Annotated in this window: 94 protein-coding genes, 1 tRNA gene and 1 pseudogene (1 of these 96 running past the window's edge); 56 read left to right on the plus strand and 40 right to left on the minus strand. The window is 70.7% G+C overall.

Annotated elements, in window-relative coordinates; all coding sequences use genetic code 11:
• Both ACZ6QO_RS05960 and ACZ6QO_RS05965 read left to right on the plus strand, forming a co-directional pair.
• Positions 1-536 (plus strand): RICIN domain-containing protein (locus tag ACZ6QO_RS05960; RefSeq protein WP_465848101.1); only part of this gene is annotated, 536 nt, incomplete at its 5' end.
• 263 nt (positions 537-799) lie between these two features.
• A complete protein-coding gene (locus tag ACZ6QO_RS05965) occupies positions 800-1,471 on the plus strand; it encodes a hypothetical protein (protein ID WP_465848102.1) in 672 nt (223 codons plus the stop codon).
• A gap of 60 nt (positions 1,472-1,531) precedes the next feature.
• On the opposite strand, the gene ACZ6QO_RS05970 is transcribed toward ACZ6QO_RS05965, so the two are convergent.
• The gene (locus tag ACZ6QO_RS05970; RefSeq protein WP_465848103.1) at positions 1,532-2,617 is read right to left on the minus strand and encodes a hypothetical protein; all 1,086 of its coding nucleotides are present in this window, start codon (positions 2,615-2,617) and stop codon (positions 1,532-1,534) included.
• A 307-nt stretch (positions 2,618-2,924) separates the two neighbouring features.
• On the opposite strand from ACZ6QO_RS05970, the gene ACZ6QO_RS05975 reads away from it, so the two are divergent.
• On the plus strand, positions 2,925-3,386 hold the full coding sequence (locus ACZ6QO_RS05975) for a hypothetical protein (RefSeq protein WP_465848105.1): 462 nt from the start codon (positions 2,925-2,927) through the stop codon (positions 3,384-3,386).
• A 137-nt stretch (positions 3,387-3,523) separates the two neighbouring features.
• Here the strand turns inward: ACZ6QO_RS05975 and ACZ6QO_RS05980 are convergent, their stop codons facing one another.
• Complete coding sequence (locus ACZ6QO_RS05980) at positions 3,524-6,220, minus strand: RICIN domain-containing protein (protein ID WP_465848107.1); 2,697 nt, start codon at positions 6,218-6,220, stop codon at positions 3,524-3,526.
• A 769-nt stretch (positions 6,221-6,989) separates the two neighbouring features.
• Positions 6,990-7,826, minus strand: a complete 837-nt coding sequence (locus ACZ6QO_RS05985; protein ID WP_465848108.1) for a GNAT family N-acetyltransferase — start codon at positions 7,824-7,826, stop codon at positions 6,990-6,992.
• A gap of 675 nt (positions 7,827-8,501) precedes the next feature.
• On the opposite strand from ACZ6QO_RS05985, the pseudogene ACZ6QO_RS05990 reads away from it, so the two are divergent.
• Together ACZ6QO_RS05990 and ACZ6QO_RS05995 are read left to right on the plus strand one after the other, a co-directional pair.
• Positions 8,502-8,917 (plus strand): annotated as a pseudogene (locus ACZ6QO_RS05990) (YciI family protein).
• Positions 8,917-10,143, plus strand: coding sequence for an RNA polymerase sigma factor (locus tag ACZ6QO_RS05995; protein WP_465848109.1), 1,227 nt, complete (start codon positions 8,917-8,919; stop codon positions 10,141-10,143). Before ACZ6QO_RS05990 ends, ACZ6QO_RS05995 begins: the two are co-directional and overlap by 1 nt.
• Positions 10,144-10,237: 94 nt before the next feature.
• On the opposite strand, the gene adhE is transcribed toward ACZ6QO_RS05995, so the two are convergent.
• Positions 10,238-12,853, minus strand: coding sequence for a bifunctional acetaldehyde-CoA/alcohol dehydrogenase (gene adhE, locus ACZ6QO_RS06000; RefSeq protein WP_465848111.1), 2,616 nt, complete (start codon positions 12,851-12,853; stop codon positions 10,238-10,240).
• A gap of 191 nt (positions 12,854-13,044) precedes the next feature.
• On the opposite strand from adhE, the gene gap reads away from it, so the two are divergent.
• From gap to ppdK, 7 genes are all read left to right on the plus strand, one after another.
• On the plus strand, positions 13,045-14,037 hold the full coding sequence (gene gap, locus ACZ6QO_RS06005; protein ID WP_465848649.1) for a type I glyceraldehyde-3-phosphate dehydrogenase: 993 nt from the start codon (positions 13,045-13,047) through the stop codon (positions 14,035-14,037).
• A gap of 16 nt (positions 14,038-14,053) precedes the next feature.
• Positions 14,054-14,716 (plus strand): CBS domain-containing protein, encoded by a 663-nt coding sequence (locus ACZ6QO_RS06010; RefSeq protein ID WP_465848113.1) that lies wholly within the window; start codon positions 14,054-14,056, stop codon positions 14,714-14,716.
• A gap of 146 nt (positions 14,717-14,862) precedes the next feature.
• Positions 14,863-15,348 carry a flavodoxin domain-containing protein gene (locus ACZ6QO_RS06015; protein WP_465848115.1) on the plus strand — a complete coding sequence of 162 codons (486 nt, stop codon included), beginning with the start codon at positions 14,863-14,865 and terminating at the stop codon, positions 15,346-15,348.
• A 45-nt stretch (positions 15,349-15,393) separates the two neighbouring features.
• Positions 15,394-15,834, plus strand: a complete 441-nt coding sequence (locus ACZ6QO_RS06020; protein ID WP_465848117.1) for a universal stress protein — start codon at positions 15,394-15,396, stop codon at positions 15,832-15,834.
• A gap of 221 nt (positions 15,835-16,055) precedes the next feature.
• The gene (gene pflB / locus ACZ6QO_RS06025; RefSeq protein WP_465848118.1) at positions 16,056-18,314 is read left to right on the plus strand and encodes a formate C-acetyltransferase; all 2,259 of its coding nucleotides are present in this window, start codon (positions 16,056-16,058) and stop codon (positions 18,312-18,314) included.
• On the plus strand, positions 18,311-19,132 hold the full coding sequence (gene pflA, locus ACZ6QO_RS06030) for a pyruvate formate-lyase-activating protein (RefSeq protein WP_465848120.1): 822 nt from the start codon (positions 18,311-18,313) through the stop codon (positions 19,130-19,132). Before pflB ends, pflA begins: the two co-directional genes overlap by 4 nt.
• Positions 19,133-19,160: 28 nt before the next feature.
• Entirely contained in the window at positions 19,161-21,809 is a 2,649-nt protein-coding gene (ppdK, locus tag ACZ6QO_RS06035; RefSeq protein ID WP_465848121.1) for a pyruvate, phosphate dikinase, read from the plus strand.
• A gap of 189 nt (positions 21,810-21,998) precedes the next feature.
• Here the strand turns inward: ppdK and ACZ6QO_RS06040 are convergent, their stop codons facing one another.
• From ACZ6QO_RS06040 to ACZ6QO_RS06055, 4 genes are all read right to left on the minus strand, one after another.
• Entirely contained in the window at positions 21,999-23,693 is a 1,695-nt protein-coding gene (locus tag ACZ6QO_RS06040; RefSeq protein ID WP_465848123.1) for a sensor histidine kinase, read from the minus strand.
• Between the two features lie 107 nt (positions 23,694-23,800).
• Positions 23,801-24,655, minus strand: a complete 855-nt coding sequence (locus tag ACZ6QO_RS06045) for a universal stress protein (RefSeq protein ID WP_465848125.1) — start codon at positions 24,653-24,655, stop codon at positions 23,801-23,803.
• Between the two features lie 57 nt (positions 24,656-24,712).
• Complete coding sequence (locus ACZ6QO_RS06050; RefSeq protein WP_465848126.1) at positions 24,713-25,414, minus strand: CBS domain-containing protein; 702 nt, start codon at positions 25,412-25,414, stop codon at positions 24,713-24,715.
• 119 nt (positions 25,415-25,533) lie between these two features.
• Positions 25,534-26,556, minus strand: coding sequence for an Acg family FMN-binding oxidoreductase (locus tag ACZ6QO_RS06055; RefSeq protein WP_465848128.1), 1,023 nt, complete (start codon positions 26,554-26,556; stop codon positions 25,534-25,536).
• Between the two features lie 184 nt (positions 26,557-26,740).
• Here ACZ6QO_RS06055 and ACZ6QO_RS06060 point away from each other — a divergent pair, with 184 nt between their 5' ends.
• Positions 26,741-27,307 (plus strand): hypothetical protein, encoded by a 567-nt coding sequence (locus ACZ6QO_RS06060; protein ID WP_465848129.1) that lies wholly within the window; start codon positions 26,741-26,743, stop codon positions 27,305-27,307.
• Between the two features lie 162 nt (positions 27,308-27,469).
• Here the strand turns inward: ACZ6QO_RS06060 and ACZ6QO_RS06065 are convergent, their stop codons facing one another.
• From ACZ6QO_RS06065 to ACZ6QO_RS06085, 5 genes are all read right to left on the minus strand, one after another.
• Entirely contained in the window at positions 27,470-28,681 is a 1,212-nt protein-coding gene (locus ACZ6QO_RS06065; RefSeq protein WP_465848130.1) for a fumarylacetoacetate hydrolase family protein, read from the minus strand.
• A complete protein-coding gene (locus tag ACZ6QO_RS06070) occupies positions 28,678-29,859 on the minus strand; it encodes a mandelate racemase/muconate lactonizing enzyme family protein (RefSeq protein WP_465848132.1) in 1,182 nt (393 codons plus the stop codon). Before ACZ6QO_RS06070 ends, ACZ6QO_RS06065 begins: the two co-directional genes overlap by 4 nt.
• 8 nt (positions 29,860-29,867) lie before the next feature.
• Positions 29,868-30,698, minus strand: a complete 831-nt coding sequence (locus ACZ6QO_RS06075; RefSeq protein ID WP_465848134.1) for a carbohydrate ABC transporter permease — start codon at positions 30,696-30,698, stop codon at positions 29,868-29,870.
• Positions 30,698-31,642: a carbohydrate ABC transporter permease gene (locus ACZ6QO_RS06080; protein WP_465848136.1), complete on the minus strand. Its 945-nt coding sequence runs from the start codon at positions 31,640-31,642 to the stop codon at positions 30,698-30,700. Before ACZ6QO_RS06080 ends, ACZ6QO_RS06075 begins: the two co-directional genes overlap by 1 nt.
• Positions 31,643-31,705: 63 nt before the next feature.
• Positions 31,706-32,965 (minus strand): ABC transporter substrate-binding protein, encoded by a 1,260-nt coding sequence (locus ACZ6QO_RS06085; RefSeq protein ID WP_465848138.1) that lies wholly within the window; start codon positions 32,963-32,965, stop codon positions 31,706-31,708.
• A gap of 146 nt (positions 32,966-33,111) precedes the next feature.
• Between ACZ6QO_RS06085 and ACZ6QO_RS06090 the strand changes: the two genes are divergently transcribed.
• Positions 33,112-33,888 carry an IclR family transcriptional regulator gene (locus tag ACZ6QO_RS06090; RefSeq protein ID WP_465848140.1) on the plus strand — a complete coding sequence of 259 codons (777 nt, stop codon included), beginning with the start codon at positions 33,112-33,114 and terminating at the stop codon, positions 33,886-33,888.
• Positions 33,889-33,996: 108 nt separating this feature from the next.
• Here ACZ6QO_RS06090 and ACZ6QO_RS06095 read toward each other — a convergent pair whose 3' ends face one another.
• Positions 33,997-34,917, minus strand: coding sequence for a serine protein kinase RIO (locus ACZ6QO_RS06095; protein WP_465848142.1), 921 nt, complete (start codon positions 34,915-34,917; stop codon positions 33,997-33,999).
• 780 nt (positions 34,918-35,697) lie between these two features.
• Between ACZ6QO_RS06095 and ACZ6QO_RS06100 the strand changes: the two genes are divergently transcribed.
• Positions 35,698-37,005, plus strand: coding sequence for a sensor histidine kinase (locus ACZ6QO_RS06100; RefSeq protein WP_465848144.1), 1,308 nt, complete (start codon positions 35,698-35,700; stop codon positions 37,003-37,005).
• A gap of 80 nt (positions 37,006-37,085) precedes the next feature.
• Here the strand turns inward: ACZ6QO_RS06100 and ACZ6QO_RS06105 are convergent, their stop codons facing one another.
• Positions 37,086-37,781, minus strand: a complete 696-nt coding sequence (locus ACZ6QO_RS06105; RefSeq protein ID WP_465848146.1) for an HAD family hydrolase — start codon at positions 37,779-37,781, stop codon at positions 37,086-37,088.
• A gap of 442 nt (positions 37,782-38,223) precedes the next feature.
• Between ACZ6QO_RS06105 and ACZ6QO_RS06110 the strand changes: the two genes are divergently transcribed.
• From ACZ6QO_RS06110 to gnd, 7 genes are all read left to right on the plus strand, one after another.
• Positions 38,224-38,688 (plus strand): YkgB family protein, encoded by a 465-nt coding sequence (locus ACZ6QO_RS06110; protein ID WP_465848147.1) that lies wholly within the window; start codon positions 38,224-38,226, stop codon positions 38,686-38,688.
• A 164-nt stretch (positions 38,689-38,852) separates the two neighbouring features.
• Positions 38,853-39,359 carry a peptide-methionine (S)-S-oxide reductase MsrA gene (gene msrA / locus ACZ6QO_RS06115; protein WP_465848149.1) on the plus strand — a complete coding sequence of 169 codons (507 nt, stop codon included), beginning with the start codon at positions 38,853-38,855 and terminating at the stop codon, positions 39,357-39,359.
• Positions 39,360-39,429: 70 nt separating this feature from the next.
• Complete coding sequence (locus ACZ6QO_RS06120; protein ID WP_465848151.1) at positions 39,430-40,194, plus strand: DUF427 domain-containing protein; 765 nt, start codon at positions 39,430-39,432, stop codon at positions 40,192-40,194.
• A 120-nt stretch (positions 40,195-40,314) separates the two neighbouring features.
• On the plus strand, positions 40,315-42,171 hold the full coding sequence (locus ACZ6QO_RS06125) for a glycoside hydrolase family 15 protein (RefSeq protein WP_465848153.1): 1,857 nt from the start codon (positions 40,315-40,317) through the stop codon (positions 42,169-42,171).
• A gap of 478 nt (positions 42,172-42,649) precedes the next feature.
• Positions 42,650-43,279, plus strand: a complete 630-nt coding sequence (locus ACZ6QO_RS06130) for a TetR/AcrR family transcriptional regulator (protein ID WP_465848155.1) — start codon at positions 42,650-42,652, stop codon at positions 43,277-43,279.
• A 237-nt stretch (positions 43,280-43,516) separates the two neighbouring features.
• Entirely contained in the window at positions 43,517-45,583 is a 2,067-nt protein-coding gene (gene tkt, locus ACZ6QO_RS06135) for a transketolase (RefSeq protein ID WP_465848157.1), read from the plus strand.
• A gap of 112 nt (positions 45,584-45,695) precedes the next feature.
• Positions 45,696-46,730, plus strand: coding sequence for a phosphogluconate dehydrogenase (NAD(+)-dependent, decarboxylating) (gnd, locus tag ACZ6QO_RS06140; protein ID WP_465848159.1), 1,035 nt, complete (start codon positions 45,696-45,698; stop codon positions 46,728-46,730).
• A gap of 161 nt (positions 46,731-46,891) precedes the next feature.
• On the opposite strand, the gene zwf is transcribed toward gnd, so the two are convergent.
• The gene (gene zwf / locus ACZ6QO_RS06145; RefSeq protein ID WP_465848161.1) at positions 46,892-48,289 is read right to left on the minus strand and encodes a glucose-6-phosphate dehydrogenase; all 1,398 of its coding nucleotides are present in this window, start codon (positions 48,287-48,289) and stop codon (positions 46,892-46,894) included.
• 257 nt (positions 48,290-48,546) lie between these two features.
• Between zwf and ACZ6QO_RS06150 the strand changes: the two genes are divergently transcribed.
• From ACZ6QO_RS06150 to ACZ6QO_RS06160, 3 genes are all read left to right on the plus strand, one after another.
• On the plus strand, positions 48,547-49,881 hold the full coding sequence (locus ACZ6QO_RS06150) for an NAD(P)/FAD-dependent oxidoreductase (protein WP_465848163.1): 1,335 nt from the start codon (positions 48,547-48,549) through the stop codon (positions 49,879-49,881).
• Between the two features lie 83 nt (positions 49,882-49,964).
• The gene (locus ACZ6QO_RS06155) at positions 49,965-52,802 is read left to right on the plus strand and encodes a cation-translocating P-type ATPase (RefSeq protein ID WP_465848165.1); all 2,838 of its coding nucleotides are present in this window, start codon (positions 49,965-49,967) and stop codon (positions 52,800-52,802) included.
• 21 nt (positions 52,803-52,823) lie between these two features.
• Positions 52,824-52,991, plus strand: coding sequence for a CBS domain-containing protein (locus ACZ6QO_RS06160; protein WP_465848167.1), 168 nt, complete (start codon positions 52,824-52,826; stop codon positions 52,989-52,991).
• A gap of 100 nt (positions 52,992-53,091) precedes the next feature.
• On the opposite strand, the gene fdhF is transcribed toward ACZ6QO_RS06160, so the two are convergent.
• The 3 genes from fdhF to ACZ6QO_RS06175 all read right to left on the minus strand — a co-directional run bounded on the left by fdhF (position 53,092) and on the right by ACZ6QO_RS06175 (position 57,848).
• Positions 53,092-55,782: a formate dehydrogenase subunit alpha gene (gene fdhF, locus ACZ6QO_RS06165; RefSeq protein ID WP_465848169.1), complete on the minus strand. Its 2,691-nt coding sequence runs from the start codon at positions 55,780-55,782 to the stop codon at positions 53,092-53,094.
• A gap of 97 nt (positions 55,783-55,879) precedes the next feature.
• Positions 55,880-57,553: an NADH-ubiquinone oxidoreductase-F iron-sulfur binding region domain-containing protein gene (locus tag ACZ6QO_RS06170; RefSeq protein ID WP_465848171.1), complete on the minus strand. Its 1,674-nt coding sequence runs from the start codon at positions 57,551-57,553 to the stop codon at positions 55,880-55,882.
• A gap of 163 nt (positions 57,554-57,716) precedes the next feature.
• The gene (locus ACZ6QO_RS06175) at positions 57,717-57,848 is read right to left on the minus strand and encodes a multicopper oxidase domain-containing protein (protein WP_465848173.1); all 132 of its coding nucleotides are present in this window, start codon (positions 57,846-57,848) and stop codon (positions 57,717-57,719) included.
• Positions 57,849-57,995: 147 nt separating this feature from the next.
• On the opposite strand from ACZ6QO_RS06175, the gene ACZ6QO_RS06180 reads away from it, so the two are divergent.
• On the plus strand, positions 57,996-60,653 hold the full coding sequence (locus tag ACZ6QO_RS06180; protein WP_465848175.1) for a bifunctional acetate--CoA ligase family protein/GNAT family N-acetyltransferase: 2,658 nt from the start codon (positions 57,996-57,998) through the stop codon (positions 60,651-60,653).
• A gap of 276 nt (positions 60,654-60,929) precedes the next feature.
• Here the strand turns inward: ACZ6QO_RS06180 and ACZ6QO_RS06185 are convergent.
• A tRNA-Pro gene (locus ACZ6QO_RS06185) sits at positions 60,930-61,003 on the minus strand.
• A gap of 193 nt (positions 61,004-61,196) precedes the next feature.
• On the opposite strand from ACZ6QO_RS06185, the gene ACZ6QO_RS06190 reads away from it, so the two are divergent.
• The 5 genes from ACZ6QO_RS06190 (at position 61,197) to ACZ6QO_RS06210 (ending at position 64,294) form a co-directional block, all read left to right on the plus strand.
• Complete coding sequence (locus ACZ6QO_RS06190; protein ID WP_465848177.1) at positions 61,197-61,661, plus strand: hypothetical protein; 465 nt, start codon at positions 61,197-61,199, stop codon at positions 61,659-61,661.
• Between the two features lie 98 nt (positions 61,662-61,759).
• Complete coding sequence (locus tag ACZ6QO_RS06195; RefSeq protein ID WP_465848179.1) at positions 61,760-62,617, plus strand: hypothetical protein; 858 nt, start codon at positions 61,760-61,762, stop codon at positions 62,615-62,617.
• A 3-nt stretch (positions 62,618-62,620) separates the two neighbouring features.
• On the plus strand, positions 62,621-63,628 hold the full coding sequence (locus ACZ6QO_RS06200) for a hypothetical protein (protein WP_465848181.1): 1,008 nt from the start codon (positions 62,621-62,623) through the stop codon (positions 63,626-63,628).
• A gap of 8 nt (positions 63,629-63,636) precedes the next feature.
• On the plus strand, positions 63,637-63,828 hold the full coding sequence (locus ACZ6QO_RS06205) for a hypothetical protein (protein WP_465848183.1): 192 nt from the start codon (positions 63,637-63,639) through the stop codon (positions 63,826-63,828).
• A gap of 46 nt (positions 63,829-63,874) precedes the next feature.
• Entirely contained in the window at positions 63,875-64,294 is a 420-nt protein-coding gene (locus tag ACZ6QO_RS06210) for a CBS domain-containing protein (RefSeq protein ID WP_465848185.1), read from the plus strand.
• 164 nt (positions 64,295-64,458) lie between these two features.
• On the opposite strand, the gene ACZ6QO_RS06215 is transcribed toward ACZ6QO_RS06210, so the two are convergent.
• The 3 genes from ACZ6QO_RS06215 to ACZ6QO_RS06225 form a co-directional block, all read right to left on the minus strand.
• The gene (locus tag ACZ6QO_RS06215; RefSeq protein WP_465848187.1) at positions 64,459-65,820 is read right to left on the minus strand and encodes an NAD(P)/FAD-dependent oxidoreductase; all 1,362 of its coding nucleotides are present in this window, start codon (positions 65,818-65,820) and stop codon (positions 64,459-64,461) included.
• A 40-nt stretch (positions 65,821-65,860) separates the two neighbouring features.
• On the minus strand, positions 65,861-66,313 hold the full coding sequence (locus tag ACZ6QO_RS06220; RefSeq protein WP_465848189.1) for an ATP-binding protein: 453 nt from the start codon (positions 66,311-66,313) through the stop codon (positions 65,861-65,863).
• A 157-nt stretch (positions 66,314-66,470) separates the two neighbouring features.
• Positions 66,471-67,253: a SigB/SigF/SigG family RNA polymerase sigma factor gene (locus tag ACZ6QO_RS06225; RefSeq protein WP_465848190.1), complete on the minus strand. Its 783-nt coding sequence runs from the start codon at positions 67,251-67,253 to the stop codon at positions 66,471-66,473.
• Positions 67,254-67,477: 224 nt separating this feature from the next.
• On the opposite strand from ACZ6QO_RS06225, the gene ACZ6QO_RS06230 reads away from it, so the two are divergent.
• Positions 67,478-67,846 (plus strand): STAS domain-containing protein, encoded by a 369-nt coding sequence (locus ACZ6QO_RS06230; protein WP_465848192.1) that lies wholly within the window; start codon positions 67,478-67,480, stop codon positions 67,844-67,846.
• Between the two features lie 70 nt (positions 67,847-67,916).
• Here ACZ6QO_RS06230 and ACZ6QO_RS06235 read toward each other — a convergent pair whose 3' ends face one another.
• On the minus strand, positions 67,917-68,630 hold the full coding sequence (locus tag ACZ6QO_RS06235) for an ANTAR domain-containing protein (protein WP_465848194.1): 714 nt from the start codon (positions 68,628-68,630) through the stop codon (positions 67,917-67,919).
• Between the two features lie 145 nt (positions 68,631-68,775).
• On the opposite strand from ACZ6QO_RS06235, the gene ACZ6QO_RS06240 reads away from it, so the two are divergent.
• Together ACZ6QO_RS06240 and ACZ6QO_RS06245 are read left to right on the plus strand one after the other, a co-directional pair.
• Positions 68,776-70,674, plus strand: coding sequence for a SpoIIE family protein phosphatase (locus ACZ6QO_RS06240; RefSeq protein ID WP_465848196.1), 1,899 nt, complete (start codon positions 68,776-68,778; stop codon positions 70,672-70,674).
• 257 nt (positions 70,675-70,931) lie between these two features.
• A complete protein-coding gene (locus ACZ6QO_RS06245) occupies positions 70,932-72,110 on the plus strand; it encodes a glycosyltransferase (protein ID WP_465848198.1) in 1,179 nt (392 codons plus the stop codon).
• 109 nt (positions 72,111-72,219) lie between these two features.
• On the opposite strand, the gene ACZ6QO_RS06250 is transcribed toward ACZ6QO_RS06245, so the two are convergent.
• Positions 72,220-72,672, minus strand: coding sequence for a hypothetical protein (locus ACZ6QO_RS06250; protein ID WP_465848200.1), 453 nt, complete (start codon positions 72,670-72,672; stop codon positions 72,220-72,222).
• Positions 72,673-73,052: 380 nt separating this feature from the next.
• Between ACZ6QO_RS06250 and ACZ6QO_RS06255 the strand changes: the two genes are divergently transcribed.
• Entirely contained in the window at positions 73,053-74,120 is a 1,068-nt protein-coding gene (locus ACZ6QO_RS06255) for a glycoside hydrolase family 16 protein (RefSeq protein ID WP_465848202.1), read from the plus strand.
• 115 nt (positions 74,121-74,235) lie between these two features.
• Here the strand turns inward: ACZ6QO_RS06255 and ACZ6QO_RS06260 are convergent, their stop codons facing one another.
• Together ACZ6QO_RS06260 and ACZ6QO_RS06265 are read right to left on the minus strand one after the other, a co-directional pair.
• Entirely contained in the window at positions 74,236-75,291 is a 1,056-nt protein-coding gene (locus ACZ6QO_RS06260) for a PucR family transcriptional regulator (RefSeq protein ID WP_465848204.1), read from the minus strand.
• A 173-nt stretch (positions 75,292-75,464) separates the two neighbouring features.
• A complete protein-coding gene (locus ACZ6QO_RS06265; RefSeq protein WP_465848206.1) occupies positions 75,465-75,929 on the minus strand; it encodes a hypothetical protein in 465 nt (154 codons plus the stop codon).
• Between the two features lie 389 nt (positions 75,930-76,318).
• Here ACZ6QO_RS06265 and ACZ6QO_RS06270 point away from each other — a divergent pair, with 389 nt between their 5' ends.
• The 4 genes from ACZ6QO_RS06270 (at position 76,319) to ACZ6QO_RS06285 (ending at position 80,483) form a co-directional block, all read left to right on the plus strand.
• Positions 76,319-77,236 carry a proline dehydrogenase family protein gene (locus tag ACZ6QO_RS06270; protein WP_465848208.1) on the plus strand — a complete coding sequence of 306 codons (918 nt, stop codon included), beginning with the start codon at positions 76,319-76,321 and terminating at the stop codon, positions 77,234-77,236.
• Positions 77,237-77,244: 8 nt separating this feature from the next.
• Entirely contained in the window at positions 77,245-78,870 is a 1,626-nt protein-coding gene (gene pruA, locus ACZ6QO_RS06275) for an L-glutamate gamma-semialdehyde dehydrogenase (protein ID WP_465848209.1), read from the plus strand.
• Between the two features lie 342 nt (positions 78,871-79,212).
• A complete protein-coding gene (locus ACZ6QO_RS06280; protein ID WP_465848211.1) occupies positions 79,213-79,518 on the plus strand; it encodes a hypothetical protein in 306 nt (101 codons plus the stop codon).
• A gap of 236 nt (positions 79,519-79,754) precedes the next feature.
• Positions 79,755-80,483 (plus strand): hypothetical protein, encoded by a 729-nt coding sequence (locus ACZ6QO_RS06285; RefSeq protein ID WP_465848213.1) that lies wholly within the window; start codon positions 79,755-79,757, stop codon positions 80,481-80,483.
• On the opposite strand, the gene ACZ6QO_RS06290 is transcribed toward ACZ6QO_RS06285, so the two are convergent.
• On the minus strand, positions 80,378-80,989 hold the full coding sequence (locus tag ACZ6QO_RS06290) for an SgcJ/EcaC family oxidoreductase (RefSeq protein WP_465848215.1): 612 nt from the start codon (positions 80,987-80,989) through the stop codon (positions 80,378-80,380). The genes ACZ6QO_RS06285 and ACZ6QO_RS06290 overlap by 106 nt on opposite strands.
• Positions 80,990-81,326: 337 nt before the next feature.
• Between ACZ6QO_RS06290 and ACZ6QO_RS06295 the strand changes: the two genes are divergently transcribed.
• Entirely contained in the window at positions 81,327-82,217 is an 891-nt protein-coding gene (locus ACZ6QO_RS06295) for an NAD(P)-dependent oxidoreductase (RefSeq protein WP_465848217.1), read from the plus strand.
• Positions 82,218-82,265: 48 nt separating this feature from the next.
• Complete coding sequence (locus tag ACZ6QO_RS06300; RefSeq protein WP_465848219.1) at positions 82,266-83,057, plus strand: SDR family NAD(P)-dependent oxidoreductase; 792 nt, start codon at positions 82,266-82,268, stop codon at positions 83,055-83,057.
• A 265-nt stretch (positions 83,058-83,322) separates the two neighbouring features.
• Here the strand turns inward: ACZ6QO_RS06300 and ACZ6QO_RS06305 are convergent, their stop codons facing one another.
• A complete protein-coding gene (locus ACZ6QO_RS06305; RefSeq protein ID WP_465848221.1) occupies positions 83,323-83,775 on the minus strand; it encodes a DUF4342 domain-containing protein in 453 nt (150 codons plus the stop codon).
• A gap of 216 nt (positions 83,776-83,991) precedes the next feature.
• On the opposite strand from ACZ6QO_RS06305, the gene ACZ6QO_RS06310 reads away from it, so the two are divergent.
• The 6 genes from ACZ6QO_RS06310 (at position 83,992) to ACZ6QO_RS06335 (ending at position 90,733) form a co-directional block, all read left to right on the plus strand.
• Positions 83,992-84,933 (plus strand): ABC transporter ATP-binding protein, encoded by a 942-nt coding sequence (locus tag ACZ6QO_RS06310; RefSeq protein ID WP_465848223.1) that lies wholly within the window; start codon positions 83,992-83,994, stop codon positions 84,931-84,933.
• A gap of 2 nt (positions 84,934-84,935) precedes the next feature.
• The gene (locus ACZ6QO_RS06315) at positions 84,936-86,108 is read left to right on the plus strand and encodes an ABC transporter permease (RefSeq protein WP_465848225.1); all 1,173 of its coding nucleotides are present in this window, start codon (positions 84,936-84,938) and stop codon (positions 86,106-86,108) included.
• Between the two features lie 5 nt (positions 86,109-86,113).
• Positions 86,114-87,265 (plus strand): ABC transporter permease, encoded by a 1,152-nt coding sequence (locus ACZ6QO_RS06320; protein WP_465848650.1) that lies wholly within the window; start codon positions 86,114-86,116, stop codon positions 87,263-87,265.
• A gap of 320 nt (positions 87,266-87,585) precedes the next feature.
• On the plus strand, positions 87,586-88,254 hold the full coding sequence (locus tag ACZ6QO_RS06325) for a lytic polysaccharide monooxygenase auxiliary activity family 9 protein (protein WP_465848226.1): 669 nt from the start codon (positions 87,586-87,588) through the stop codon (positions 88,252-88,254).
• Positions 88,255-88,757: 503 nt separating this feature from the next.
• Positions 88,758-90,356 carry a PP2C family protein-serine/threonine phosphatase gene (locus tag ACZ6QO_RS06330; RefSeq protein ID WP_465848227.1) on the plus strand — a complete coding sequence of 533 codons (1,599 nt, stop codon included), beginning with the start codon at positions 88,758-88,760 and terminating at the stop codon, positions 90,354-90,356.
• Entirely contained in the window at positions 90,356-90,733 is a 378-nt protein-coding gene (locus ACZ6QO_RS06335) for an anti-sigma factor antagonist (RefSeq protein WP_465848228.1), read from the plus strand. The genes ACZ6QO_RS06330 and ACZ6QO_RS06335 overlap by 1 nt, the downstream gene beginning before the upstream one ends.
• 9 nt (positions 90,734-90,742) lie before the next feature.
• On the opposite strand, the gene ACZ6QO_RS06340 is transcribed toward ACZ6QO_RS06335, so the two are convergent.
• The 3 genes from ACZ6QO_RS06340 to ACZ6QO_RS06350 all read right to left on the minus strand — a co-directional run bounded on the left by ACZ6QO_RS06340 (position 90,743) and on the right by ACZ6QO_RS06350 (position 94,030).
• Positions 90,743-91,477, minus strand: a complete 735-nt coding sequence (locus tag ACZ6QO_RS06340) for a lysophospholipid acyltransferase family protein (RefSeq protein WP_465848230.1) — start codon at positions 91,475-91,477, stop codon at positions 90,743-90,745.
• Between the two features lie 106 nt (positions 91,478-91,583).
• On the minus strand, positions 91,584-93,260 hold the full coding sequence (locus tag ACZ6QO_RS06345) for a thiamine pyrophosphate-binding protein (protein ID WP_465848232.1): 1,677 nt from the start codon (positions 93,258-93,260) through the stop codon (positions 91,584-91,586).
• Positions 93,257-94,030: a cyclase family protein gene (locus ACZ6QO_RS06350; RefSeq protein ID WP_465848234.1), complete on the minus strand. Its 774-nt coding sequence runs from the start codon at positions 94,028-94,030 to the stop codon at positions 93,257-93,259. The genes ACZ6QO_RS06345 and ACZ6QO_RS06350 overlap by 4 nt, the downstream gene beginning before the upstream one ends.
• 208 nt (positions 94,031-94,238) lie before the next feature.
• Between ACZ6QO_RS06350 and dhaK the strand changes: the two genes are divergently transcribed.
• From dhaK to ACZ6QO_RS06365, 3 genes are read left to right on the plus strand one after another with little or no spacing between them, the layout of a single operon-like run.
• Positions 94,239-95,231: a dihydroxyacetone kinase subunit DhaK gene (gene dhaK, locus ACZ6QO_RS06355; protein ID WP_465848236.1), complete on the plus strand. Its 993-nt coding sequence runs from the start codon at positions 94,239-94,241 to the stop codon at positions 95,229-95,231.
• Positions 95,232-95,289: 58 nt separating this feature from the next.
• Positions 95,290-95,952, plus strand: coding sequence for a dihydroxyacetone kinase subunit DhaL (dhaL, locus tag ACZ6QO_RS06360; RefSeq protein WP_465848238.1), 663 nt, complete (start codon positions 95,290-95,292; stop codon positions 95,950-95,952).
• Positions 95,949-96,347 carry a PTS-dependent dihydroxyacetone kinase phosphotransferase subunit DhaM gene (locus ACZ6QO_RS06365; RefSeq protein WP_465848240.1) on the plus strand — a complete coding sequence of 133 codons (399 nt, stop codon included), beginning with the start codon at positions 95,949-95,951 and terminating at the stop codon, positions 96,345-96,347. Before dhaL ends, ACZ6QO_RS06365 begins: the two co-directional genes overlap by 4 nt.
• Before the next feature lie 81 nt (positions 96,348-96,428).
• On the opposite strand, the gene ACZ6QO_RS06370 is transcribed toward ACZ6QO_RS06365, so the two are convergent.
• Positions 96,429-96,917, minus strand: a complete 489-nt coding sequence (locus ACZ6QO_RS06370; protein WP_465848242.1) for a DUF6326 family protein — start codon at positions 96,915-96,917, stop codon at positions 96,429-96,431.
• A gap of 384 nt (positions 96,918-97,301) precedes the next feature.
• Here ACZ6QO_RS06370 and ACZ6QO_RS06375 point away from each other — a divergent pair, with 384 nt between their 5' ends.
• From ACZ6QO_RS06375 to ACZ6QO_RS06385, 3 genes are all read left to right on the plus strand, one after another.
• Positions 97,302-97,976 (plus strand): TetR/AcrR family transcriptional regulator C-terminal domain-containing protein, encoded by a 675-nt coding sequence (locus tag ACZ6QO_RS06375; protein WP_465848244.1) that lies wholly within the window; start codon positions 97,302-97,304, stop codon positions 97,974-97,976.
• A gap of 119 nt (positions 97,977-98,095) precedes the next feature.
• On the plus strand, positions 98,096-98,221 hold the full coding sequence (locus tag ACZ6QO_RS06380; RefSeq protein ID WP_465848651.1) for a hypothetical protein: 126 nt from the start codon (positions 98,096-98,098) through the stop codon (positions 98,219-98,221).
• Between the two features lie 636 nt (positions 98,222-98,857).
• Entirely contained in the window at positions 98,858-100,438 is a 1,581-nt protein-coding gene (locus tag ACZ6QO_RS06385) for a beta-ketoacyl synthase N-terminal-like domain-containing protein (RefSeq protein ID WP_465848246.1), read from the plus strand.
• Here the strand turns inward: ACZ6QO_RS06385 and ACZ6QO_RS06390 are convergent.
• On the minus strand, positions 100,420-102,207 hold the full coding sequence (locus tag ACZ6QO_RS06390; RefSeq protein WP_465848248.1) for an acyclic terpene utilization AtuA family protein: 1,788 nt from the start codon (positions 102,205-102,207) through the stop codon (positions 100,420-100,422). The two genes, ACZ6QO_RS06385 and ACZ6QO_RS06390, sit on opposite strands and share 19 nt — an antisense overlap.
• Before the next feature lie 239 nt (positions 102,208-102,446).
• On the opposite strand from ACZ6QO_RS06390, the gene ACZ6QO_RS06395 reads away from it, so the two are divergent.
• Entirely contained in the window at positions 102,447-103,202 is a 756-nt protein-coding gene (locus tag ACZ6QO_RS06395; RefSeq protein WP_465848250.1) for a GntR family transcriptional regulator, read from the plus strand.
• Between the two features lie 110 nt (positions 103,203-103,312).
• Here the strand turns inward: ACZ6QO_RS06395 and ACZ6QO_RS06400 are convergent, their stop codons facing one another.
• The 3 genes from ACZ6QO_RS06400 to ACZ6QO_RS06410 all read right to left on the minus strand — a co-directional run bounded on the left by ACZ6QO_RS06400 (position 103,313) and on the right by ACZ6QO_RS06410 (position 106,621).
• Positions 103,313-105,025 carry an AMP-binding protein gene (locus tag ACZ6QO_RS06400; protein ID WP_465848252.1) on the minus strand — a complete coding sequence of 571 codons (1,713 nt, stop codon included), beginning with the start codon at positions 105,023-105,025 and terminating at the stop codon, positions 103,313-103,315.
• Positions 105,026-105,433: 408 nt separating this feature from the next.
• Complete coding sequence (locus ACZ6QO_RS06405) at positions 105,434-106,000, minus strand: pyridoxamine 5'-phosphate oxidase family protein (RefSeq protein ID WP_465848653.1); 567 nt, start codon at positions 105,998-106,000, stop codon at positions 105,434-105,436.
• A 366-nt stretch (positions 106,001-106,366) separates the two neighbouring features.
• Positions 106,367-106,621: a Smr/MutS family protein gene (locus ACZ6QO_RS06410; protein WP_465848254.1), complete on the minus strand. Its 255-nt coding sequence runs from the start codon at positions 106,619-106,621 to the stop codon at positions 106,367-106,369.
• Between the two features lie 346 nt (positions 106,622-106,967).
• Between ACZ6QO_RS06410 and ACZ6QO_RS06415 the strand changes: the two genes are divergently transcribed.
• Positions 106,968-110,315: a S8 family serine peptidase gene (locus tag ACZ6QO_RS06415; protein WP_465848256.1), complete on the plus strand. Its 3,348-nt coding sequence runs from the start codon at positions 106,968-106,970 to the stop codon at positions 110,313-110,315.
• A gap of 126 nt (positions 110,316-110,441) precedes the next feature.
• On the opposite strand, the gene argG is transcribed toward ACZ6QO_RS06415, so the two are convergent.
• Entirely contained in the window at positions 110,442-111,887 is a 1,446-nt protein-coding gene (gene argG, locus ACZ6QO_RS06420) for an argininosuccinate synthase (RefSeq protein ID WP_465848258.1), read from the minus strand.
• Positions 111,888-111,966: 79 nt separating this feature from the next.
• Positions 111,967-112,452, minus strand: a complete 486-nt coding sequence (locus tag ACZ6QO_RS06425; protein WP_465848260.1) for a GNAT family N-acetyltransferase — start codon at positions 112,450-112,452, stop codon at positions 111,967-111,969.
• A gap of 344 nt (positions 112,453-112,796) precedes the next feature.
• On the opposite strand from ACZ6QO_RS06425, the gene ACZ6QO_RS06430 reads away from it, so the two are divergent.
• The gene (locus ACZ6QO_RS06430; RefSeq protein ID WP_465848262.1) at positions 112,797-115,076 is read left to right on the plus strand and encodes an extracellular catalytic domain type 1 short-chain-length polyhydroxyalkanoate depolymerase; all 2,280 of its coding nucleotides are present in this window, start codon (positions 112,797-112,799) and stop codon (positions 115,074-115,076) included.
• A gap of 57 nt (positions 115,077-115,133) precedes the next feature.
• On the opposite strand, the gene ACZ6QO_RS06435 is transcribed toward ACZ6QO_RS06430, so the two are convergent.
• Positions 115,134-115,343: the 3' portion of a tetratricopeptide repeat protein gene (locus tag ACZ6QO_RS06435; RefSeq protein ID WP_465848264.1), read on the minus strand. Its footprint extends 468 nt past the window's final position; only the last 210 of its 678 coding nucleotides appear in the window; the start codon falls outside the window, past its right edge — the gene reads right to left on this strand; its stop codon occupies positions 115,134-115,136.

The raw sequence follows: 115,343 nt of genomic DNA on the forward strand, positions 1-115,343 counted from the left end.
GCGACCTCATCGACGGCATCCACCCCACCGCCAACGGCTACGACAAGATGGCCGCCGCCTGGTACGCCGCACTCCAGGCCGTACCCGGCAGCATCGGCGACCCGGGCGGTTCCAACCCCACCCCCACCCCGAGTCCCTCGCCTTCGGGCAGCACGAGCGCGATTCGCGGCGTGGGCTCCGGGCGATGCGTCGATGTGACCGGTGCGTCGCAGAACAGCGGCACACAGGTGCAGATCTACGACTGCAACGGGCAGGCCAACCAGCAGTGGACGCTGACCGCCGCGAGCGAGCTGCGGGTGTACGGCAACAAGTGCCTGGACGTGGCCAACGCCAGCACCGCCGACGGCGCCAAGGTGCAGATCTGGGACTGCAACGGCCAGAGCAACCAGAGGTGGACCTTCAACAGCGACGGAAGCATCACCGCCGTCGGCGCGAACAAGTGCCTGGACGCGCCGAACTACTCGACGGCCAACGGCGTCAAGCTCCAGATCTGGTCCTGCAACGGCCAGAGCAACCAGCGCTGGACCCGCGTCTGACCCCATGAACTCTCCGCCGGGCCGACCGGGCCGCTCGTCTCGGCGGAGACCCAACCCCTGAGCGCCCGCACCGTCGGCATACCGGAGGATGAGCGGCTTTCCCGCCGCCCATCCTCCGCGTCATCCGGGCCCGGCACCGGGCCGGCCGTCCCGGCGAGTGCTCCTCGGCGGTACTTCCTCCAGCCGGTCCCCCGCCGGGCCTCCCTGGCGCGCGCGATGGTCCTTGCGAATCCGAGTGCGCCATGGGTGCGGCCGGGTGTTGTATGGCCCAGGTGATCGACGAACCGCTGGAAGTGCTCCGCGCCGCCGCCCGGCGCACCCGTGAACTCGCCGGCGGCCGGGCGGGCACCGGTCTGGGCCACCAGGACGCCGACGACGACGCCGGCACGATCGGCACGGACGGCGCCGTCGGGTTCGACCCGTTCCCTCTGCTCGAAGCCCTCCACCACCACGGCGTACGAGTCGTCGTGATCGGGCAGGTCGCCGGCATCATGCATGGTTCCACCGAGCTGACCGGCGATCTGGACCTGCTGTGGGACGGCGCGCCGGCTCACGCCCCGGCCCTGGCTGCCGCCTTCACCTCCGTCGGCGCGCGGCTCAGCGACGAAACGGGCCGCCCCCTGGCGCTTCGCCCGGACTCCTTCCTCCGCCCCAAAGTGCAGTTCACCTCACCAGGTGCCGGCGGCGACTGCTGTACTCCGGCGCTCCCCTGGGGCGACCTCCGCCCCGAGGGATTCCTCGACCGCGCGGTCACCGCGGCCGGCCCCGGCGATCTGGAAGTCCACTACGTCTCCCGAGAAGACCTGATCCGCATGCGCCGCGCCATAGGCCGCCCCAAGGACCTCCGTCGAGCCGACGAACTGAACTCCTTCACCATGGACCGCCGAAGCCGACGGCCCACGCCCGGCTCCGCCGAAGCCCTTCGAAGCGATTGAGGACGGCTCCTTCAGAGCCTGGGCGACTCCGCCGGCATGCCGGGCCGCATCGGGCCGTGGTCAGCGGACGGACGACACCGCGATGCCGAGTCCGTCGCGCAGTCCGGTGCCGCCGTCGGTGAAGGTACGCCGCGGCGGCGTGTTGCCGGCGGCCAGCCGGTCGAAGGCCAGGATGCTGCCGGGGCTGCTGAACAGGGCCGCTTTGGTGAGCACGTAGATGGTGCCGTCGACCTGGCTGCCGGCGATGCCGGTGACCACCTTTCCGGCCAGGCCGGTCGCCGGGCCGGAAATCACGCGCACCGGGGCGGCGTCCCCGTTCGCGGTGCCGGCGTACACGTTGATGCGGGTCTGCTCGCCCTGGCTGACGGCGACGTAGAGCCGGCCGGTGAAGGGTGAGTAGGCGACCGCGAGCTGGTCGCAGGTGCTGGAGCAGCTACCGAGGCCGGTGTGCGGCCCGGCGATGACGCGTACCGGTGTGGCACCGCCGGATGGGCCGCCGTTGAAGAACTCCACCGCGTTGCCGGTCGAACGCACCACCGCGGCGATCACATGTCCGGACGTGTCCGTGGTCAGCACGCCCGGCCACGGGTGGAACGCCGTCTCGTCCGTCAGGAACTGGCGTACCACGGGCACGGTGTAGAGGTTCGCGGACGCGCCGCTCGCACTCGGCGCGGCCACCGCGATCATCGCCTCGGCCTGGCCGGTCGCCACGTACGCGTAGCCCGTGGTGTCCACCGCCACCGCCCGGGAATCCGGCCCGGCAACGCGGAAGATCCGGCCCGGCGTCGTGGCGCCCGGCGGGTAGACGAAGGTGGTCGCGTTCGACAAGAAGCTCTGCGCGTACGCGTTCCCGCGGGTGTCGAAGGCGATCCCCCACGGCCCCCAGTAGGTGTTCGGGTCGCCCGGGTCGGCCAGTTGCCGCACCGGCGGCACGGCGCCCGTGCCATCGGCCGGATAGGCCGTCACCGGGCCGCGGGCGTTGGCGACATAGACCAGTTCTGGGCCGGTGGGCACCGGCGTCGGACTCGGGCCGCCGGTGGGGAACGGCGTCGGACTGGCGAAAAGCCCGGCGGCCGTGGCGGTGGGAAGGCCGCCCGGCCACCCTGTGACCGCTACGATCACCAGCGCGGTCAGGACACCGGCCACGCCCAATCGCCCCGCTGCAGCACGCCGCATGCGCACAACGTCCCACCGCGCAGGCCGGAAGGCAACGGCGCGAGAGATGAGGCGCACCTCCGGCCGCGGAGTGATCATCTACCGCCCCCACACTCCGTAATCGGCTGCGGTAGTGGCCTGATCACCCCGCCCGAGTCTCGTCGCCGGCGCCTCGCGGCAGATGAACCTTTCATCCTCGGCGGGCCTCCGGGCTCCCTGCCGCCGCGGAGAGACATCCGTCCTCCACCGGTTAAGAACGATTCAGCATCCGCTTTCGATGTGACTCGGCGTGGGAGTCGTGACCGGCCGCCGGGCACATACCGACATCGAGGGCATTCCGCCGGATGATGGCCGGCGCCGCCGTATGAGCGCGGAAAGACAGGTGCGTACGACGATGTCTCGTTCACCACGAGGACTCACTTATGGCGTCGCCGTGCGGCGGGTGACGCTCGCCGCGTTCGCGATGACGGCGACCGTGCTGGCGGCGACGGCGCCGCCATCAGGCGCGGTGGCCGTCACGACCCCGCTCACCGCGCCGAACGCCATCGTCGGCGACGACCACCGGCACATCGTGATACACAGTGGGACCGGCAGGCGCAACACGAGCGACTTCGAGCTCTTCACCAGCACGAACCTGCACGGCGTGCAGCATATCTCGACGACGAACGTCGGCAGGGGAACCATCAACCAGGCCGCGCTGTGCAAGAAGAGACACCGCGTCTGCAACATCTCCCAGAAGCTCCGCATGGGCCACAGATGACCGCCCGGCCGGGGCGCCGGCTTTCACCGTCCGCACGTCGCGGAACCGTGGTCGTTCACCGTCGGCTCCCGGCCGCCGGCAGCGGTGGGCCGCGGACGGTGCGCGTGCGACCGTCCGCGGCCCGGTGGGACCTCACATCAGTTGCGCAGGGTCCACTGCTGGTTCGTGCCGCCGTTGCACGACCACAGAATGATCTTCGTGCCGTTGGCCGTGCCGGCGCCGTTGGCGTCCAGGCACAACCCGGACTGCACTCCGGTGATGGTGCCGTTGGAGTTGACGTTCCACTGCTGGTTGTTCTGGCCGTTGCAGTCCCAGATGATCACCTGGGTGCCGTTCGAGGTGCCCCGCCCGTAGGCGTCCAGGCACTTGTTGCCGAACACCTGCAGCTGCTTGCCCGAGGTGTACGTCCACCGCTGGTTGGTGGCCCCGTTGCAATCCCACAGCTGCGCCTGGGCGCCGTTGGTCGCCTGGCCACCGGTGACGTCCAAGCATCGGCCCGACTGTCCACCGACGATCGAGCCGTTCTGCTGGCCGCTGCCGCCGCCGTTCCCCTGCCTGACGAGTGACTTCGACTCGGCCGATCGGTTGCCCTGGGCGTCCACGACATAGAGCCGGTAGTCACCGTTCGACGTCGGGACGGCGATGGAGGTCGCGGTTCCGCTCGCCCTGGTCATCGTGCCGCCCTCGGCGAAGGAGGTCGTGCCCGAGGGGGCGAGCCAGACCGTCTTGCTCGCGTCGCCGATGCTGCGGATGGGAATCGACGTCACACCGCTGCCGACGAACGTGCTGGCCGGCAGGGCGTAGTCCGGCTGAGAGAGGTTGCCCGCCGGGATGATGCTCCTGTAGGCGTCCTCCAGTCCGGAGTTCACGGCGATGCTGTAAGCCTGCGACGGCCAGACATAGTCGGAGGACACGAGGATGTCCTGGACCGTGCTGTTCGGCAGGTTCTTGTTGGAGACCTTGTTGATGGGACCGTACGTCTGCGTGATGCTCAGGTCGTGCTTACGCCCGAAGTCGTCGGAGTTGATGAGCCACGTGACGTTCTTGTCCACGCTCAGGACGTTGTCGCGGAACGTCATGTACGCCGAGCCCTCGTCCGGGTGGAGTCCGTACTTGTGACCGGACGGGACGCCCTGCAGATAGTTGTTGGTGATCGTGGTCCCCGGCTGGCTGCCCAGCGTGTAGATGGGAGCCGTGTCGCTCAGGCGCTGCACCGTGTCGATGATGTGGTTGTAGCTGATGGTGTTGTTCTTCGCCGTGTTGGTCGGCCGGTTCGGCTGGATCGAGCCTGACGACCCGTCGAAGTTCCACCATCCCCAGCCGAGCGTTATCCCGGACCAGGGGGTCTTCTCGATGCGGTTGCGCTGGATGGTCAGGGTGTCGGCGAAGTACGCCGAGATGGCGCTGTGCCCGTTGAACAACACGGCACTGTCGTAGAGGTAGTTGTTCTTTATCGTGATGTTCTTGGGCGCTCCCTCGACCGCGACGGGATACTTCTCGCGGTTGGTCGAGGTGTAGTCCCCGATGTAGACGTGCTGGGGATGGCCGACGACGATCGCGGATCCGGCGATGTCGTTGGTGTAGTTGCCGATCAGCTGCGTGTTCACCACGTCGTTGGGCATGCTGATCCCGTCGACGCCGGTGTGCTGGATCCGGTTGTTCTGCAGCACGAGCCCGTCGGCGTTGTCGATCTGGATGATGCCGGGCGCCATGTCGACATTGCGGTAGTAGTAGACGTGGAAGTTCTGCCTGGCATAAGCCTGTGCGCCGAGATTCCCCTGCTGGGCCTGCTTGAACGCCGAACCGGCCACATTGAACAGGTTCCAGTCGGAGTGCTCCACCGTGAGGCCGGAGAAGGTGATGTTCCGGACGCGAGCGCTGGTGGAGGTGCCGGCCACCTTGAGCAGCGTCGACACGTTGTTCGGCGCGAAGACCGTCGCGGTCGCCATGTTCTCGGAGCTCGACTTGTAGTAGTACAGCGTCTTGCCGGTCTTGTCGAAGTAGAACTCGCCCGGCGAGTCCAGGAACTCGTAGGCGTTCATGACCTTGTGGGAGCCGCCGATCTGGGCGTTGCCGTTGAAGGCGCCCTGGGCGATCGCCGCTCCCGGCTGCTGGAACAGGGCTATGCGGTTCGAGCTGTCAGAGGTGACCTGCCGGACTCCCACGATCGCCGTGGTCCAGGTCGTCCCCGTTTCGATTTCGATGTCGTCCTGGTTGCCGGCGACAGCCGGGAAGTCGCCCAGGCTGTACTTCGCTCCCGCGCACTGCGAACCCGACTCCCACGCCCAGGACGCCTGCCCCGCCGTGATGTTGTAGCTCCCGTAGCACCCTTGCGAGCTGATCGTCTTCGAAGCCATGTACGCCCGCTTGTCGTTGACATAGAGCGCACGCAGCTTGTTGCTGCGATTCAGCGGGGCCTTCCAGATGTTGCCGCTGTGCTGCGTCCATCCGGTCACCTGGACGCCTCCGCTGAGGACGGGCGTCTCGTTCTCGTAGGCGGCGTATATGACCCGGTAACCGTTCGTGCCCGAGTCGGCCGGCGTGAAGTCGATCGTGCTGCCGACCGAGTAGTTCCCGCCGCGGAGGTACACGTAGATGTCGCCTGTCATGTTGGCGTTCACCGTGCGGACGACGTCCCTCGCGCGCTGCAGGGTTCTGAACGGTGACGTGATCGTTCCCGCATTCGCGTCATTGCCGTCAGGGGCGACGTAGTACGTTGCCTGGGTCGCCGCCGAGGCCGGGCTGTTACCTGCGAAGGTCGGCAGCAACACCGCGGCGACGAACACCGCGAGCGCTGCTAACGCCTTCCCAGTGGTGGACAGGGCTGACTTCACGCTCTGTTCCTTTCGCTGGTTCCGAGCAGATGTGTTCGCCGCGCGACGACCCCGCCGTAGCGGAGTTCATCGGGTGTGCCATCGCGCGAGCGTGGCGCCCGTTCTGCCTGGCCGTCATCCCCGGCGCCGCGCTGACGAGGGTCATCGCCGCCGGGGCGCGAGTGTTCTCCTCATGACACGCCCCGAGAATCCGTGGCATACGCGGCGTTACCATTCGCGACCTCGTAACGTATGACGTATGCCGACTGATGTCTTCGGGTAATGTCGCATTAACAGAGGTGTCTCGCAACAGTCGACGAAGCGGCGGACGGCGCGCCTTCGTCCGCTCCAGCGCCGCGACGCCGGGCGATCCGCCGCGCCCCGGCGGCCCGCGCGGATCGCGGCGGGCCCCCGCCGGTCACGCGCCCGGCGCGGCCCGGCGGCCTGACCGCTCGATCTACCAGGTCAGGGGCCGGTCTCTCCGTCGCAGGGCCGGTCGCCGACGGCCCTGCGCGATCCACCACGCGCTGCCCGCGGCGTCCCGGTCCCCCGGCGGATCAGCCCGCTTCCCCGGCGGGCCGAGCGAGAAGACCGCTTACCCCAGCGGTGTGGAACACAGGCGCTGATGTAACTTTCATCAGCGCCGAACCCGGCCTGCGCGGCCGGCGCCCCGCCCCCTCCCACCCCAGCCGAGCCTCCGGACGTCTTCATGCTCGGGAGGCTCGCGGGGCCGCGCCATCCGCGCGGGTGCGGAGCAGGCGTGGACGGCGCCCTTTCCCTGGGCCCGCGATCAGGCAGAACGGTCGGCGGCGCCGGGCCGCCAGACCCAGCTCTCCCGCGTGTACAGCGGCCGCATGCCGGCCCTGAGCATGTTGTTCAGCGACGGGTTGGCGGCGCCCTCCGCCGGTTCGCCCGCTTCGGCGACGAGCCAGCGGCAGCCGGCGTTCGCCGCCTCCTCGGCGCGCACAGCCAGCAGGGCCGTCTGTGCCCCGCGGTTGCGGTACTCGGGAAGCACCGAGCCCGAGTTCAGGGAACCGACCTGGCCATGGACGAACAGGTTCGCACCGCCCACGATGCGGTCACCGTCCCACACCGCGAAGGGCCGGAAATCCGGGTGCTCCACGGCGGCGGCCAGCATGCCCGCGAGCCCCTTCTCCGGCATGCCGAAGCCGCGGAGCACGACAGAGGCCCACTCTCCGGCGTCGCCCGGGCCGACGGGTCCGACGCGCAGGCCGGTCGCGCCGATCAGGAAGTAGTCGATCGGGCACCACAACTTCACGACGCGCCCGCTCGCCCGCAGGCCGTGTCCGGCGCGGATGTCCTCCCAGTCCTGCGGCAGGACGGACGGGGCGAACTGCAGCACCGCGGACTCGCCGCCTTGCTCCCGGTAGAAGCCGAGTACGCGATCGACGAGTGCCGAGGTGACCGGCTCCGTGAAGCCGAACCCGAGCGCCTTGCTCCAGTAGCCCACCGGGTCGTTGCGCATCGACAGGGCGACGCCTCCGCCGATACGAGTGGTCGTGATGCCGAGCTCGGCGCGCACGGACAACGGCGCACCTGACTCGTACTGGTACATGAACTCCGCCTCGGAGCCTTCGGCGAGAGCGGTCTGTTCCTCTGGCCGCATGATCTTTCCTGCCGGGATCCGGCGGGTACCGGCCCGTGGCTCAGGATGCGATCCGGCGGGCAGCGCCCGGCCCCCGGAGTATTTCCAGTCGTTCATCTGCTCGTACCTGTTCCCTCTTGACGCTCACCGGCGACGATTTCTGGCAAGGCAGACGGTAACGAAGACGACGGTGGACGTTTGTGGACGAGTTCACATTCGCCATGTGATCAATGTCACGCCGTCGAAGTCCGGCGAATGCGGCCGGAATCCACTCACCGTCAACAGCGGCCTGCCAAAGGGTATCTCCTGGTCAGAGAAGTCACGGCGGTCCCGAGGGGTCCATGGTGCGACACTCCTGCCTACCGGCACGCCGGACGATCAACCGGCGCGAGCCGTTCGCGGAAGAACACTCGAAATGGCCGACGGATATTCATCGCGCGAATATCGTGCGGCCCCTTCGCGGGATCCACTCAACGCTCAATACATGTACGACCGGCGGCGCGATAAGCTGCCTGATCAGCGGGGCGTCCGCGTCGGCCATCGCTCATCTCAGGGGCCGCTCTGACGGGCGAACCACGGAGGGGCCGGCGCGCGTCGCGGCGAAAGATCCTTCCGGGCCGTGTCGATCCGCGGGCCGCCCGTTCGACATGTGGGTGCGAGGGCCGAGAGGCGGCCCCGCCGGACGAGGAGAACGCGATGGCGAAGTACCTGCTGATCATGCGTGGCACCGACGAGTCGAACGCGGCCCTGATGGCGGACATCGACGAGGCGATGGCCGCGACCCACCAGGTCATCGAGGAGATGGTCAAGGCCGGCGTGCTCCTCGCGGCCGAAGGGCTGGACGATCCGAGCCTGGGCGTCGTGGTCGACTTCAGCGGCGAGGCGCCGGTGGTCACGGACGGGCCGTACGGCGAGACCAAGGAACTCTTCGGGGGCTTCTTCATGCTCGATGTCGCCTCGAAGCAGGAGGCCGTCGAGTGGGCCAAGCGGATCCCTGCGTCCCGCGGGTCCAAGATCGAGGTCCGGCGGGTGCCCGGGAGCGACGAGGTCCCGCAGGTCCACGAGTGATCGTCGAGAACCGGGCCGGGCGCGAGAGCGACGGCCGGATCTGATGGGCACGGCCGATGTCGAGGCCGTCTGGCGGATCGAGTCGGCGCGGATCGTCGCCGCGCTGACCCGGTTCACCGGCGACTTCGGGCTGGCCGAGGACGCGGCCCAGGAGGCGGTGGCCGAGGCGCTGGTGTCATGGCCGCTCGCCTCTCCGGAGAACCCGGCCGGCTGGCTGATGGCCACGGCCCGGCGGCGGGCGATCGACGCGATCCGCCGCCGAACCGCCCTCCAGGACCGGTACGCCCTGCTGGCGGCCGACTCGACGGCCGTCCCGGCGGTCGACCACGAGGCCGATCCCGACAGGATCGACGACGACGTGCTGGCGCTGATGTTCATCAGTTGCCACCCGGTGCTCTCCCCCGAGGCCCAGGTGGCGCTGACGCTGCGCGTGGTCGGCGGCCTGTCCAGCGAGGAGATCGCCCGCGCGTTCCTCGTACCCGTGCCGACCGTGCAGGCCCGCATCACCCGGGGCAAGAAGACGATCGCGGCGGCCGGGGTGCCGTTCGAGCTGCCGCCGGCCGCCGAGCGCCGGGAACGGCTGGGCGGCGTGCTCAGCGTCCTTTACGTGATCTTCACCGAGGGGTCGACTGCCACGTCGGGCGACCGGCTGCTGCGCCCCGACCTCGCGTACGAGGCGATCCGGCTGGCGCGCACGCTGGCCGCGCTACAGCCCGACGAGCCTGAGGTGCACGGCCTGCTGGCGCTGTGCGAGCTGACGGCCGCGCGCTTCCCGGCCAGGACCGGCCCGGACGGCTCGCCGGTCCTGCTCGACGAGCAGGACCGGCGGCTGTGGGACTTCTCGGCGATCCGCCGGGGGGTGGCCGCGCTGGCCAGGGCGTCGACCAGGGGCCTTGGCCCCTACGGCCTGCAGGCCGCGATCGCCGCCACCCACGCGTCGGCGGCCTCGGTGGAGGCGACCGACTGGGACCGCATCGTGGTGCTCTACGAGGCACTCGGCCGCATCGCACCCTCGCCGGTGGTCGAGCTCAACCGGGCCGTCGCCGTCGCCATGGCGTCGGGCCCGGCGGAAGCGCTGGCCATCGTGGACGAGCTGACCGCCTCGAACCGGCTCCCCGGTTCGCATCTGATCCCGACCGTGCGCGGGGAGCTGCTGGCCCGGCTCGGACGGCGGCCGGAAGCGCGCGCCGAGCTGGAACTGGCGGCCCGGCTGTGCGCCAACCAGCGCGAACGCTCAGTACTGCTGCGCAAGGCGGCCGCACTGGACTGACCTCCCCAGTGCGCCCGCCCGGAAACCGGCCCGCCGGCGGGTGCGCCATGGCGCGAAGACCCGGCTCGTAGCCGGGCCTCGCGTCCTTCTCTCTTCAGCGGTCCGCGCCGTAGTAGGCGGTGCGCATCAGGGCCTGCATGTCGTCGAGCATCGGCATCCGCGGGTTGGCGGGGGCGCACTGGTCCTCGTAGGCGTTGCGCGCCTGCTGCGGGAGGGCGGCCATGAACGCCTCCTCCTCGACGCCCAGGGCCTGGAACGACGGCTCGATGCCGGCGGCGTCGCGAAGGCGCTCGATCGCCGCCGCCAGGGATTCGACGCCCTGTGCGGGGGTCGCGGCGGGCAGGCCGAGCGCCTGCGCGATCTCCTGGAACCGTTCCGGCGCGCGGTAGTGCTCGTACTTGGGCCAGCCGGTCGGCTTGGCCGGGATGGTGCCGTTGTAGCGGATGACGTGCGGCAGCAGCACCGCGTTGGTCCGGCCGTGGGCGATGTGGAAGGTGGCGCCCAGCGTGTGGGACATGGCGTGGACGATGCCGAGGAAGGCGTTGCCGAAGGCCATACCGGCGATGGTCCCGGCGTTGTGCATTCGTTCACGCGCGACCGGGTCGCCGGAACCGTCCCGCACGGCGCTTTCCAGGTTGGCCATGATGAGCTTGACGGCGTGCAGGGCCAGGCCGTCGGTGAAGTCGCTGGCGTAGACCGACACGTAGGCCTCGATGGCGTGGGTGAGGGCGTCGAAGCCGCTGTCGGCGGTGACGACCGGCGGCAGGTCGGCGGCCAGCACCGGGTCGACGATGGCGACGCTGGGGGTGAGGGCGTAGTCGGCCAGCGGGTACTTCTTGCCCGTGGCCGTGTCGGTGATCACCGCGAACGGCGTGACCTCCGCTCCGGTGCCGGAGGTGGTCGGCACGCACACCAGCCGCGCGAGGTCGCCCGGCGCCGGGAAGGTGAAGGCGCGCTTGCGGATGTCGAAGAACTTCTGCCGCATGTCGGCGAACACGACCTCGGGGTGCTCGTAGCGCAGCCACATCACCTTGGCGGCGTCCATCGCCGATCCGCCGCCCAGGGCGATGATCGTGTCGGGGCGGAAGGCGCGCATCAGCTCGGCGCCGCGGTCGACGGTGGCGACGCTGGGCTCCGGCTCGACGTCGTCGATGATCTGCAGCGCCACCCGCTCGGGGCGCCGGCCGAGGACGGTCAGGAGGCGGTCGACGTAGCCGAGCCGGGTCATGGTCGGGTCGGTGACGATCGTCACCCGGTGCACGTCCGGCATGTCGGCGAGATAGCGGATCGCGTGCGGCTCGAAGTAGATCTTCGCGGGCACCTTGAACCACTGCAGGTTGTTGGTGCGGCGGCCGATCCGCTTGATGTTCAGCAGATCGACGGCCGAGACGTTGTGGGAGAGCGAGTTGCGGCCGTAGCTGCCGCACCCCAGGGTCAGCGAGGGGACGAACGCGTTGTAGATGTCGCCGATGCCGCCCTGCGACGAGGGGGCGTTCCAGATGATCCGGACGGCCTTCACCCGCCGCCCGAACCGCTCGGCCAGCGCCTCGTCACGCGTGTGGATCGCGGCACTGTGGCCGAGGCCGCCGAACTCGACCATGCGCTCGGACAGCACGACGCCCTCCTCGGTGCTGCCTGCGCGCAGCACCGCCAGCACCGGGCACAGTTTCTCCCTGGTCAGCGGCTCCGCCGGTCCGACCTGGCCGACCTCGGCGAGGATCACCGAAGTCCCCTCGGGAACGGTGAAGCCGGCCCGCTCGGCGATCCAGGCGGCCGGCCTGCCCACCACGTCGGGGTTGACCCGGGTCTCGGCGCACGACTCGCCCGTGGCGGCGCCGAACAGCAGGTCCTCCAGCTTCCGCTTCTCCTCCGCGGTGGCCAGATGGGCGTGCAGCGCGGCGAACTCGGTCAGCACGGCGTCGTAGATCTCGGCGTCGATGATCACGGCCTGCTCGGAGGCGCAGACCATGCCGTTGTCGAACGCCTTGGACAGCACGATGTCGTTGACCGCCCGGCGCGGATCGGCGGTGCGCTCGACGTAGGCGGGCACGTTGCCGGCGCCGACGCCGATCGCCGGCTTGCCCGCCGAGTACGCGGCGCGGACCATGCCGTTGCCGCCGGTGGCGAGGATCGTCGCCACCCCGTCGTGGCGCATCAGCGCACCGGTCGCGGTCGGCGACGGCTCCTCGATCCACTGCACGCAGTGCTCCGGCGCCCCCGCGGCCACCGCCGCGTCCCGGACGGCCTTCGCGGCGGCGGCGCTGCAATCCTGCGCGGCCGGGTGGAAGGCGAACACGATCGGGTTGCGGGTCTTCAGCGCGATCAGCGCCTTGAAGATCGTGGTCGAGGTCGGGTTGGTGACCGGGGTGATGCCACAGACGACCCCGACCGGCTCGGCGATCTCCACCAGGCCGCTGATGTCGTCGCGGGCCACCACGCCGACGGTCTTGAGCGCTGCCATGCTGTGGGTGACGTGCTCGCAGGCGAAGATGTTCTTCACCGCCTTGTCCTCGAACACGCCGCGCCCGGTCTCCCGCACGGCCAGTTCGGCCAGCTCGGCGTGCTCGTCCAGCGCGGCGACGGACGCCTTCTTGACGATGTGGTCGATCTGGTCCTGGTCGAAGGACGCGTACTCCTCCAGCGCCTTGAGCCCATTGGCGACGAGGTGGTCGATCATCTCGGTGACGGCGTTCGGTGCCTGCGCGGCCATGCGGATCATCCTCGGCATCTCGTTGTCCGGCGGTCGCTTCCAGCATCTCGACCCGCCGCCCCGCGCACCGGAGCGCTTGGACCTTGATCACCTGCCCGAAGGACCCCTCGACAGTGGTCCTTCGCCCCTGTGGCCGCACACCCGCCACGCCGGACGATCGGCTCGAAGCCGCACACCCGGGAGGAACGATGATGAAGGTAGGGATCAACGGTTTCGGGCGGATCGGCAGGGCCGTGCTGCGGCGCGGCCTCGCCCAGGGACTCGACATCGTCGCCGTCAACGACGTGGCCGGCGCGGAGACGCTGGCGCACCTGCTCAAGCACGACTCCACCTACGGCCGGTACGACAGCACCGTCGCGGTGTCGTCGTCGGCCCTCCTGGTGGAGGGCCGTCCGATCCAGGTGACGGACCACCGCGACCCCGGCGCCATCGACTGGGCCGGGTACGGCGTCGGCCTCGTCATCGAGTCCACCGGCCGGTTCCGCACCGGGACCGATGTCGCCCCGCATCTCAAGCGCGGTGCGCGCAAGGTGCTCATCTCGGCCCCCGGCAAGGACGTCGACGTGACGCTCGTGCCAGGCGTCAATGACTCCGCCTACGACCCCGCGCTGCACCAGATCGTGTCGTTGGCCTCGTGCACGACCAACTGCGTCGCGCCGATGGTCAAAGTGCTCCATGACAACTTCGGCCTGGTCAAGGGCTTCATGACCACCGTGCACGCCTACACCGGCGACCAGCGTCTGCTGGACGCCCCGCACAAGGATCCGCGCCGCGCGCGGTCGGCGGCGGTGAACATCGTGCCGACGACCACGGGCGCGGCCCGCATGGTCGGCGAGGTGCTGCCGGAGCTCCGGGGCCGGCTGGACGGCATCGCGCTGCGCGTTCCGGTCGTGGACGGCTCGCTGACCGACCTGTCGGTGGTCCTGGCCGCCCGGGCGACCGCCGAGGAGGTCAACCACGTCTTCGCCGAGGCGGCTCAGGGCCCGCTCAAGGGCATCCTGCGCTACAGCACCGCGCCGCTGGTGTCCAGCGACGTCATCGGCGACCCGTCGTCGTGCGTGTTCGACGCCCCGTTGACGCAGGCGGACGGAGCACTGGTGAAGGTGTTCGGCTGGTACGACAACGAATGGGGCTACGCGAGCCGGCTGGTGGAGACGGCGATCAGGATCGCCGGCGAGTCGTGAGGCGGAGGAGAAGGACATGACGCTCGAGGTCGGGAAAGTGATGGGTCGCGTAGGGATCGCGGTGCGGCAGGACGCGCCGTTCGCCGAGATCGTGACCACGATGAGGAAGTACGCCGTCGGCGCCGTCGCGGTGATCGATCAGGACCGGCGTCCGGTGGGCGTGGTGTCCGAGGACGATCTGCTGCTGAAGGAGACCGGCCCGGTGAACACGCCGCCGCTGAGCCGCAGGCGGCGGTCGGAGCAGCGTAAGGCCGACGGCCTGCGCGCCTGGGAGCTGATGACCACACCCGCGATCACGGTCACTCCCGGTACGTCCCTGCGGGACGCCGCCCGGCTGATGCACGAAAGGCGGATCAAGCAGCTTCCGGTGATCGACCCGGTCACCGGCCGGATCGCGGGGACCGTCCACCAGTCCGATCTGCTGCGCGTCTTCGAGCGCCCGGCGGCGGAGCTGCGCGCGGACGTCATCACCGCGATCCGCGACGAGGCCGGGCTCGCCCCGGAACGGCTGTCGATCGGCATCGCCGACGGCGTCGTGACCGTCGCCGGCGAGATCGAGCACGCCTCCCAGATCTCCTCCCTGGTGGAGGCGGTCCGGCGGGTGCAGGGCGTCATCGCCGTCATCCCCGACCTGACCTCCCCGGTGAGAGACGACGCCATCGTGCTCCCACTGCTCTGACACGGCGCGCCAACGCCCCGTCCAGCCGGCGCACGACCTCCGGGCACGAGTTCCGGGCCGGCGGGACCTTGGTCACCCGTCACCGTGGTCATGAGGCTCTACGCGCCCGCCCGCACTGGGCGGACGTTCGGCATGGAGGTGATCCCATGGCACGAATACTGGTGGCACACGGATCGAAGCGGGGCTCGACGGCCGAGGTGGCCGAGTGGATCGGCGAGACGTTGCGGCATGACGGCCACCACGTCGACGTCACCGCCGCGAAAGAGGCGGGGCAGGTGGACGGCTACGACGTCGTGATCCTCGGCGGCGCCCTCTACTCGGGCGTGTGGCACAAAGAGGCCCGCCGCTTCGCGCGGCGTCACGCCAAGGCGCTACGGGACCGTTCGGTGTGGCTGTTCAGCAGCGGCCCGCTCGACCGCACCGCCGCCGAGAGGGACATCCCGCCGGTGCGCGGAGTCGCCAAGTGGATGTCCCGGCTCGGCGCGGCCGGGCACGCGACGTTCGGCGGGCGCCTCGCGCCCGAGCAGCCGGGCTTCATCGCCGCCTCCCTGGCCAAGAGGATGGCCGGCGACTACCGCGACCGCGAACAGGTCACGGCGTGGGCCAAGAACGTGTCCGCCCAGTCGGGCTGACGCGGAAGAAAGCGGAAGCAAGCGAGCGGAAGAGGGGCGGCCGAGATGAGAAAGAAGCGGATCGTCGTCGGCGTCGACCACCGACGGGAGTCACGAAGGGCACTGTCCTGGGCCGCGGCGGAGGCGTCTCGCGACCACGCGGAGCTGGTGGTGGTGCACGCCCAGGAGAGCCCCCTCACGCCGATCGCGACGTACGCGCCGATCGAGAGCCGGGAGGAGGCGGAGCGGCGGGGCGTCGCGCAATGGGCGGCCACCGACACGGCGATCTCACTCGTCGAGACCGAGTATCCGGACGTCACCGTCCACCGCTCGATGAGCGTCGGCGGCGCGACCAAGGAGCTGCTGCGCCACAGTGAGGGCGCTGACCTCCTGGTGCTCGGATCCTCCGCGCCGGGTGAGGTCGAGGGACGTCTCGGTCCCGTGCTCCTGGCGTGCCTGCGTCACGCCCGGTGCCCGATCGCCGTGGTGAACCACGACCAGAACTGAACGAGCGCGGCCCGGCGTGCGGCGGACAAAGCCGAGGCGTCTCCCTGAACGGCTGGACGACCGGGCCGAGGTCCGCAACCCGTTCCAGGTCCTGCGGGCGGTTCGGGTCCTGCGGGCCGTCGAAGGGACCTTCGCCTCCACGATCAGGGACCTCCGTTCGATGAGCGCGGGACGCGCGCGGGCGAGAGTTGGGGCGAGAGGCCGACACAAGGAGGTTTGCGATGACGGTCACAACGGACCGGCGGCAGGCGGGGCTTGAGGCCTGGCGCGGTTTCCAGGGGACGGCGTGGCGTACGGCCATCGACGTCCGCGGCTTCGTCCAGGACAACTACGAGCCCTACACCGGCGACGAGTCGTTCCTGGCTCCGGCCACGGATCGCACACTGGCCGTCTGGCGCAAGATCGCCGCCATGCTTCCCGAGGAGCGGCGGCGCGGCGTCTACGACGTCGACGCCTCGACGCCCTCCTCCATCACCTCGCACCGGCCGGGCTACATCGACCGGACGCGGGAGCTGATCGTCGGCCTGCAGACCGACGCGCCGCTCAAGCGGGCCATCATGCCCGCCGGCGGGCTGCGGATGGTGGAGAACGGTCTGGCCGCCTACGGCTACACGCTCGACCCGCGCGTGCGGGAGGTCTTCACCGCCTACCGCAAGACCCACAACGACGGGGTCTTCGACGCCTACACCCCGGAGATCCGGGCCGCGCGCCGTTCGGGCGTCATCACCGGCCTGCCCGACTCCTACGGCCGGGGCCGGATCATCGGCGACTACCGCCGGGTCGCGTTGTACGGCGTCGACCGGCTGGCCGAGGCCAAGCGGGCCGAGCTGCGCGGCCTGGACGGCGCCTTCTCCACCGATGCGGTCATCCGCGACCGGGAGGAGCTGTCGGAGCAGCTGCGCGCCCTGGCGGAGCTGCGGGAGATGGCCGCCTCCTACGGGTGCGACGTCTCCCGCCCCGCCGCGACCGCCCAGGAGGCGGTCCAGTGGCTCTACCTGGCCTACCTGGCGGCGGTCAAGGAGCAGAACGGCGCGGCCATGTCGCTGGGCCGCACGGCGACCTTCCTGGACGTGTATCTGCGACGCGACCTGGCCGAGGGCGTCATCACCGAGGAACGCGCCCAGGAACTGATCGACGACTTCGTGATCAAGCTGCGCGTCGTCCGGTTCCTGCGCACCCCGGAGTACGACCAGCTGTTCTCCGGCGACCCGACCTGGGTCACCGAGTCGATCGGCGGCATGGGCGAGGACGGCCGGACGCTGGTGACCCGTACGAGCTTCCGCTACCTGCAGACCCTGCGCAACCTCGGCCCCGCGCCGGAGCCCAACCTGACCGTGCTGTGGTCGCCGCGGCTGCCCGAGCCGTTCAAACGGTTCTGCGCCCGGCTGTCCATCGAGACCAGTTCACTGCAGTACGAGAGCGACGAGCTGCTGCGGCCGGCCTACGGCGACGACGCCGCCATCGCCTGCTGCGTGTCGGCCGCGCCGGTCGGCAGGCAGATGCAGTTCTTCGGCGCCCGGGTCAACCTCGCCAAGACCCTGCTGTACGCGATCAACGGCGGCCGCGACGAGATCACCGGCGAGCAGGTCGGCCCGGCCCTTCCGCCCGTGGCGGGCGAGTACCTGGACTACGACGAGGTCGCCGCCGCCTTCGACCGGATGATGGAGTGGCTGGCCGCCACCTACGTCAACGCCCTCAACGTCATCCACTACATGCACGACAAGTACGCCTACGAGCGCATCGAGATGGCGCTGCACGACTATCCGGTCAAGCGCACGCTGGCCTGCGGCATCGCCGGGCTGTCGGTGGCCGCCGACAGCCTGTCGGCGATCAGGCACGCGCGGGTCAGGGTGATCCGCGACCGGACCGGGCTGGCGGTCGGCTACGAGGTCGAGGGCGACTACCCGGCGTTCGGCAACAACGACGACCGCGTGGACCGCATCGCGACCGGCCTGGTCGCCTCGTTCATGGCCAAGATCCGCCGCCATCCCGCCTATCGCGACGCGGAGCACACCCAGTCGGTGCTGACCATCACCTCCAACGTCGTGTACGGCAAGCACACCGGCGACACCCCCGACGGGCGCCGCGGCGGCGCGCCGTTCGCGCCGGGCGCCAACCCGATGAACGGCCGTGACCGGCACGGCATGGTGGCCGCCGCCCTGTCGGTGGCCAAGCTGCCCTACGACCAGGCCAGGGACGGCATCTCGCTCACGAACACGGTCACCCCCGAAGGGCTCGGCCGCACCGCGGAGGAGCGGGTGGGGAACCTGGTCGGCGTCCTGGACGGCTACGCCGACGCCGGCGGGTTCCACATGAACGTCAACGTGCTGACCAGGGCGGTGCTGCTGGACGCGATGGAGCACCCCGACCGCTACCCGCAGCTCACCATCCGCGTGTCGGGGTACGCGGTGAACTTCGTCCGCCTCACCCGCGAGCAGCAGCAGGACGTCGTCGACCGCACCTTCCACGGGTCGCTGTGAACGCCCCCGAGGCGACGCTCCGAGAGGCGGCGCTACGAGAGGCGGCGCTACGAGAGGCGGCGGGCGAACTGCGCCCGCCGCCGGGGGCGCCGGGCACCGGTGTCATCAGTTCCTGGGACATCTCGGTCGGCGTCGACGGCCCCGGAACGCGGTTCGTGGTTTTCACCTGCGGCTGCCCGCTGCGCTGCCTGTACTGCCAGAACCCCGAGACCTGGCGGACGCGCGACGGGCGCCGGGTGACCGTCGAGGAGGTCATGGCGCAGATCGGCGGATACCGCCGGTTCATCACCGTGGCGGGCGGCGGCGTCACCGTCAGCGGCGGTGAACCGCTGCTCCAGCCCCGCTTCACCGCGGAGGTGCTGCGCCGCTGCCGCGCACTCGGCCTGCACACCGCCCTGGACACCTCCGGCTTCCTCGGCGACCGCGCGACCGACGCGATGCTCGCCGACACCGACCTGGTCCTGCTCGACATCAAGTCCGCGGACCCGGCGGGATACCGGCGCCTGACCGGCGGCGCCCTTGAGCCGACCCTGCGCTTCGCCCGCCGCCTGGCCGACCTGGGCCGGCCCACCTGGATCCGCTTCGTGCTGGTCCCCGGCCTCACCGACCAGGCGCAGAACGTCGACCGCCTGGCGCGTTTCGTCGCGGAGCTGGGGAACGTCGAGCACGTCGACGTGCTTCCCTTCCACCGCATGGCGGCCGGGAAGTACCAGCGGCTGGGCCTGAACTTCCCCCTGGCCGACACCCCCACCCCCGGACAGGCGCTGCTCGACCGCGTCCACGCGCAGTTCCGCGCGCACGGCGTCACCAGCGTCTGACCGGCGACAAGAACGGAGGCGAGACGCGATGCGGACCTACGTGTACGACTTCGCGGACGGTGACAAGGACATGAAGGACCTGCTCGGCGGAAAGGGCGCCAATCTGGCGGAGATGACCCGGCTCGGGCTGCCCGTCCCTCCGGGCTTCACCCTCACCACCGAAGCCTGCCGGGCCTACCTGGCCCACGGCGAGCTTCCCGCAGGGCTCATGGACGACGTCGCCGGGCACCTGAAGCGGATCGAGGAGGTGATGGGCCGCCGGCTGGGCGATCCTCAGGACCCGCTGCTGGTGTCGGTCCGCTCGGGAGGCAGGTTCTCCATGCCCGGAATGATGGAGACGATCCTCGACATCGGCCTGACGGACGCGGCCGTCGCCGGGCTGGCCGCCGCGTCGGGGAACGAGCGCTTCGCCTGGGACTGCTACCGGCGGCTCATCTCCATGTACGGCTCCACGGTCGCCGGCGTGCCCGGCGAGGAGTTCGAGCGGGCTCTGGAGGCGCATCGCCGGACCGCCGGGGTGGCCTGCGATCCCGACCTCACCGCGGGCGATCTGCGCGACCTGGTGGAGGAGTACAAGAAGATCTTCCACGCGCACACCGGCGGCCCGTTCCCCCAGGACCCGCACGAGCAGCTGCGGGGCGCCGTCCTTGCGGTGTTCCGGTCGTGGAACACCGAACGCGCCCGCCTCTACCGCCGCGCCGAGCACATCCCCGACGACCTCGGCACCGCCGTGAACGTCATGGCCATGGTGTACGGCAACCGCGGCCGGAACTCCGGCACCGGCGTGGCCTTCACCCGCGACCCGGCGACCGGCGCCCGCGGCGTCTACGGCGACTACCTGCCGGACGCCCAGGGCGAGGACGTCGTGGCCGGCATCCGGGACACCCTCCCGCTGCAGGAACTGGCCACGCTGGACCGGCGCGCATTCGACGAGCTGATGGCCGCGATGCGCGTCCTGGAGCGCCGCTACCGCGACCTGTGCGACATCGAGTTCACCGTCGAGGACGGCAGGCTCTGGCTCCTGCAGACCCGCGTCGGCAAGCGTACGGCGGCGGCCGCCTTCACCATCGCCGCGCAACTGGTCGACGAGGGGGTCATCGACCTCAACGAGGCGCTGCGCCGGGTGGACGGCGCCCACCTCGCGCGGCTCATGTTCCCCCGCTTCGACCTGTCGGACGCGCCCGAGCCGATCGCCACCGGCATCCCCGCCTCGCCGGGCGCCGCCTGCGGCCAGGTCGTCTTCGACTCCGGTCGCGCCGCCGGGACGCGCGTCCCGGTCATCCTGGTCCGCCGGGAGACCAACCCCGACGACCTGCCCGGCATGCTGGCCGCCGCCGGAATCCTGACGAGCAGGGGCGGCAAGACCTCGCACGCGGCCGTCGTCGCCCGCGGCATGGGACGCACCTGTGTGTGCGGCGCGGAGGGCATCGAGGTCGACGCCGAGCGCCGGATGCTGCGCGCCGGAGACGTGGTCGTGCGCGAAGGCGACGTCATCTCCGTGGACGGCACGACCGGCCGGGTGTACCTCGGCGAGCTGCCCGTGGCGCCTTCGCCCGTGGTGCGCTACTTCGAGGGGGAGCTGGACGCCGGGTCGGGACCGCTGGTCTCGGCGGTCCACCGGCTCGTGACCCACGCCGACGCGATCCGCAGGCTCGGGGTGCACGCCAACGCCGACACCCCCGAAGACGCGGCCCGCGCGCGGCGCTTCGGCGCCACCGGGATCGGGCTGTGCCGGACCGAGCACATGTTCCTCGGTCCGCGGCGCGCGCTGGTCGAACGCCTGATCCTCGCCCAGGAGGAGCACGAGGTGCGCGCCGCGCTGGATGCGCTGCTCCCCCTCCAGCGAGCGGACTTCGTCCGCATCCTCGCGGCGATGGACGGCCGTCCCGTGACCATCCGGCTGCTCGACCCGCCGCTGCACGAGTTCCTGCCCTCGCTGGAGGAACTGGTCGCGCTCACCGCCGCCGCGCCGGGCGATCCACGGCTCGAATCCGACCGGGCCGTGCTGGCCGCGGTACGGCGCATGCACGAGAGCAACCCGATGCTCGGACTGCGCGGCGTCCGCCTGGGACTGCTGGTGCCGGGGCTGTTCGCCATGCAGGTGCGCGCGATCGGCGAGGCGGCCGCGGAGCGGGCCGCGGCGGGCGGCGATCCGCTGCCTGAGATCATGGTGCCGCTGGTCGGGGACGTCCGGGAACTGGCGATGGTGCGCGCCGACTGCGAGCGCGTCCTGGCCGGGATCGACGGCGTGCCGGCCATCCCGATCGGAACCATGATCGAGGTGCCCAGGGCCGCGCTGACCGCCGGCGAGATCGCCGGCCAGGCCGAGTTCTTCTCCTTCGGCACCAACGACCTCACCCAGATGACCTGGGGCTTCTCCCGTGACGACGTGGAGGCGTCGATCTTCCCCACCTACGTGCGGCTCGGCGTGTTCGAGGAGTCCCCCTTCGAGACCATCGACCGCTCCGGCATCGGACGGCTGGTCGCGATGGCCGTCCAGGAAGGCCGGGACGCCCGGCCCGACCTGCGGATCGGCGTCTGCGGCGAGCACGGCGGCGACCCGGCGTCCGTGCGGTTCTTCCACCAGGCCGGACTCGACTACGTCTCCTGCTCGCCGTTCCGGGTTCCGGTGGCCCGGCTGGAAGCCGGCCGGGCGGCGCTCCCGCCCCCCACGTGAGCGAGCGACGCGACGGCACGGCGCCTCCTCCAGGCGATCCGCTGGAGGAGGCGCCGTGCCGTCCGTGAACCGCCGCCGCCCGCCTTGGTGTGCGCCGGCGGTTCACAACTCGCGGCTCCCGACACTCGTGGGGTCCGAGTCTCACGGTGTCCGAGTCTCGTGAAGGCCGTCCGGCCGGCGCGTCCATCGCTATGCCAGCGGCACTCGCCAGCTAAGACGCGTCCCTCCCTGTTCGGGGGAGGTGACCGTGAAGGATCCGCCGAGCCGCTCCGCGCGTTCTCGCAGATTGCGCAGGCCGCTGCGCCGTCCTCCTTCTGAGACGCCGATCCCGTTGTCCTCCACGACCACGGTCAGCCATCCGTCATCGATGCGGGTGGTCACCGCCGCCTGTGAGGCCTTGGCGTGGCGGACCACGTTGGACAACGCCTCGCCCAGCACGGCGAGCGACTGCTCGGCCAGCTCCGGGGACACGTCATTGTCCAAGTGGCCTTCCATGCTGAGCCCGGGCATGTAACCGAGGTGCCCACGCGCGGCCTCCACCGCCTGCACGATCTGGGCGCGCAGGCTCGGCGCGCCGGACCCGCGAGGCGTCTGGAGGGCGAAGATGGTGGATCGGATCTGCCGGATGGTGCCGTCCAGCTCGTCGATCGCGCTCCGCAGCCGTGTGGAGGCCTCGGGGCGTTCCACCAGACGGACCGCACTCATCAGCGTCATGGCGACCGCGAACAGCCGCTGGATGACCACGTCGTGCAGATCCTTGGCGATGCGGTCACGATCCTCAAGAAGCCCGAGCCGCTCGGCGTCCTTGCGCCGTTCGGCCAGCTCCAGGGCGACGGCCGCCTGCCCAGCGAAGGTGTGCAGCGTGCGCAGTTCCGAGTGCGTGTACGGCATGCGTCCCGGCCGCTTGCCCAGCAGGAGCACACCACGGGTGGCGCCCGGCGCGCCGAACGGCACGGCCGCCACCGGGCCGACCGGGACGGACTGGGCGAGGGCGATCAGGACCTCGGCCTCAGCGTGGGTCTCCGCCACCTGCGGCTCACCGCTCACGAAGGCCTGCCCCGCGAGCGACCCGAAGACCTCCGCGGTGGTGTACCGCCTCTCCTCCTGGCCGTTCCCGATCACCAGGCGGAAGGTGTCCTCGTCCTCGCCGGGCAGCAGGAGGGCGACCACGTCCGCGTCGGCCATCTCCCAGGCCCGCCGCGCCATCAAGTCCAGTACCTCGTGCGGGTCGGCTCCCGACAGCAGCAAGGTGGTGATCTCCGAGGACGCCTCAAGCCAGCTCTCCCGGCGTCGGGTCTCCCCGTACAGCCGGGCGTTCTCGATCGCCACGCCGGCGGCCGTGGCCAGGGCGACCACGATCGCCTCGTCCTCCTGGTCGAACTCCCCTCCCCCTCGCTTCTCGGTCAGGTAGAGGTTGCCGAACACCTCGTCCCGGACCCGGACCGGCACGCCGAGGAAGCTCCCCATCGGCGGATGGCCGGGTGGGAAGCCGTAGGACTCGGGGTGCTGGGAGATGTGGGACAGCCGCAGCGTCTGCGGCTCCTTGATCAGCAGCCCGAGCAGTCCCAGGCCGTGCGGCCAGTGCTCGATGCGGGCGATCTCCTCCTCGCCCAGGCCGACGGGGACGAACTGCACCAGGGTGTTCTCCTCGCCGATCACGCCCATGGCACCGTAGGTGGCGTCGACCAGGGTCGTGGCCGTCTCCACGATCCGGTGCAGGACGGTCTCCAGATCGAGATTGCTTCCCACCGAGACGACCGCGTCCAGCAATCCGTGCACGCGGTCGCGGGTGGCCAGCACGGCTTCCAGCCGTACCTGAAGTTCGGACAGCAACTCGTCGAGCTGCATGCGGGGAACCAGCGAACGCGCCTCATCCTCGGTCATGCCAGCAGTGTGGCATCAGCACCGGCATGAGTGCGCAGCCCCGAAATGGCGGCTTTCGCAGGGCAGGCGCTCCCGGGGAAGCCCGCGGGTCGGAGAAGAACGGCGGGTCAGGGCCGGACCACGGCCACAGGACAGAACGCGTGGTGCAGGAGCGCGCGGCTGACCGAGCCGAGCAGGAGTGCGCCCACACCGCTTCGGCCATGGGAGCCCACGACGACCAGGTCCGCCGTCTTGGACGCCCGGGTGAGCGCGTCGACCGGGTGCGCGCAGAGCACGTCCTCGATCACCGTGACGTCGGGGTACTTGCCGCTGAGCGTGGCCAGTTTCTCGGACACGACCTGCTGTTGCGCCAGGCGGATCTCATCCATGTCGTAGGCGATGGCCGGAGCGTAGGCGTGGACGGGCACCTGCCAGGCGTGGACGGCACGAAGGGCGGTGCCGCGCGACGACGCCTGCTCGAAGGCGTAGACCAGGGCGGGGTCGCATTCAGGAGAGTCGTCGATGCCGACCACGACCTCGCCGTCACCCGCGGTGGCGTCGGGGCGGACGACCACCACGGGACCGCGGGCATGGCCCGCGACGTGGGTGCTCACCGAACCCATCAGCGCTCCCGCGAACCCGCCGAGACCTCTGCTGCCGACGACCACCTGCGTGGCGTCCTTCGCCTGCTCACACAGGACCGCGGCAGGGTCGCCCTCGACGATCTCGGTCGTCACCACGACCTCCGGCCGGCGTCGCCGAGCGCTCGCCTCGGCCTCGGTGAGCACGCGCTCGGCGCCGCGGATCAGCGCGTCACCGATCTCAGGAGGAGCCGGATACCTGGCGACGTTGTACGGCCAGCGCTCCACCACTGAGACGATGTGCACGGGAAGCTTCTTGCGGGCGGCGTCGTCCACCGCCCAGCCCAGGGCCGCGGCCGCCGCGGGCGAACCGTCGGTCCCTACCACGATCTTGCTCGACATGATTCCTCCTGTTCCCGCTCGTCCGCCCAGCGGACGAGGCGTCATCTCCGTGACGCGCTATGAACCGGTCCGCTTGGGGGTGTCGTCCTCCGCGTAGCCGATCTCGTCCACCACGTCGACGACCCCGCTCACCCGCTGGGTCATCCGCACGGCGATCCGTGCTTCGCTGCGCAGGCGCATGCGGCCGGTGAGGGTCACCACCCCGCGGCAGGTCGTGACGTCGACGCTGGAGGTGTCCACCCACAGGGAGCGGGTGAGAACGTCCTCGCGCACCTCGCGTGAGATGTCCTCGTCGCTCCGGACGAACACCTTCAGCAGGTCGTGGCGGCTGACGACGCCCAGCATTCTGCCGGTGTCATCGGTGACGGGGAGTCGTTTCACTCCGTGCTCGTCCAACAGCCGGGCCGCGGTCACGACCGTGGCGGACGGCGCGACGGTGTGCACCGGGGTGCTCATCAGATCCGCGGCGATCTCGCCGTGCGCCTTCTCCTCCGCCTTCCTGCCGTGTGCTCCGAACTGGTCACGCAGACGGGCGCGCAGCGGCGGCCGATAGCCTTCGCGGTAGAACTGGTCGCGGAACTCCTCCTTGCGGAGCAGGTCGGCTTCGGAGACGATCCCGACGACGCGGCCTTCCGCGTCGACCACGGGGACCGCGCTCACCTCACTGGCGATGAGCAACTCGGCGATGTCCTTGAACGGCGTGTCCTCGTCGACCGACGCGACATCCGTGGTCATGACGTTCCGCACCTTCATCTTCATGACGATCTCCTCCCACCCCGATCTCCCCGTTCGACTTCACCTCCATCCCATCTCCAGGGCGGCCCACGGCAAAGAAGGCGGAAGTCCTCTGGGGCAAGGCCTTAGGGCTCGGGCCGGATTCACCCGCCCTCGAAGGGCGCGCCTCGCCTCGTTCTCGTGCCGCCGGCGGAACCGGGTGTTCGAACCGGGCCGGTCCGCAGCTCGGCGGGAGGGCGGCGCGGAGCGCGAGGCACGAGCGGTCCGTAGCCGAGCCTGATGATCATCTGCGGGTGGCCGCGGCGGTGACGCGGATCAAGGCGGTGGTGCATGTCGCGCAGATCCAGCGGCTGATTGAGGAATGAGGCGGACACACCGTGCGCGCTCGCCAGCAACAGCACCCGCTGCAGGGCCTGCCCTGCGCGCAGCCAGTCGGCGGGGCGGTCTCCCGGGGTGGTGAGCACCACGATCTGCGGGCGGCGCTCGAAACGCTCGGCGGGCCGGTTCAGATGCGTCCCGAAGTCACGGACCACGGCCGCGTCGCCGATGGCGCGCGGGCCCATGACATAGAAGGGCAGGCCGTCGGAGTGAGCCCCACTCATCGTCCACGCTCGCAGCTCGGCCTGGTAGTCGTGATCCCCGGCCAGCTCCTCCTCGGCCATCGCGACATAGTCCAGCAGGTCCGCCGAGCCCAGCTCTCCCAGCAGGACCAGGTTGGCGCCCTCTCTGGACGCCGCGATCCGCAGGTCCGCCAGCACCCATGGAGGTACCCGCCTGTCGTCGAACGGCTCGCGGTTGGTGCGCCGCTTGTCGATGTTGGCGTACAGCACCTGCTCCGCCGGAGTGGGCGGGCCGCAGTTCGACATGTGGACGACCGCCAGCAGCCGCTGCTCCTCCGATGGGTCGGGCAGCAGCCACGTGACGGGCTGGAACCCGGCGACCCGGACGGCGAGGCGCAGGTTGAACAGCGCTGCGCCGCAGCTCACGCGCATGGAGCGGCCACGCGGGTCGGCTCTTCTGAGCCGCCGGTCCGGGTCCGCGAGCAACTCGATCGTCTCTCCCGCGATCCGGAAGCGCCACGGCTGGGTGTTGTGAATCGAGGGTGCCCGACCGGCCGCGGCGAGCAGCCAGCGGACACCGAGTTCGGTGTCGGCGGGGAAAGCCATGACGCGCCTCCTTCATCGGCCCTCCGAGGTTCCCGTCACCGTCCGGCGGGTGGCAGAGCCGAAAGTCCCGCCGCGACCGGGACGTCCAGCCGGCGGGCGCGAGCCGTACGGCACTGCTCGCGAGGGCGGCGAGACGGTGTGCTTGGGGCGGAACGAACAGTGACCCGCGATGAAAGGGCCAGCCATGGCACTCACCCAAGGACGCCACCAAGGTGACGCCGCCCCCCGCACCCCCGCCCTGGACGCCGACCGCCCGCGGACGCGACGACCCGTGGTCGACTACGTCTTCGCCGTCGCCCGCATCGCGATCGGCTGGATATTCCTGTGGGCCTTCCTGGACAAGCTGTTCGGCTGGGGCTTCGCCACTCCGGCGAACCGCGCCTGGATCAACGGCGGCAGCCCCACCACCGGATTCCTCAAGGGCACCACCGACCACGCCTTCGGCGGCCTGTTCACCGCCCTGGCGGGTCAGGTCTGGGTCGACTGGCTGTTCATGCTCGGGCTGGCGGGCATCGGCACCGCCCTGATCCTGGGCGCCGGCATGAGGATCGCCGCGACCACCGGCGGGCTCCTGCTGCTGTTCATGTGGGCTGCCGAACTGCCCCTCGCCAACAACCCCTTCGTGGACGACCACATCATCTACGCCATCGTGCTGGCCGGCCTCGCCCTGGCAGGCGCCGGCAACACCCTCGGCATCGGCGCATGGTGGAGCGGCACCGCACTGGTGAAGCGCCACCCCGTCCTGAAGTAGCCCCCATGACCGCTCACGGCGTCCGCTCCTCGACTCAAGGAGCGGACGCCGACGCGTGCGGCCGGCGTACCCGGACGGCGGCAGCCGGACGGACGGATCCGTGAGCCTCGCGCACACCGGCAGGACGTCGGCGCCGAGGTGTGCGACGTCAGCGGACCGTGGTCACAGCAGTCCTCTCTTCATGAGGTTCGCCATGAGGTCGCGGACGCCGAAGTCCCAAGGCGCGCAGTCCTCGGCGTGCTGGACGCGGTTGACCAGGGTGCCGAGCGCGGGGGAACTGATCCTCACCACATCGCCGGCCTTGTGCGTGAACCCCTCGCCCGGGTGGTCGCGGTCCTGGATGGGCGCGAACATCGTGCCGAGCATGAGGACCGCGCCATCGGGATACTGATGGTGCGGGCCGATCAGTTGCCGCACCAGCTCTTCCGGATCGCGTGAGATCCGCGCCATCTCCGAGACCGCCTCAAGGCGGAAGCCGTCCTCGCCTTCGATGTCCAGCCGCACCGCGAGACCGCGTACCCGGTCCAGGTCGAACCGCTCGTCGAAGAGCCGGACGAGGGGACCGAGCGCGCACGACGCGTTGTTGTCCTTCGCCATCGGCAGCAGAAGCGCGGAGCGGCCCTCGACGTCCCGGAGGTTGACGTCGTTGGCGAGCGTCGCGCCCACGATCCGGCCGCTCGACTGGACGACGAGCGACACCTCGGGCTCCGGGTTGTTCCACGTCGAGGCGGCGAGCACCCCGACGGGCACCGCGGTTCCCATGGCGGAGAGGACCTGGCCCTTGGTGAAGATCTCGGCGTCCGGGCCGATCCCGACCTCCAGGTACTGGCTCCAGAGGCCCTCGGCGACGAGCATGGTCTTCAGCCGCGCCGCCTCCTCGGAACCCGGCGACAGGTCGTGGAGGTCGGCGCCGGCGCCGGCGAGCATCCGCCGGCGGATGTCCGCCGCGAGCGCCATGTCGCCGCCGGCCCTCTCCTCGATGACGCGTTCGATCATCGAGACGGCGAAGGTCACCCCGGCGGCCTTGAGCGCCTGGAGGTCGACCGGTGCGAGCAGCCAGGGCCGTGTACGGTCCCGGTTCGCGGCCCCGGTGTTGGCGAGCACGTCCGCGAAGCCGCCGACAGGCCGGCCGTCGAGCCCGGAGACCACGGCGGCGGGTTCCGGCAGCTCACAGATGTCGCGGACCGTCGGGAAGTCCGCGCTGATGTCGATGACCTGTCCGTCGCGGACCACGACGGGTGAGGGGCCTTCGACGAGGGGATCCCAGATCCGGCCGATCAGCACACCGTCCGCCGCGTCGTCCGGCAGCGCGTCCGCGGCCGTCCCGAACCAGGCGGCCTCGGCGGCGAGCTCGTCGGGCGATGCCTGATTCATTTGCCGTCTCCCAGATTGAAGAAGGACCGCTCGTCCGCGGGCCGGATGTCGAAGACGGCGTCCTGGAACATCCGCAAGGGGTGGGGGGTGAAGGGATGCCGCGCGATCGCCTCGAGATCGAGTTCGATGCCGAGGCCGGGCCCGGTGGGGATGAGGATGTCGCCCTCCTCCGTCAGTACGAGTCTCTCGTTGGTGATCTCCGGGCGCCATGGGACGTCGGTCGCCATGATCTCCAGGTAGCGGAAGTTGGGCAGGGCGGCCCCGAGCTGCAGCGTCGCCGCGGTGCTCAGCGGTCCGCTGGGGTTGTGCGGCGCGAAACCGACGTAGCCGGTCGCGGCGAGCGTCGAGATGAAGGCCAGCTCGGCGATGCCGCCCGCGTGCGTCACGTCGGGCTGGACGAAGTCGACCGCCTGACGGGCGAGCGCCGGTGCGAAACCCTGCCGTCCGAACCATCGCTCGCCGGCGGCGATGGGCACGGGCGAGGCCCGGCGGATGTCGACGAGAGCGTCGAGGTTGTCCGGGGGGCAGGGTTCCTCGAACCACACCGGGTCGAACTGGGCGATCTCCCGCGCGACCTTGACGGCGTGGGTGACGTCGAACCGGCCGTGGCCCTCGATGAAGAGCTCGACGTCGCGCCCGACGGCGGAGCGGACGGCGTCGATCTGCGCGAGCACGCGGTCCAGCTGCCGGGTGGTGATGGTGAGGTCGTAGTTCTCGAAGGGGTCCCACTTGAGACCGCGAAAGCCGCTGTCGACGGTCCTCCTCGCGGCGGCCGCGTAGTCCTCGGCCGTGACGGAGCCGGAGAACCAGCCGTTGGCATAGGCGCGTACCCGGTCGCGGGTGGCGCCGCCGAGCAGCCGGGAGACCGGGACGCCGAGCTCTCGTGCCGAGATGTCCCACAGCGCCATTTCGAGCGAGCTCAGCGCGGTCATGATGACCGGGCCGCCTCGCCAGTACCAGTCCCTCGCCAGCTCGTACAGGATGCCGGATATGCGGGTGGGGTCCATCCCGGTCACGGCTTCGGCCAGTTCGGCGATGGCGCCCTGGACGGCGCGTTCCTTGCCCTCCAGGGTCGCTTCGCCCAGTCCGGCGATTCCCTCGTCCGTCGAGACGCGGACGATCACCAGGTTGGTGCGGTAGAAGTCGACGACCAGGGTGTCGACTGAGGTGATCTTCATGCTCTGGCTCAGCCCTTAACTGCGCCGGCGGTCATGCCGGCCACCACGTACTTCTGCACGAACAGGTAGAAGACGACGGCGGGCGCCGTGAACATGAAGGCGACCGCCATGACCGTCTGGATCGGGGTGCCGAGTTCGCCGATGAAGTTGGCGATGCCGACCGACGCCGGCTGCATGCCGGGGGTGAAGATGAACGTCACGGCGAACACGTACTCGTTCCAGGCGTGGAAGAACGCGATGACCGCGGTGGCGGCGAGCGACGGGGCGATCAGCGGCACGTTGATGCGGGTGAGCACGGTGAGCGGTCGCGCTCCGTCGACCCGCGCGGACTCCTCCAGTTCGCGAGGCAGGCCGTCGATCGCGCCCTTGAGGATGAGGGCGACGATCGGCAGGACGAAGGCGGAGTTGACCAGGATGAGCCCGCCGAGGGAGTCGAGGAGGTCGAATCGCCGGAAGAGCGCGAACAGCGGCACGACCATGAGGGCCTCGGGGAGCATCTGCGTGAACAGCAGCACGACGGTCACCAGGGCCTTGCCCGCGAACGAGAACCGCGAGAGCGCGTAGCCGAGCGGGATCCCGAGGCCGATCGACAGGACCGTCGTGCCTGCGGCGATCACCAGGCTGTTGCGCAGCCAGGTCGTCGCCTTGCCCTCGGCCAGCGCGTCGATGAAGACCCCGAACTGCGAGAAGTCGGGGACGAGCCGGGCCTTCTCCGCGAAGAGCTCTGAATTGCCCGACAGCGCGGTGACGAACATCCAGTACAGCGGGAAGACGGCGAGCCCGAGCACGACGAGAACGGCGGTGATCCGCAGGGTCAGGCCGACGTGGGGCAGTCTCATCAGCGGGCCTCCCTCTCGGCGGCACGGGTGACGAACCGGCTGCCGGCGATGACGATGAGCGAGATGACGACTCCGACCATGCCGACGGCCGCCGCCGAGCCGAGTTGCTTGGAGTCGAAGGCCTGGCTGTAGAGGTCGATGACCAGCGTCTCGGTCGCGCCGACCGGACCGCCCTTCGTCATGAGCCAGATGAGCTCGAACCGCCGCAGCGACCAGATGGTCATGAGGACGGCGAGCAGGCCGACGGTCGGCTTGATCACCTGCCAGGTGACGGCGCGGAAGGTCCACCACCTTCCCGCACCGTCCATCGTCGCGGCCTCGGTGAGGTGCGGGGGGACGGACTGCAGCGCGGACAGCAGCACCACCGAGGTGAACGGGAACAGTTGCCAGATCGTCGTCGCGAGGACCGCCGGAAGGGCGTATCGCGGGCTGTCGAGGATGGCGCCGCCCGGGACGCCGAGGCCGACCGCGTCCAGGAACCGGTTCACGATCCCGTAGTCGGGGTTGAGCATCCAGATCGCGATGAGCGCGACCGCGATGCCGGGCGCCGCCCACGGAATGGTCACCAGTGCGCGCGCCAGCCCCCGGCCGCGGAAGCCCTTGTTGAGGAGCAGGGCGACCGCGAGCCCGGCTCCCACGGCGGCGACGACGCACACGACGACGTAGACGAGGGTGACGAGCAGGGTGTGGCGGAAGTCGGCGTCGCCGAAGATTCGGGTGAAGTTGTCCAGTCCCACCCAGGTGCTGCGTGTGGGGTTGAGCAGTGAGGTCCGGGTGAAGCTCAGGTAGATTTCCTGCGCCAGCGGGACGACCTGGAACACCAGGATGAAGAGGGCTGCGGGGGCCAGGAAGAAGTAGGGCGTCCACTTGCTTCCCAGCGGGCTGCCTCGACGCCGGGTGCCGGATCGAGGCCCTGTGATCTGCTGCTGTTCCAGCACGGTCATCGAGTTCGGTCCTTCGAAGGTAGGACGCCGCCGGCGGGAGATTCCGCCGGCGGCGTCGTCCGGTCAGCCGACCAGTTCGGACGCCTGCTGCTGGGCGCGGTCCAGGGCGGTCTTGAGGTCGGTCGTGCCCTGGAGCGCCGCGATGACGTTCTGCACGACGACCTTGCGGATGTCCGGCGTCTTCGCCTCGAACCCCTGGACGATCTGCGGCAGGCTGGTCTCGGTGAGACCGTCGAAGACGGTGAGGAACGGCGTCTTCTCAAGCTGCTCAGGGCTTCGCTCGGTGACCGTCGCCACACTGCTGGCGCCGAGGATCTCCTGCAGCTTGACCTGGTTGGCCGGCTCGAGCGCCCACTTGATGAAGGTGGCCGCCGCCTCCTTCGCCGGGCTCGCCTCGTTGATGACGATGGGGGCGAGAATCGCGCCCTGCTTGCGGACCGGGAACGGGATGGGGGCGACGTTGAAGTTCAGGTCGGCGTTCTGACCGCGGGTCGCCGTCACGTAGCCGCCGTTGTTGAGCTCCATGCCGACCTTGCCCTCGGCGAACATGCGGCGGAACGTCGCCGCGTCCGCGCCGCGCGGGATCACCTTGGCGTCGTACAGGTCCTTGTACGCCTGCAGGCCCTTGAGGTTCTCGGGCGAGTTGATCGTCAGCTTCGTGCCGTCCGACCACGCGCCGCCGAAGCCGTAGACGTAGTTGAAGATGTCCTGCCACACACCGGCTTCCTCGGCCTCCGTCTGGCGGAACGCCAGGCCGTAGGTGTCCCCCTTGGTGAGCTTCTTCGCGGTGTCGACGAACTCTTCGTAGCTCGCCGGGGGCTTCGGGATCAGGTCGGCGTTGTAGAACATCGCGTAGTTCGACGCCTCGAAGATGATCCCGTGACGCTGGCCGTCGTGGACCATGAACTGGTCCGGCTGCTTGAGCAGGTTGTACTTGCTGACGTCGATCAGGTCGTTGAGCGGCGCGATGAGGCCGGCGTCCGAGGCCGACTCGAACTCGGGCATGTCGAAGCGGATCAGGTCGGGCCCTTTTCCGCTGCCCATCTGGGTCAGGATGGTCTGGCCGAAGGTCGGGTACGGCACCGCCGCGGCGGAGACCTGCACCTTGCTCTGGCTCTTGTTGAACTCCTCGAGCCACTTCGTGAGCAGCGGCCCGCGGCCCGGATCGCCGAGGGTCGAGGCGGCGAACGTCAGCTTGGCCACGCCGCCTTCGGCCCCACCGCCGGAGCCACCGTCGGAGCCGCAGCCGGTCAAGAGGGCGACGGCCATAGATGTGACGCCGGCCGCCGCGATCATGCTGCGGCGAAAGCGATGCAGCCTCATTTTGTTACTCCATAGTAATAACTGATTACTTCCCCGAAACCATGCCGGAATTGCAACGATCGTAGCGACATGTGCAACGCTGTCAAGTGGCGGTTGCGCATCTCACGAGATACATTGCAAGGTATGCAACGCAAGGAGGATGGTAAGTGGCGCAAGCGATCCAGCGCGCGATCAACCTGATCCGCTTGACGGCGGAGAGTCCGCTGACACTCTCGGAGGCCGCGGACGTGCTCGGCGTCCACAAGTCCACGGCCCTCCGGATCCTCCAGACGCTGGAGACCGCACGGTTCGTGCGCAGGACGGGGGCGGGGACGTACGTGTTCGGCAGCGGGCTCATCGAACTGTCGGAACTCGCCCTCGGCTCGATGGACCTGCGTCAGCTCGCGTCCGCGCACCTGCGCGCGCTTCAGCGGCAGACGGGCCATACCGTGCACCTGGCACAGCTCACCGGCGACGAGATCGTCTACGTCGACAAGGTGGACAGCCCCGCGTTCGACGCGGTGAAGCTGCCGTCACGGGTCGGCCGAGCCGTCTCGATCTACGCGAGCGCCGTGGGCAAGGTGATCCTCGCCCACCTCTCCCAGGAGGAACGCGATCGCCTGCTCTCGCACGTCACCTTCGAGCGGTACACCAGCACGACCTTCGCCGACCGCGAGTCCCTCGACGCCGAACTCACCCGCGTCGCCGAGCGCGGCTGGGCCATCGACGACGGCGAGCACGACGCCTACGTCATGTGCGTCGCCGCACCGGTCAGGGATTCGCGCGGACGGGTCATCGCGGCGGTCTCGCTCACCGCGATCGAGGTGATCGCGAGCTTGGACCAGCTCAAGGAGAAGCTTCCGCTCCTGCTGGAGACCTCGGCACTGATCTCCCAGGAACTCGGCTTCACCCCCGAACCCTCCCCCGCGACCCCGGCGACCTGAGGCGCCCTGTCGTGGCGCCTCCGCCGGGAGGCGCCACGGCAGGAGCCCATCGGCTCGGGTTCCGCGCGTGGCCCCCGAGCGGTCTCCGTTCGCGCCGCGGGAAGGCCGTCAGAACACCATGGCGAGCAGGTCGGCGAACAACTCCTGTTCGTCGATCTCAAGCCCGCGGCCGGTGAACCACGTGGCCATGTTGTGGCAGTCGCGCATCAGGAAGTCCATGCCCTTCGGGTTGCCGACGATGTCGACGACCTGGGGCAGGTCGATCATCACGATCCGCTCGGCCTGCGCGAGGACGTTGTACGGCGAGAGGTCGCCGTGCGCGAGGCCCGCGCGGGCCAGTTCGCGCATGCCGTCGCGGAGCTGCTCGAAGTACACGCCGAGCAGCTCCTTCGACGGCCGGACCTGGGCGAGCCGGGGCGCGGCACCGCCCTCGCCGTCGTCGATGAACTCCATCAGCAGCTCGGTGCCGTCCACCTGCACCGGATACGGCACCGGGACGCCGGCCTTCCACAACCGGTTGAGGGCGTCCCATTCGGCGTACGCCCACTGACCGGCCGCGACGCCGCGGCCGTGCGCGGTCTTCTTCGCCATCGCCCGGCCGTCGCGGCTGTTGCGGGTACGGCGGCCTTCGACGTAGGACGCACTGCGGTGGAAGGACCGGTGTTCCTCGGTGCGGTACCGTTTCGCGGCCAGCAGCGAGGACCTCGCCGGGTTGTCGCCGATGGCTTCGACGGCCCGTTCGAGCAGGAAGACGTCGGCTTCCTTGCCGGTCTTGAGGACGCCGAGCTCGGTGTCGATCGCGGCCTGATCCGTCACAACCCAGGACGGGCGTGGTTCCGGGCCGCGAGAACCGCGCTCGACCTCCAGCCAGGTGGACCAACGCTGATCAGGGCCCAGTTCCTCGTCGACCGAATGGAACTCCAGGACGAAGGCGTCGGCCGGATCTGATCGAGGCTGGTCACCGGTGAGATCGGACCAGCGGGAGTGGAGGTCGGCGGAGGAATCAGAAATCTCGTACTCGGAAGACAACGGGTGTGCTCCTGAACAAAGGGGTGGGACTGATGCGGACATGCCGCAGCACAGTGATGGCCATCCGTCAGCCCTCCTTAGTCCAGGCAGCGCTCGCCGCCGCTCGATCACCCCAGCATGCCCGCCCCTTCCGGACCCGCGCAACGCAATTACCGAAGCCGCGACCCCGCGGCCGGACTCACTCGGCGGACGCGTTCATCCAGGCCGAGCACACAGCTCACGGGGCGCCCCGCATCAGCTTAGATGGACTTTTTGGCCCATATGCGGGTCGGCCCCGTGCGCCATCCCACCTGCTTCCAGCCATCGGAAGGGAAGAGCGGGTTCGACAGAGTAGAGCGCCAGGCCGCGCTGGAGACAGCGTCATCTCGCGGACGCGGTGACCGATCCGGCCCGGTGTCACGGGCGGGTCAGATCGACAGTCCGAGATTTTGCAGGAGGGTGTAATGGACCATATAGTCCCATATCGGGACCAAGACCCCACCCACGACACCCCATCCATTGGGCCTCCGCCAGCAAAGGAGCCGACACTGTCATGAGCGACGACGCGGACACCGACGACTACGACGGCGGCCTCACGACCGATTCGCGAAGTCCTGGCGGGAACCACTCGACACCGTGCCGAGCGGCTGGTGAAGGCATATGACCGACGTGATATCGCTGGGCGCCGGTCGCGCATGGGTTCGGCGGCTTCTGACCTGTCGAGGTGGCATGCCGCTCCTTCCATGCCGACCCACGTGCTCCGTCCGGACTCGGTGCACCCTCATCGCGGCACTGTTCGCAATGAGCGTCCTTGTGGTGCTCGGCGCGACACTGGACCTGGCGATCCGCTCCCGCGTCCAGTTCGACGCCTTGCGCCTGGCCGAGCAGGTGGCGGGCCAGTGGAGCCCGGTCGCCCGCGACGGCACGGTGCCACGACCGATACCCGCCAGCCCACCCATCGACCTCATCCAGGTCGTGGACGTCCATCACCGGGTCCTGAACTCCAGCCGGGAGGCCTCCGCGACCGTGCCGTTGAGCCGGCTCCTGCCGCCGCCCGACGCCCGTTTCCAGCCGTACCGCGCGTGCCCGCCCAACGAGCGGTGCATCCTGCTGCAGGCCATCCGCCTGACTCCGGCGCCGGACGCGGGCGTCGTCTACGCCGGCATCCTGGAGCCGGACCTGCTGGCCACCCATCAGCTCGAGTACGCCATCGCGGCCGGGATCGTCCTGGTCACCGGCATCGCGGTCTGGACCGCATGGATGCTGGTGGGGCGCGCGCTGCGTCCCGTCGAGGCGATCAGGGCCCAGATCTCCCAGATCACGGTGAGCGACCTCAGCCTGCGCGTCCCGAGACCGCGGGGCAACGACGAGATCAGCCGGCTCGCCACCACCGCCAACCAGACCCTCAGCCGGCTTGAGGGTGCGGTGGAGCGACTGCGCCAGTTCGCCACCACGACAAGTCACGAGTTACGCACCCCGATCGCCGGGCTGCGCACGCAACTGGAGGAGGCGCTGTTCTACCCGGACGACGTCGACGCCCATGACGCGCTCCAGAGCGCGTTGACCACCGCCAACCGGCTGGAGGCGATCGTCAACGACCTGCTGCTGCTCGCCCGTCTCCAGGCCGCCGATCCGCTGCCCCTGGAGAAGATCGATCTCGGCGAACTCGTCGCCGCCGAGGTGAGCGCGCAGTCGTCGTCCGTGCCGATCAACGTCCACGCACCCGCCGGGCTGGAGATCCGCGGCTCGCGCATGCAGTTGATCCGCGTGCTGGACAACCTCCTGGCCAACGCTCTGCGGCACGCCGAGTCCGCTGTGGAGGTCAGCGTCGAGCCGTCCGGCGACGGGGTCGCGGTCACGGTGACCGACGACGGGCCCGGTATCCCGCCGGCGCAGCGCGAACGCGTCTTCGAACGGTTCGTCCGCCTCGACGACGGCCGCCGCCGCGACCCCGGCGGGAGCGGGCTCGGCCTGGCCATCTCACGTGACATCGCGCACAACCACCACGGCACCCTCACAGTCGAGGACTCGCCACGTGGGGCCAGGTTCGTGCTGTGGCTGCCTCGTCAACGCAGGTCCCGCCAGGCACATCGGGAGGCGGGCGCCTGACCCGCGCCAAAGCCGCAATTCCAGATAAGCGCATTAGCCGGACGGCGCGTACGGCGGGAAGAGCCGCTCGACGGCCGCGCTCATTCCAGGGCCTCCTTGGGCAGACCGTTTTCGAGGGACTCGATGACCCAGTCGGCCTTGGCCTCGGCGAGTTGGGCGGAATTGAACTTGTGGCTGGCCACCCCGACGCAGGCGACCCCGGCCGCGTGCGCGCCCGCCACGTCGTGGGGGGTGTCGCCGATGACCAGGCAGCAGTCCAGGTCCAGGTCCTCGCCGTAGACCAGGGAGGCCCGGCGCAACGCGATGCGGGTCACCTCGGCGCGGTCGTTGGAGTCTGAGCCGTAGCCACCGAAGGAGAAGAACCGGTTCAGGTTGGCGCGGTGCAGCTTGATGTGCGCGGCGGTCTCCAGGTTGCCGGTGATCAGGCCGACCAGGTAGCCCTTGTCGACCAGCCCGGTCAGCAAGTCCTCGACGCCGGGCAACACCTGGTAGTTTTCGGACTCCTCCACGGTTCGGCGCAGGTAGTGCAGGCGGCGTTCCAGGAGTTTGGCGAACTCGTGCCGTTCGGGCTTGCGGCCCAGTACCGCTTCGAAGGTCTTACGGCCCACGTCGGGGTCGGTCATGCCGGTGTCGGTGAACCTGCCGATGTCGGCGGGGATGCCGTACAGCTTGTCGAAGGCCAGGAGCCACGACCGGGCACCGGCCCCGCCGGTGGTGATCAGGGTGCCGTCGATGTCGAACAGCAGGGCCAGGCGACGGTGATCGAAGGTGTTCATCTGGCCGGCCGTTCCGCGTGCCCACCGAAGTCGCCGTGCTCGATCCCGCTGCGCACCATGGCGAGCTGGTTCGCCTGATCGGCCATGAGTAGTTCACGCTCCTCCGACTGCGGCCATTCCCGCGCGGGAGCCCACCGCTCGCATGTTCTCGACCGGCCGGCGCCGCCGGCCGGATGCCTCGGCGTACACCGTCACTGGTCTCATACCCACTTTAGCCGCGTGCACCAGAGACACCATTGCGGCCACCGCCCCGGGCTGAACCTGAGGTTGGGCACGAAGGCGAACTGTCTCGTGCCCGCTTGAAGAGCCGGCCCCGAAGCACCGCGTAGCGGCAATAGGCGGTGACCTCGACACCGATGGTGAAGTATGACCTCATACTGAGCCTTGGTTGATGTTTCGAGTCCTACACTGGGCGATATAACCGACTTTAGGCGAGGATTTCATGGAAATGCGCCGCCTCGGCGAAATAGTGCATACCGTGGGTATTTCAACTATTCGATATGGACTTGCGATAAACCTTCTGGAGATCGGGCGAATAAAATTCGAAGACTACGAGGTAGAAAATATTCGTCCCCTCGTGACCTCAAGCCCTCCGCTCTCGTGGCTCATCGCCAGACTGGGGGAGAAGAAGGTCGCCAGGTTGATCGGCGTCACTGAGATCGTTCTGGGCTCGTTGATCGGAGCGAAACCGATCGCGCCGAGAGCGTCAGCCCTCGGCAGCCTCGCCACCGTCGGCATGTTCGCCACCACCCTCAGCTTTCTGGCTACGACGCCCGGGGCGTGGCAAGAGACACGCGGGGAACCGAAGCTGTCCCTCGTCGGGCAGTTCCTGGTGAAGGACGTCGTGCTCCTCGGAGCCTCCTTGCTGACGGCCGCGGACGCTCTGCACGCCGCCGAGCGCCGGTAGCTCAGGGCCCAGAGGCCCTCGACCGGGTTCGGCTCTGGAGCGACACCGCGCAAGCGGCCGTCCGTTGGGAATAGAACCGGCCCGTGGAACGTCTGTACCTGCACGTCGGCTGCGAATACCGCACCCTGTTCACGAGTGACGCCGGCGACAAGTAAGGAGACGACGTGACCACCGAAAAGGCGATCCTCGCGGGCGGCTGCTTCTGGGGCATGGAGGAATTGTTCCGCCACCAGCCCGGCGTCGTGTCCACGCGCGTCGGCTACAGCGGCGGCGACGTCCCGAACGCCACCTACCGCGACCACGGCGGCCACGCCGAGTCCATCGAGGTCGTCTACGACCCCGAGGAGACCGACTTCCGCGCGCTGCTCGAGTTCTTCTTCCAGGTGCACGACCCCTCGACGAAGAACCGCCAGGGCAACGACATCGGCACCAGCTACCGCTCGGCGATCTTCTACACCAGCGACGAGCAGAAGCGGGTCGCCGAGGACACCATCGCCGACGTCGACGCCTCGGGCCTGTGGCCCGGCAAGGTCGTCACCGAGGTCACCCCGGCGGGCGACTTCTGGGAGGCCGAGCCCGAGCACCAGGACTACCTGCAGAATTATCCCAACGGCTACACCTGCCACTTCCCCCGTCCCGGGTGGAAGCTCCCGAAGCGGGCGACGGCCTGATATGTCCGGCGCGCGAACCCCGAGTCCGCGCGCCGGCCCGTATCGGGGAAAACGTGAGCGAGGTGAGCCCATGCGTGACTACCCCGAGGCGATCGCCGCGATCGGCCACGTCGAGCCCGTCCCGCGGCGGGTCCGCGCCGTGACCGGCGGGGCGACGGTGCTCGACACGACCCGCGCGAAGTACGTGTGGGAATGGCCGTACTACCCGCAGTTCTACATCCCGGCCGAGGACGTGACGCCGGGCGTGCTCGTCGACGAGGGCCACCCGGAGCGGCTCAAGCGCGGCACCGCGCGCCGCCAGTCCCTCAAGGTCGGGGACGAGGTGCGGCCCGCCGCCGCCCGCCTCTACGGCGAGGACGCCGTCGCGGGACTCGCCGATCACGTCCGGTTCGAGTGGGACGCCCTCGACGCGTGGTTCGAGGAGGACGAGCGGATCTTCGTCCACCCGCGCAACCCGTACACGCGCGTCGACGCCCTGCGCTCGACCCGGCACGTGCGCGTCGCCCTCGAAGGCCACACGCTCGCCGAGTCGTCGTCGCCGGTGCTGCTGTTCGAAACCGGCCTGCCGACGCGCTACTACTTCAACCGCACCGACGTCGACTTCATGAGGCTGGTGCCCACGAGCACGGTCACCGGGTGCCCGTACAAGGGCCGCACGAGCGGCTACTGGTCGGTGCGCGTGAACGACACCCTGCACCAGGACCTGGCCTGGACCTACGACTTCCCGACCGCGGCGCTCGACCCGATCAAGGGCCTGGTCTGCTTCTACAACGAGAAGGTCGACCTCTTCGTCGACGGCACCGAGATCCCGCGGCCGGACACGCACTTCTCCTGATGTGTCGCCTGAGGAACGTGATCTTCACGTCGGGCGGGCGGAGCACTCCGTTTTCATGCCTTTACCGCGACTTTCCGGCCCATGCGTAACATCGTCGTCCTCGCCGGGTAGGCAGTGCTGATGAGCACCACACCCATCGCCGACCTCGCGTTGGTGTCCGATCGCCATTCCGCCGGCCTGATCAGCAGGGATGGATCGGCCGAGTGGCTGTGCTTCCCCCGGTTCGACGGGCCGTCCGTCTTCGCCCGCCTGCTGGACGACGAGGCCGGGCACTGGGCGATCCGCCCGGCCGTCCCGTATGAGACGACGCGCCGCTACCTACCGGGGACGATGGTGCTGGAGACCACCTTCCGCACCGGAAGGGGCACGGTCGTCCTCACCGACGCCCTGCTCACCGGCCCGGACGACGGCGGCCACCGGCTCGGCGCCGGGGTGCCGCACCTGCTCGCCCGACGGGTGTCCGGCATCGGCGGCGAGGTGCCGATGGAGATCGAGTACCGGCCCCGGCCGGAGTACGGCCTGATCTATCCCATCCTGTCCGTCGTCGACGGCGGTGTGACCGCCCGTGGCGGCGCCGAGTGGCTCGTGTTGACCACGCCGGTCCCCCTCGGCATCGGCGACTGCACCGGATACGGCGTGTTCACGGTGCGAGAGGGCGAGACACTGCACTTCGGGATGCACCGCTCGACGCTGCAGGAGACTCCCGCGCGGGTGTGGGGCCAGGCGGAACTCGCGGCCCGGCTGGACGACACGATCATCGCCTGGCAGTCGTGGTCCAGCCTCCACCAGGGCTACGACGGTCCGTGGCGCGACCTGGTGCACCACAGCGGGCGGGTGCTGCAGGCGCTGTCCTTCCAGCCCAGCGGCGCGATCGTCGCGGCCGCCACGACATCGCTGCCCGAATGGCCCGGCGGCGAACGCAACTGGGACTACCGCTACACCTGGGTACGGGACGCGTCACTGACCATGGGCGCCCTGTGGGTCGCGGCCTGCCCCGACGAGGCGAGCGACTTCTTCGCCTTCCTCACCACCGCCGCCCCGTCCCTGGGCAAGGACCGCGCGCTGCAGATCATGTTCAGCGTCCGCGGCGAGCACGACCTGAGCGAGCGCACCCTTCCGCACCTGCGCGGCTGGCGCGGCAGCCGACCGGTACGCGTCGGAAACGGCGCGTGGAGCCAGCGGCAGATCGACGTGTACGGCGAGCTGCTCGATGCGGCCATGCGCCTCGAACGGCAGATCGGCGACATCGACGACGACGTCCGGCGCTTCCTCCTCGTCTGTGCCGACACCGCTGCCGAGCGCTGGGTGGAGAAGGACCACGGCATCTGGGAGATACGCGGGGAGCCGCGGCACTTCCTGTACTCCAAGCTCATGTGCTGGGTGGCGCTGGACCGCGGCATCGCCCTCGCCGGCCTCCTACGGGCGCAGGAGCGTGTCGAGTCCTGGCGGCGGACCCGCGCCGAGATCCGCGAAACCCTGCTGCGCGAGGGCTGGAACGACCGGGTGGGAGCGTTCACGCAGGCCCTCGGCTCGAACGAACTGGACGCCAGCGCCCTCATGGTGCCGATCGTCGGCTTCCTTCCCGCGAGTGACCCGCGGGTGCTTTCCACGATCGACGCCGTCGCCGACCGGCTCACCGACGACCAGGGCCTGGTCTACCGCTACCGCACCATGGACGGCATCGACGGCCTCGCCGGCGAGGAGGGCACCTTCCTGCTGTGCTCGTTCTGGCTGGCGCAGGCGCTCGCCATGTCCGGGCAGGTGGGCCGGGCCAGGGAGGCATTCGAGCTAGCCGCCGCGTACGCCAACGATGTGGGCCTGTTGTCGGAGGAGGTCGACCCCGCGAGCGGCGCGTTGCTCGGCAACTTCCCGCAGGCGTTCAGCCACATCGGGCTCATCAACGCCGCCTGGGCCATTGACGAGGCCGAACGGACCGCGCGGGCCGGCCGCGGGAACGGCGATGATCGGATGGCGTGAGGTCACCGCCGAGTTCGCCGGCACGGCGCCATGCCGCTGCTCGTCGTCAACGCGAGACTATATCGTCCAATAGGGTGCCGGTCCCAGGCACCCCACCAGACGAGGGCGTATCACCACGACTGTCAGACATACCGCTGGTATGCTAACCCGCCGATGCCTGCGGAGGCCCTCGATCGATGCCACGCCAATATTATCTGGACACTATAGTCCAGTTGGTTGACGCCGACCTGCGGGCGACCCCGTCCTCGCCGCGGTGAACCTCATCACCGGGTCCCTCGCTGACGATGCCGTCGCCATGGGTGGGCGCCACATCCGGCCGAGTGGAAGCACGGATGGCGGTGGAATCGCGGCTCCCCGCGACACAGCAGCCCGTCTGCCCCGCCGGGATGCCGAGCTAGAGGCAGATCAGGTGGCCGAGGCGGACCGTATAGTCCATGCGGCGGCGGCGGCTATGATCGAACAGGGTAGCCTGAAGCCTGTGAGCAGGCCGGAGAACGCACAGCCGGGGCCGAGGCTGACGCCACGTGGAGCTGCCACCCGCGCGCGCATCGTGGCGGCCGCTGTCGAGCTGATGTACATGAAAGGCGTGAACGCGACCACGCTGGACGACGTCCGGGCCGCGAGCAACACCAGCAAGTCCCAGCTCTACAACCACTTCCCGGACAAGGAGGAGCTGGTCCGCGCCGTCGTCGCGGCGCGCGCCGCGCAGGTCCTCGAGCGTGAACGCGGCCACCTTCAGCGCCTGAAGTCGTTCCGCGGCCTGGTCCGCTGGCGCAACGCGCTGGTGCAGCGAAACGCGTTGCAGAACGGCGCCTACGGCTGTTCGCTCGGCTCGCTGGTCGGCGAGCTCGCCGACCATGACGACCAGGCCCGCGCCACGCTCGCCGAGTCGTTCCTGGAATGGGAAGGGCTGCTCGCCGCCGGCCTGCGGCGAATGCGGGACAGCGGCCTGCTCAAGCCGGATGCCGACCCGGAGAAGCTTGCCACGGGTCTGATGGCCGCCTTGCAAGGCGGCTACCTCCTCGCTGAGGCCGCGCATGACGTCAAGCCGATGGAGATCGCCCTCGATATGGCGCTTGACCACGTGAAGTCGTTCCTCACGGCATGACGGCGTGTGCGCGGACGGAGCGAAGGGCCATGTCCCGAAGCCCGCGCAAGCTACCGCCGACCGTCCGGCTTCGTCGCCGTCGGCGAGCAGCTCAGCCAGGTCGCCCAGCGGGCGGATCCCGCCGCGCCGGCGCCGTACCCGATCGGGTGTGTGTTGCCGGACGACGACCTGCTCGCCACGACAGCCGCCGCTGACCTGGATCTTTGGCTGCTGATAGCCTGCTGAGCAGGGGGAGTTATGGACGCTTTGTTCATCAACACGATCCGCGGCCTGTGTTTGGATGCGATCCAGCGGGCCGAGTCGGGGCACCCCGGTACGCCGATGGATATCGCACCGGTGGCCTACACGCTGTGGCAGCGGTTCTTGCGGTTCGATCCGTCCGATCCGATCTGGCCGAACCGGGACCGGTTCGTGCTGTCGGAGGGGCACGCTTCGGCGCTGTTGTGGTCGTTGCTGCACCTGACCGGTGTTCGCGCCGTGAACTCCGACTACGAGGTGCTCGGCCGGCCCGCGGTCACCCTTGATGACCTGCGGACGTTCCGCCGGCTCGACTCCCATGCTCCGGGCCACCCGGAGTACCGCTGGACGAGCGGGGTGGAGGCGACGACCGGACCGCTCGGCCAGGGTGTGGCGATGTCGGTGGGCATGGCGATGGCCGGCCAGTGGCTTGCGGCGCGGTACAACCGGAATGGTTTCCCGCTGTTCGATTTCGATGTCTACGCGTTGGCGGGCGACGGCTGCATGATGGAGGGGATCTCCGGCGAGGCCGCCTCCCTCGCCGGGCACCAGCGGTTGTCCAACCTGTGCTGGATCTACGACTCCAACCGGGTGACCATCGAAGGCCATACCGGCATCACCTTCACCGAGGACGTCGCGGCGCGCTTCATCGCATACGGCTGGAACGTCGCGACCGTCTCGGACGCGAACGACGTCGACCAGGTGGCCCGTGCGCTGCAGTCGTTCAAGGCCGAGCACGAGCGCCCGACGCTGATCGTCGTCCACAGCCACATCGGCTACGGCTCACCGCTTGAGAACTCACCGCGGGTGCACGGCGAGCCGTTGGGCGCCGATGCGGTCAGGGCGACCAAGCGTTTCCTCGGCATGCCACCGGACGCCGAGTTCTTCATCCCCGATGGGGCGTACGACTGGTTCGCCGAGGGGGTGGGGCGGCGGGGAGCGCAGGCCCGCGCCGTCTGGGAGGGGCGTCTCAAGGAGTACGCGAACCTCTACCCGGCGCTGGCCGAGGAGATCGAGCGCATCCAGCGCCGGGAGTTGCCGGACGGCTGGCAGGACGCGCTGCCGTCGTTCCCGCCCGACCCGAAGGGGCTGGCAACCCGTGCGTCGTCCGGGCAGGTGCTGAACGCGGTGGCGGAGGCCGTGCCGTGGCTGTTGGGCGGTTCGGCGGATCTGGCACCCTCGACCAAGACCCGCCTGACCTTCGCCGGGGACTTCCAATCCGATGATCGCAGCGGCCGCAACTTCCACTTCGGGGTCCGGGAGCACGCCGCGGCGGCGGTCGCCAACGGCATGGCGCTGACCAAGCTCCGCCCGTACTGGTCGTCATTCTTGATCTTCTCCGACTACGCCCGAGGCGCGATCCGGCTGTCCGCGCTGATGGAGCTGCCGGTCGTGCACATCTTCACCCACGACTCCATCGGCGTCGGCGAGGACGGTCCCACGCACCAGCCGGTCGAGCAGCTCGCCTCCCTACGTGCCATGCCCGGGCTGCTGGTCTTCCGGCCGGCCGACGCGAGCGAGGTCGTCGAGACTTGGCGTATCGTCGCCGGGCTGCGCCGGGAGCCGGCCGCGCTCGTTCTGTCCCGGCAGCCGCTTCCCACATTCGACCGGTCACGGCTGAGCGGCGCCGAAGGCGTCGCGAAGGGCGCGTACGTGCTCGCGGACGCCCCGGACGGGCAGATCGATGTCATCCTGCTCGCCACCGGCTCGGAGGTGGCGCTGGCGGTCGCCGTACGGGAGGAGCTGACCGCCGAAGGCATCGGCGCGCGGGTGGTGAGCATGCCGTGCTGGGAACTGTTCGACCGGCAGCCGCCTGAGTACCGCGACCGGGTTCTGCCACCGGAGGCGACCGCCCGGGTGGGCATCGAGCAGGCATCGACGCTGGGCTGGGACCGGTACGTGGGTCCCGGCGGCGCCATCGTCGGCATGCACACCTTCGGTGCGTCCGCGCCGCTCAAGCAGCTCCTCTCCAAGTTCGGCTTCACCCCGGAGATGGTGTCCCAGACGGCCCGCGAGCTGGTGAGAAGGCGCAAGGAGGATGCCGATGGGCGGCTCGCTCAAGGGTGATGAACTCACCGACGAAACCCAGCCGCGGCTCGCCCGCGACACGTCGACGAACGCGCTGATCCGCGACTACTGGAGGTTGAAGCAGACCTAGAGACGACCACTTGGGGGAACCATGGCAACGGACAGACCCATGCAACTGGGCATGGTCGGTTTGGGCCGGATGGGTGCCAACCTCGTCCGCCGGCTGATCCGCGACGGGCACGACTGCGTCGTCTACGACGTCGACGAAGACGCGGTCACCGCTCTGGAGACCGAGGGCGCGACCGGCGCCACGTCGCTCCGCGATCTCGCGGGCAAGCTGGAGCGGCCCCGGACCGTGTGGCTGATGCTTCCCGCCGGGATCGTGCAATCCACGCTCGACCAGCTCGTCGAGGTACTCGACGCAGACGACACGGTGATCGACGGCGGCAACTCCTACTACCGCGACGACATCACACGGGCCCACCAGCTCGCCGCCAAGCGACTCAACTACATCGACTGCGGCACCTCCGGCGGGGTGTGGGGGCTGGAACGCGGCTACTGTCTGATGATCGGCGGCGAGAACGAGCCCGTCGAGCGACTCGACCCGATCTTCGCGACCATCGCTCCCGGCACCGGAACCGCGGAGCCGACGCCGGGACGGACCCGCGACGGCACCGCCCCGCATGGCTACCTGCATTGCGGCCCGTACGGCGCCGGGCATTTCGTGAAGATGGTCCACAACGGTGTCGAGTACGGGATGATGGCCGCGATCGCCGAGGGCCTGTCCATCATCAGGCACGCTGACGCGGGGGCGAAGGAACAGACCGTCGACGCCGAGACCGCACCGCTTCGCGATTCCGATGCCTACCGGTACGACATAGACGTCGCCGAAGTGGCGGAGGTGTGGCGTCGCGGGTCGGTGGTGGCTTCGTGGCTGGTCGATCTGCTGGCCGACGCGCTGGCCCGGTCTCCGGAGCTTGCGGACTTCCGCGGGCGTGTCTCGGACTCAGGCGAAGGCCGCTGGACGCTGATCGCCGCGATCGAGGAGAGCGTGCCCGCGCCCGTGATCGGCGCGGCCCTGTTCGAGCGGTTCTGCTCGCGTGGGCTCGGCCGCTTCTCCGACGCGGCGCTGTCGGCGATGCGAGCCGAATTCGGCGGTCACGCGGAGAAGAAGGACCGCGTCTGAACGGCCACTCCTCGGCCAGCCGGATCGGCGTGTGGTGCGCCCGCTTCTCCTGTTCGCCGAGTTCGGCCACGATCGCCATCAGCTTGTCCTGATCGGCACAGAGGACGAGGACGACCTCATTCTCATTCGGCCGCGGAACGACGTCCGGAACACCGAAACGATCAAGTGGAGGGGCGGACGACGGTGGGGAGCCAGCGGCCCTCTTCGGTGAGCCGGTCGGCGCTGGAGGGCCCCCAGCTGCCACGTTCGTAACACTTCGGCGTGGATTCGGCGTCGAGGATGGGATCGACGATGCGCCATTGCTCCTCCACGGTGTCCTGGCGGGCGAAGTGGCGCGGGTCGCCGGAGAGCGCATCGGTGAAGATGCGTTCGTACGCGCTCTCCACGTGACCGAGCTCGCCGCCGAAGCCGACCGACACCGGCACCTCGCGAACCGCGTCGGCCTGTCCGGGTGCCTTGGCGAGCAGTTCGAACGTCACTCCGGGATCGGGTTCCAGGCAGAAACGCACGGCGTTGGGTTGCGGACGTTCGGCCTTGCCGGAGGCGAACAGCATGCGGGGTGGGCGGCGGAGCCGTACCGCGATCTCGGTGGTCGTGGCCGCGAGGGCCTTGCCGGTTCTGATCAGGAACGGCACGTCGGTCCAGCGCCAGTTGTCGATCCACAGCCGCACCGCCGCGTAGGTCTCGGTGGTCGACGTGGCGGCGACGCCCGGGGTGTCGAGATAGCCGGCGTACTGGCCGCGCACCATGTCCTCCGGATCGATCGCGCGGATCGCACACATCAGCCGCCGCTTCTCGCCACGTTCGCTTTCTGGACTGTGGTCGGACGGAGGGTCCATGGTCAGGTACGCCAGGACCTGCAGCAGATGGTTCTGCAGGACGTCGCGGACGGCGCCCACCGCGTCGTAGAACGCACCCCGGCCGGCGACGTCGAACGCCTCGGCCATCGTGATCTGCACGGAGTCGACATGATCGCGGTTCCAGATCGGCTCCAGCAGGCTGTTGGCGAAGCGGAACGCCACCAGGTTCTGCACCATCTCTTTACCGAGGAAGTGATCAACCCGCAGCAGCCGCTCCTCCGGGAAGTACCGGTGCAGCGCGGTGTTGAGCCGCCGCGCGGAGGCGAGGTCGTGGCCGAACGGTTTCTCCACCACCAGCCGCCCGCGGGCGTTCAGCCCCGCGGCGGTCAGCCGTTCGGCGATCGGCCCGAACAGTGCGGGGGGTACGGCCAGGTAGTGGACCGCGAACGCGTCGTCGGGGATGTGGCGCGCGATCTGCGAATACAGGCCTGGTTCGGTGACGTCGCCGGTCAACGGAACGAGCCTGTCGACGAACGCGCCGAACACCTCCTCATCGACCCGGCCGCAGGCGGCGGCGACGCTGTCGCGCACGTGCTCGCGCAACGCGCCCGGCTCCTGTGGCCCGCGATCCACGCCGATGACCGGGATGTCGAGTACGCCGCGGGCGGTGAGCCGATACAGCGCTGGAATGATCATCTTTTTGGCGAGGTCCCCGGCGATGCCGTACAGCACCAGGACCTGCCCTCGCGGAATATCCATGATTCCCCCAACTCGGGGCACTGGGCGTGCCTCGACGCCTAACGGTCGGCGCGACTGGGTATATCTGGGCATATTCGGTGCAGAGCTACATGCGCGGTCAGGCGGCCCGGTCATACGCATACCCACGAGCCATCGCATGAACCCGCCCGTCCGCGATCAACACGGGACATCGGATCGTACGGCCGATTGACGCAGGGCGGGCCACCACCGGCGTCGCCAGGGGGGCTGCCGTGCACGAACAACACAGGACACATCGCGTGGTCGTGGTCGGCTCGGGATTCGGCGGGCTGTTCGCGGTGCGGGAGCTCGGCCGGGCGCCTGTCGAGGTGACCATGATCTCGCGCACCGCGTATCACCTGTTTCAGCCGCTGCTGTATCAGGTGGCCACGGGGATTCTGTCAGAGGGATCGATCGCGCCGGCAACGCGTGAGGTGCTGCGACGGCAGCACAACGTCCGCGTGCTGACCGGCGACGTCACACGGATCGACCTCGCCGCCCGTACCGTCACGTCCACTACGCCGGGAAAGACCACGGTCACGCCCTATGACAGCCTGATCGTCGCTGCGGGATCCGGCTGTTCGTACTTCGGCCGGGACGACTTCGCCCAACACGCCCCCGGCCTGAAGACGATCGATGAAGCGCTCGCGCTGCGCGGGCGCCTGTTCGGCGCGTTCGAGCTCGCGGAGCTGGAAACCGACCCGGCGATGATCGAACGGTGGCAGACCTTCGTGGTGATCGGCGGTGGCCCGACCGGGGTGGAGATCGCCGGACAGATCGCGGAGCTGACCCGTCGTACTCTCCCCGGGGAGTTCCGCACCATCGATCCGGCCCGCAGCCGTGTCATTCTCTGTGAGGCGGGTCCAAGAGTGCTGCCCGCATTCGGCGAGCGCCTGTCCGGCAAGGCCGCGCGCGAGCTTCGGCGCGTGGGCGTGCAGCTACGGACGGGCACCAAGGTCGTCGGCGTGGACGAGCAGGGCGTGGACGTCGTCGCCGCGGACGGCACGCGGTCCCGCATCGGGGCCATGTCCAAGGTCTGGGCCGCCGCAGTGACCGCCTCACCGCTCGGCGCCCAGTTGGCCGCCCAATGCGGTGCGGAACTCGACCGTGCGGGCCGGATCGCCGTCGAACCCGACTGCAGCCTGCCCGGTCATCCCGAGGTATTCGTCGTCGGGGACATGATGTCCCTGGCGGGTCTGCCCGGGGTGGCTCAGGTCGCGATACAAAGCGGGCGGCACGCGGCCGCCGAGATTCTGCGGAAGCTGCACGGCGCGCCGACCCGGCGCCCGTTCCGTTACCGAGACAGGGGCAGCATGGCCGTCGTCGCCCGATTCAGCGCCGTGGCCAGCGTCGGCCGGCTCCGGCTTGCCGGCTTCCCGGCCTGGCTGATGTGGCTGCTGGTCCATCTCATCTACCTCGTCGGTTTCCGTAACAGGCTCTCCTCACTGCTGGACTGGGCGGTCACCTTCGGCGGCGGCGGCCGCTCCGAGCGAACCGTCACCCGCTCCGCCATACGCGGGCTCGCCCTTGAAACCCCACCGCACTCGGCCTCAGATCACCGTTCGGCGCATCTGACCGAAGGCCGATCGAGATGACGGGATTGTTCCCTTGATCTGGACGGGGCGCACCAAGGCGAGGGTCTGCGCGATGGTCCAGGCGTCGGGGGCAGGGACGGGTTATGAACGGGCCAGGGGAGGAAGCAGATCAGAGGGTCGACCCGACCGAGCGGATGGAGTTGCTGCTGCGTGACCTGCGCAGCGCCCGGTCAGGGCTTTCCTCCCGGGAGGCCGCGCGGCGGCTGATTCACTACGGTCCGAACCAGCTTCGCCGCCGTGGCGGCCGGCGTTGGCCACAAGAGCTGCTGCGGCAGTTGACCCATCCGCTGGCGTTGCTGCTGTGGATGGCGGCGGTCCTGGCCTGGGTGGCGGGGATCGCGGCGGTCGCGGTGGCCATCCTCGTCGTGATCATGATCAACGCGGTGTTCGCGTTCGTCCAGGAGGTCCAGGCCGAGCGCGCGGTCGAAGCACTCGCCGCCTACCTACCGGCACAGGCCAGGGTGCTGCGCGACGGACGCGTACGAGTACTGCCGGCCATCGAACTGGTCCCGGGCGACGTCCTGGTGATCGAGGAGGGCGATCGGATCTCGGCGGACGCGCGACTGCTCGACGGCGGCATCGAGGTGGACCTGTCGACGCTTACCGGCGAGGCGATGCCCGTGTACCGCGCCGCGGACCTCGCCGACACCCGCGCGGGGCTGCTGCAAGCCCGGGACCTGGTGTTATCCGGATCTACCTGCACCGAGGGCGAGGCGCGGGCGGTGGTCTTCGCGACCGGCATGCGGACGGAGCTGGGACGGGTCGCGGCGCTGTCGGAGCGCCTCGAACGGGAGGAAAGCCCGCTGGAGTTCCAGGTCCGCCGGGTGGCGTGGCTCATCGCTGCGATCGCCATCGCCTTGGGGATCGCATTCGTCCCGCTGGCGATGTTGGGCGCACACCTGCCGCTGGGTGACGCGGTCATTTTCGCGGTGGGGCTGCTGGTCGGCAACGTGCCGGAGGGCCTCCTGCCAGTGATCACCTTGGCACTGGCGCTGGGAGTGCGCGGGCTGGTGCGGCGGGGGGCGGTCGTCAAACGGCTCAGCGCGGTGGAGACCCTCGGGGCGACAAGCGTGATCTGCACCGACAAGACCGGCACGCTCACCGAGAACCACATGCGCGTCACCATGGTCTGGACCGCTGCGGAAACCCACGACCTGACCAACGCCCAGACCCGGACTCCACGTGCCGATCCAGTGCTCGGCGACCTGGTGGCCGTCATGACACTGTGCAACAACGCCCAAATCGGCCCCGCAGGCGCCCTGCTCGGCGACCCGACAGAGGTGGCCATGCTCGAGGCCGCCATTGCGCTGGCAGGCGCCCCTGACGCTGCGGGCCGATCGCCGCGACGGCTGCGCCAGTTCCACTTCGACCCGGTACTGAAACTGATGTCGACCCTTGATGAGCGGAACGACGGGGTGTGGGTGCACACCAAGGGAGCTCCCGAGGTGGTGCTCCCACTCTGTACCACGATCATGGAGAGCGACGGAACGGCAGCACCCATCACGGCGGCGCGACGCGGGGTCATCGAACAGCTCGTCGACTCGTACGCGGGGCAGGGTTTGCGTGTGCTGGCGGTGGCCGCTCGACGCCTGGAGGTCGCACGGCCGGACCGGCATGGTCCGCACAGTGCGGCGCGCCCTCCCATCACGCCCCCCCAATCCTGCTCCGGCAACCTGCCGGTAAGACGTGACCAGGCCGAACGGGAGCTGACCCTGCTCGGGCTGGTGGCCATGCAGGACCCGCCTCGACCGGAGGTCGCCGAGGCGGTCGCGCGCTGCCACACCGCGGGCATCCGCATCATCGTCGTCACCGGTGATCATGCACTGACCGCCGCCGCGGTCGCCGCCCAGGTGGGCATCGTGAGCGGCCGTCCGATGGTGGTCACCGGAGATCGGCTCGACCGGATGAGCGAGGACGAGCTCGACGCGCTGCTGCGCGAGCACCGTCAGTTGATCTTCGCTCGCAGTTCGCCCGAGGCCAAGCTGCGCATCGCCGACGCGCTGCGGGCCGAGGGACACGTGGTCGCGATGACCGGCGACGGGGTCAACGACGCACCCGCGCTGCGCCGGGCCGACATCGGGGTCGCCATGGGGCGCTCAGGCACCGACGTCGCCCGCGAGGCCGCCACCCTGGTGCTCACCGACGACAACTTCGCCACCATCGTCGCCGCGGTCAAGGCAGGGCGGCGGGTTTACGACAACATCCGCAAGTTCATCTGCTACATCTTCGCGCACACCACTCCGGAGGTCGTGCCCTTCCTGGTGTTCGCCCTGGCCGGCGGCGCAGTGCCGCTGCCGTTGACAGTGCTGCAACTGCTGGCCTTCGACGTCGGCACCGAGACCTTGCCTGCTCTCGCGCTCGGGCGTGAACCCCCCGAACCCGGCCTCATGCGGCGCCCCCCGCGCGACCGCTCCGAAAGCGTCGTCCGCCTGCCGATGCTGCTGCGTGCCTGGCTCTTCCTCGGCGTGATCTGCGCCGTCCTTTCCATGGCCGGGTTCTTCTATGTGCTGCTGCGGGCCGGATGGCATCCCGGCGCGCCTACCAGCCCCGGCAGCCCGCTGCACCACGCCTACCGTCAGGCGACCACGATGACGTTCCTCGGCCTGATCGCCGGCCAGATCGGCACGGCGTTCGCCGCCCGCGCCGAACGCGCGTCCCTGCGGTCCATCGGTGTCACGTCCAACCCGCTGCTGCTGTGGGGCATCGGGTTCGAACTGGTGCTCGCCGCCGTCCTGATCTACGCGCCCCCGTTTCAGGCACTGCTCGGCACCGCGCCGCTGACTCTGGACATGCTGGCCTTCGTCGTCCCGTTCCCGCTGATCGTCTGGGGTGCCGACGAACTCCGCCGATGGTGGATGCGTTACGTGGGGGAACACTCACCCCGATCGCCGACCCACTCATGCGGTCCGTTCCAGAAGTGAGCCAAGAAGGTGCGGGACGTCATGACCACCGAGGTCGCCTCCGTCAAGGGCGGCACACCCTTCAAGGACGTGGCCGAGGTGCTCGTCCACCACGATGTCAGCGCTCTGCCGGTGGTCGATGGCGAGGGACACGTGATCGGCGTCATCTCCGAAAGAACGTCTGGTGAACCCGTGGACGCTCGTCTATGACCGCCTGCCGAGGAGATGCGGCGGGAGACGTTGTGCGCGCTCGGCAACGGCCATTTCGTCAGGCGGCGCTCCCCCGATTCCCACGGCTCGCTCCCTTCCGTCAAGTGGAGCTCACTCCCGCGCGGCGGCTCACCCGTACCGCGGTGACCTTGTACTCCGGGCATGCCGTGACCGTGTCGGAGTGGCTGGAGGTGAGGGTGTTGACCCCGCTCTCGGGGAAGTGGAAGGCGCAGAACGCCTGGCCGGGGACCGTCTCCTCGCTGAGTTTCGCGACGAGGACGGCCCGACCGTGACGGCTCTCAACGGTGACCGGATCACCGTCGCGCAGGCCGTACCGTGCGCCGTCGGAGGGATGGAGATCGAGGAGATCGACCGTTTCGAGGCGAAGATCGTCCGTACGCCGGGTCATGCTGCCGGAGTTGTAATGCGCCCAGCGCCTGCCGGTGACCAGTACCAGCGGATAGTGGTCGTCCGGCGTTTCCCCCGACGGCAGGTAGGGAGGGCAGGCCAGATGAGCCAGCCCGTCGGGGGTGGCGAACCGCTCGCGATACAGCCGCGCCTCGCCTGGCCTGCCGGGGTTCGGGCAGGGCCACGGCACGGCGGCTTCCCGGTCCAGTCGCTCATGGGTCAGCCCGGCGAAGACCGGAGCGATTCGTCCGCACTCGGCCAGCGCCTCGGCCGGCGTACGGCACTCCAGATCGGCGCCGAGGGCCGCGGCGAGGGCGTGGACGACGGCGAAGTCGGGCCGTGCCTCGCCGGGAGGGTCGAGTGCGGGCCGCACCCGCTGGAAGCGGCGGTCGAAGTTGACGAAGGTGCCGTCCTTCTCCAGCCAGGACGCGACCGGGAGCACGACGTCGGCGCGACGGGCGGTCTCCGACGGGAACAGCTCGTTGCAGACCACGAGTGGGCAGGTGTCCAGTGCTTCGGCCACGCGGTTGGCGTCGGGGTCGGTCGCGCAGATGTCCTCGCCGATCACCCACAACGCGCGTAGGCTTCCCGCGCGTGCCGCGGCGAACATCTCCGGGATGCGCAGGCCGGGCCGCTCCGGCACCGGAACACCCCACACCCCGGCCGCCCTCGCCCGTGCGGCCGGGTCGCCCACCTTCTGGTAGCCGGGCAGGACGTCGGGGAGAGCGCCCATGTCGGAGGCCCCCTGCACGTTGTTCTGACCGCGTAGCGGGTTCACCCCGTACCCGGCGCCGGGGCCGACGGCGCCGCGCAGGACGGCCAGGTTGGCCAGGGCGCGCACGCCGTCGGTGCCGTGCAGGTGCTCGGTGACGCCGAGCCCGTAGAAGATCGCCGGGCGCTCCGCCCGGCCGTAGAGGCGAGCGGCGGCGACGAGGCCGTCCGCGGGGACTTCTGTGATCGCGGCCACGCGATCAGGTGGATAGGCGGCGAGCAACTCGGTGAGCTCTCGCAGACCAGTGGCGTGCTCGCGCAGGAAGTCCCGGTCGATCAAGTTCTCGGCGAGCAGGACGTGGGCCAGTCCGTGGAACAGGGCGACGTTGGTGCCGGGGCGGGGCCGAAGGTGGACGTCGGCGTACCCGGCGAGGCCGACGGCACGAGGGTCGGCGACGACCAGGCGCGCCCCGCGGAGCGCGCGCTGGAGCAGCCGCGCCCCGATCACCGGGTGCGCCTCGGCCGGGTTGGCGCCCACCACCAGCAGGCAGTCGGCGTTCTCCGCCTCGTCGAAGACGTCGGTGCCGCCCGGCAGACCGAACGAGGCGCTCAGCCCGGCCGCCGAGGGCGAGTGGCACAGCCGGGAACAGTTGTCCACGTTGTTGGTGCCGATCACCACACGCATGAACTTCTGCACCAGGTAGTTCTCCTCGTTGGTCGCCCGGGCGGAGGAGATCGCCGCCACCGCGTCCGGGCCGCCCTCGGCGACCGCGGCGCGCATGCCGCGGGCGACGTGTTCCAGCGCCTCCGCCCACGACACGGGCTCCAACCGGCCGTACCGTCGCAGCAGGGGCCTGGTCAGCCGGTCGGGCGAGGTGACGAAGCCGTGCGCGAAGCGGCCTTTGACGCACGCGTGACCCTGGTTGACCGGACCATCGCGATCGGGCAGGACCGCCACGATCTCGCGGTCGCGGATCAGCACCTCCAGGGAGCAGCCGACCCCACAGTAACCGCAGGTGGTGCGAGTGCGAGCCGGCGCCGTCCGCGACGCGCCGACCGGCAGGCCGGGCTCGGTGAGGGCGCCCGAGGGGCAGGTGTCCACGCAGCCGCCGCAGGCGACGCAGTCGGAGTCGATCCACGCCCCGCCGGTGCCGGGGGCGACGACGGTGTCCGCGCCCCGCCCGGTCAGGGTGAGGGCGAAGGTGCCCTGGACCTCGGCGCACATCCGTACGCACCGCCCGCAGGCGATGCACAGGTCCCGGTCCAGGTGCACGTAGGGATGGCTGTCGTCACGACCTCGGCCGCCCTCCCCCTGCGCGGTCTCCGGTGCGATGCCCAGCGCCTGGCAGACGAGGGCCAGCTCGCCGGCTTCGGCGCCGCCGTCGAGCGCGCGGGGCGGAAGGGCGGAGACGATCACCTCGACGGCCTGGCGCCGCAGCGTGCGCAGGTCATCGCGCGCGACCTCGATCCGGGTGCCGTCGGTGGCGGGGGTCACGCAGGCGGCCAGCACATTTCCGTCCGCCCGCACCAGGCAGGCCCGGCAGGAGCCCGCCGGAGTGAGGCGATCGTCATGACAGAGCGTGGGAAGCTCGACGCCGGCCATCCGCACCGCGTCGAGCAGCGACGCCCCGCCGGTCACCGTGACGACCAGCCCGTCGACCTCGACCCTCACAGCGATCTCCGCCGTTCGGCCGGGCCATGCGCTCGCGGAAGGACGGCGCCGGAGACGACGCCTCCGCGGACCGCGACCACCTGCGAGTACTCCTTGCTCACAGCTCCCAACCCGCCAGCTCGCCACCGTACGCGCGGGCCAGGCTGCGTACCGCGGCCGGAACCCGGCGGCCGAACGCGCACAAGCTCGCCTGGCCCATCACGTGCAGCAGGCGGGCGTACTCCTCTCCGGGCGTGCCACCGGAGACGATCTCCAGTCCGCGCCGCGACCCCACCCGGCACGGTGAGCAGGCCCCGCAGCTCTCCGCGGCGGCGAACCTCCACACGTGCCGGAGCACCTCCTCGGCCGCCGGCCGCCGGTCGAAGGCCACCAGGCCCGCATGGCCGAGAGCGGCGCCACGTTCGGCCAGCGCCGTCTCGGTCAGCGGCACGTCCAGCTCGCCCGGAGCCAGGAACCCGCCCAGCGGCCCACCGACCTGCAGCACGGCCAGTTCCGCGCCATTGCGGAGCCCTCCGCCCAGGTCGGTGACGATTCGCGCGATCGGGGTGCCCAGTTCCACCTCGTAGCAGCCCGGCCGGGCGAACCGCTCCGACAGGCACACCAGTTTGGTGCCCGTCTCGGCCGGCGTGCCGCGCCGGGCGTAGGCCGCCCCGCCGTGCCGGACGATCCATGGCACAGCGGCCAGCGTCTCGACGTTGTTCACCACGGTGGGGGCGTCCCAGAGCCCCTGCCGAGTGGGGTACGGAGGGCGCGGGCGGGCGGTGCCCCGGCCGCCTTCCAGCCCGGCGATCAGCGCGGTCTCCTCCCCAGCCACATAGGAACCCGCCCCCTGGACGACGTGGACGTCCAGGTCGGCCCCGGTGCCGTGCACGGCCCGGCCCAGGTGACCCTCCTCGTAGGCGCGCGCGGTCGCCTGCCTCATTCGCGCCAGCGCTTGTGGATACTCCGAGCGCACCAGCACCACACCCGTCCGGGCCCGGCACGCGAAGCAGGTTAGAGCCAGCCCTTCCAATACCCGCTCCGGATCCAGCTCCATGAGCAGCCGGTCGGCGTAGGACCCCGGATCACCCTCGTCGCCGTTGGCCACCACGACCGTCTCCGGCGAGCCGCCGGCCGCGGCCCACTTCGCCGCCACCGGGAAGCCTGCTCCGCCCCGTCCGCGCAGCCCAGAAGCCGCCACCTCGGCTCGCACCCGATCCGGCGCGCCCGCGCGCACCGTATCCGGCCATATCCGCCACGACGGCCGTCCCGAGACGATCCCGGCGAGCACCACGGGATCACCGGTCGCGTCGGCGGCCGGGATGGCGGGAGCGCGAGCGGCTACCCGACCACGCAACTGGGCGGCGACGTCGAGGCCGGCGCATGGCGTGTCGCCGTCGAGGCACGCGGGGCCCGCGTAGCAGTACCCCAGGCAGCGCACCGTCTGCAGCGACACCCCCTGTCCTGGTCCGGCGCTGTCCGCGACGACGCCCAGCACGTCCTGGACCTCCGCCTCGTGACGCCCCAGCCCCGCGGCGAAGCACGCGGCGGCCGTACAGACCCGGACGTGACGGCGAGCGTGCGGGGCCATCAGATCGGCGAAGTAGCCGGCCGGGCCGAGGCCGGCCGCAGCGGGCAGACCGAAGCGCCTGGCGACTTCGGGAGCCCACTGCTCCGGACCGCCGTGCGCAGCGGCGGCGGCATCGGCCAGATCCTGCAGCAGGCGGACACCAGGACGCCCGCGTCGGTCGGCCAGCGCCCGAAACGCGTCGAATCGACATTCCGCCTCCATAGTCCCATCATGCGCAGGACATCTGGCACCGCTGCGCGCATAGTCCCTGCTTGAGCGACTTTTGGCCTTTCGCTGCCCGCTCTCGACACTGCCGCACCATGAACCGACAAACCGACCAACCGACCAACCGACCGCCCGATCGACCGGTGGCCGTGCGAAGGTGTCAGGTCTGGACGCGGTAGGGGCGCATCATCTCGTTGTCCTCATGTTCGAGGAGGTGGCAGTGCCACACGAACAGGCCCGCCCGGTCGAACGTCGCCCTGATCCGGGTGATCTCGCGGGGATGGGCGACCACGGTCGCATAGCCAGGAGGAACGTCTTTCGCCTGCGGCAGATACCACGCCTCAAGCGCGGGAGAGCTGAAGGTCCATGGGTGCCGGAAGGCCCTACCCAGGGACGAAAGACTCTGTGTCCGGGGCGTCCCAGGTCGGAGGCTCGAATCATGACCCGACCAGCCGGCGACGGATGTGACGTTCTGCTGCGTGACGGCGGAATCGCTCACGTACGCGCGTTGCGCGCCTCCGACGGAGACGATCTGCACGCGCTGGTCTCCAGGTCCTCCGAGCGTTCGGCGTACCTGCGGTTCTTCACGGGAGGCACCGCCTCCGCCCATGCCTACGTGAACCGCCTCACCGGGACCGGCTACCTCGGCCACGCACTGGTCGCGATCGTCGGCGGCCGGTTGGCGGGCATCGCGGAGTACATCCCCCACGCCCTCAGGCCCGAGGCCGAGCTGGCGATCCTGCTGGACGACCAGGTGCACGGCCGCGGACTGGGCACCCTGCTGATGGAGCACATCGTGCTCGACGCCGCCGAGAGCGGGATCAGCGAACTGGTGGCCACCGTCCTCCCCGAGAACCGGCAGATGCTCAAGGCCCTCGACGATCTGGGTCTGCCACTGCGCCGACGAGCGGAAGGCGGAGAGATCGAGATCCGCCTCACCACACATCCGACCCGGCATCTGCTGGAGGAGATCGAGACGCGGATGCACGAGGCGGAGCGCAACTCGCTCACCCGCCTGCTGAACCCTCGTTCCGTGGCCGTCATCGGGGCCGGCCGTGACCCCGCCGGAGTCGGACACCGCGTGCTGCGCAACCTCATCGCCGGCGGCTTCCCCGGGCCCGTCCATCCCGTGAACCCACGAGCCTCGCAGGTGTGCGGCCTCCCTGCCCACCCCGACCTCGCGGCCGTACCCGGACACGTGGACCTGGCCGTGGTCGCCACACCCGCCGGCACGGTGCTGGACGTCGCCCGGGACTGCGCCCGCCATGGCGTCTGCGGCCTGGTGGTCGTCAGCGCGGGCTTCGCCGAGACCGGCGACCAGGACCTGGAACGCCGGTTGCTGCGGATCTGCCGGGACGCCGGCATGCGCCTGGTGGGGCCCAACTGCCTGGGCATCGTGAACACCACGGCCTCGCTCAACGCGAGCTTCCTGCCCGATCCGCCCGCGGCGGGCGGTCTCGGCCTGATGTCACAGTCGGGCGCGGTCGCGGTCGCCCTGATCGAGCGCGCCGGCCGGCTCGGGCTGGGCTTTTCCACGTTCGCCTCGGTGGGCAACAAGGCCGACGTCAGCGGGAACGACCTGCTCGAATACTGGGAGGACGACCAGGACACCACCGTCATCGGCATGTACCTGGAGTCGTTCGGCAACCCCCGCCGTTTCGGCCGCATCGCCCGCAGGATCAGCCGGCGAAAGCCGATCATCATGGTCAAGAGCGGGCGCAGCGCCTCGGGTGATCGGGCGGTGCTCTCGCACACCGCGGCCGCGGCGACGTCCGACGCGGCGGTGGACGCCCTGCTGCGGGCATCCGGCGTGATCCGCGAGGACAGCGTCCAAGGTCTCCTGGACACCGCCCGGCTCCTCGCCTTCCAGCCGCTGCCGGCCGGCCGCAGGGTGGCGATCGTCGGGAACTCCGGAGGCCCCGCGGCGATGACCGCCGACGCATGCGAGCAGCAAGGCCTCGTCGTCCCGGAACTCTCGTCCGACACGGTGCGAGCCCTGCGCGCGCGGCTCCGTCCCACCGCCACGGTGCACAACCCCGTCGATCTCACCGCCGAGGGCGACGCCGCGGAGTTCACCTACGCCATCGAGACGGTCCTGGCCCACGAGAACGTCGATGCGCTGCTGGTGGTGTACACGCCGACGTTCGGCTCGGGTCTCCACGCCACAGAGGAGGCGATCGTGGCCGCCACCATAGGTCGTACGACCACCGTCCTGGCGTGCGTGATGGGCCACGACGGTCTCCTAGGGGGCCGGGTCCCGAGCTATGCCTTCCCCGAGCAGGCGGCGTGCGCGCTGAGTCACGTCGAGCGATACGCCTCATGGGCGGCCCGCCCGGTGGCCGTACCGGAGGAAGAGACCGGTACGGACGTCCGGGCGGCCAGGAAGATCGTCGAGAGTGATCTGGAGTCCTGTCCTCAGGGCCGCTGGCTGGACGCCCACATCGGGACCGCGCTGCTCTCGCACTACGGCGTCCGCACGGCCGAATCGGTGAGCGTCGACGGGCCCGAGACCGCGGCCGACGCCGCCCTTTGGGTCGGTCTGCCCGCGGTGGTGAAGGCCATCGGCCCCGGAATCGTTCACAAGACCGACGTCGGAGGGGTCCGCTTGGACCTGCGAACGCCGGAGGAGGTCCGGCAGGCGTACCGGGAGATGGCCGCCCGGATCGGCTCGGCGATGACCGGAGCGATCGTGCAGCACATGATGCCGGAGGGCGTGGAGATCATCATCGGCGGCGTCGCGCATGAGCGGTTCGGGCCCTTGATCATGATCGGGCTCGGCGGTGTCGCCACCGAGCTTCTCGCCGACCGTGCCTTCCGGGTGCCGCCGATCAGCCACGCGGAGGCGGCGGAGATGATCCGGGAGCTTCGGTGCTCGCCCCTGCTGTTCGGATACCGGGGGCGGCCACCGGCGGACGTCGAGGCGCTGAAAGACCAGATCGTGCGCATCGGCCACCTCATGGACGACCTGCCGGAGATCGCGGAGATCGACGTCAACCCCGTCCTCGTCACTCCGGCCACTGCCGTCGCCGTCGACGTGCGGGTACGGCTGGCGCCCGCCGCCCCACTCCCGTCGCCGTGCCGGCGGCGGCTCCGCTGAGTGAGTGCTCCAGCCGCAGGGCAGGAGCGTTCCACCGGAGAATGCGCTGGATGGACCTTCTTCTGGTCCCTCCGAAGATCGGCTTCACCGGGCGTCTGGACGCCGGCCCGCGCCTGGACACCGCCCGGCCCCGTCGCCGGATGGGAAGGGCGCGCCCTTGCAGACTGACCGCGAACCGGGCGGCGCGTTGGTGTAGCCACACGCGATGAGCCGACCGACATGAAGAAAGGTCTGCTGACCCGGGATTACTCCCTGATCGACAGACCTTTTCGTCTGTCGGGACGACAGGATTTGAACCTGCGACCCCTTGACCCCCAGTCAAGTGCGCTACCAAGCTGCGCTACGTCCCGTTGCTCGCCGGGGCGAGCAAGAACAACCTTAGCGCAGATCGGGGAGTCCTGCGTACGCGTGGGCGGGGCGCTGTGGGCACTCCTGTCCCGGGGGTCGCGCGTCTTAGCTGCGGGCGTCACGGGATGGCCGATGATCGGTGCCGGAAGACGTGGCGAGTGAAGCTGTCGGGCGAGGCGAAAGCAGGATGGGCATATGGGGCGGAAGGCTCATATTGATCGGGATGAGCTGAGGCGGCTGGTCGCCGGCGGGTGGTCCAACGCGCGGCTGGCGGAGCACTTCGGGGTGACGGAGTCAGGGATCTTGCAGGCCAAGCGCGGAGCGGGGCTGGCCAAGCCGATGCTCGACCATGGCGGGGCCATCCCGTGGAAGCTGAACCGCGTCCACAACCAGACGGGGCCGGCGACCAATCTGCGGAACCTGTCGGCGGTCGCGCAGGGCGGCGAGGTGCCGCAGGCCAAGATCAATACGGCGGTGCGATGGGCGCGGAGGCTGGTCGAGAGCGGCCTGGACATCGCCTACAGCCCCGAGGCCGGGTTCTACGAGACGACGGCGAGCGGGGCCTCCGTCTCACATGTCGAGAAGGTGCTCGGCGACGCTCTCACGGTGCTGGGGCGGCGGGAGCAGGACGGAGGGGAAGGAGCGCCGGAGGGCCGGTGACCGCACTCGGTGTGGTGAAAGGCTGGTTCCGCTTCGTTTCGGGCTCGTCGTCTCGGGCAGTCGGGGGGTTACAAAGGCACACATAACCGGAGGCAGACATGACCATCACCTGGGTGGCCGTCGTTGTAGCCGCGGTGGTGGCGATCCTGGCCGTCGGCTACCTCGCGGCACAGCAGCAGCGCAGGCGCAGACTCCAAGAACGCTTCGGCCCCGAGTACGAACGCACAGTGCGTGAGCGCGAGAGCCGCCGTGAGGCGGAGCAGGAACTGCGCGAGAGGGAGCAGCGCCACGCCGAGCTGGACATCCGGCCGCTCTCCTCGGAGAGCCGGTCCACCTACGCCAAGAAGTGGACCGAGGTCCAAGAGCGGTTCGTGGACGCTCCCGGTTTCGCGGTGACCGAGGCCGACCACCTGGTGACCGCCGTCATGGCGGAGCGGGGTTACCCGACCGAGGGCTTCGAGCAGCAGGTGGCGGACCTGTCGGTCGCCCACGGGCAGACGCTGGACCACTACCGCGAGGCCCACGAGGTCAGCAGCCGCGCGGCGCGGCAGGAGGCCTCCACCGAGGAACTGCGGCAGGCGATGGTGCACTACCGCGCGCTGTTCCAGGAACTGCTGGAGGACGCCGCCGCCGGCGACGGTGAGCCGCGGGCGCGGGAGGCCGACGGCGGCCGCGACGACGATCAGCGGCGCGGCGACGCCCCGTACGCCGAGGCCGCACAGGACCGGGCGCAGTACGAGCGCCGGGAGCAGGACCGGCGGCAGTACGGCGGCAAGGAGCCGGGCGATCGGGAGGCCACGAGAGCCGGCGACCGCAGGGCCACGGAGACCGGCAGGCACGTGGCCGCGGAGACCGACGAGCGCGGCGCCATGGAGACCGACGAGCGCAAGGCCGCGGAGAGCGACGAGCGCGTGGCCGGTGGACGCACTTCGTACCGCAACGCTCAGGGAGGCTGACCGATGGAATTCAATCGCCGAGACACCGACGCCGACAGCGACACCCGTACCGAAACCGGCAGGCCGGAGGACGGACGCACCTCCGACTCCGCCGCCGATGACGTCCGCACGGTCTACGACCCGGCCCGGCCCAACTGGGCGGGGGACGGCGAGCCGGACGGGCTTCACCCCGTCGACCGGGGTTCCGGCGACCTGGACGGGGAGCACGACCTGGACGGGGAGCGCGGCGGGGACGCGTCCGGCGCGGACCGTCCGTTCGAGGAGAGCGCGGGCGGGGCGGAGAACCCGGATCCCGCCCATGACTCCCGCGAGCTGGGCGACCCCGTGGACGACGTCCCTGATCAAAGGGCGGTGGACTCCGAGGTGGACTCCAGGGCGAACCTCGGGGCGGAGGACTCCGGCTCGCGCGGGCAGACGTCCCCGGATCGCGATCTGATGGTCTATCCGGAGGAGGCCGACTACCCCACGCGGGACCAGGAGTCCGGCCTGACGGCCGTGCCCGAGGTGAAGCCCGAGCCGGTGGTCGCGCGTAACGACGTGGAGGAGCGGTCCGGGGAGACGCGGGCCGACGGCGCCGGCACGGGACTCGACGGCGTCTCCCCGTCCATTCCCGGAACCGCGCACACCGAGAACGCCGGGAACGACGGCGCCGGTGAGGTGGACGCGGGCGTGACCGGGACCGGAGACCTCGGCGCGCAGAACGGCGGCGTCGGCGGCAAAACGGACGGGGCGTTCGGAACGGGCGACTTCGAGCGGCGGTGGCGCGAGGTCCAGGCGAGCTTCGTCGACGACCCGAAGGACGCCGTCGAGCGGGCGGACCGGCTCGTGGACGAGGCCGTGGCGGCGATCGCCTCTCGTAAGCAGGGCCTGGTCGACCGGTGGAAGACCGGCGACCAGAACGACACCGAGCGGCTCCGGCTCGCTCTGCGCGACTACCGCTCGCTCCTTCAGGAACTGGTGGGGCTCTCCTACTCGGGCGCCGGCAGCGGTGGCCCGGCCGACACGAAGTGAGGTAATCGATGCTTGCCATCGTCGCGGCGATCGTCTTCGGCATCGCCTTCCTGTTCAGCCTGCTCGGCACGAGCATCGGCATCTCGACCACGGCGCTGATCGCGCTGGGGCTGTGCCTGCTCGCCCTGCACCAGGGCGGTATCGGCACTGCCGGCATGGGCAGCGGGTCGTGGCGCGGCTACCGGCGCACCCGCCGCTGACGCCCGGCCATCCGGAAGCGGAGACGGCGGAGATGAGGTGCCGGTGATGAGCCAGCAGGTGCGGGACGTCATGACGCATCGGCCGGTCTGCCTGCCCGCGGACGCGCCTGTGTCCAAGGCGGCGCGGCTCATGCGCGACCAGGCGATCGGGGACGTGCTGGTGACCAGGGACGAGCGGCTGTGCGGCCTGGTGACCGACCGGGACATCGTGGTGCGCGCCGTCGCAGAGGCCCGCAATCCGGACTCGACCCCCCTGGGCAGTCTCTGCACCTCCGACCTGGTCACCGCCCGGCCGGACCAGGACGTCGAGGACGTCGTCCGGCTGATGCGGGAACGGGCCGTCCGCAGGGTGCCGGTGGTCGTGGACGGCCGTCCCGTCGGGATCGTGTCGCTGGGGGACATGGCGCTCGAACAGCGGCCGTCGTCTCCCCTGTCGGAGATCAGCGGCGCGCCGCCGAACGGCTGAGGACTCATCGCGTGTCCCCTCCGGGCCTCGGGTCACGCGGTGCAGGAGGAAGGGCGCCGTCCGATCCGGGCGGCGCCCTTCCGCGTCCCGCACGGCGGATGCGCCCGCCGCGTGGCCGGTGCCCGCCGCGTGGCCGGTGCCCGCCGCATGTCCGTTGCGGGGCCTCAGTGGCCTCTGTGGGTTCCGGAGGTGGCCGGGGTGCGATCGCGGAGGGACTGCTGGGCGGTGCGGGTGGCCAGTTCGAACTCCTGGCGGGGGTCCTGCATGGCGCCCAGGGAGACGATCTCGCGGGCGAACAGCAGGCTGAGCGTCCAGTCCATCAGAATGCGGGCCTTCTTGTTGATCGTCGGAATCTTGGACAGGTGGTAGGTGCGGTGCAGGAACCAGGCCGGAAGGCCGCGCAACTGGTGCCCGTATACGTTGGCGACGCCCCGGTACATGCCGAGACTGGCGACCGATCCGGCGCTGCGGTGCCGGTACGGGCGGCGCGGCCGGCCGCGCAGGGTGTCGATCAGGTTGTCGGCGAGCCGTACGGCCTGACGGGTGGCGTGCTGGGCGTTGGGCGGGGTGGTCAGCCCCGGCCGGGTGAGGTCGGGGACGGCGGCGCAGTCGCCGGCGGCGAAGGCGAACCGGGTGCCGTCCACGAGCAGGCCGGCGTCGACCTTGACCCGGCCGTGCGCGTCGAGCGGCAGGTCGGAGACGGCGGTGAGCGGGTTGGGCTTGACCCCGGCCGTCCAGACCAGGGTGTCGGCGTCGAACCGGTCGCCGTCGCTCAGCATGATGTGGTGGTCGACGGCGGACTCCAGCCGGGTGCCGGTGCGCACGTCGATGCCGCGCCGGCGCAGCTCCCTGGCGGTCCACTCCCCCATCTCGACGCCGATCTCGGGGAGGATCTTCCTGGTGGCCTCGACGAGGATCCAGCGCATGTCGGACGGCCGGACGTGACGGAAGTAGCGGCAGGCGTCGGCGGCCATGTCCTCCAGTTCGGCGAGCGCCTCGACGCCGGCGTAGCCGCCGCCGACGAACACGAAGGTCAGTGCCCGTCTGCGCAGCCGCTCGTCGACGCAGGAGTCCGCCAGGTCGAGCTGGGCCAGGACGTGGTTGCGCAGGTGGATGGCCTCTTCCAGGGTCTTGAAGCCGATGCCGCAGTCGGCGAGCCCGGGGATGGGCAGCGTCCGGGAGATCGATCCGGGGGCGAACACCAGGTAGTCGTACTCGATCGTGCGTCCCGGCCCTTCGTAGGGTTGGAAGTGCGCCGTGCGGGATGCCAGCTCGACCCGGGTGATCCGGCCGCTGAGGATCTGGCACCCGGGCAGCACCCGGCGCAGGAAGACGACGACGTGCCGGGGCTCCACGCTCCCCGCGGCGGCTTCGGCGAGGAACGGCTGGTAGGTCATGTAGGAGTCGAGGTCGACCACGGTGACACGGGCCTCGCCGCGGCGCAGCCTCTTCTGCAGGCGCCGCGCGGCGAGCATGCCGACGGCGCCGCCGCCCACGACGAGCACGTGCGGGATTCGCTCTGTCATAGCCGGGACGTACCCCGACAGATGGGGACTATCTGGACATTTACGGCAGCTTGAAACGCATTATGAGCTCTGTGCCGTTCGGCCCGGTCCGCAGGACGAGCTCCTTGGTGAGCCGCCTGGCGACCCACAGGCCCATGCCGCTGGTGGAGTAGTCGTGCGGAGCGACCATGCCGGGCGTCTCCTCGGGGATCCAGTGGCCGTCGTCGTGGATGCCGACCATCAGATCGCCGTTCTCGCACCAGACCCGCAACCGCGCCTTGGCCGCGCCGTGCGTCACGGCGTTGGTCGCCACCTCGTTGACCGCGACGAGGAAGTCGCCGATCATCTCCTCGCCCATGCCCGCCCGGCGGGCCTGGAGGGCGGCGAAGTCACGGACGTCCGGGAGGTCCCCGACACAGAACGTCAGTTCCTTGACCGCCACGCCGGACGGGAGCGGCTTGGGGCCGCCCCCGTCCGCGAGGAAGCGGGGAGGAGGGACTTCATCCTCGTTCACCCGATAACCGCCTCCAGAAGCGATCAACTATGAAAGGTCACCCTGCACGGGGGCGATTACATCGACGAAGATACCCCGGGATACCGGCCCGTTAGGGAAGTGCCCCCTCAACGCGACTACTGTTCCGCCCTTCAGTGCCCCAGGATCGGCGGCTTAATCAGCCCGCCGCCACCAGTTGCGAGCGCAGCTGGTCGAGGACCTTGCGGAGGATCCTGGAGACGTGCATCTGCGAGATGCCGAACTCCGCGGCGATCTCGGCCTGGGTCATGTTGCCGTAGTAGCGCAGCAGGAGGATGTTGCGCTCGCGCTCGGGGAGCTGGTCGATCAGCGGCTTGATCGCCTCGCGGTCGATGAGCGTTCCCAGCTCGTCGTCCGCGTCGGGGATCAGGTCGCCGAGCGCGGCCGCGTCGTCGTCGGCGCCCATCGGGGCGTCCAGCGACAGGGTGCTGTAGGCGGCGGAGGCGTCCATCGTGAGGAGCATGTCCTCCTCGGAGATGCCCATCTTCTGGGCCAGCTCGGCGACGGTGGGGAACCGGCCGAGCTCCTGGGTGAAGTCGGCGACCAGGCGGTTGAGCTCCGAGCGCCGCTCCTGGTAGAGGCGGGGGACGCGCACGGCCCACGTGCGGTCGCGGAAGTGGCGCTTCACTTCGCCGGTCATGGTCACCATGGCATAGCCTCTGAAGCTATGTCCGAGCTCGGCGTCGAAACCGTTGATCGCCTTCATGAGGCCGACGTACGCGGCCTGGAGCAGGTCCTCCATGGGCTCGCCCCGGTGGAGGTACCGGCGGGAGATCTCCCTCGCCATGGGGAGGTGCATCTCGACGATCAGCTCTCGCAGCCGCGCCCGCCTGGCCTCGGTGGTACCGGGCTCGTGCAGCTCGCGCAGCAGGTCTTCGGCGGTGACGTCGGTCTGGGAGAAGGTGTGGTTCTCGGCAGCCATTGCTGCTCCCTCGTATGCCTTGCAAGCGAGGCGGAACCGACCATGCCCATGCAGAGCCGACATCGCCTCGCGTACTACTGTCGAGACGAGGCCCTCTGCTGGACCTCGGCTCCAGTATTCCCTAAAAATCAAGAGTATTGCTACCCCCCAGGCAACAGTAATGTTGCGATTGACCCCCGACGGGGTTGGCGCCATGCGCCAGGGAAGCGGCTTGGAGGCGCGTGGTGACCGTTCCAGACAGGGCGAACTCCGCTCTGACCCTTACGTCAGAGATCGCTCAGGGTGTGCCCGTGGTGCGGGTGAGCGGCATCCTCGACGCGACGACGCGCGACCAGTTCACCGACCGGCTGGCCCAGATAACCGACGACCACGGCCCCGATCTGGTGCTCGACCTTGCCGGCGTGACGTTCATGGACTCCCGGGCGCTCGGCCTGATCGTGCACCACTGGCAGCGCACGATGGCGGCCGACGGCCATTTCGCCCTGGTCGGCGTGCAGTACTCCAACTCCAAGGTGATGTGGGTGACCGGCCTCGCGCAGCGGCTGCCGCTGTACGACACGGCGGAGGAGGCGCTGGCCGCCTTCAAGGAGTAGCGGTCCATCACGTTTCGACCGCATATATCGCGCTAAAGTGCGTCGAAGCATGATGAGACACGCGATCCCGTCAGGACGGTAGGGCGCCGCCGTGCTTGCTCTGGTGCTCGCTGACCAGCAGCCGGGCCAGGTCGGCGACCTTCACTTGGTGGTGCTGCGACAGGCGGCGCAGTTCGTCGAACGCCGCCTCCGCGGAGCAGCCGCTCGCGTGCATGATGATGCCCTTGGCCTGGTCGATCACGGCCCGTCCCGCGAGGGCCTCTTGCAGTTGCGCCGCGTCGGTGAGCATCTCGTCGAACTCGGAGACGTTGGCCAGGGCCACGGTGAGCTGCTCGGTGAGCAGGGCGGCCAGCGGGTCGGCCGTGCCGCCCGTGAAGGCGCCGGGCCGCACGGCGTACAGGCCGAGCACCAGCGTCGCGCCATCGATCGAGATCGGCAGCACGAGCGTGGCGCGCACGCCGTGCTTGACGGCCGTCGCGGCGTACCGCGGCCAGCGGGTGTCGCGCAGCACGTCGGGGACGAGCACGTTCCTGCCGGTCGAGGTCGCCTCGACCGACGGGCCCTCCCCCAGGGCGCGCTCGCGGTCGACCAGCGCGATGAGGTCGCTGTGGGACGCCGAGAGCATCAGCCGCCCGTCGCGCCGCAGTTCCACGGTGCCGCCGGCGCACCCGGGCACCCCGGTCGCCACCGCGCCGGTCACCCCGCGGAGCACGCTCTCCATCGAGGTGCCCTCGTTGACGCGCCCCAGGGCCGCGAGGTCCCGGGCGAGAGCGGGACCGAACATGCGCATCGTCTCCATACAAAGCCTCCGCTTCCCTCGAAAGCCAGGTTAATTCCCGGCGGGAGATGTTCATCGATGCCGGGCATCTCCTTGACGTACGGTCTAGCAGGGGACTCCATGTCCCCGTCGCCATACGAAGGACGCCAACTTGACCGACCCCAATGATCTCCCCGCGCTGGAGCAGGCGCTGAGCGGCCTGACGGCCCGCATCTCGTCGCTCCGGGACGCCCGCTCGGCCTACCCCGGCGACCCGGGCCCGACCCTGGACGCCGCGCTGGTCGAACTCGACACGGCCCGCGATCTGCTGCGGGCCTCGATCGGCGAGCTGGGCAAGTCCCGGCGCAGATCGGGCAGCAAAGAGAGCAGCTCCAACCGCGAGCTGAAGCTGCTGCGGACGGTCTACCGCACCCTCCCCGTCCCGGTGATCATTTTGGACACGGCGGGCACGGTCCGGCGGGTGAACGCCGAGGCCTCCCGCCTGCTCGGCAGCCCGGACGGCTACCTGACCGGCAGGGCGTTCCCGCTGCTGGTGGACGTCTCGCGCCGGGCGGCGTTCCGCTCTCATCTGACCTCCGTGCTGCACACCGGCGAGACGGCGGCGTTCCCGACGCGGCTGGCCCACCAGGGACGGGCGCACAATGTCCGCCTCGTGCTCACCCAGCTGCGCATGCCCGGCGAACCGCAGGAGATGATCGCCGCGGTGGCGCTGCCGGTCGAGGTGCGCGCGCCCGAGACCGCGCAGGCGGCGCAGGAGCCGGAGCACTCGCCCGACGAGTCCTTCATCATGGGCGCCGCCCGGCGCCAGGAGCTGATGTCGCGGCTCACCCGCCTGCTGCTGGACGAGGAGAGCCTGAGCGAGCCGGTCGCCCTCATCCGGGCGGGCCGGCTGCTCGCCTCGGAGACCGCCGACTGGGTGTTCGCCGACGTCGTCCGCGACGGCGTGGCGCAGCGCTCGCTGGTCATCGGGCCGGCCAACCAGCCCGTCGCCCGCCTGGTGCAGACGCTCGAGCTCATGGACCCCGCGGCGGCGCCGCTGGTGGCGCACGTGCTCGCGAGCGGGTGCGGCGTGGTACACGAGATGGTCGAGGAGGACACCCTGTTCGGCGTGCTGCCGGACGGCTCCCCCGTCCTGCACGCGACCCGCGCCGGGTCGGTGCTGAGCGTCCCCATCCAGGCCGGCGAGGAGACGCACGGCGTCATCACGCTGCTGCGGCTGCGCGAGCGGCCCCCGTTCGGCCTGGCCGACCTGGCGCTCATGGAGGACGCCGGCGCGCACATCGGGCTCACGCTGCGCGCCCAGCGCGTCTTCCACGGCAGGGCGCAGGCCGCCGACACCCTGCAGACCGGCGTGCTGCCGCGCACCCTGCCGGACGTGCCCGGCTACGACGTGGCCGCGGCCTACCACACCGGCGCCGGGCCGAAATCGATCGGCGGGGAGTTCTACGACGTGTTCCCCGTCAAGGACGGCTGGGGTTTCGCGGTCGGCGGCGTCGTGGGCCAGGGCGAGGAGGCCGCCTCGGTCACCGCGATGGTGCGCGGCGGGCTGCGCACGCTCAGCGTGTGGGAGGAGGACCCCGGGACGGTGGTCGCGCGGCTGAACGACGCCCTGGTGGCGCAGGACACCGGCATGTTCGTCATGGTCGCGGCAGGTTTCGTCACCCCGGGCAGGCGTGGCGGTCGGGTCAGGCTCGCCTCGGCGGGCAACCATCCGCCGGCCGTGCTGAAGAACGACGGCGGTGTGCGCTACACCTCGGGGGGCGGCATGCCGCTCGGCATCGAGACGGGGACGGCGGTCCCGGTGGAGGAGGTCGCGCTGACCGTCGGCGAGACCCTGGTGCTGTACTCCGACGGGCTGGCCGGCTCGCGCGGCCGGGCGGGCCAGGGCGAGCTGGCGTACGGCGAGAGCAGACTGACCGAGGTGCTCGCGCGCTGCACGGGCCAGCCGGCGGCGGCGGTGGTCAAGGCCGTCGAAGAGGACCACCGGGCGTTCTGCGGCGACCAGGTGCTCGACGAGACGACCCTGCTCGCCATGCGCCGCACCCGCTGACCCCGCCGCCGGGAGCGCCGGAGTCCTTCCGGCCCTCGCGGGGGTCGCGACGGCGCTCTGAGCAGGGCTTGCGCGCCCGCTGAGGCATGTGCCGCCGCCCGGGGAGGGCATTTTCTCCGAGATTTTTGGCGCTGAGGGGTTTGTCTTGTTCCAGACACCGGTAAACTCATGTTCAGATCGCGTGCCTAAGACGCAGGCACAACTCAGTACGTCCTTGGGTCCTTCTGTGCGACCCGGCTTCCCTGAGGTGTGCCCCTGTGAACATCGCCATCGTCTCCGTGCACGCGCTTCCCGCCGACATTCCGGCCATCGCCCGCGAACTGAGCAGTTCCCACCGCGTCACCGTTTACACCCGCCGCAACTCCCCCGACCGCAAGGCCCGGGTGAAGGTGGCCACCGGCGTGACGATCGAGTACCTGGACGCGGGCCCCGCCGAGGTCCTCCCCGAGAACTCCCTCATGCCGCACATCGCGGCGTTCAGCGCCCAGCTCAGGCAGCGCTGGAGCAAGGAGCGCCCCGACATCGTGCACGCCCACTCCTGGACGGGCGGCCTGGCCGCGATCGCCGGCGCCGACGGCATGGACGTCCCGATCGTGCAGACCTTCCACCAGCTCGGCTCCGCCCGCATCCGCCCCGGCGGCGGGCCTGACGAGGCGGCGCGGGTGCGCCTGGAGCGCGCGATCGGCCGCCGCGCCGACGCGGTCATCGCCTCCTGCGCGAGCGAGGGCGAGGAGCTCATCAGGCTCGGCGTGCCCCGCAAGAACATCGCGGTCGTCCCGCACGGCGTCGACACCGACCGGTTCCGCCGCCAGGGCCCGTCGCTCACCCGTGGCGAGCGCCCCCGCCTCGTCCACGTCGGCCACATCACCCAGGGCGGCGGCGCGCACGCCGCGATCCGCGCCCTCGAAGGCATCCCCGGCGCGGAGCTGCTGATCGCCGGCGGCCCGATCGCCGGCGCCCCCGACACCGAGAGCGACCTGGAGCGCCTGCGCCTGCTGGCCAAGGAGTGCCACGTCGAGGACCGCGTCACCCTGCTCGGGCACGTGCCGCACAACTCCGTCGCCAAGCTGATGCGCAGCGCCGACATCGTGCTGTCGCTGCCGGTCGCCGTTCCCAACGGCAAGGTGGCCCTGGAGGCCATGGCCTGCGGCGTCCCGGTCGTCGCCTCCGCGGTGGGCGCCCACCTGGACTCGGTGGTGGACGGCGTGACCGGCCTGCTGGTCCGCCCCACCGACCCCGGCGCGATCGCGCGCCGCACCCGCCTGCTGCTCGGCGACCTGACCCGGCGCACCGCGCTCGGGTTCGCCGGCGCCGACCGCGCCGACTCGCGGTACTCGATGGAGCGCATCAGCCGCGAGCTGGTCCGGGTGTACGACAGCGTGACGGGCCACGAGCAGCCCGCCGAGGCCGAGGTCGAAGAGGCCGAGGCCGCCTGAGCCCGCTCTCCCCGCACCACGCGAGCCCGCGCCACCACCGGTGGCGCGGGCTCGTCGGTTCTCTCAGGATGCGGGCCTGTTCCGTTCGCCCAAGGCGCGGAGGGAACGGTCAGCTGTACGTCACCGACTGCGGGGTGCAGTTGGTGAGCCACGGGCCGGGGTACACGGGGGCGGTGTAGCACCCCCAGGTGCCGGTCACGGTGGTCGTGCCCGCGGGGATGCTGACGCCGGTGACCGACCCGGTGTAGTCGCCGTACTGGTGTCCGCCGCTGCACAGCGCGGGGACGCTCGCCGCGTAGGTGCTGCCGGCGGGCAGAGTCGTGGTGTACCGCCACGCGTGTATGGACGGGATCGCGGTCATGGAGCTGTAGGGCAGCGCCGTGATCGTGGGGTACCAGTCGCTGGTGTCCCCGTAGTAGTTGTTGTTGAGGCAGTCCACCGTGACCTGCAGCGTGATGCCGTCGGCGGCGGCGGGCGGCGACGCCACCACGCTCAGCGCGCCGATCGCGACCAGCGCCGAGCCGAACGCCAGCACCCGCCGGACCGGATTCCCAGCAACCATGGACATCCCTTCTTGTAGCGCCGACTTCGATCTCAGCGAATTCAGCACCTTCCCGGACCGGCGGTCAACGCCCGCGAATTTTCGTCACGGCCGGAAACGGTGGTGCCGGGCGGGACGTATCGAGGGCGCGCTCCGTCGCCGGCCGGCTCGGCGCCCGCGGAGCGGGCCGTCCGCGGGGGACCGCGCGTCCGGCGACGAGCCGGAATCCGTGCCGCGACCGGAAAGCGCGGTTCGCGTGGGAAGGAGCCCGCCGGCCGGTCGTACGGGTTCACGGTCCGCTGAAACATTCAGGCTTCGGAGCGACCGGTTCGCCACGGGGCGATGGACATCAAATCGTCATAACCCTGTGATCAGAGGTGAATGCTTGCTTTCATGGGCGCATGCCGATGCGCAGCGCGTACATGATCGTGGCGGCGACGACGCTGACCCTCTGTCCCGGCCCGTCGGGCACGGACGCGGGGCGTCCCGGCGATGCGGGACGACCGGCGGCCGTCCGGGACGCCGCCTCCCCCACGGCCGCGGCGCCGGCCGGGCCGCCGCACGCGGCGCCGGTGACCAGCCGCCCGCCGCGCCCCGCGCCGGTGACCGGCCGCCCGCCGGGCGGCGCCGCGTCCGGTTACGCGGCGAGCGGCCCGCCCGGGTACCCGCCGCCTCCCGTCTACGACCGCAGGTACGGGCGCCCGCCCGGGCAGGAGCCCGCCTCCCCCCGGGCGCCGTCCGCCCTGCCGCGGCACGCACCGGACGCAGGGAACGCACCGGACGCACCCAGCGCGCCGGACGCTCCCCGGTCGTCCCCGGCGGCGGACCCCCGGTGGGGCACGCCGGTTCTCGTGGAGAACTTCGACGGCACCGGCGTCGACCGGAGCAGGTGGGAGGTGTACCACTCCCCCGACGCCCGGGTGAACCCGCGCACGGCCCAGGCGACGAGCGTGCGGAACGGCATGCTGCGCATGACCGGCGGCTTCTACGGCGGCAAGGACCTGTCCGGCGGCGTCGCCGGCCGCCTGTCGCAGACCTACGGCCGGTGGGAGGTCCGCTTCCGCGGCGAGGCGGGCGCCGGATACTCGCTGGTCGCGTTGTTGTGGCCGAGCAGCGAGAGCGGCGAGTACGCCGAGATCGACTTCGCCGAGGTGATCGACCCGACCCGGCGGACCGGCGGCATCTACATCCACCGGGGCGAGGCCCCGCAGGCGCAGAGCCAGATGCGCGCCGACTTCACCCGGTGGCACACCCTGGCCGTCGACCGGCTGCCCGGCCGGCTGACGTTCTGGCTGGACGGCAGGCGGGTCTGGGACTACACCGGGCCGCGCGTGCCAGAAGGGCGGCCGATGCACCTGACCCTGCAGAACGACGTGGTCTGCAACCAGTGGTCGCCGTGCAGGAACGCCTCGACGCCGAAGACGGTGTCGATGTTCGTCGACTGGGTCAGGATCTACCGCGCCCCCTGAGATCCATCGTCCGCACCCCCTGAGGGTCCATCGTCACCGCCCCCCTGAGGTCCGTCGTCGCCGCACCCCCGAGGATCTTCGCCACCGCCCCTGAGGATCTTCGCTACCGCGCCGCTCAGCGGTCTTTCGCGAGGAGTTCGGCGGCCTTGAGGCCGAGGTGCAGGACCAGACGGCTCTCGCCGTCGTCGAGGTCGAGACCGGTGACGCGCTCGGCCTTGGCCAGCCGGTAGTACAGCGTCTGGCGGTGCACGCCGAGCCGGGCGGCGGTCTCGCGCGCCCGTCCGCCCTGGTCGAGGTAGGTGCCGACGGTGACGGCGAGTTCGCCGTCCAGGGCGGCGGCCTCGGCCGCCAGGTCGGCGAGCTCGGCCGGGGACAGCCGCACCAGCAGGCGGTGCACTCCGAGGTCGGCCCACGCGGCGATCGGGGCGAGCCGCCGGACCCGCTGGGCCGCGCGCAGGGCCAGGGTGGCCTCCCGCCAGCTCCGCCACGCCTCCCCCGGGTCCTCGCGCGGGCCGCCGACGCCGGCGGCCGTCCCGTACATGCCCTGCACCCGCGCGGCGACGGCCCGCGCCTGCGCGGCGGGCGCGAGGACGGCGGTGAGCGGGTCGCCGGCGTCGGCGAGCACACCGCGGGGCAGCGTCCACAGCGGGGCGACCACTCCGGAGGCGTTGCGCACGGCGATCGCCGCCACCGGGCCGGTGAGGTCGAGCCGGACCGAGGCGCGGACCTCCGGGTCGGCGGACAGCAGGTCGCGCAGGCGCACCCCCAGGTCCTGACGGCTGCGCGCCTCCTGGGCCAGCGCCGCAGCGGCCCGCTCGACCAGCGGCGCGACGTCCCGCAGGCGCTCGTCGGTGAGCGCGCCGGAGTCGAGCAACCACAGGTAGCCGTAGGTGACGCCGCGATGGCGCAGCGGGACGCAGACCCGGGCGAGCACGCCGAGGCCGCGGTCGGCGGGGATGCGCACAGGGCCGGCGGCCGTGGCGACGCCGTAGCCCTCGAAATAGGCGCGCACCTCGTCGGAGGCGCGGCGGCGCAGGATGGACTCGCTCCGGACGGCGTCGATGTCGCCGCTCTGCGCCGCGTAGGCGAGCAACTGGAAGGCGCGGTCCTCCAGCGTCGCCGAGGCGTCCAGGATGCGCGCGACGTCGTCCACTATCTCCTGCAGATCCACCCGCCCATTGTCATACAAGTGGCAGAGCAACGCGTTTACCAGCCTCAACGCCTACTTGGAGCTCTCAGAGCGCCCTATCAGGGCACCCGACCCGTTTCCCCCCGGCGCCGGAAGTCCTGAGACCTTCCGACGCCGAGAGAGCTCCCCTGGCGGATCGCCGCCTGATGCTCGTATCAGCACCACCAGCCGGTTCGGGGGGCCAAGTAGGAGATGTCATCGCCGGCCCTTCGGGAGCCGGCTCGCATGCACACGGACGAACTGGAGCTGGTCTTCAGCGCCTGGGTGTAGTTACGGCCGCCGGCGGTCAGAGTGCGCAGGTCGCACTGCTTCCAGTGCGCCCCCCTGTCGCCGGAGATGTCGATCCAGATCCGGTCTCCGTTTCTGGTGTTGGTCAACTGTGTCCAGGCGTACTGCACGCCGCCGATGTAACCCACGCGCAGGTTCAAATACCCCTTATCGTCGGGCGTCTGGTATTTCGTTCCTACGCTGGTCGCGTTGACGGGGTTGACCATGCCCGAGCAGGAGACGGCCACGTCCGCCTTGCCGGCGGAAATGGCTGCTTGTGCGGTGATGGGCGTCACCACCAGTGCGCCCGTCCCCAGAGCGCAGAGCATGAGCCTGATGACCTTTGCGCGCATGCTGAACTCTCCGTTCCGTCGAATCGGATGAGGTACGGCAGCTTGACGACCGGGGCTTTCCTCCTTGCCCCCGGGCGAGGGCTCCGGCTTCTGCCGGAATGGACGGTGGCAACGCCCGGCCGCGAAGGCAACGAGAATGACGCCATTTGGGATGGTGGGATGCCGGCCCTGTTGTGACCAGGCGCATCCCACACCTGCTGGGATACAGGTGGGATCGGCGACATGGCCTCCGAGGCACTGAGCCTGTTCCCACCAGCGCCTCTCCCGGCCCGCGGCACCGCCAGGAACTCCCAGGACCGGATTGTCATACATCTGTATGAAGCGGGTAGACGAGGGCCGTGGCGGATGTCCATAGTAGGCCGCTCACCTGCAGATTTATGGTGGTGAACATGCTCGGTTCCGTACTTTTGGCGGTGTCGCGGAGCCCGCTCGCGCGCCGCGCCGTCTCCGGTTTCCCGGTCACCCGGCTCGTGGTCGACCGGTTCGTCGCGGGTGAGGACGCGGGGTCCGCGCTGGCGGCCGTCCAGCGCCTCACCGACGCCCGCCTCACGGTCACCCTCGACCATCTCGGCGAGGAGACCAGGGACGCGCGGGCCGCCGCCGAGACCGTCAAGGCCTACGTCTCGATGCTCGACGCGCTGCGCCCGCTCGGGCTCGGCACGCGGGCCGAGGTCTCGGTCAAGCTGTCGGCCGTCGGCCAGGTGCTGAACGAGCGCCTGGCGCTGGACCACGCCCGCGAGATCTGCTCGGCCGCCCGCGACGCGGGAACGACCGTGACGCTGGACATGGAGGACCACACCACGGTCGACTCCACGCTGTCCATCCTGCGCGAGCTGCGCGGCGACTTCCCCGCGACCGGCGTCGCGGTCCAGGCGTACCTGTTCCGCAGCGAGGGCGACCTGCGCGACCTGGCCTCCGAGGGGTCGCGGGTGCGCCTGGTCAAGGGCGCCTACGCCGAGCCGGCCTCGGTGGCCCACCAGAAGAAGGCCGACGTGGACAAGGCGTACGTGCGGTGCCTGCGCATCCTCATGGAGGGGAAGGGGTACCCCATGGTGGCCACGCACGACGACCGGCTGATCGCCATCACCGAGCTGCTGGCCGACCGCGCCGGACGCGGCCGGGACTCCTTCGAGTACCAGATGCTCTACGGCATCCGTACCGACAAGCAGGAGGCGCTGGTCCGCGCCGGGTCGACGGTCCGCGTGTACGTCCCCTACGGCGACGACTGGTACGGCTACTTCATGCGCCGCCTGGCCGAGCGCCCCGCCAACGTCGCCTTCTTCCTGCGTTCACTCCGCTCCAAGTGAGGTCTTCCATGGATGCCGTCAGCAACGTCCCCGTCCCGGCCAACGAGCCGGTGCACGGCTACGCACCCGGCAGCGCCGAGCGCTCGGTGCTGGAGAGCCGCCTGAAGGAGCTGTCCGGCACCGCGATCGACCTGACGATGACCATCGGCGGCGAGCGGCGCATGGCCGCCGGCGCCCCGATCGACGTCGTCCAGCCGCACAACCACGCCCACGTGCTCGGCCGCACGGCCGACGCCTCCGCCGGCGACGTGCGCGCCGCCATCGACGCGGCGCTGAAGGCCGCGCCGGCCTGGCGGGCGCTGCCGTTCGAGGAGCGGGCCGCGATCTTCCTCAAGGCCGCCGATCTGCTGGCCGGGCCGTACCGCGCGACGCTCAACGCGGCCACGATCCTCGGCCAGTCGAAGTCGGTGCAGCAGGCCGAGATCGACGCGGCGTGCGAGCTGATCGACTTCCTGCGCTTCAACGTGTCCTTCGCCCGGCAGCTGCACCAGGAGCAGCCGATCTCGTCGCCGGGCGTGTGGAACCGCATGGAGTACCGGCCGCTCGAGGGCTTCGTCCTGGCGATCACGCCGTTCAACTTCACCGCCATCGCCGGGAACCTGCCGACGTCCGCGGCCCTGATGGGCAACGTCGTCGTGTGGAAGCCGTCGCCGACCCAGCAGTTCGCCGCGCACTTCACCATGCGCCTGCTGGAGGAGGCCGGTCTGCCGCCGGGCGTCATCAACATGGTCACCGGGAACGGCGCCGCCGTCTCGGAGGTCGCGCTGACCGACCCGCACCTGGCCGGGATCCACTTCACCGGCTCGACCGCGACCTTCCAGCACCTGTGGGCCACCGTCGGCGCCAACATCGCCTCCTACCGCGGCTACCCGCGGCTGGTCGGCGAGACCGGCGGCAAGGACTTCGTGCTCGCCCACCCCTCCGCCGACCCGGCCGCGCTGACGACGGCGCTGATCCGCGGCGCGTTCGAGTATCAGGGCCAGAAGTGCTCGGCGGCCTCCCGGGCGTACATCCCGCGCTCGATCTGGTCGGCGATCCGCGACGACCTGGTGGCCACGGCCGAGTCGCTGACCGTGGGCGACGTGGCCGCCGACCTGTCGACGTTCATGGGCGCCGTCATCGACGAGCGCGCCTTCGCCAAGAACAAGGCGGCCATCGACCGGGCGCGCGCGACCGAGGGCATCGAGGTGCTCACCGGCTCCTACGACGACTCGACCGGGTACTTCGTCGAGCCGGCGATCCTGCGCGGCGACGACCCGGCCGACGAGATCTTCGTCAAGGAGTACTTCGGCCCCGTCCTGGCCGTGCACGTCTACGACGACAGCCGGTTCGACGCCGTTTTGGACCAGATGGAGAGCGTGTCGCCGTACGCGCTGACCGGCTCGATCATCGCCCAGGACCGGTACGCCATCGCCTCGGCGACCGAGCGGCTGCGCTTCGCGGCGGGCAACTTCTACATCAACGACAAGCCCACGGGGGCGGTCGTCGGCCAGCAGCCGTTCGGGGGCGCCCGCGCCTCGGGCACCGACGACAAGGCCGGCTCGATCTTCAACCTGGTCCGCTGGGTCAGCGCCCGGGCGATCAAGGAGACGTTCGTCCCGCCGACCGACCACCGCTATCCGCACATGGGCTGACGCCCACGGCGCGACGCGACGCACCCGGGCCGCGATTCGACGCTCCCACGCCGCCCTCACGATGAGGCCAGAAGCCGCTCCGATCTTGTACTTTTCACGTACATGATCGCGAGCGGCTTCTCTCGTCGTGCAACTTCCCGTCATGCGACCGGTCAGAGTGGGCGCATCGTCCCAGCCCACCACGCAAATGACGGCTGCCGTACCAGCCGTGTGCCCAATCATGGGCGACCGTCGTCAGAGCCTTATGGCCGATCGGTAATACCCCGCTGTATCGATCTACGCTAAATCAATGGTGATCGATCAAGGGTCAATCCCCTGCCAATCCCCCCCATAAGGAGAAGCATGCGAAAAGTCACTCGGCTCCGCCGGCTCGGCCTCGTCTCAGCGGTGGTGGCCGCCGGCCTGGCCACCGCGCCCTTGGCCGCGCACGCCGACGGCTATGACACTCCTCGCAGCGCCACCGCTGTAGGGGCGGGCAACACCTACGCGCAGGGGTACGCGGCGGCAGAGTCGCGGGCCAGGCAGGCCCTCCTCGCGGTCGGCCACGACTGCACCCCTGGGGTCTACTACACGATGCAGACCTATGCCTCTCCGGGTGGCGGCACCTGGGTCTTCCAATCCACCAACAGCGCGGTGTGCGTCGACTGATCAAGATTCGGCGGGTCGGCTCCCGCCGGGGTAGCCCTCCGTCGGGAGGCCCGGCACCGGCAGGCCTGGAACGTTGAACCGCCCCAGATGGCGCCCCACGTTCAGCGTCAAGGTCATTCGCGCCCCGCGCGTCGACCCACCCATGTCACCTCCATCTCATCCCCGGAGCTTGATTTCGCCCGCCGGGTGGCCGCACAGTGTCGTCGGCGGGCACGGGACTCGACGACGGGGGAGCCATGGAGGAGCGAACGGGAAGGCGGGCCGTGCGCGGGGCGCGGCCACTGGTGACGTTATGGGTGCGAGTGCTGCTCTTGGTCGTACTGTTATGGGGCGCTTTGCTATCGGCGATCAGCCTGAACCCGCCACTGCGCGGTCTCGACGAGTTCAGGGCGGCGCTGCGGGCGGGTGAGGTCACGTACTTCATCGTTGACGGGTCCGGCCGGTTCGTGACCGACCTGCGCTGGTCGTCCGGGCCCCTGCTCTGGTACCGCACGATGCCTCCCCTCGCCACCGCCACCGGCTACGACCGGGCAGAACTGCGGAAGGACGTCCGGGAAGCGCCTGTGCCGCCGCACCAGGAACAGCAGGACGACCGCTCAAATGGATGGAGCGTCATTCCCGGCTGGCCCTTCCACGTACCGGTCACGCAGGCCGGCTGGCTGGTCGGCGCCGCCTGGGTCGCGGCCCTGCTCGGCATGCTGGGCACCGAGCGGCCGCGCCTGGGCAACCGCCTGGCGTGGTTCTGGCTGTTCACGGTGGGCCAGGCCGGGGCGATCATGTACTTGGCCCTGGAGCCGCGCCCGCTGTGGCGCGCGGGCGAGGAAGCTCCACCGGAACGGTCGTCGCGGATGGACGGCGGTCATGGCTGTCTCGCCTCCATCGGCCTGGGCATCATCGCGGCCGCCGCCTCGTACGCGACCGGCGAGGCGGTGAAGGCGGTGCTCCGCACGGTGGCCGGTCTCTGATCAGCCGTCCTGAAGGGGCGCTGGCGTTCGTCCTGCTGGTTGACGAGCGTGTTGTGGAAGGACTCGATCAGCCAGTGTCCGTGGCGCTTGACGACGACGCTGCTGTTGATCGACAGGTTGGCCGGGCGGCAGGCCGTCTCGGCGGCGTACAGCACGCAGTCTTTCCTGATGATGACCGCCGTCAGGGGCGACACCATGCGCACCTTCTCGGTCAGCCGCAGCAGCCGGGTGTTCTTGAGCTGGTTGTTGAAGTAGTACTGGAGGCGGGCGGCGATCACCGCGCGGCCGTGCATGTGCTCGCCCTTGATGTTCACCAGATCGGCGTCCGGGGTGTAGAGCGCGGCGTACCCGACTCCGTCGCCCCGGGCCCACGCCTCGGCCTGCCGCCGCCAGATGTCGCCGAGCGCCACCAGATCGGCATCGGCGTGACCCGCCCGCGGCGGTGTCGCGGCCGCGGCCGGCGGCAGAGCGCAGAGCAGCGCCAGGCCGACGCCCCCGACGAGCACCGAACCGCTCCTTATTTTCCCGTGCCGGCGATTTCTCATTCACGCCCCCCGTTCACGCGTTTCTGCAGCAAACATATACGCGGTCCGCGCCGCCGCGCGGCCACGCGGCCGCGTGTCCCGATCGCGGGTGCGATTATGCGGATATATGCCATCTGCCAGTGCTTATGCAGATCAACGGCGACAAGGGACGTTTATTATCTGGATAAGAGATATCGATCTGGATAACGGATATCGCGCCGCAGCTCCCCCAACAGACCTCCATCTCCGCCTTTTCTCCAGCGAGCCTTCGCGGCCGGGGCGGCGGGCACGGTGACAATGGCGGCAGGGGGGATGACATATGCAGATCGCTGTCCTTGGAATGGGCAACATGGGGCGCGCGGTGGCCGGACGGCTGGCCGCTCACGGGCATCGGCCGAGCGTCTGGAACAGGACGCCGGGCAAGGCCGCGGAGGTGGTCGCGGCCGGGGCGGTGGAGGCGTCCTCCCCTGCGGAGGCCGCGCGGGACGCCGACGCGGTGATCATGTCGCTCGCCGACGACCAGGCCGCCCTCGACGTCATGGCGCGGCTCGCCGAACATTCGCCCGCGCAGGACGGGGCGGTCGTGGTGGACCTGAGCACCGTCTCACCGCAGACCTCGCGCCGGCTCGCGGACATGGCCCCCGGTCACCGGTTCGTGGCCGCGCCGGTCATCGGCGCGCCGAGGACCGTCATGGAAGGCATGGCCGCGGGCCTGCTGGGCGGTGACCGCCGCCTGGTCGACCGGCTCGAAGGTCTCTGGAGGAGCCTGTTCCACGTCCACTGGTACTGCGGCGAGGACCCCGGCGGCGCCGCGACCTTCAAACTGCTCAACAACTACCTGCTGATGGCCGAGATCGCCCTGGTCGCCGAGGTGGTCGCGACGGCGGAGGCCACCGGGCTGGACACCAAGCTGCTGCGCGAGGTGCTGGACCAGTGGCCGACCGTGCCGATCGGCGTCCGCAACCGGCTCGACGACATCATCGGCGGCGACCACCAGGGCTGGTTCTCCACCCGGCTCGGCGCCAAGGACGTGCGGCACCTGGTCGAGGCGGCGGAGTCGCACGGGCTGTCGCTGCCCATCGCGCGCCTGGTCGGCCGCCGGTACGAGGAGGCCGGCGAGCGCTGCGGCGACCGCGCCGACATCGCCGCCGTCGTCGAGGTGCTGCGCGCCGAGCGCCGCACCGGCGGCTCAGCCCCGGGTCAGGCCTGACATGGGCGGCCACGCAGGGCCGGTGCGCGGGCGAGGCGGTGCCCGGCCGTGACCGCAGACAGGAACGCGAACGGGACCGCGAAGAGAAGCACGAACGGCGCGCGGCCGACCGTCGCGCTGGTGACCGGCGCCAACCAGGGCATCGGCCGCGAGATCGCCGCACAGCTGGCCGGGCTCGGCATGACCGTCCTGCTCGGCGCCCGCGACCCGCAGCGGGGCGAGGAGGCCGCCGACGCGCTGCGGTCGGCGACGGGAGCGGACGTGCGCGCGCTCACGCTGGACGTGACCGACCGCGCGTCGATCGAGGCCGCCGCCAAGTACGCCGCCGAGCAGTTCGGCGTGCTCGACGTCCTGGTCAACAACGCCGGCATCCTGGGCGACCTGCCGGGACAGGACCCGTGCGACGCCGACCTGGACGCCATCAGAGAGGTCTTCGAGACCAACGTGTTCGGCCTGATCGCCGTGACCTCCGCCATGATCCCGCTGCTGACGCGATCGCCTGCGGGACGGGTCGTGAACCTCACCAGCGGCCTCGGCTCGCTGGCGCTGATGAGCGACCCGGCCGGACCGTTCGCCCGCAGGCCGCCCTCGGCGGCGTACGTGCCGTCGAAGACGGCGGTCAACGCGCTGACCGTCCAGTACGCCAACGCGCTGCGCGCGCACGGGGTGCTGGTCAACGCCGCCGACCCCGGCCCGTGCGCGACGGCCTTCTCACCCGCCGTGTCCGGCCTGGCGCGCACCGCGGCCGACGGGGCCGCGGTGGCCGTGCGACTGGCCACGCTGGGTCCGGACGGCCCCACCGGAGGCTGTTTCGGGGCGGACGGCCCGATCCCCTGGTGAACACCGTCGCCGGCCCCCGCCTCGGCGGCGGCCGGTGACGGCCTGGGGCCGGCCGCCGCCGGCCGCCGCACACCGTGGCCGGTGACGCGGCGGGTCGCCGACGCGAAGAAGGCGACGGCGGAGATCACGGCGGCCGTCAGAACGCTCGTCGGCTGAAGGCCACGGCCCAGCGGCCCAGGACCCGGCGGCCCAGGACCGGCGGCCCGCCAGTGAAATGATCATGGCGCGGACGGCACGTGAGCCGCCCGCGCCACTTGGTCAGCGGTCACACCGGCTGGACCGGCTTGACCGACTCAACCGGCTTGACCGGCTTGACCGGCTTGACCGGCTTGACCGGCTTGACCGGCTTGACCGGCTTGACCGGCTTGATTGCCTTGGCGGGCTCGACCGGTTTGGCCGACTCAACCGGCTTGGCCGGCTCGATGTCGCCGCGCTCCAGAAGAGGCGCGGCCTGGTCCTGTGGGCCTGACGCGGTCTCCTCCACGCGCTCGGTCTCGACGGACCACTCCGCCGCCAGCGCGGCCAGGGCCCCTACGGCGGTGACGACGGGGGCGGCGATGAACGCCACCACGCCGACGGTGACCGGGACCTCCATGACGACGTGCCCGCGGGAGTTCTTGATCTTGATCCGCTGGACGTTGCCCTCGTGGATGAATTCCTTGATCTTGACCGCCAGTTCGCCGCCGCGGACGCGTACCTCTTGCCTCGTGACCGTCATCTCGATGGCTCCTTCTGTGGTGTTCATGCGCTTACCAGCATGCCGAGCGGCACGCCCCCGCACCGGGGACCAAGGTCCCTGAGCGGGCGGCGGGAGGCCCCTTTCTCGGCCGCCCCGCGGCGACGACCATGGGCGGCAGGCCCCGGCCGGGACTCACGCGGCAAGGGGCGCGGGGCGCCGGCGGTGTCCGGCGCGTCAGGAGGGCGGTGGGCGGGAATGGCGGCCGACGTACTGGTCTGCAAGGGCCTGCACAAGAGATACGGCGACGTGGTGGCCGTCGACGACGTCGGGTTCCGCATCGCCGAGGGCGAGACGTACGGCCTGCTGGGCCCGAACGGCGCGGGCAAGACGACGACGATCTCGATGATCGTCGGGATCCTGGAGCGCGACGCCGGCGAGGTGCTCCTCTGCGGCCGCGACCACACGGTGAACGACGTGGCCGGCAAGGCGCTGGTCGGCTACGTCCCCCAGGAACTGGCCCTGTACCCCGACCTCACCGGCCGGGAGAACCTGCGCTTCTTCGCCTCCCTGCACGGCCTGCCGCGCGGCGCGGCCAAGACCAGGGTCGCCGAGGTGCTGGAGGTGGTCGGTCTGGCCGACCGGGCGAAGGACCTGGTCAAGGAGTACTCCGGCGGGATGAAGCGGCGCCTCAACATCGGACTCGGCCTGCTGCACCGGCCCCGGCTGCTGGTGCTGGACGAGCCGACGGCGGGCGTGGACCCGCAGAGCCGCAACGCCATCCTGGAGAGCGTCGAGCGCCTCGCCGGTCAGGGCATCGGCGTGCTGTACACCACGCACTACATGGAGGAGGCCGAGCGGCTCTGCGACCGGGTGGGCATCATCGACCTCGGCCGCCTCCAGGCCGAGGGCACCCCGCACGAGCTGGTCGGCATGGTCGGCGAGCACGACCGGATCACGTTCACCGCCGACGGCGACCCGGCCGAGGTGGTGCGCGCCCTGGAACGCCTGCCCGCCGTGCGCCAGGCGGGGACGCGGGACGGCGTGATCGACCTGCTTGTCGACGACGCTCCCGCCGTGCTGCCGCGCCTGGTGGAGGCGGCCTCCCGCGCCGGCACGGCGGTGCGTTCCGTGGAGGTGCGCCGGCCGAACCTGGAGTCGGTGTTCCTCCACCTCACCGGCAAGGCACTGAGGGACTGAGCATGTCCGCCGTACTGAGCATCATCGCAAAGGACCTGCGCCAGCGCCTGCGGGACAGGTCCCTGCCGCTGTTCGCCGTCATCGTGCCGCTCGGCCTCGCCGCGATCTTCAGTCTGGTCTTCTCCGGTGTGAGCGAGGACGAGATCGCGCGTTACGCCGTCGCGAACCTGGACACGGGAAACGTCGCCGCCGCCTTCGTGGACGGGCTGCGGCCGCTGGAGCGGGAAGGCGTGATCCGGACCACGAGCGCCCCCTCGGAAAGCGAGGCCGCCGCGCTGGCCGAACGCGGCGAGGTCGCGGCGGCCTTCGTGATCCCGCCCGGCCTCTCCGCCGCCGTCCGGGCCGGCCGCCCGGCCGAGATCAAGGTGATCGCCGGCGCGGACGCGCAGATCGGGGCGCAGGTGGCCAGGTCCATCGCCGAGTCGTTCTCCGCTGAGCTGCACTCGGTCAGCCTGGCGGTCGCGGTGACCCTGCGCGGCGCGCCCGCCGACCCCGAGCAGGCCGCCCGCCTCGCCGGCCGGGTGACCGAGGTGCCGACTCCGGTGACCGTGCGGGACGTCGGCGCCACCCGCCGGGAGCTGTCCCTGCGCACGTACTTCGCCGCCGGCATGGCCGTCTTCTTCCTGTTCTTCACCGTGCAGTTCGGCGTCGCCGGCCTGCTGCAGGAGCGCCGTGACGGCACGCTGGCCCGGCTGCTGGCCGCGCCCATCCCGCGCCGATCCATCCTGTGGGGCAAGCTGGCGGGCAGCGTCGTCGTCGGGCTGGTCAGCATGGCCGTGCTCGTCGTCGCCACCAGCCTGCTGCTGGGCGCCCGGTGGGGCGACCCGCTCGGCGTCGCCGCGCTGGTGGTCGCGGGCGTCCTGGCCGCGACCGGGGTGATGGGCGTGGTGGCCACCTTCGCCCGCACGGCCGAGCAGGCCGGCAACTGGCAGGCCATCAGCGCCATCGTGCTGGGCATGCTCGGCGGGGTCTTCGTCCCTCTTCCGCAGACGAACGGCGTGCTCGTCTGGCTTGGTCACGCCACACCGCACCGGTGGTTCCTGCAGGGCCTCGCCGACCTGTCCGCCGGCGGATCGATCAGCGTCGTCTGGGCGCCGGTGGCGGCGATGCTCGGCTTCGCCGCCGTCACCACCGGCCTTGCGGCACTGCGCATGGGAAGGATGCTCCGCCCGTGAAAGCCATGCTCATCGCAGGGGTCGCGCTCCGGCGTCTGGCGCGCGACCGGTCCAACGTCTTCTTCATGCTGATCTTCCCTTTGGCGCTGATCCTGGTGCTGGGCATGGCCTTCGGCGGCGCCTCCACCCCGCGGCTCGGCCTGCTCGACCAGGACGGCGGCCCGCTGGCCGCCCGCCTGGTGAACGCGCTGCGTCACACGCCCGGCGTCGCCGTCGTCGCGGCCGGCGAGGAGGGAGAGTTGCGGACGGCGGTGGAGCGCGGCAGCATGCAGGCCGGGCTGGTCATCCCCTCCGGTTACGGCGCGGCGGTCGGGTCGGGCGGCCAGGCGGCGCTGCGGTACCTCGCCCGGCCCGACCAACTCGCCCAGCAGCTCGGCGTCACCGTGCAGGCCGTGGTGACACGAGAGGCGGGAACGCTACGCGCCGCCCGGTTCGCCGCCGCGCAGGCGACCGGCTCGTTCGGCGAGGCGCTGACGGCGGCCGACACCATCGGCCCGCTGGTGCCCGCCCTGCGGGTGACGGTCCGCACCACCGGCACGGCGCTGTTCCCGGCGACCCTCGGCACCTTCGACGTGGGAGCCGCGTCGCAGCTGCTGCTGTTCGTGTTCCTGACCTCGCTGACCGGCGCCGTGGCGCTCATCGAGGCCCGCCGGCTCGGCGTCTCGCGGCGCATGACCGCCACCCCGACCTCGGTGCGGACGATCATGCTGGGCGAGGCCGCCGGCCGTATCGTCATCGCGCTGCTGCAAGGGTTGATCATCATGGTCGGCTCGGCGCTGCTGTTCGACGTGAACTGGGGCGACCCGCTGGGGGCGGGCGCGCTGCTCGCGGCCTTCGCCCTCGCAGGCAGCGGCGCGGCGATGCTGATGGGCGCGGTGCTGCGCAGCGAGCAGCAGGCCGGCGGCATGGGGATGCTCATCGGTATCGGGCTCGGCGCCCTGGGCGGCTCGATGATCCCCATCGAGCTCTTCTCCGACACGATGCGCGCCGTCGCCCATCTGACGCCGCACGCTTGGGCGGCCGACGGGTTCGCCGAGCTGATCCGGCGGGGTGGCGGCGTCGGCGACGTCCTGCCGCAGTTGGGCGTGCTGCTCGCCTATGCCGCCGCCCTGTTCCTGGCCGGCGCGTGGCGGTTCCGCAAGGCGCTGACCACCTGACCGGGCCGGTCCGTCGACGGCCCGCGCTCGGGTCGATCTGTCAGGCTGGACGCCGCCGAGGTGATCGCCGCTGGTGGCCGTATGACCATCCGAGGAGCAGATCAACAAAGGCGGCGTATTTCCGTCATGGTCGGTGCGGCGGCAATGCACGCGGTGCGATGGCACAGGGGCGCGGGCGAATGAGATGTATCGCGCCGGCTGAAACTTTCAACTCTGCCGCGTAATGTTTTGTTAACAGCATTTGTCAGGTAATATCTCCCCAGCAATGGGAGCGCTCCCACCTAGCCGGAATCCCCCACCGGAAGACGGAGATCGCAACGATGCAACGTCCCCGAACGGCCCTGCGGCCCCGCTGGATCATCCGCACCGTCGCCCTGATGGTCACCGCCATGCTGGCCCTGGTGCCCTGGTTCGACACCGCCTCCGCCCATGGTTCGGTCATCGACCCCGCGTCCCGTGTCTACGGGTGCTACCAGCGTTGGGGCAACGACCACCTGAACCCGAACATGCAGCAGCAGGACCCGATGTGCTGGCAGGCCTGGCAGGCCAACCCGAACGCCATGTGGAACTGGAACGGGCTCTACCGCAACGGCGTCGGCGGCAACCACCAGGGCGCGGTGCCCAACGGGCAGCTGTGCAGCGGCGGCCACGCCGAGGGCGGCCGCTACAACGCCATGGACGCCGTGGGCAACTGGAAGGCGACCAACATCTCCAACAACTTCACCATCAAGTTGTACGACCAGGCCAGCCACGGCGCGGACTACTTCAAGGTCTACATCACCCGGCAGGGCTTCAACCCCATCACCCAGCAGCTGACCTGGAACGACCTGCAGCTGGTCACCACCACCGGCAGGTACGGCCAGAGCCAGAACTACTCGATCAGCGTCAACACCTCCGGCCACTCCGGGCGCGCGATCGTCTACACCATCTGGCAGGCCTCGCACATGGACCAGGCGTACTACATCTGCAGCGACGTGAACTTCACCTGACCGGTTGAGTCGCCGCGCGCCCGAACCACCCGTCACAACGCGGCACCGCACAAGCCGCTCCGCCGGATGCCGCCGCATCCGGCGGAGCTTTTTTTCCAGCCCGTACACTCCCGGGCCACATGCCCGGTCGCGGCCACCCCCCGTGACATCGCCGGACGGTCGCGCGACCGTCCCGCGGACGGGCGGTCGCCCGCCCGTGGCCTTCGCGCGTTAGGATTTCCCAGCACCCCCGTGCCTGGCGCGACACCATGCTCCCCGTGAAAGCGGCCGGCGACCTTACCCCTGTGCGCACCCGCGAACGCCGTCCGGCACCAGCCGCGTCGTCCGCAGCGGCGTTCTCCCAGGGGAAGTGTGCGAGCGGTGCCTCAGACAGCGGCTTTCGGAGAATGGGCGTCATCGTTGGTAAGGTCACTGGGGAAACGCTCTCATTCCTGGAGTTCCGTCACGCTTGATCGCGGGGCTTTCTGCTGTACGGACGGAGCGCGTGCTGGGGAGGGTGGCTGATGGCTGGGGACGGCGGTGAGCGCCTGGGCTCGCCCTCCGCGGTGCCGTCGGCCATTGGCGCGGGCAAAGGGGTCGCTGAGATCGACGCCGGCCCCGTCGCGCTGATCCAGGCCGTACTGGACGGCGTTCCGGCGCAGGCCGCCTGGTACGCGCCGGTCCGCGACGCGGACGGGGTGATCGTCGACTTCGAGATACACGCCGCGAGTCCCGACGCGAAGGACGTGTACGGGCGCACCGGCAAAGAGCTCGTCGGGCTGCGGACGCTGGCGTCCTACCCGTCGGTCGCCGACGGCCCCCTGTGGGAGAGCTACCTGCGGGCGATGGAGACCGGCGGCCCCGAAGAGATCGCCCGCTACGTGCACGTGGACACCATCGAAGGCGTCCCGCACCGCTCCACCTTCACCGTCAGGGCGACGGGCGTCGCCGGAGGGCTGCTCGCCTCGTGGCAGCGCGACGACGAAGAGCAGCGGGTCTTCGCCCGGCTGGCCCACACCGAGCGCCTGGGAGACCTCGGGTGGGGCTACTGGAACCTGGCCACCGGCGAGATCGAGTGGTCCCACCACATGTACGCCATCCACGGCCGCGACCCCGGCGACGGCCCCATCGCCCTGCGGGGCTACGCGACCATCACCCATCCCGAAGACCAGCCGATCCTGCACCACGCGCTCGCCACCATCGCCAACACCGAAGGCGCCCACGAGTTCGAGATCCGGGTGTACGTGCGGGACGCACTGCGCCACCTGCGCATGGTGGCCGAGGCGGGCAGGGACGCCTCGGGCCAGGCCGTCGAGGTGCACGGCGTGGTGCAGGACGTCACCGACTGGCGGCACGCCAACGACCAGCTCGCCCTGACCCGGCGGCGGCTGGAGGAGGAACTGCGGCTCACCGCCGAACTCCAGCACATCATCATGCCGGTGCAAGAGAGCCTCATCCACCTGCCGGGCCTTCGGGTGGGCGTGCGGTACGACGCCGCCCAGACGGCCCTGCTGGGCGGCGACTGGTACCAGGCGATGCCGCTGAGCCGGGACCACGCGCTGCTGGCCGTCGGCGACGTCGCCGGAAGCGGGCTGCCCGCCGCGTCGGCCATGGCGAAGCTGCGGCACGCGATCACCGGCCTGGCCTTCGCCGACCACGACCCCGACCGCATCCTCGCGGCCCTCAACCGCCTGCTGCGGGCCGTGCGCCCCGACGTGCTGGCCACCGCCGTGGTCGCCCGGTACGACCGGCAGGAGCGCACACTGGCCTTCACCCACGCCGGTCACCCGCCGATGCTGCTGGTGCGCGGGAACACCGTGCAGCGGGTGCTGCACCCCGGAGTGCTCCTCGGGGTGTTCGACGACGCGAGCTATACTCACGCCAACGTTCGGCTGGAGCCCGACGACCTCTTGGTGATGTACACCGACGGCCTGATCGAGCAGCCCGGCCGTGATCTGTACGAGGGGTTGGACATCTTGGCGGCGACCATCGCCGGGGTGGTGGGCGCGTCACCCGCCGACAGGCTCTCCGCGGTCATGGAGGCCCTGCTTCCCAGCAACACCAGCGACGACACCTGCATTCTCGTCGCACACGTGACGCCGAACACGCAGGAGAGCGCCTGATGTCTGATCTGCACGTCTCCACCGACGCCGCCCGGTTCGCCGCCGAACGCCGCGGCGCCATCGGGCTGGTGACGCTCAAGGGCACTCTCGACTACGCCGTCCGGCAGACCTTCGAGGACTTCCTCGACCGGGCGTTCACCCAGTGCGGTCCCAACCTGGTCATCGACCTTCTCGACCTCGACCTGCTCGACTCGCGGTCCACCGGGATGCTCGTCAACTGCTGGAAGCGGTCCATAGACGCGGGCGGGTGGCTCGGCCTGGCCGCCGTCCAGCGCAGCGCCGCCCGCGTCCTGTGGATCACCGGCCTGGCCTCCCGCATCCCCGTCTACCCCACCGTGGAAGAAGCCGTCGCCGCCGCCCCCGTGCCGGGTGACTAGACCCGCGCCTCACCCGCGTTCGGCGGCGTCCAGGGCGGTGGCCTCCTCCAAGGTGGGGGCGGTGCCGCCGAGGTGGGCGGGCTGCCACCAGGCGCCGGTGCCGGCCGCGGCGTCGGGGTAGGTGCGCTGGACGTGGTCCAGCCGCTCCGCCATCACGGCGCGCAGGCCGGCCGTCGTCGCCTCGAAGTCCTCGCCGGGCTTGGGGTACAGCGGCTCGCCGATGTCGATCGTGATCGGGATGTGCCGCTGCGTGAGCCGCCTGGGCCTGCCCTTGGTCCACAGGCGCTGGGTCCCCCACACCGTGACGGGGATCAGCGGCACCTCCGCCCTGGCCGCCATGCGCACGGCGCCGTTCTTGATGTCCTTGACGGTGAAGGAACGGCTGATGGTGGCCTCGGCGAACACACCGATGACCTCCCCTGACCGCAGGTTGTTCAGCGCCGCCCGGTAGGCCCCGGCGCCCGCCGACCGGTCCACCGGGATGTGGCGCATCGCGCGCATCAGCGGCCCGGACACCCGGTTGGTGAAGACCTCGTTCTTGGCCATGAAGCGGACGAACCGCCGGGAGGGCAACGCTCCGTAGCCGACGAAGATGAAGTCGAGGTAGCTGACGTGGTTGCTGACCAGCACCGCTCCCCCGCTCGTGGGCACCCGCTCGGCGCCTCTCACCTCGATCTTCAGGTCGAGCGCCTTGAACAATCCTCGCGCGGTAGCGATCACCAGGGGGTACACGATCTCAGCCATGCCTGCACCGTAGCCTACGGAGAGATGACAGGCCTGGTCGGCGGGTCGCCGGCGGTCCGCCGGGAGACCCTGATCGGGAGGGCGCCGGGGGCATCGGGGGGGCTCGTCAGTGGCCGCGGAACGCCTCCTCCAGCCACCAGGACCCGCGGTCGGCGGTGACCTTGGCGTGCACGAGCAGCGGCCGGTCGCGCGGGCCGGCCAGCAGGCGCGACACCTCCGCGAGGTCGGCGCGTTCTCGCACGGTCACCGCGGCGCAGCCGTACCCACGGGCGATGGCGGCGAAGTCGCACGGCGGGAACCGCACCTGGTCCAGAGCGTGGCCATCGGGGCCGAAATGGTGCACCTCGGCCCCGTACGCCTCGTCGTCGTACACCACGATCACCATGGGCAGGCCGAGCCGGACGACGGTCTCCAGCTCGGCGACGCCCATCAGCGCCCCGCCGTCGCCGAGCGCCGCGACGGGCAGCAGGTCGGGACGGGCCAGCGCGGCGCCCACGGCGGTGGCCAGGCCCAGCCCGACCGACTGGAACGCCTGGGTGAAGCAGAAGGCGTTCTCGTCCGGCACCGACAGGTACATCGACGGGTAGCCCATGAAGTTGCCGGAGTCGACGGCGACGACGCGTGCGGCGGGGAGCAGGTCGTCCAGGGCGATGGACAGGGTGCGCGGGTCGACGCGGCCGTCGCCCGAGCCGTCGGTGTAGGGCACGTCCCGCCAGGCGACCTCGCGGCCGATGCGCGCCGCCAGAGCCGCGGTGCGCCACCCCCGGCCGCGTGGGCCGAGGGCTTCGGTCACCGCCCGCGCGGTGGCCGCGACGTCGCCGGTGACGCCGAGGCCGACGGGGCGGTGCGCGCCGAGGGCCGCGGGGTCGCGGTCGACCTGGACGACCGTGGCGGACGGCCCGATCAGCGCGCCGTGCCGCGTGGTCCACATGTTCAGCGAGCAGCCCCAGCCGACGACCACGTCGGAGTCGCGGATCAGCTCGGCGGCCGCCGGGGAGGCGAACCCGCCGCTGACGTCGAGGTTCCACGGGCTTCCCGTGAACAGGCCCCGGGCGACGGCCGAGGTGGCGAGGAGCGCGCCCGTCCGGTCGGCCAGCGCCTCCAGCTCACGCCGCGCGCGGCGCGCTCCCCGTCCGGCGACGAAGACCGGGCGGCGCGCCCCGGCGAGCACCTTGGCCAGCTCGGCGACCGCCTCTGCGGACGGCCGCACAACGCCCTCCTCCGCCTTGGGGAGGGACCGCGGGCGGCCCTCCTCCGTCGCGTCCGCCCTCGCGCCGGCCGGAATGGTGAAGCCGTCCTCGACGTGCTGGTTCTGCACCCCGAGCGGGAGGTTGAGCAGGACGGTCCCGCGCCCGCCCGCCGCGAGGCGGTAGGCCCGCACGGTGTCGGCGACGGCGGTGGCGGCCGACTCGACCCGCAGGGAGACCGCCCCGACCGCGACGGCCAGCGCGCTCTGGTCGATGTGGAAGTTGGAGCGCGGCTCGACCGCCTCGGCGGCCAGGACGAGCAGCGGCGTGCCGCTCTTGGCCGCCTCGGTGATGCCGGTCATGGCGTTGGTCAGCCCGGGCCCCTGGTGCACGCTGAGGACGCCGACGGTGCCGCTCATGCGGGCGTACGCGTCGGCCATGGTGGCCGCGCCGCCCTCGTGCCGGGCGGCGACGAACCGTACGCCGTTGTCCACCAGGGCGTTGACGAGGTGGAAGTTGCCGCTGCCGACCAGCCCGAAGGCGGTGCCGACGCCGAGCTCGGCCAGCGCGCGGCCGACGGCGTGCGCGACGATCATCGTTCGACGAGCGCCAGGACGCGGACCGGGCTGCCCGAGCCGCCCACGATGGGCAGCGGCGGGGCCAGGACCACCGCTCCGGTGACCGGCAGCCGGTCGAGGTTGCGCAGCTGGGTCAGGCCGTACTTCCCGGCGCCGAGCAGGAAGGAGTGGCAGGGGAAGGCGGGGTCGAAGGAGTGCGCGGCGCCGGCGTCCGTGCCGACCGTCTCCACGCCGATGCCGCGGATCGGGGTGTCCTCGGCCAGCCACCGCGCGCACTCCACCGAGATGCCGGGAGTGTGCGGGCCGGTCTCGTCGGCGTTGAGGAAGCCGGCCTGGTCGCCGGCGCGGGCGTCCCAGCCGGTGCGGTAGAGGAGCCAGCCGCCGTCCGGCAGCGGCCCGTTGGCCTTCTCCCACGCCTGGACGTGCTCGATCTGCAGCAGGAAGTCGGGATCGCCGGCGGCGTGCGCGGTGAAGTCGAGCACCGCTGCGGGGCCGATCAGCTTCGCGGGCGGCACCTGGGAGACGTCCTCGCCGTCGCGCCCGGTGACCCAGTGGACGGGCGCGTCGAAGTGGGTTCCGACATGTTCGCCCGTGACGATGTCGTTCCAGTACCAGGCGGGGCCGCGGTCGTCGTACCGGCTGATCTCGGTGAGCCGGAAGGGCACGGTGTTGCCGAACGGCTCGGGGAGTTGAAGGATCGGCGTCTCTGAGCTCAGCGGGGCGGTGAGGTCGACCACCTCGATCGCGCCGTTCCTGATCGCCTCGACGAGACTGCTCAACACCGACATATTTGCCTCCCGCTCGTGACCGTAGGAACCGATACTCCTCCCTCGGGCCGCCTTTCGTCATCAGCCGCGAACCGGTTGGCGCTCCATCCGCTTGTCAGGCGGCGCCGGGGCTCCCGGGAGCGGCGCGCCGGGGTCGCCGCGCTTGCCCTGAGTCGCGAACGGGGAGAGATTGGCCGGGAGACCACCAACACAAGGCGAGGTCCGGGTCATGAAGAAGCTCATCAACGCCGCCGACTCCGTCGTGACCGACGCGCTGTCCGGAATGACCGAGGCCCACCCCGACCTGCGGGTCGACCTGGCGCACAAGATCGTGTACCGCCGGTCGGCGCCGACGCCGGGCAAGGTGGGGCTGGTCTCCGGCGGCGGCTCCGGCCACGAGCCGCTGCACGCCGGTTTCGTCGGTCACGGCATGCTGGACGCCGCCTGTCCGGGCGAGATCTTCACCTCACCCGTCCCCGACCAGATCATCGAGGCGTCGCACTGCGTGGACGGCGGCGCGGGGGTGCTGCACGTCGTCAAGAACTACACCGGCGACGTGATGAACTTCCAGATGGCCGCGGAGCTGTGCGCCGAGGAGGGCGTCGAGGTGGGCACCGTCCTGGTCAACGACGACGTGGCCGTCAAGGACTCCCTCTACACCGCCGGACGCCGCGGCACGGGCGCCACCGTCTTCGTCGAGAAGATCGCCGGAGCGCTCGCCGAGACGGGCGCCTCGCTGGGCGAGGTGGCGCGGGTGGGCGGGCAGGTCAACGCGCGCAGCAGGTCGTTCGGCGTGGCGCTGTCGTCGTGCACCGTCCCGGCGGCCGGCAAACCGACCTTCGACCTGAGCGACACCGAGGTCGAGCTGGGCATCGGCATCCACGGCGAACCGGGCAGAACCCGCGCGCCCGCCGCCCCGGCGCGCGAGCTCACCCGCGTCGCCATGGACGCCGTCAACGACGACCTGCCGCTGTCGGGCGAGGTCCTGGTGATGGTCAACGGCATGGGCGGCACCCCGCTCATCGAGCTGTACGTGGTGTTCGCCGAGGTCGCCGCCTACCTGCGCGAGAAGGGCGCCGCCCCGGCGCGCAGCCTGGTGGGGAACTACGTCACCAGCCTCGACATGCAGGGCTTCTCGGTGACCGTCTGCCTGCTGAACGACGAGCTGACCGCCCTGTGGGACGCCCCCGTGCAGACCGCCGCCCTCCGCTGGGGCCGATGAGCGTCCCCGCCACCGACGATCCCGCGGCCGCCGCGCCGCCGTCAGGAGCCGCAGCCTCATGAACGCCCAGTTCTTCATCGCCTGGATCGAGGAGACGGCGCGGACCGTCGCCGCGCACCGGGACCACCTGACGCGGCTCGACGCCGCGATCGGCGACGCCGACCACGGGACCAACCTCGACCGCGGCTTCACCGCCGTGCGCGAGGCCCTGTCCGCCGCGTCCCCCGACACCCCCGGAGCGGTCCTCGCCCTCACCGGCACGGCGCTCATCCGCAAGGTGGGCGGCGCGTCGGGCCCCCTCTACGGCACCGCCTTCCGCCGCATGGGAACCACCCTCACCACCACCGAAGACGACAAGGCCGCCTCCGCGCCGAACGACGAGGCGACGGTGACGCTCGACGCGCTGGCCGCCGCGCTGGAGGCGGCGCTGGACGGGGTGCGCGAACTCGGCGGCGCGGCCGAGGGCGACAAGACCATGGTCGACGCCCTGGCGCCCGCGGCCCGCGCCCTGGCCGGCGCCGCGCGCGGCGGCCGCAAGCCCGCGGAGGCGTTCGACGCCGCCCTCGCCGCGGCCCAGGAGGGTGCGCGGGCGACCGTCCCGCTCCAGGCACGCAAGGGACGCGCCAGTTACCTGGGCGAGCGCAGCATCGGCCACGAGGACCCGGGCGCCGCCTCCACCGTCCTGCTGTTCACCGCCCTGCGAGCGGTCGCCGGCGGATGACCGATGACCAGCCCGGCAGGCAGGTCGGCATCGTCCTGGTCTCGCACAGCGACGCCCTGGCCAGGGAGACCGCCGCCCTGGCGCGGCTGATCGCCGGCCCGCGCGTGCGGATCGCCCCCGCCGGAGGCAGCGACGACGGCGGCTGCGACACCAGCGCCGACAAGATCGCCGCGGCGATCGAGCAGGTCGACCAGGGCATCGGCGTGGTCATGATCCCCGACCTGGGCAGTTCGGTGCTGACCGCCCGCCTGTTCGAGCGGCCCGGCTCGGTGGTCATCGCCGACGTGCCGTTCGTCGAGGGGGCGATCTCCGCGGCCGTCCTGTCCGCCTCCGGCGCCCCCCTGCCGGCCGTCCTCGCCGCCGCCACCGAAGCCAGAACCCACCACAAACTCTGACCCCCGACCACCGCGCCCCTACCACGAGCGGCCCGGTGTCCGCGGCGGCGGGCTTCACGCCGTAGGGCTTCACACGGACACCTACTGTCGAAGGTCCTGTCGGAGGTCGGTCGTCGCGGGACCGGCTGGGACGGCAGGGGTTCGAGGCCAGGTCCAGGCGGAGCGCAGGATGAAGGCCAGGAGCAGCACCTCGATGGCGATGGAGAGGCCGTAGAAGGCGGCCCAGTTCCAGGACTCCCCTGCCGCGTTGAACACCGAGTAGGGGATGTAGAGCGATGCGACGACGAGGTTCGCGGCCCGGTTGACCCGGGCGGGCAGGGTCATGGAGAGCATCACCATCAGGGCCGGGATCGCCACGGACGCGAGCATCATGGTCAACAACGTCGGGCTGATGTCGATCTCAAAGACGACGCCGGCGCGGAGGTTGTCGATGATGCCGGGCTTGTAGAGGTGGAAGTAGTCGACGTAGATGTAGAGGAACATGAAGCTGGTCCATGCGGCGGCGAGCTTGGCCTGCACGGGGACCGGCGGGTTGTCGAGCAGGTTCGGGGTTCTCGTTCGGATGGTCATCGGCTCTTCTTTCGACAGGAGCGGTCCCTCCGCCGGAGTGGCGGCAGGGATGTACCGAGGCCGCGCCCACCTGGACGAGCACATCGCCTCGACCGGGCGGCGGTAGCCCGGACCTCGGACGCCTCGAGCGCTGAGGGCAGGCCGTAGCGGTGCCGGTCGGCGGCCCGCATCGTCGTCGCCCCGGCGGACTCGCCCCCGGCGCCGGGCGCACTCCGGCACTCGACCGCTGTTCGGTCCCCCCAGAAGCCGCCTCACGTCCGAGCTGCGACTCTCGCTGGTTCGTACATCGTACCTCGTACACCGTACTACGAGTAGTACGCTGTACCATGACCGTGCGCTGGACGATTGTCAAGCCGCTCGGGCGAGCGAGAGGAGACCAGACCCGTGTCTGCGAGGCAACAACGCCAGGTGGCGTCGGACGCGGCGCTGAGCAAGCAACGGGTGGTGGTCGAGGCGGTCCGGCTCGCCGACCGCGAGGGGGTCGGAGGGCTGAGCATGCGCCGGCTGGCCGGCGCGCTCGGCGCGGGCGCGATGTCGCTCTACTACTACGTGGCGAGCAAGGAGGAGCTGCTGGACGCCATGATCGACGTCGTGTTCGAGGAGATCGAACTCCCGCCCGAAGATACCGACTGGCAGTCAGCGATGCGACGTCGGGCGGCATCCGCCCGACAGGTTCTCGCACGCCACCCGTGGGCGATCGGCCTGATGGAGTCGCGGACATCGCCGGGGCCCGCGAACCTCCGCCACCGCGAAGCGGTCACCGCCTGCCTGCGAAGGGCCGGCTTCCCGGTCCTGATGGCGACGCACGCCAACTGGTTGCTCGACAGCTATGTCTACGGTTTCGCCCTGCAGGAAGCCAGCCTGCCGTTCGACACCGCCGATGAGTTCGCGGACATAACCGAGGACGTCTTCCTGCCCCGGCTTCCTCCCGACGAGTTCCCCTACCTCAACGAGTCCGCCGCGGTGCTCGCCGCCGCCGGCTACGACCCGGCGGAGGAGTTCACCTTCGGCCTCGACCTCGTCCTGGCCGCCCTCGAGTCCCTGAGAGTGCCTGCGTGAGCCTCCATCCGTGATGCCGTTATGTGATCATGTGGATTCGTCGTGTCATCGCCGGTCTGCGGGTCCGGTAGTGCCCCACCCGGCGTGTGTCAGATCCGCGAGCACGGGCCGGGCCGCCGGTGGAGGTCTACTACCGCCTCACCTCGGCGGGCGAAGGACTGCGCCCGTCCGTCGAAGAGCCGTCCAAATGGGGCGAGACTTTCCTGGACGGGTCGATCCGCGGGCGCCGAACATCGTCCGCCTAGATCGCCGCCCGTGCCGCGAGCGCCGCGGCGGGCGTACGGGGAAGCCGTGGAGCGGGTATGAGAACTATCACCTTCCGTAACGGGCGGCGATAACGAGGACTGTGCGACGCGCGCGAAACTTCCGCGTGAACCCGACGTTTCACAGAAAGCCCTGCGGCCGGGACGCCCGTGGACTTCGATCGGACACGCTTCACTCGACAAGAGTGAAGTCGCGCGGTCACCTCATGCGCCATGCCCGGCCTGAGCTGGGCGAACCTCTTTCCGCCCGTTCCCCGCGCGCCATGAATATTCATCGGCATTCGGCGTGGATATTCCATCGCCCTGCCGAGTGTACCGCGATCATCCGTCTTGACGTGAACCGGCCCCACATCTAGAGTTTCGACCGGAATAGGGCAGGGAATGGGCCTTCCTGCGTTGGGGGATTAACTGGGCGCCGGACAGTCGGCCGCGTTCTCCGGGTAGTTCGGACGCGTACTGTTTCGGCGTTCAATCATCTCATTCGACGGATACTTCCGGCCGCCACATATGAGAGTGACTCATGAACAATACTGCGGGGCTTATCGTAGGCACGTGGCCGTCGACGGCCGGCTTACGCCATGCTTGTCCAGGTGTTCGGGCCGGTGAGGGCCTGCATCGATGAGCGAACCCATCGCGATCATCGGGATCGGTTGCCGGTTCCCGGGCGTGTCCGGCCCCGAGGAGCTGTGGAGACTGCTCGAACACGGGGTGGACACGGACGGGGCGCCTCCGCCCGGCCGTTCCGTCGCGGACACCCGGCACATGTACGCCACGAGGCGCGGCCGGCGCCCGTCGAGCCTCATCGGCGGCCTCGCGCCGGATGCCCGCCGCCTGCTGCTGGCGACCGGGCGGGAAGCCCTGGATGACGCCGGCATCCCGCCGAGCCGCATCGCGGGCAGCCGCACCGCCGTCTTCGTCGGCGACTCGCACACCGGCCGCGTCCGCCGGGGGTACGGCGGGGCGCCACTGCGGCCGCCGGTCGTCACCGACCGATGCGGCATGCCGGCCGGGTGCCTGTCCTTCGCCTTCGGCCTGCGCGGGCCGGCGGTCACCCTGGACACCGCGTGCGTCTCTTCGCTCACCGCCGTCCACCTGGCGTGCCAGAGCCTGCGCACCGGCGAGACCGGCCTCGCGCTGGCCGGCGGGCTCGACCTTCGGCCGTCCGCCGAGGAGGCCGCCCCGCTCGGCGCCGCCATCGCGACCGTCCTCGGCGGGAACGACGTGTCGGCCCATGACATGTCGTTCACCCTGGACGCCGCGTACGCCCGGGACGAGGTGACCGCCCACGACGCGTTGTACGGCCAGGACGGCATGATCGCCCTGGCCGGCAAAGTGGCCCTCGACGAGATGACCGTCCTCGACGGCATGACCGCGCCGGACCTCCGCTGGGCGCACGCCGACGACCGGCGTCAGGGGAACGGCGTCGGCATCATCGTGCTCAAACCCCTCGACCGTGCCCTGGCGGACGGAGACGCGATTCGCGCGGTCGTCCTCGGCTCGGGGCCCGCGGCCGGCGGCGACGGCGCGGCGAACAAGACCGCGCCGGGGCCGGCGACCTCGGGCATGACGGGGCTGATGCGGACCGTCATGCGTCTGGAACAGGGACGGGCGCCCTCGCCGCCGGAGCTCGGCGACCCCCGCCCGCGGACGCCGCACGACCCGCCCCGCGCCGACGTGCCGGCCGCTCGGCGCCCCCTGCCGGAAGGGGCCGTCGCGGGCGTGAGCGGCAGAGGGGCGTCCTCGGGCAACGTGCACGTCGCGCTCACCCAGGCGCCGGCGGCCGGGCCCCGCCCTGTCTCGGCGCCGCGACGCCACCACCTGTTCACCATGTCCGCCCACAGCCGGGAGGCGCTGACCACGCTCGCCCACGCCTACCTGGCCCTGCTCGAACGCGATGATGTGCCGTCGATGCGCGACCTGTGCTACAGCGCGGCCGCCCGGCGCGACCACCATGCCCTGCGGTTCGCCGCCGTCGTGGACTCGGCCGGGAGTCTGAAGGCGGCGCTGGCCGCCTTCCTCGCCGGCCCGGATCCCTCCTCCCGCCCGGATCCCTCCTCCGACGCGGCGCTCGACGCGCTCGCCGCCCGGTACATGCTCGGAGAGCAGCCCGACTGGGAGGGCGCGTTCGACTCCGGAGCCGTGTTCGTCCGCCTCCCGCCCTACCCGTGGCGGACCTCCCCTCAGCGCCCGCCCGACTGAGGCCGGCGCCCGGCGGCGCGCGCCACGGCGGCCGGGACGTCGACGAGGCGCGACAGCACGAACTCGCCGAGGGCCTTGGCCTGGGCGTCGAAGCGGCTGGTCGCCGTCGCCCCCTCTCCCAGCAGGCCGTGCACCACGAAGTTCAGCGCGCGCAGGTTGGGCAGTTCCCAGCGGTCGATCGGCAGGCCGGCCGCCTCGGGGAGCAGTTCGCGCAGCAGGTCGACGGTGAGCGCGCCGCGCAGCCATGCGTAGGACTCCTCGTCGCGCGTCCACAGGCCGAGGTTGGCGTTCCCGCCCTTGTCCCCCGAGCGCGCGTCGGCCACCTCCCCCAGCGGCACCCGCACGGTCGTCCCTCCGCCGATGATCGGCGCCGCGCCGGCCGCCGGTTCCTCGGGCGGCCGGGCGGTGGGCGGCCACGGGACGCTCTCCACGGTTCCGTCCGGGAGGACCACCTGGTGGTCCACCTCGGTGACCGGGACGGTCGCCGGCCAGTACGTCCCGTAGTCACGGGCGCCCCGCGGGACGCCGGTGGCGTAGAAACCGGGGTAGCTGCCGAGCGCGAGCCCGATGACCAGGCCGGAGAACGCCCGCCCGACCGCCTTGTCGTCCGGCCCCTTGACGGCGACGCGCAGCAGGCAGGAGGCGGCGTTCTGGTCGGCGGCGTCCGGCGCGGCCGTGCCGATGCGCTGGAATACGGCCGAGCAGCCCTGGGCCAGCCCTTCGCGGACGGTGCGCTCCACGAGCGCGGCCTTCTCGTCGATGTGGCGTCCGGTGAGCACGAGCGTGATCTCGTTCTCGTAGCCGCCGAGCGCGGTGATCGCGACCTTGGTGAAGGAAGGCGGGGGCGCGCCCCGCGTCCCGCTGATCTCGACGCGGTCCGGGCCGGCCTGCCGCAGCGACACGGTGTCCAGCAGCGTGGTGACGTCCGGGTTGAGGTACCGGGTGCCCTGGATCTCGTAGACGAGCTGCGCGGTGACCGTTCCGGTGGTCACCGCTCCCCCGGTGCCCGGGTGCTTGGTGATCACGGCGCTGCCGTCGCCGGCGACCTCGGCGATCGGGAACCCGGGCCGGGTCAGTCCGGGGATCTCCAGGAACGACGAATAGTTGCCGCCGGTGGCCTGCGCGCCGCACTCGATGACGTGTCCGGCGGCGACCGCGCCGGCCAGGCGGTCCCAGTCGTCGCGGGCCCAGCCATGCCACCACGCCGCCGGGCCGACGGTGAGCGCGGCGTCGCTCACCCGGCCGCAGACGACGATGTCGGCGCCGGTCTCCAGGGCGCGGGCGATGCCCCACCCGCCGAGGTAGGCGTTCGCGGTGAGCGGCGTGAGCCCCGAGCCGGCGAGCGGGGCGCCGTGCTCGGCGTGCGCCAGCGGGTGGCCGGCGGCCTGGAGCTCGCCGAGCCGTCCCAGCAGGTCGTCCCCGGCCACGCGGGCGACCCGGGGCGTGAGGCCCGCCGCGTGCGCCTGTGCGGCGACGCGGGTGGCCAGCCCCTGCGGGTTGAGCCCGCCGGCGTTCACCACGACCTTGACGCCGCGTTCGAGTACGGCGCCCAGCACGGGGGCGATCTGGGCCGGGAAACTCGCGGCGTAGCCGGCCTCGGGGTCGCGCGCCCGCCCTTTGGCCAGCACGAGCATGGTCACCTCGGCCAGGTAGTCGCCGGTGACCACGTCGACGTCCCCGCCGGTGACCATCTCGGCGAAGGCCGCGCCCCGGTCTCCGTAGAAGCCCGAGGCGTTGGCGATCCGGACGGGGCGGCGCGCGGCGCTCATCACGCCCTCCTCATCTGTTCACGTTCACCCATCCGGGCGGATGGCCGTCGAATGCGATGATCCCCGAATGCCGGCCGTTGCTGCCGCCTTCCGCGCTGCCGACAGGTTTCCGCATGTCGATAGATTGCCGAATTTGGCATTTAGCATGCTGCATGTCAACAGTTGGGACGGCAGGGGCTTTTCCGGGCATTCAGCGGTAGAGTCCCCCAGAGTCGAGTTGCAGCGGAAAGGTCCCCCGGGTGCGAACGGTCGGCGGCGCGTCCAGCCTCACGGAGCAGGTGATCGAGGCCGTCCGCGAGGCGATCCGCTCCGGCGAGCTCCGCCCCGGCGAGCTGTACTCGGTGTACCAGCTCGCCGCGCAGCTCAACGTCTCGCGCACCCCCGTGCGGGAGGCCATGCTGCGGCTGGCCGAGGCCGGCATGGTGCGTTTCGAGCGCAGCCGGGGCTTCCGGGTGCTCCGGCATGACCCCAAGGAGATCGCCGAGGTGTTCCAGCTGCGGCTGCTGCTGGAGGTGCCGGCCGCCCGCGTCGCCGCCCGCCGCGGCGGCCCGGAGCTCATCGAGGCGATGCGCGACGAGCTGTCGCGGATGCGCGCCGCCGCGGCCGACGACGACGAGCCGCGCTTCATGCGTCACGACCGTGCCTTCCACGACCTGCTGCTGAACGCCGGCGCCAACCGCAAACTGGTCGGCATCGTCGCCAACCTGCGCGACGCCACGATGACGCTGGGGGCCTCCACCGTCGACCGCGCGCGCTCGCTGGCCGACATCGCGGCCGAGCACGAGCCCATCCTGGCCGCACTGGAGGCCGGGGACGCCGCCGCGGCGGCCGCGGCGATGCGGGCGCATGTGGCGCACACCGGCGAGCTGCTGCTCGCCCAGGTCGCGGCCGAGAACGGCGTCGCCGCCGACCCCGAGGACCTCGACCTCATCCACTCCCCCGGCATCGCCGACCCCGCCCGCGGCCCGGCCCCCGCGGGGCCCCAGGAAGCCTGACGGCCGACGGCCGGCGCCTCACCTCCGACGGCCGACCGCCTGCGCCTCACGTCGGGACGGCCGGGGTCCGGCCCCTCACGTCCGGCGGCCGGCGGAGCCGGGCCGGTCTTCTACCGGGGTGGTTCGGCGGGGAAGTCGGTGTCGCGGTATTCGCCCGCCGGACGGTCGTCCGTCGCGGCGTGCTTGTCCCGCTCGCCGTCGCGCAGCTCGACCCGCCGGATCTTGCCCGAGATGGTCTTGGGCAGCTCGCCGAACTCCAGCCGCCGCACCCGCTTGAACGGCGCGAGGCGGGCGCGGCAGTGCGCGAAGATGGCCTGCGCCGTCGCGGCCGTCGGGTCCCACCCGGCCGCCGGCACCACGTAGGCCTTGGGCACCGCCAGCCGCACCGGGTCGGGGGACGGGACGACGGCGGCCTCGGCGACGGCCTCGTGCTCGATCAGCACGCTTTCCAGCTCGAACGGCGAGATGCGGTAGTCGGAGGCCTTGAAGACGTCGTCGGTGCGGCCGATGTAGGTGATGTAGCCGTCGGCGTCCCGCGAGCCGATGTCGCCGGTGTGGTAGTAGCCGCCGGACATGGCCTCGGCGGTGAGCCCCGCGTCGCCGTGGTACCCGGTGGTGAGCCCGAGCGGGCGGTGGGCCAGGTCGAGGCAGATCTCGCCCTCCTGCGCCGCCTCACCGGTGACCGGGTCCACCAGCACGACCCGGTAGCCGGGCGCGGGACGTCCCATCGCCCCCGGCTTGAGCCGCTGCCCCGGGGTGTTGGCCACCTGGACGGTGGTCTCGGTCTGCCCGAAGCCGTCCCTGATGGTCACGCCCCACGCGGCGCGCACCTGGTCGATCACCTCGGGGTTGAGCGGCTCGCCGGCGCTCACCGCCTCGCGCGGCGGGGTGCGCAGCTCGGACAGGTCGGACTGGATGAGCATCCGCCACACGGTGGGCGGCGCGCAGAAGGCGGTGACCCCGCAGCGGTCGAGCTCGCGCAGCAGCCGCGCCGGGTCGAAGCGGGTGTAGTTGAACACGAACACGCACGCCTGGGCGTTCCACGGGGCGAAGACGTTGCTCCAGGCGTGCTTGGCCCAGCCCGGCGAGGAGATGTTCAGGTGCACGTCCCCGGGTTTCAGCCCGATCCAGTACATGGTGGACAGGTGGCCGACCGGGTAGGAGGCGTGGGTGTGCTCCACCAGCTTGGGCCGCGCCGTCGTCCCCGAGGTGAAGTACAGCAGCAGCGGGTCGGCGGCGGCCGTGGGCGCGTCCGGTTCGAACAGCGGGCCGGCGTCGTAGGCGTCGGCGTAGTCCAGCCAGCCCGGCACCGGACCGCCGACGGCCACGCGGGTGTAATCGCCGGGCACGCCGTCGAACTTGGCGGCGCCGGCCGCGCCCGCGACCACGTGCCGGGCCCCGCCCCGCTCGATGCGGTCGCGCAGGTCGGCGGCGCCGAGCAGCGGCGTCGCCGGGATCAGCACCGCGCCGAGCTTCATCGCCGCCAGGATCGTCTCCCACAGCTCCACCTGGTTGCCGAGCATGAGCACCAGGCGGTCGCCGCGGCGCACCCCCTGCCCGCGCAGCCAGACGGCCACCTGGGACGAGCGGCGGGACATCTCGGCGAAGGACAGCCTGCGCTCCGCCCCGTCCTCCTCGACGATCCACAGGGCGGGGGCGTCGTTGCCCTCGGCGATCACGTCGAACCAGTCGAGCGCCCAGTTGAACCGGGTCAGCGCGGGCCATTCGAACTTCTCGTAGGCGGTGGCGTAGTCCTCGCGATGGGCCAGCAGGAAGTCGCGGGCCGCCCGGAACACCGCCGTGCCGTCATCGGTCCGCACCATGCCGTCTCCTTCCGACGTGCCACGCCCGCGCCGGGCGTGCCTGCACAGGATGGTGGACCCGGACGGCCCCTTCGTGCCACCCCCCGGACGGAAGTGGCGGGGCGGCGCGAACGCGTTCCCGTGGCGCGCCAGGCCGCCGACCGGCCGGGTGGACGACGTTGACGTGCTGTTTCTCCGGCTCGGTTATCATCGAAGGAGAGGAAGCGATCGAACGCCTGAACGCCTTCGGCCTCGCGGCGCCACTCCTCGCGAGCGGCGCTTGGACCCGGCTCTGCGCATGGCCGACCGCTTCCTCCGTCTTTCCCGGTCTTCCGGCTTCACCCGGTTCCTCCGGCTTTCGACTGCCGCCCTCTGTCCGGTTCCTCCGGCTTTCGGCCCCCTGCTCCGGCGTCCATCCCGGCGCGGCGGTCAGCCCTTGTAGAGACGTTCGGCGTACTGGGCGCCGTAGTACCGTTCGAGCTCTTCGAGGCTCTCTTCGGACTGCTGGATGCGCTTGACGATCTGCGGGTGCGGCGGCAGCACGCCGGGGTTCCAGGCGTCGTGCCGCCACAGGGACGAGCGCATGAACGCCTTCGCGCAGTGGAAGAAGATCTGCTCGATCTCCACGACGAGGGCCAGCGCGGGCCGGTGGCCCTTGACGATCATCTGGTCGAAGAAGGGGGCGTCGCGCACCAGCCGGGCCCGGCCGTTGACGCGCAGCGTCTCGTTACGGCCCGGCACCAGGTAGATCAGGCCGACGTGCGGGTTGGACAGGATGTTCAGGAAGCCGTCGGCCCGGCGGTTGCCGGGGCGCTCGGGGATGGCGATCGTGGTGTCGTCGAGGACGACCGTGAACCCGGGCGGGTCGCCCTTGGGCGAGACGTCGCAGGCGCCGTCCGCGTCCGACGTGGCGATCAGGCAGAACGGGGACGCCGCGAGCCACTGCCTGTCGATCTCGTGCAGCGCCGTGCGCTCCTTGGTGATCGCCCGCGGCATCACCTCGCCCAGCAGCTCGCGCAGCTCGGCCGCCGAGCCGATCTCCACGAGGCCCTCGGGCGACGCCCCGGGCCCGCCGGACGCGGACGCCTCGGCGGGCGTCGCGCCGGACGCCCGTGCGATGGCCTGCTCGACCTGCTCCGCCGTGCAGGCGGATCCGGCGTCCTCGACGTACTCGGCGTTCTGCGGCACCGTGCCCCCTTGCGCTGTCCGACCGAAACCGGCTCCAGCCTAGAGCTCCGATTCTGCGGCGCTCACGGGGGTTCCGCCATACGAGACGCCGTCCGTCACCGCCCGGCCCCACCCCCGGCGGGGTCACCCGGCGACGGGGTCACCCGGCGACGGCGACGTCATGCACGGGCCGTGTCATTTCCACCGGAAATAGACGAACAGCCGGCCGTGGTTCTTGGCGTCCTTGTCGATGCGGTGATAGAGGGCCTTGATCTCCTTCTGGTCGAGGAAGCGGAGCACCTTCTTCTTGAGCTGGCCGGAACCCTTGCCCGGGATGATCTCGACCTCGGTGGCCTTCTTCTGCACCGCCTCCTGGATGACGCCGCGTAGCGCCCGGTCGATCTCGCCGCCCTTGTTGTAGATGTCATGGAGATCAAGCTTCAGCTTCACGCCCGCGATTGTACGCGACCCGTTTGGAACGGTCCCCTAACTGCGCCGATCACAGCATTTAACCGTTCCATGTCCACATTTGGTCACATATTGCCTCTGATCCGGGCCTACACCGATCTAGGCGGAAAAGTGACGCGCATCTAGACTCCGAGTTCGGCGACCTTGGACGGTCGCCGGACATGTGTCGCCCGACGGGGAGGGTGGGGCCCTTCTCGTACGTGTGCGGGTGACACGGCTCCTCCATGCCTGCCGGGCGGCCGGTCCCGGTGGTTCACCAGGAGGTGTCGTGCCACGTAAGTCCCTTCCCCCTCTCTTATCCCGGACGCGCCGCGCCGCGGCCGTCGGCGTGAGTCTCGCGGTCGTCGCGGTGATGAGCCCGGCGATGCCCGCGTCCGCCGACCCCTCGCCGAGCGCGGCGACCGGTTCGGCGAGCCCGGCGACCGGTTCGGCGAGCCCGGCGACCGGTTCGACCAGTAAGTGGAAGGCCACCCCGCTGACCCCGGCCGGCCGCGTCCAGGGGGCCAAGTCCCCGACCGGCAAGCTGGCCAGGAGCGACGAGTCCCTGTTCACGGCGACGTCGGCCAAGCCCGTCAACGTGGTCGTGAAGCTGGACTACGACTCCCTGGCCGCCTACAAGGGCGGCGTCGACGGTCTCAGGGGCACCAGCCCTTCGGTCACCGGCAAGAGCCTCGACGTCAACAGCACGGCGGCCAAGCAGTACCAGAAGCACATCGAGGGCGTGGAGAACGCCTTCCTCGGCGAGCTCGGCAAGCGCGTCCCCGGCGCCAGGGCGGGCCAGAAGCTGCGCACCGTCTACGGCGGCATCGCGCTCAGCGTCCCGGCCAACAAGGCCGCCGACCTGCTCAAGCTGCCCGGCGTCGCCGCGGTCCAGAAGGACGAGCTCCAGCGGCCGCTGACCGACTCCAGCCCCGACTTCATCGGCGCCCCTGCCGTCTACAGCAAGCTGGGCGGCACCAACTCCTCCGGCAAGGGCGTGATCTTCGCCACCCTCGACTCGGGCGTCTGGCCGGAGCACCCATCGTTCGCCGACCCGGGCGGCCTGCCCGCTCCCCCGCCCACCAAGGACGGCACGCCCCGCGTGTGCGACTTCGGCGACAACCCGCTGACGCCCGCCGCCGATCCGTTCGTCTGCAACAACAAGCTGATCGGCGGCCGGCCGTTCATCGACACCTACAACCTGGTCTACGGCGGCGAGGTGTACCCCGACAGCGCCCGCGACTCCAACGGGCACGGCACCCACACCGCCTCCACCTCGGCCGGCGGGCCGGTGGCCGACGCCAACCCGCTCGGCATCAGCAGGGGCCCGATCCACGGCATCGCCCCCGCGGCGGCCGTGTCGGTGTACAAGGTGTGCGGCGCCGAGGGCTGCTTCCCCTCCGACTCCGCCGCCGCCGTGGGCCGCGCCATCCTGGACGGCGCCCGCGTGATCAACTTCTCGATCTCGGGCGGCGCCGACCCCTACAGCGACCCGGTCGAGCTGGCGTTCCTGGACGCGTACGCGGCCGGGGTGTTCGTCGCGGCGTCGGCCGGCAACTCAGGACCGGATGCGGCCACCGCCGACCACGCCGGCCCGTGGGTGACGACGGTCGCCGCGTCCACGCAGACCCGCACGTTCCGCTCGACGGTGACGCTGACCGGAACCGGCGGCGTCAAGGCCACCGTCTCCGGCGCCTCGATCACCCAGGGCGTCACCACGCCGCTGCCGGTGGTCTCGGCCGCCGCCGCGCCGTACTCCGACCCGCTGTGCCTGAGCCCGGCGCCGCCCGGCCTGTTCACCGGGAAGATCGTCGTCTGCCAGCGCGGCCCCAACCGCGTGCTCAAGGGCTTCTCCGTCAAGCAGGGCGGCGCGGCCGGCATGATCCTTTACAACGCGACGCCGCTCGACGTGATGACCGACAACCACTGGTTGCCGACCGTCCACATCGACCAGCCCGACAGCACGGCCCTGCTGAACTTCCTGGCCGCCAACCCCGGCGCCACCGCGTCGTTCCCGCCGGGCGCGAAGACCACCTGGCAGGGCGACGTCATCACGACGTTCTCCTCGCGGGGGCCGTCCGGCGACTTCCTCAAGCCCGACGTCACCGCGCCCGGCCTGCACATCCTGGCCGGGCACACCCCGACGCCGGAGTCTCCCCTGGAAGGGCCGTCCGGCAACCTCTACCAGGTGATCGCCGGCACCTCGATGTCCGCGCCGCAGGTGGCCGGGGCCGGCGCCCTGCTGTTCGCCCTGCACCCCGACTGGACGCCGGGCCAGGTGAAGTCGGCGCTGGAGACGACGGCCAAGACCTCGGTCACCAAGCAGGACCGGGTCACCCCCGCCGACCCGTTCGACTTCGGCGGCGGCCGCATCGACCTGACCAAGGCCGGCGACCCCGGTCTGACCCTGGACGAGACGGCGGCCAACTACGCGGCCTCCGCCGCCGACCCGCTGAACCGCATCGACCTCAACCTGCCGTCGGTGAACGCGCCGGTCATGCCCGGCGTCATCACCGCCAAGCGGACGGTCACCAACGTCACCACCAAGACGCTGAACTACACCGCCACCGGCACCGCCCCGAGCGGGGCCGCCATCACGGTGCTGCCGCCGCTGTTCAGCGTGAAGCCCGGCAAGAGCGTCAAGCTGACCATCGTGGTCACCGCGCCGGACCTGCCCGACGGGCAGTACTTCGGCCAGGTGAACCTCAAGCAGGTCGGCGGCGGCCGCAACCTGCACCTGCCCGTGGCGTTCCACCGGCAGGAGGGCGCGGTGCCCGTCGACCAGACCTGCGCGCCCGCCACGATCGCCAAGAACACCGGCGAGTCCACCTGCACGGTCACGGTCGAGAACACCACGCTGAAGGACACCGAGGTCACCGCGCTGAGCACGCTCGACGCGCGGCTGCGGCTGAACGGCGTGACCGGCGCGACCAAGGTGGGCACCCAGATCGCGACCACCAGGACCACGCTGGCGGGGCGGCAGCCGGACCGGCCGGGCATCGCCCCGGGCACCGGCCCTGCGGGGTACCTGCCGCTGGACGCCTTCGGCATCACGCCGATCGCGATCGGCGACGAGGAGGCGGTGAACTTCACCGTCCCGGCCTTCACCTACGCCGGCACCACCTACACCCGCATCGGCGTGGTCTCCAACGGCTACAGCGTCCCGGGCGGCACCAGCGGATCGGCGGACATCTCGTTCTCGCCGCAGAACCTGCCCGATCCGGCGCCGCCGAACAACGTGCTGGCGACCTACTGGACGGACCTGGACGGCACCGGAGCGCCCGGCGTGTACGCCGGCACGCTCACCGACGGGGTCGACACCTGGCTCGTCCTGGAGTGGCGCGTCCACCTGTACGGCGCGACGTCGCTGAAGGTGTTCCAGCAGTGGATCGGCGTGAACGGCGCCGAGGACATCACCTATTCCTACGACCCGTCCGACCTGCCCGGTGACCCCGGCGCCTCCTACGGGCTGACCGTGGGCGCCGAGAACGCCGAGGGCACGGCCGGCGCCCAGATCTCCGGGCCGCCGGCCGAGGACTACCGCGTCAGCAGCACCCCCGGCGCTCCCGGCGGCAAGCTGACCTACACCATGAAGGTCAAGGGGGTCGCCACCGGCGTGGGCTCGGTGACGACTGCCACCTCGACCGACGAGGTGAAGGGCATCACCATCGAAGTGGACAAGATCACCGTCCAGTGAGCCCAGGTGGGGCCCGGCGGCACGACCGCCGGGCCCCACCGCGCTCGGCCGTCCCGCCGTGCGCCGCCCTCGCGGCCACCTCGTGGTGGCCTCGTGGTGGCCTCGTGGTGGCCTCGTGGTGGCCGGTCAGTCGGTGCCGGACTCCATCGCGGCGTGGTCGAGGAGCACGTCGTCCTCCGGGACCTCGCCGCGCGAGGCGATCGCCTCGGCCCCGCCTTCGGCCATCGCGCCGATCAGGCCGGTCGGGGCCGCCTGCGCGGCGCCGATCAACGTCGATTGGCTGCCGACCATCCCGAGCGCCGCGTACTGTTCGAGCTTGGCGCGGGAGTCGGCGATGTCGAGGTTGCGCATGGTCAGCTGGCCGATGCGGTCGACCGGCCCGAAGGCGGAGTCCTCGGTGCGTTCCATGGAGAGCTTGTCCGGGTGGTAGCTGAACGCCGGCCCGGAGGTGTTGAGAATGGAGTAGTCCTCACCGCGGCGCAGCCGCAGGGTCACCTCGCCGGTGACCGCCGTCCCGACCCAGCGCTGCAGCGACTCGCGCAGCATCAGCGCCTGCGGGTCCAGCCAGCGGCCCTCATACATCAGCCTGCCGAGCCGGCGCCCCTCGTTGTGATAGCTCGCGAGGGTGTCCTCGTTGTGGATGGCGTTGACCAGCCGCTCGTACGCCGCGTGCAGCAGAGCCATGCCCGGCGCCTCGTAGATGCCGCGGCTCTTGGCCTCGATGACGCGGTTCTCGATCTGGTCGGACATGCCGAGGCCGTGCCGGCCGCCGATGGCGTTGGCCTCCAGCACCAGGTCGACGGCGGAGGCGAACTCCTTGCCGTTGATCGTCACCGGCCGTCCCTGCAGGAAGCCGATCGTGACGTCCTCCGGGGCGATCTCGACGGCCGGGTCCCAGAACCGCACGCCCATGATCGGTTCGACGAGCTCGACGCCCGCGTCGAGGTGTTCGAGCGCCTTGGCCTCGTGGGTCGCGCCCCAGATGTTCGCGTCGGTGGAGTAGGCCTTCTCGGTGCTGTCGCGATAGGGCAGGTCGCGTTCGAGCAGCCACTCGGACATCTCTTTGCGCCCGCCGAGCTCGTGGACGAAGTCGGCGTCCAGCCACGGCTTGTAGATGCGCAGGGAAGGGTTGGCGAGCAGGCCGTAGCGGTAGAACCGCTCGATGTCGTTGCCCTTGAAGGTGGAGCCGTCGCCCCAGATCTGCACGTCGTCCTCGAGCATCGCGCGCACCAGCATGGTGCCCGTGACGGCCCGCCCGAGCGGGGTGGTGTTGAAGTAGGCGCGGCCGCCGGACCGGATGTGGAACGCCCCGCAGGCGAGGGCCGCGAGGCCTTCCTCCACGAGGGCCGACCGGCAGTCGACCAGACGGGCGACCTCGGCGCCGTACGCCGTGGCGCGCCCGGGGACCGAGGCGATGTCGGGCTCGTCGTACTGGCCGATGTCGGCGGTGTAGGTGCAGGGCACCGCACCGTTCTCGCGCATCCACGCGACCGCTACCGAGGTGTCGAGGCCGCCGGAGAAGGCGATGCCGACACGTTCACCGACGGGCAGAGAAGTGAGGACCTTGGACACGAGTAGAAGTATATACACACCGATGCATGACCATGCAACGCACAACGAGCCGATCGCTCGTGGAGCCGCGCAGGGCCGCTCAGGGCAGCCGGAGGGGCTTGGCGAAGCAGCGACTGCTCTGGTGGAAGCGGTAGTAGCCGAACTTGGCGCAGAGCTCGTAGCCGCTGGAGGTGTACAGGGCTATGGCCTCGGGCTGGGCGGTTCCGGTCTCCAGGACCATGCGGACGCGTCCCGCCGCGCGGGCGTCGGCCTCCAGGTGGGCCAGGACGCGGCGGGCGAGTCCCCTGCCGCGGAACGCCTCCACCACGAACATCCGCTTGATCTCGGCGTCGCCGTCCGAGTAGCCCTCCTCGCCGGCCTCCTGGGCGCGCCAGCCTCCGGTGGCGAGCGGAGTGCCGTCCTGGTCGTAGGCGATGAGGTAAAGGCCGTTCGGCGGCTCGAACATCGACGGGTCCAGCGGTGTGGCGTCACCGTCGCTCTGGTAGCGCCTGGCGTACTCGGCCTGCACCTCTTTGTTCAGCCTGACCGCGTCCGGGTGGTCGAACGAGACACGGCGAATCTCCACTAGAAAGCCCTTCTTGGCGACAAAACGACTCGCCGCGAAGATACCGCCCTGCCATGGCCCGCACCGGGGCGGGGGTGGAGCTCGACGTCGCAGAACCGTGCGGACGCGAAGCTTGAAACTTTCTAATATTCCACCGGATTATCAGCGGCCCATCCTCTGCTTAACCGGTTCATCCATCCGAAATGTTCCAGTCTCCCTTTGACACCTTTCAGGGCGATTCTCACAATGGGGTCCACACGCGGGCCCTGCCCGTCCCCGGCGGGTGAGCGACGGCGAATCCGCAGCTCAGAGTGGTTCTCGACGCCCAGTACGTCCCCGGCTTGATCCAGGAAGGATCGAGGCACGTGAAACGACTACTCAAGGCCCTGACGGCCGCGGTGATCATCCCGGTCATCGCGGCGACCGCGCTGGTGCTCACCAGGCCGGCCTCAGCCGCTTCGCTCACCCGGGTGACGAGCTTCGGCGCCAATCCCACCAACCTGAACATGTACATCTACGTGCCGGACAACGTGGCGGCCCGGCCGGCGCTGCTGGTCGCCATCCACTACTGCACCGGCACGGCGTCGGCCGTCTTCAACGGCTACGCCCGCGACTACGTCACCGCGGCGGACCGCTACGGGTACATCATCGTGTTCCCCGAGGCCACGCGCAGCGGGCAGTGCTTCGACGTCTACTCACCGCAGGCCCTCAGGCGCGGCGGCGGCAGCGACCCGGTCGGCATCATGTCGATGGTCGACTACGCCAAGCAGCGCTACAACGTCGACTCCGGCCGCGTCTTCGTCACCGGCTTCTCCTCCGGCGCGATGATGACCAACGTCATGGCCGCCGAGTATCCCGACGTGTTCGCCGCCGGCTCGGCCTTCATGGGCGTGCCCGCCGGTTGCTTCGGCACCACCGACGGCTCGACCTGGAACAGCCAGTGCGCCAACGGCCAGATCACCAAGTCGGCGCAGCAGTGGGGCGACCAGGCCCGCGCGATGTACTCCGGCTACACCGGCTCCTACCCCCGGATGCAGCTGTGGCACGGGACCAACGACGACACGCTGCGGTACCCGAACTTCGCCGAAGAGATCAAGCAGTGGACCAACCTCAAGGGGGTGAGCCAGACCCCCGTCGCCACCGGTTCCCCGCAGTCGAACTGGACCCGGACCCGCTACGGCGCCGACACCACCCAGGCGCCGGTCGAGGGCATCAGCGTCCAGGGCGTCGGCCACTCGCTGCCGCAGAGCGGCATGGTCCAGTACGCCATCGACTTCCTCGGCCTCAACAGCCCCGGCACTCCCACCCCGACGCCCACTCCCACCCCGACGCCCACCCCCACGCCGACGCCGACGCCGACGCCGACGCCCGAGCCCACCACCCTCGGCGCCGCCGCGGCCCGCAGCGGCCGGTACTTCGGCACCGCGATCAACGCGAGCAAGCTCGGCGACCCCGTCTACACCGCCATCGCCGCCCGCGAGTTCACCTCGGTGACGCCCGAGAACGAGCTGAAGATGGACGCCACCGAGTGGAGGCGGAACCAGTTCACCTTCGACAGCGGCGACCTCTTGTACGGCTGGGCCAAGCAGAACGGCGACAAGCAGGTACGCGGCCTCACGCTGGCCTGGCACGCCCAGCAGCCCGCCTGGATGCAGACGCTGGCGGGCGACTCGCTGCGCCAGGCGATGATCAACCACATCAACGGCGTGGCGGGCCACTACAAGGGCAAGCTCGCCTACTGGGACGTGGTGAACGAGGCGTTCGCCGACGGCAGCTCCGGCGCCCGGCGCGACTCCAACCTGCAGCGCACCGGCGACGACTGGATCGAGGTCGCGTTCCGCACCGCCCGGGCGGCCGACCCGGCCGCCAAGCTCTGCTACAACGACTACTACATCGAGGACTGGACGGCGGCCAAGACCCAGGCCGTCTACAACATGGTCCGCGACTTCAAGTCCCGCGGCGTCCCGATCGACTGCGTCGGCTTCCAGAGCCACTTCGTCAACAGCGCCCCCTACAACGCCGACTTCCGCACCACGCTGGAGAGGTTCGCGGCCCTGGACGTGGACGTGGCCCTCACCGAGCTGGACATCGAGGGCGCCTCGCCCACGACCTACGCCAACGTGGTCAACGACTGCCTGGCCGTGCCCCGGTGCGTCGGCATCACCGTGTGGGGCGTGCGCGACGGCGACTCCTTCCACGTGGGCGACCTCCTGCTGTTCGACGGCGACGGCAACAAGAAGCCCGCCTACACCGCGGTGCTCGACGCCCTCAACGGCCACGGGCCCTCGCCCACCCCGACCCCCACGCCGACGCCGACGCCGACGCCCACCCCGACGCCGACCTCCGGCACGGAGGCATGCTCGGCGGCGATCACCACGGTCAACAGCTGGCCGGGGGGCTTCCAGTCGTTGGTCACCGTCCGCGCGGGCAGCGCGCCGGTCAACGGGTGGACCGTACGGTGGACCTGGCCCGGCGGGCAGACCATCAGCAGCCTGTGGAACGGCACGCAGACCGTCTCAGGCTCCAGCGTGACCGTCCGCAACGCTCCTTACAACGGCTCCCTCGCGGCCGGGGGGTCCACCACCTTCGGCTTCACCGCCAACGGCACCGCGGCCACCCCCACCGCCACCTGCGCCAGCCCCTGACTCACCGCCGCATGAGCCGGGCGAGCGTCGGCGCCCGGCTCGCCTGGCTCGTGCGGGTCACAGGTGCGCGCGAGCCTCATCGACCTGGCGCAGGATGCCGCGCGCACCACTGGCAGCAGCGATCGCGCCCGCCTCCTCGATCAGCGCGAGCGCGTCCTGCCGGCGGTCCTGACCTGCGGCGATGTAGGCCAGACCGACCAGGTTGGCGGCGACGCCCGGCGGAAACCCGACCTTCCTGCGCAGCCGCGTCGACTCCTCCAGCAACTC

The organism is Sphaerisporangium sp. NPDC049457 (assembly GCF_055586705.1).

Bases quoted from the DNA above. Each gene is read 5' to 3' on its own strand.
- ACZ6QO_RS05965 (WP_465848102.1), top strand. From the start codon at position 800: ATGGCCCAGGTGATCGACGAACCGCTGGAAGTGCTCCGCGCCGCCGCC.
- ACZ6QO_RS05985 (WP_465848108.1), bottom strand. From the start codon at position 7,826: ATGCGGCCAGAGGAACAGACCGCTCTCGCCGAAGGCTCCGAGGCGGAG.
- ACZ6QO_RS05995 (WP_465848109.1), top strand. From the start codon at position 8,917: ATGGGCACGGCCGATGTCGAGGCCGTCTGGCGGATCGAGTCGGCGCGG.
- adhE (WP_465848111.1), bottom strand. From the start codon at position 12,853: ATGGCCGCGCAGGCACCGAACGCCGTCACCGAGATGATCGACCACCTC.
- gap (WP_465848649.1), top strand. From the start codon at position 13,045: ATGAAGGTAGGGATCAACGGTTTCGGGCGGATCGGCAGGGCCGTGCTG.
- ACZ6QO_RS06010 (WP_465848113.1), top strand. From the start codon at position 14,054: ATGACGCTCGAGGTCGGGAAAGTGATGGGTCGCGTAGGGATCGCGGTG.
- ACZ6QO_RS06015 (WP_465848115.1), top strand. From the start codon at position 14,863: ATGGCACGAATACTGGTGGCACACGGATCGAAGCGGGGCTCGACGGCC.
- ACZ6QO_RS06020 (WP_465848117.1), top strand. From the start codon at position 15,394: ATGAGAAAGAAGCGGATCGTCGTCGGCGTCGACCACCGACGGGAGTCA.
- pflB (WP_465848118.1), top strand. From the start codon at position 16,056: ATGACGGTCACAACGGACCGGCGGCAGGCGGGGCTTGAGGCCTGGCGC.
- ppdK (WP_465848121.1), top strand. From the start codon at position 19,161: ATGCGGACCTACGTGTACGACTTCGCGGACGGTGACAAGGACATGAAG.
- ACZ6QO_RS06040 (WP_465848123.1), bottom strand. From the start codon at position 23,693: ATGACCGAGGATGAGGCGCGTTCGCTGGTTCCCCGCATGCAGCTCGAC.
- ACZ6QO_RS06045 (WP_465848125.1), bottom strand. From the start codon at position 24,655: ATGTCGAGCAAGATCGTGGTAGGGACCGACGGTTCGCCCGCGGCGGCC.
- ACZ6QO_RS06050 (WP_465848126.1), bottom strand. From the start codon at position 25,414: ATGAAGATGAAGGTGCGGAACGTCATGACCACGGATGTCGCGTCGGTC.
- ACZ6QO_RS06055 (WP_465848128.1), bottom strand. From the start codon at position 26,556: ATGGCTTTCCCCGCCGACACCGAACTCGGTGTCCGCTGGCTGCTCGCC.
- ACZ6QO_RS06060 (WP_465848129.1), top strand. From the start codon at position 26,741: ATGGCACTCACCCAAGGACGCCACCAAGGTGACGCCGCCCCCCGCACC.
- ACZ6QO_RS06065 (WP_465848130.1), bottom strand. From the start codon at position 28,681: ATGAATCAGGCATCGCCCGACGAGCTCGCCGCCGAGGCCGCCTGGTTC.
- ACZ6QO_RS06070 (WP_465848132.1), bottom strand. From the start codon at position 29,859: ATGAAGATCACCTCAGTCGACACCCTGGTCGTCGACTTCTACCGCACC.
- ACZ6QO_RS06075 (WP_465848134.1), bottom strand. From the start codon at position 30,698: ATGAGACTGCCCCACGTCGGCCTGACCCTGCGGATCACCGCCGTTCTC.
- ACZ6QO_RS06080 (WP_465848136.1), bottom strand. From the start codon at position 31,642: ATGACCGTGCTGGAACAGCAGCAGATCACAGGGCCTCGATCCGGCACC.
- ACZ6QO_RS06085 (WP_465848138.1), bottom strand. From the start codon at position 32,965: ATGAGGCTGCATCGCTTTCGCCGCAGCATGATCGCGGCGGCCGGCGTC.
- ACZ6QO_RS06100 (WP_465848144.1), top strand. From the start codon at position 35,698: ATGAGCGTCCTTGTGGTGCTCGGCGCGACACTGGACCTGGCGATCCGC.
- ACZ6QO_RS06105 (WP_465848146.1), bottom strand. From the start codon at position 37,781: ATGAACACCTTCGATCACCGTCGCCTGGCCCTGCTGTTCGACATCGAC.
- ACZ6QO_RS06110 (WP_465848147.1), top strand. From the start codon at position 38,224: ATGGAAATGCGCCGCCTCGGCGAAATAGTGCATACCGTGGGTATTTCA.
- ACZ6QO_RS06120 (WP_465848151.1), top strand. From the start codon at position 39,430: ATGCGTGACTACCCCGAGGCGATCGCCGCGATCGGCCACGTCGAGCCC.
- ACZ6QO_RS06125 (WP_465848153.1), top strand. From the start codon at position 40,315: ATGAGCACCACACCCATCGCCGACCTCGCGTTGGTGTCCGATCGCCAT.
- tkt (WP_465848157.1), top strand. From the start codon at position 43,517: ATGGACGCTTTGTTCATCAACACGATCCGCGGCCTGTGTTTGGATGCG.
- gnd (WP_465848159.1), top strand. From the start codon at position 45,696: ATGGCAACGGACAGACCCATGCAACTGGGCATGGTCGGTTTGGGCCGG.
- zwf (WP_465848161.1), bottom strand. From the start codon at position 48,289: ATGGATATTCCGCGAGGGCAGGTCCTGGTGCTGTACGGCATCGCCGGG.
- ACZ6QO_RS06155 (WP_465848165.1), top strand. From the start codon at position 49,965: ATGAACGGGCCAGGGGAGGAAGCAGATCAGAGGGTCGACCCGACCGAG.
- ACZ6QO_RS06160 (WP_465848167.1), top strand. From the start codon at position 52,824: ATGACCACCGAGGTCGCCTCCGTCAAGGGCGGCACACCCTTCAAGGAC.
- ACZ6QO_RS06170 (WP_465848171.1), bottom strand. From the start codon at position 57,553: ATGGAGGCGGAATGTCGATTCGACGCGTTTCGGGCGCTGGCCGACCGA.
- ACZ6QO_RS06180 (WP_465848175.1), top strand. From the start codon at position 57,996: ATGACCCGACCAGCCGGCGACGGATGTGACGTTCTGCTGCGTGACGGC.
- ACZ6QO_RS06190 (WP_465848177.1), top strand. From the start codon at position 61,197: ATGGGGCGGAAGGCTCATATTGATCGGGATGAGCTGAGGCGGCTGGTC.
- ACZ6QO_RS06195 (WP_465848179.1), top strand. From the start codon at position 61,760: ATGACCATCACCTGGGTGGCCGTCGTTGTAGCCGCGGTGGTGGCGATC.
- ACZ6QO_RS06200 (WP_465848181.1), top strand. From the start codon at position 62,621: ATGGAATTCAATCGCCGAGACACCGACGCCGACAGCGACACCCGTACC.
- ACZ6QO_RS06205 (WP_465848183.1), top strand. From the start codon at position 63,637: ATGCTTGCCATCGTCGCGGCGATCGTCTTCGGCATCGCCTTCCTGTTC.
- ACZ6QO_RS06210 (WP_465848185.1), top strand. From the start codon at position 63,875: ATGAGCCAGCAGGTGCGGGACGTCATGACGCATCGGCCGGTCTGCCTG.
- ACZ6QO_RS06215 (WP_465848187.1), bottom strand. From the start codon at position 65,820: ATGACAGAGCGAATCCCGCACGTGCTCGTCGTGGGCGGCGGCGCCGTC.
- ACZ6QO_RS06225 (WP_465848190.1), bottom strand. From the start codon at position 67,253: ATGGCTGCCGAGAACCACACCTTCTCCCAGACCGACGTCACCGCCGAA.
- ACZ6QO_RS06235 (WP_465848194.1), bottom strand. From the start codon at position 68,630: ATGTTCGGTCCCGCTCTCGCCCGGGACCTCGCGGCCCTGGGGCGCGTC.
- ACZ6QO_RS06250 (WP_465848200.1), bottom strand. From the start codon at position 72,672: ATGGTTGCTGGGAATCCGGTCCGGCGGGTGCTGGCGTTCGGCTCGGCG.
- ACZ6QO_RS06255 (WP_465848202.1), top strand. From the start codon at position 73,053: ATGCCGATGCGCAGCGCGTACATGATCGTGGCGGCGACGACGCTGACC.
- ACZ6QO_RS06265 (WP_465848206.1), bottom strand. From the start codon at position 75,929: ATGCGCGCAAAGGTCATCAGGCTCATGCTCTGCGCTCTGGGGACGGGC.
- ACZ6QO_RS06270 (WP_465848208.1), top strand. From the start codon at position 76,319: ATGCTCGGTTCCGTACTTTTGGCGGTGTCGCGGAGCCCGCTCGCGCGC.
- pruA (WP_465848209.1), top strand. From the start codon at position 77,245: ATGGATGCCGTCAGCAACGTCCCCGTCCCGGCCAACGAGCCGGTGCAC.
- ACZ6QO_RS06280 (WP_465848211.1), top strand. From the start codon at position 79,213: ATGCGAAAAGTCACTCGGCTCCGCCGGCTCGGCCTCGTCTCAGCGGTG.
- ACZ6QO_RS06285 (WP_465848213.1), top strand. From the start codon at position 79,755: ATGGAGGAGCGAACGGGAAGGCGGGCCGTGCGCGGGGCGCGGCCACTG.
- ACZ6QO_RS06295 (WP_465848217.1), top strand. From the start codon at position 81,327: ATGCAGATCGCTGTCCTTGGAATGGGCAACATGGGGCGCGCGGTGGCC.
- ACZ6QO_RS06305 (WP_465848221.1), bottom strand. From the start codon at position 83,775: ATGACGGTCACGAGGCAAGAGGTACGCGTCCGCGGCGGCGAACTGGCG.
- ACZ6QO_RS06310 (WP_465848223.1), top strand. From the start codon at position 83,992: ATGGCGGCCGACGTACTGGTCTGCAAGGGCCTGCACAAGAGATACGGC.
- ACZ6QO_RS06315 (WP_465848225.1), top strand. From the start codon at position 84,936: ATGTCCGCCGTACTGAGCATCATCGCAAAGGACCTGCGCCAGCGCCTG.
- ACZ6QO_RS06320 (WP_465848650.1), top strand. From the start codon at position 86,114: ATGCTCATCGCAGGGGTCGCGCTCCGGCGTCTGGCGCGCGACCGGTCC.
- ACZ6QO_RS06325 (WP_465848226.1), top strand. From the start codon at position 87,586: ATGCAACGTCCCCGAACGGCCCTGCGGCCCCGCTGGATCATCCGCACC.
- ACZ6QO_RS06330 (WP_465848227.1), top strand. From the start codon at position 88,758: ATGGCTGGGGACGGCGGTGAGCGCCTGGGCTCGCCCTCCGCGGTGCCG.
- ACZ6QO_RS06335 (WP_465848228.1), top strand. From the start codon at position 90,356: ATGTCTGATCTGCACGTCTCCACCGACGCCGCCCGGTTCGCCGCCGAA.
- ACZ6QO_RS06340 (WP_465848230.1), bottom strand. From the start codon at position 91,477: ATGGCTGAGATCGTGTACCCCCTGGTGATCGCTACCGCGCGAGGATTG.
- ACZ6QO_RS06345 (WP_465848232.1), bottom strand. From the start codon at position 93,260: ATGATCGTCGCGCACGCCGTCGGCCGCGCGCTGGCCGAGCTCGGCGTC.
- ACZ6QO_RS06350 (WP_465848234.1), bottom strand. From the start codon at position 94,030: ATGTCGGTGTTGAGCAGTCTCGTCGAGGCGATCAGGAACGGCGCGATC.
- dhaK (WP_465848236.1), top strand. From the start codon at position 94,239: ATGAAGAAGCTCATCAACGCCGCCGACTCCGTCGTGACCGACGCGCTG.
- dhaL (WP_465848238.1), top strand. From the start codon at position 95,290: ATGAACGCCCAGTTCTTCATCGCCTGGATCGAGGAGACGGCGCGGACC.
- ACZ6QO_RS06365 (WP_465848240.1), top strand. From the start codon at position 95,949: ATGACCGATGACCAGCCCGGCAGGCAGGTCGGCATCGTCCTGGTCTCG.
- ACZ6QO_RS06370 (WP_465848242.1), bottom strand. From the start codon at position 96,917: ATGACCATCCGAACGAGAACCCCGAACCTGCTCGACAACCCGCCGGTC.
- ACZ6QO_RS06385 (WP_465848246.1), top strand. From the start codon at position 98,858: ATGAGCGAACCCATCGCGATCATCGGGATCGGTTGCCGGTTCCCGGGC.
- ACZ6QO_RS06390 (WP_465848248.1), bottom strand. From the start codon at position 102,207: ATGAGCGCCGCGCGCCGCCCCGTCCGGATCGCCAACGCCTCGGGCTTC.
- ACZ6QO_RS06400 (WP_465848252.1), bottom strand. From the start codon at position 105,025: ATGGTGCGGACCGATGACGGCACGGCGGTGTTCCGGGCGGCCCGCGAC.
- ACZ6QO_RS06405 (WP_465848653.1), bottom strand. From the start codon at position 106,000: ATGCCGCGGGCGATCACCAAGGAGCGCACGGCGCTGCACGAGATCGAC.